The sequence below is a fragment of the Sodalis sp. RH16 genome (assembly GCF_047324245.1).
Taxonomy (GTDB): Bacteria; Pseudomonadota; Gammaproteobacteria; order Enterobacterales; family Enterobacteriaceae; genus Acerihabitans; species Acerihabitans ligni.
Genome location: NZ_CP178737.1, coordinates 4,655,069 through 4,770,411, shown reverse-complemented (window position 1 = coordinate 4,770,411; position 115,343 = coordinate 4,655,069). Strand labels below are relative to the sequence as shown.

The 115,343-nt window shown below is 53.1% G+C and carries 105 protein-coding genes, 2 tRNA genes, 1 other RNA gene and 1 other annotated feature (2 of these 109 running past the window's edge); of the genes, 49 read left to right on the top strand and 59 right to left on the bottom strand.

What is annotated here, in order from left to right:
• The 5 genes from rsxD to gstA all read left to right on the top strand — a co-directional run.
• Positions 1-50: the end of an electron transport complex subunit RsxD gene (gene rsxD, locus ACL2XJ_RS21745; protein ID WP_413724463.1), read on the top strand. 1,000 nt of this gene lie to the left of the window's left edge; only the last 50 of its 1,050 coding nucleotides appear in the window; the start codon falls outside the window, past its left edge; the stop codon is at positions 48-50.
• Positions 51-60: 10 nt separating this feature from the next.
• Positions 61-696, top strand: a complete 636-nt coding sequence (gene rsxG, locus ACL2XJ_RS21740) for an electron transport complex subunit RsxG (RefSeq protein ID WP_413724462.1) — start codon at positions 61-63, stop codon at positions 694-696.
• Positions 689-1,387: an electron transport complex subunit E gene (locus tag ACL2XJ_RS21735; RefSeq protein WP_413724461.1), complete on the top strand. Its 699-nt coding sequence runs from the start codon at positions 689-691 to the stop codon at positions 1,385-1,387. The genes rsxG and ACL2XJ_RS21735 overlap by 8 nt, the downstream gene beginning before the upstream one ends.
• The gene (nth, locus tag ACL2XJ_RS21730) at positions 1,384-2,019 is read left to right on the top strand and encodes an endonuclease III (RefSeq protein WP_203521421.1); all 636 of its coding nucleotides are present in this window, start codon (positions 1,384-1,386) and stop codon (positions 2,017-2,019) included. Before ACL2XJ_RS21735 ends, nth begins: the two co-directional genes overlap by 4 nt.
• Positions 2,020-2,157: 138 nt before the next feature.
• A complete protein-coding gene (gstA, locus tag ACL2XJ_RS21725; protein WP_132921582.1) occupies positions 2,158-2,778 on the top strand; it encodes a glutathione transferase GstA in 621 nt (206 codons plus the stop codon).
• Between the two features lie 49 nt (positions 2,779-2,827).
• Here gstA and tyrS read toward each other — a convergent pair whose 3' ends face one another.
• The 4 genes from tyrS to anmK all read right to left on the bottom strand — a co-directional run bounded on the left by tyrS (position 2,828) and on the right by anmK (position 6,351).
• Entirely contained in the window at positions 2,828-4,102 is a 1,275-nt protein-coding gene (tyrS, locus tag ACL2XJ_RS21720) for a tyrosine--tRNA ligase (protein ID WP_132921583.1), read from the bottom strand.
• A 66-nt stretch (positions 4,103-4,168) separates the two neighbouring features.
• Positions 4,169-4,819: a pyridoxamine 5'-phosphate oxidase gene (gene pdxH, locus ACL2XJ_RS21715; protein ID WP_413724460.1), complete on the bottom strand. Its 651-nt coding sequence runs from the start codon at positions 4,817-4,819 to the stop codon at positions 4,169-4,171.
• Between the two features lie 58 nt (positions 4,820-4,877).
• Positions 4,878-5,204, bottom strand: coding sequence for an MliC family protein (locus ACL2XJ_RS21710; protein WP_413724459.1), 327 nt, complete (start codon positions 5,202-5,204; stop codon positions 4,878-4,880).
• A gap of 43 nt (positions 5,205-5,247) precedes the next feature.
• On the bottom strand, positions 5,248-6,351 hold the full coding sequence (gene anmK / locus ACL2XJ_RS21705) for an anhydro-N-acetylmuramic acid kinase (protein WP_413724458.1): 1,104 nt from the start codon (positions 6,349-6,351) through the stop codon (positions 5,248-5,250).
• Positions 6,352-6,678: 327 nt separating this feature from the next.
• On the opposite strand from anmK, the gene ACL2XJ_RS21700 reads away from it, so the two are divergent.
• On the top strand, positions 6,679-7,146 hold the full coding sequence (locus tag ACL2XJ_RS21700; RefSeq protein ID WP_132921587.1) for a glycine zipper 2TM domain-containing protein: 468 nt from the start codon (positions 6,679-6,681) through the stop codon (positions 7,144-7,146).
• A 145-nt stretch (positions 7,147-7,291) separates the two neighbouring features.
• Here ACL2XJ_RS21700 and slyA read toward each other — a convergent pair whose 3' ends face one another.
• The gene (gene slyA, locus ACL2XJ_RS21695) at positions 7,292-7,726 is read right to left on the bottom strand and encodes a transcriptional regulator SlyA (protein WP_132921588.1); all 435 of its coding nucleotides are present in this window, start codon (positions 7,724-7,726) and stop codon (positions 7,292-7,294) included.
• Positions 7,727-8,251: 525 nt separating this feature from the next.
• Positions 8,252-8,497: a DUF1289 domain-containing protein gene (locus tag ACL2XJ_RS21690; RefSeq protein ID WP_413724457.1), complete on the bottom strand. Its 246-nt coding sequence runs from the start codon at positions 8,495-8,497 to the stop codon at positions 8,252-8,254.
• 167 nt (positions 8,498-8,664) lie between these two features.
• On the opposite strand from ACL2XJ_RS21690, the gene gloA reads away from it, so the two are divergent.
• Complete coding sequence (gene gloA, locus ACL2XJ_RS21685) at positions 8,665-9,072, top strand: lactoylglutathione lyase (protein ID WP_203521428.1); 408 nt, start codon at positions 8,665-8,667, stop codon at positions 9,070-9,072.
• Between the two features lie 251 nt (positions 9,073-9,323).
• Entirely contained in the window at positions 9,324-9,989 is a 666-nt protein-coding gene (gene rnt, locus ACL2XJ_RS21680; RefSeq protein ID WP_132921591.1) for a ribonuclease T, read from the top strand.
• Positions 9,990-10,115: 126 nt separating this feature from the next.
• Here rnt and ACL2XJ_RS21675 read toward each other — a convergent pair whose 3' ends face one another.
• Positions 10,116-10,463 carry a Grx4 family monothiol glutaredoxin gene (locus ACL2XJ_RS21675; protein WP_132921592.1) on the bottom strand — a complete coding sequence of 116 codons (348 nt, stop codon included), beginning with the start codon at positions 10,461-10,463 and terminating at the stop codon, positions 10,116-10,118.
• A gap of 131 nt (positions 10,464-10,594) precedes the next feature.
• Here ACL2XJ_RS21675 and ACL2XJ_RS21670 point away from each other — a divergent pair, with 131 nt between their 5' ends.
• Positions 10,595-10,774 (top strand): hypothetical protein, encoded by a 180-nt coding sequence (locus ACL2XJ_RS21670; protein ID WP_413724456.1) that lies wholly within the window; start codon positions 10,595-10,597, stop codon positions 10,772-10,774.
• Between the two features lie 81 nt (positions 10,775-10,855).
• Positions 10,856-11,752, top strand: coding sequence for a C40 family peptidase (locus ACL2XJ_RS21665; RefSeq protein WP_132921594.1), 897 nt, complete (start codon positions 10,856-10,858; stop codon positions 11,750-11,752).
• 25 nt (positions 11,753-11,777) lie between these two features.
• On the opposite strand, the gene ACL2XJ_RS21660 is transcribed toward ACL2XJ_RS21665, so the two are convergent.
• Positions 11,778-11,867, bottom strand: a complete 90-nt coding sequence (locus ACL2XJ_RS21660) for a YnhF family membrane protein (RefSeq protein WP_132921595.1) — start codon at positions 11,865-11,867, stop codon at positions 11,778-11,780.
• 199 nt (positions 11,868-12,066) lie between these two features.
• Between ACL2XJ_RS21660 and purR the strand changes: the two genes are divergently transcribed.
• Together purR and cfa are read left to right on the top strand one after the other, a co-directional pair.
• Positions 12,067-13,083 (top strand): HTH-type transcriptional repressor PurR, encoded by a 1,017-nt coding sequence (purR, locus tag ACL2XJ_RS21655; RefSeq protein WP_413724455.1) that lies wholly within the window; start codon positions 12,067-12,069, stop codon positions 13,081-13,083.
• Between the two features lie 427 nt (positions 13,084-13,510).
• Positions 13,511-14,662 (top strand): cyclopropane fatty acyl phospholipid synthase, encoded by a 1,152-nt coding sequence (cfa, locus tag ACL2XJ_RS21650; protein WP_132921597.1) that lies wholly within the window; start codon positions 13,511-13,513, stop codon positions 14,660-14,662.
• Positions 14,663-14,763: 101 nt separating this feature from the next.
• On the opposite strand, the gene ACL2XJ_RS21645 is transcribed toward cfa, so the two are convergent.
• A complete protein-coding gene (locus tag ACL2XJ_RS21645; RefSeq protein ID WP_413724454.1) occupies positions 14,764-15,417 on the bottom strand; it encodes a riboflavin synthase subunit alpha in 654 nt (217 codons plus the stop codon).
• A 252-nt stretch (positions 15,418-15,669) separates the two neighbouring features.
• Between ACL2XJ_RS21645 and ACL2XJ_RS21640 the strand changes: the two genes are divergently transcribed.
• The 5 genes from ACL2XJ_RS21640 (at position 15,670) to ACL2XJ_RS21620 (ending at position 19,967) form a co-directional block, all read left to right on the top strand.
• Positions 15,670-17,043 (top strand): MATE family efflux transporter, encoded by a 1,374-nt coding sequence (locus ACL2XJ_RS21640; RefSeq protein ID WP_413724453.1) that lies wholly within the window; start codon positions 15,670-15,672, stop codon positions 17,041-17,043.
• A 166-nt stretch (positions 17,044-17,209) separates the two neighbouring features.
• Positions 17,210-17,286, top strand: a tRNA-Val gene (locus ACL2XJ_RS21635).
• Positions 17,287-17,294: 8 nt separating this feature from the next.
• Positions 17,295-17,371, top strand: a tRNA-Val gene (locus ACL2XJ_RS21630).
• Between the two features lie 508 nt (positions 17,372-17,879).
• Complete coding sequence (gene pykF, locus ACL2XJ_RS21625) at positions 17,880-19,292, top strand: pyruvate kinase PykF (RefSeq protein WP_413724452.1); 1,413 nt, start codon at positions 17,880-17,882, stop codon at positions 19,290-19,292.
• A gap of 438 nt (positions 19,293-19,730) precedes the next feature.
• Positions 19,731-19,967 carry a major outer membrane lipoprotein gene (locus tag ACL2XJ_RS21620; RefSeq protein ID WP_413724451.1) on the top strand — a complete coding sequence of 79 codons (237 nt, stop codon included), beginning with the start codon at positions 19,731-19,733 and terminating at the stop codon, positions 19,965-19,967.
• Positions 19,968-20,172: 205 nt separating this feature from the next.
• Here the strand turns inward: ACL2XJ_RS21620 and ACL2XJ_RS21615 are convergent, their stop codons facing one another.
• The 7 genes from ACL2XJ_RS21615 to sufA all read right to left on the bottom strand — a co-directional run bounded on the left by ACL2XJ_RS21615 (position 20,173) and on the right by sufA (position 27,388).
• Positions 20,173-21,204, bottom strand: coding sequence for a L,D-transpeptidase family protein (locus ACL2XJ_RS21615; RefSeq protein WP_413724450.1), 1,032 nt, complete (start codon positions 21,202-21,204; stop codon positions 20,173-20,175).
• 549 nt (positions 21,205-21,753) lie between these two features.
• Positions 21,754-22,173 (bottom strand): cysteine desulfuration protein SufE, encoded by a 420-nt coding sequence (gene sufE, locus ACL2XJ_RS21610; protein ID WP_413724449.1) that lies wholly within the window; start codon positions 22,171-22,173, stop codon positions 21,754-21,756.
• Between the two features lie 27 nt (positions 22,174-22,200).
• The gene (gene sufS / locus ACL2XJ_RS21605; RefSeq protein ID WP_413724448.1) at positions 22,201-23,424 is read right to left on the bottom strand and encodes a cysteine desulfurase SufS; all 1,224 of its coding nucleotides are present in this window, start codon (positions 23,422-23,424) and stop codon (positions 22,201-22,203) included.
• Complete coding sequence (gene sufD, locus ACL2XJ_RS21600) at positions 23,408-24,706, bottom strand: Fe-S cluster assembly protein SufD (RefSeq protein WP_132921603.1); 1,299 nt, start codon at positions 24,704-24,706, stop codon at positions 23,408-23,410. The genes sufS and sufD overlap by 17 nt, the downstream gene beginning before the upstream one ends.
• Positions 24,681-25,427 carry a Fe-S cluster assembly ATPase SufC gene (gene sufC, locus ACL2XJ_RS21595; protein WP_132921604.1) on the bottom strand — a complete coding sequence of 249 codons (747 nt, stop codon included), beginning with the start codon at positions 25,425-25,427 and terminating at the stop codon, positions 24,681-24,683. The genes sufD and sufC overlap by 26 nt, the downstream gene beginning before the upstream one ends.
• Before the next feature lie 66 nt (positions 25,428-25,493).
• A complete protein-coding gene (gene sufB / locus ACL2XJ_RS21590; RefSeq protein WP_132921605.1) occupies positions 25,494-27,002 on the bottom strand; it encodes a Fe-S cluster assembly protein SufB in 1,509 nt (502 codons plus the stop codon).
• A gap of 14 nt (positions 27,003-27,016) precedes the next feature.
• Positions 27,017-27,388: a Fe-S cluster assembly scaffold SufA gene (gene sufA / locus ACL2XJ_RS21585; RefSeq protein ID WP_132921606.1), complete on the bottom strand. Its 372-nt coding sequence runs from the start codon at positions 27,386-27,388 to the stop codon at positions 27,017-27,019.
• A 770-nt stretch (positions 27,389-28,158) separates the two neighbouring features.
• Between sufA and ACL2XJ_RS21580 the strand changes: the two genes are divergently transcribed.
• On the top strand, positions 28,159-29,370 hold the full coding sequence (locus ACL2XJ_RS21580) for an MFS transporter (protein ID WP_413724447.1): 1,212 nt from the start codon (positions 28,159-28,161) through the stop codon (positions 29,368-29,370).
• A gap of 27 nt (positions 29,371-29,397) precedes the next feature.
• Here ACL2XJ_RS21580 and ACL2XJ_RS21575 read toward each other — a convergent pair whose 3' ends face one another.
• Both ACL2XJ_RS21575 and ACL2XJ_RS21570 read right to left on the bottom strand, forming a co-directional pair.
• The gene (locus ACL2XJ_RS21575) at positions 29,398-29,817 is read right to left on the bottom strand and encodes a hotdog fold thioesterase (protein ID WP_413724446.1); all 420 of its coding nucleotides are present in this window, start codon (positions 29,815-29,817) and stop codon (positions 29,398-29,400) included.
• Positions 29,817-32,870 carry an FAD-binding and (Fe-S)-binding domain-containing protein gene (locus ACL2XJ_RS21570; protein WP_413724445.1) on the bottom strand — a complete coding sequence of 1,018 codons (3,054 nt, stop codon included), beginning with the start codon at positions 32,868-32,870 and terminating at the stop codon, positions 29,817-29,819. The genes ACL2XJ_RS21575 and ACL2XJ_RS21570 overlap by 1 nt, the downstream gene beginning before the upstream one ends.
• Positions 32,871-33,139: 269 nt before the next feature.
• Between ACL2XJ_RS21570 and ydiK the strand changes: the two genes are divergently transcribed.
• Both ydiK and rprA read left to right on the top strand, forming a co-directional pair.
• On the top strand, positions 33,140-34,240 hold the full coding sequence (gene ydiK, locus ACL2XJ_RS21565; RefSeq protein WP_132921610.1) for an AI-2E family transporter YdiK: 1,101 nt from the start codon (positions 33,140-33,142) through the stop codon (positions 34,238-34,240).
• Positions 34,241-34,549: 309 nt separating this feature from the next.
• An RNA gene (gene rprA, locus ACL2XJ_RS21560) (antisense sRNA RprA) lies at positions 34,550-34,654 on the top strand.
• 145 nt (positions 34,655-34,799) lie between these two features.
• Here rprA and ppsA read toward each other — a convergent pair.
• Complete coding sequence (gene ppsA, locus ACL2XJ_RS21555; RefSeq protein WP_413724444.1) at positions 34,800-37,178, bottom strand: phosphoenolpyruvate synthase; 2,379 nt, start codon at positions 37,176-37,178, stop codon at positions 34,800-34,802.
• A gap of 148 nt (positions 37,179-37,326) precedes the next feature.
• Here ppsA and ACL2XJ_RS21550 point away from each other — a divergent pair, with 148 nt between their 5' ends.
• From ACL2XJ_RS21550 to ACL2XJ_RS21535, 4 genes are all read left to right on the top strand, one after another.
• Positions 37,327-38,148 carry a pyruvate, water dikinase regulatory protein gene (locus tag ACL2XJ_RS21550; RefSeq protein WP_132921612.1) on the top strand — a complete coding sequence of 274 codons (822 nt, stop codon included), beginning with the start codon at positions 37,327-37,329 and terminating at the stop codon, positions 38,146-38,148.
• 107 nt (positions 38,149-38,255) lie between these two features.
• Positions 38,256-39,302 carry a 3-deoxy-7-phosphoheptulonate synthase gene (locus ACL2XJ_RS21545; protein WP_203521439.1) on the top strand — a complete coding sequence of 349 codons (1,047 nt, stop codon included), beginning with the start codon at positions 38,256-38,258 and terminating at the stop codon, positions 39,300-39,302.
• A 277-nt stretch (positions 39,303-39,579) separates the two neighbouring features.
• Positions 39,580-45,417: a hypothetical protein gene (locus ACL2XJ_RS21540; protein ID WP_413724443.1), complete on the top strand. Its 5,838-nt coding sequence runs from the start codon at positions 39,580-39,582 to the stop codon at positions 45,415-45,417.
• A 75-nt stretch (positions 45,418-45,492) separates the two neighbouring features.
• Positions 45,493-51,411: a hypothetical protein gene (locus tag ACL2XJ_RS21535; protein WP_413724442.1), complete on the top strand. Its 5,919-nt coding sequence runs from the start codon at positions 45,493-45,495 to the stop codon at positions 51,409-51,411.
• A 19-nt stretch (positions 51,412-51,430) separates the two neighbouring features.
• On the opposite strand, the gene ACL2XJ_RS21530 is transcribed toward ACL2XJ_RS21535, so the two are convergent.
• From ACL2XJ_RS21530 to ACL2XJ_RS21460, 15 genes are all read right to left on the bottom strand, one after another.
• Positions 51,431-52,882, bottom strand: coding sequence for a protein adenylyltransferase SelO (locus tag ACL2XJ_RS21530; protein ID WP_413724441.1), 1,452 nt, complete (start codon positions 52,880-52,882; stop codon positions 51,431-51,433).
• Between the two features lie 65 nt (positions 52,883-52,947).
• Positions 52,948-53,418, bottom strand: coding sequence for an NlpC/P60 family protein (locus tag ACL2XJ_RS21525; RefSeq protein ID WP_132921618.1), 471 nt, complete (start codon positions 53,416-53,418; stop codon positions 52,948-52,950).
• Between the two features lie 49 nt (positions 53,419-53,467).
• The gene (btuD, locus tag ACL2XJ_RS21520; protein WP_413724440.1) at positions 53,468-54,262 is read right to left on the bottom strand and encodes a vitamin B12 ABC transporter ATP-binding protein BtuD; all 795 of its coding nucleotides are present in this window, start codon (positions 54,260-54,262) and stop codon (positions 53,468-53,470) included.
• A gap of 54 nt (positions 54,263-54,316) precedes the next feature.
• The gene (locus ACL2XJ_RS21515) at positions 54,317-54,868 is read right to left on the bottom strand and encodes a glutathione peroxidase (RefSeq protein WP_132921620.1); all 552 of its coding nucleotides are present in this window, start codon (positions 54,866-54,868) and stop codon (positions 54,317-54,319) included.
• 60 nt (positions 54,869-54,928) lie between these two features.
• On the bottom strand, positions 54,929-55,930 hold the full coding sequence (gene btuC, locus ACL2XJ_RS21510; protein WP_413724439.1) for a vitamin B12 ABC transporter permease BtuC: 1,002 nt from the start codon (positions 55,928-55,930) through the stop codon (positions 54,929-54,931).
• Between the two features lie 170 nt (positions 55,931-56,100).
• Positions 56,101-57,351: a DUF2502 domain-containing protein gene (locus ACL2XJ_RS21505; protein WP_413724438.1), complete on the bottom strand. Its 1,251-nt coding sequence runs from the start codon at positions 57,349-57,351 to the stop codon at positions 56,101-56,103.
• 245 nt (positions 57,352-57,596) lie between these two features.
• Positions 57,597-57,893: an integration host factor subunit alpha gene (gene ihfA, locus ACL2XJ_RS21500; protein WP_011411244.1), complete on the bottom strand. Its 297-nt coding sequence runs from the start codon at positions 57,891-57,893 to the stop codon at positions 57,597-57,599.
• A 4-nt stretch (positions 57,894-57,897) separates the two neighbouring features.
• Positions 57,898-60,285: a phenylalanine--tRNA ligase subunit beta gene (gene pheT / locus ACL2XJ_RS21495; RefSeq protein WP_413724437.1), complete on the bottom strand. Its 2,388-nt coding sequence runs from the start codon at positions 60,283-60,285 to the stop codon at positions 57,898-57,900.
• A 15-nt stretch (positions 60,286-60,300) separates the two neighbouring features.
• Positions 60,301-61,284: a phenylalanine--tRNA ligase subunit alpha gene (gene pheS / locus ACL2XJ_RS21490; protein WP_132921623.1), complete on the bottom strand. Its 984-nt coding sequence runs from the start codon at positions 61,282-61,284 to the stop codon at positions 60,301-60,303.
• A 94-nt stretch (positions 61,285-61,378) separates the two neighbouring features.
• Positions 61,379-61,502: a sequence feature (Phe leader region), on the bottom strand.
• On the bottom strand, positions 61,453-61,497 hold the full coding sequence (gene pheM, locus ACL2XJ_RS21485; protein WP_106120997.1) for a pheST operon leader peptide PheM: 45 nt from the start codon (positions 61,495-61,497) through the stop codon (positions 61,453-61,455). Its footprint overlaps the feature before it by 45 nt.
• A gap of 107 nt (positions 61,503-61,609) precedes the next feature.
• Entirely contained in the window at positions 61,610-61,966 is a 357-nt protein-coding gene (gene rplT / locus ACL2XJ_RS21480) for a 50S ribosomal protein L20 (protein WP_132921625.1), read from the bottom strand.
• Positions 61,967-62,008: 42 nt separating this feature from the next.
• Complete coding sequence (rpmI, locus tag ACL2XJ_RS21475) at positions 62,009-62,206, bottom strand: 50S ribosomal protein L35 (protein ID WP_132921626.1); 198 nt, start codon at positions 62,204-62,206, stop codon at positions 62,009-62,011.
• Between the two features lie 97 nt (positions 62,207-62,303).
• Entirely contained in the window at positions 62,304-62,846 is a 543-nt protein-coding gene (gene infC, locus ACL2XJ_RS21470) for a translation initiation factor IF-3 (RefSeq protein ID WP_132921627.1), read from the bottom strand.
• Between the two features lie 3 nt (positions 62,847-62,849).
• A complete protein-coding gene (gene thrS, locus ACL2XJ_RS21465) occupies positions 62,850-64,778 on the bottom strand; it encodes a threonine--tRNA ligase (protein WP_203521458.1) in 1,929 nt (642 codons plus the stop codon).
• Positions 64,779-65,274: 496 nt separating this feature from the next.
• On the bottom strand, positions 65,275-65,448 hold the full coding sequence (locus tag ACL2XJ_RS21460) for a YnfU family zinc-binding protein (protein ID WP_413726935.1): 174 nt from the start codon (positions 65,446-65,448) through the stop codon (positions 65,275-65,277).
• A gap of 341 nt (positions 65,449-65,789) precedes the next feature.
• Here ACL2XJ_RS21460 and ACL2XJ_RS21455 point away from each other — a divergent pair, with 341 nt between their 5' ends.
• The 3 genes from ACL2XJ_RS21455 to ACL2XJ_RS21445 all read left to right on the top strand — a co-directional run bounded on the left by ACL2XJ_RS21455 (position 65,790) and on the right by ACL2XJ_RS21445 (position 69,608).
• On the top strand, positions 65,790-66,722 hold the full coding sequence (locus ACL2XJ_RS21455) for a hypothetical protein (protein WP_413724436.1): 933 nt from the start codon (positions 65,790-65,792) through the stop codon (positions 66,720-66,722).
• Between the two features lie 723 nt (positions 66,723-67,445).
• Positions 67,446-68,387, top strand: coding sequence for a 6-phosphofructokinase II (pfkB, locus tag ACL2XJ_RS21450; RefSeq protein WP_132927743.1), 942 nt, complete (start codon positions 67,446-67,448; stop codon positions 68,385-68,387).
• 348 nt (positions 68,388-68,735) lie between these two features.
• Positions 68,736-69,608 carry a fructosamine kinase family protein gene (locus tag ACL2XJ_RS21445; protein WP_132921631.1) on the top strand — a complete coding sequence of 291 codons (873 nt, stop codon included), beginning with the start codon at positions 68,736-68,738 and terminating at the stop codon, positions 69,606-69,608.
• 46 nt (positions 69,609-69,654) lie between these two features.
• On the opposite strand, the gene ACL2XJ_RS21440 is transcribed toward ACL2XJ_RS21445, so the two are convergent.
• Complete coding sequence (locus ACL2XJ_RS21440) at positions 69,655-70,200, bottom strand: YniB family protein (protein ID WP_132921632.1); 546 nt, start codon at positions 70,198-70,200, stop codon at positions 69,655-69,657.
• Between the two features lie 169 nt (positions 70,201-70,369).
• Between ACL2XJ_RS21440 and hxpB the strand changes: the two genes are divergently transcribed.
• Complete coding sequence (gene hxpB, locus ACL2XJ_RS21435) at positions 70,370-71,035, top strand: hexitol phosphatase HxpB (RefSeq protein WP_413724435.1); 666 nt, start codon at positions 70,370-70,372, stop codon at positions 71,033-71,035.
• Positions 71,036-71,058: 23 nt separating this feature from the next.
• On the opposite strand, the gene ACL2XJ_RS21430 is transcribed toward hxpB, so the two are convergent.
• Complete coding sequence (locus ACL2XJ_RS21430; protein WP_132921634.1) at positions 71,059-71,394, bottom strand: cupin domain-containing protein; 336 nt, start codon at positions 71,392-71,394, stop codon at positions 71,059-71,061.
• A gap of 238 nt (positions 71,395-71,632) precedes the next feature.
• On the opposite strand from ACL2XJ_RS21430, the gene kduI reads away from it, so the two are divergent.
• The 4 genes from kduI (at position 71,633) to katE (ending at position 76,644) form a co-directional block, all read left to right on the top strand.
• Positions 71,633-72,469, top strand: a complete 837-nt coding sequence (kduI, locus tag ACL2XJ_RS21425) for a 5-dehydro-4-deoxy-D-glucuronate isomerase (RefSeq protein WP_413724434.1) — start codon at positions 71,633-71,635, stop codon at positions 72,467-72,469.
• Positions 72,470-72,553: 84 nt separating this feature from the next.
• Positions 72,554-73,315, top strand: coding sequence for a 2-dehydro-3-deoxy-D-gluconate 5-dehydrogenase KduD (gene kduD / locus ACL2XJ_RS21420; protein ID WP_132921636.1), 762 nt, complete (start codon positions 72,554-72,556; stop codon positions 73,313-73,315).
• Between the two features lie 278 nt (positions 73,316-73,593).
• On the top strand, positions 73,594-74,175 hold the full coding sequence (locus tag ACL2XJ_RS21415) for a metal-dependent hydrolase (RefSeq protein ID WP_132921637.1): 582 nt from the start codon (positions 73,594-73,596) through the stop codon (positions 74,173-74,175).
• Positions 74,176-74,367: 192 nt separating this feature from the next.
• Positions 74,368-76,644: a catalase HPII gene (katE, locus tag ACL2XJ_RS21410; RefSeq protein ID WP_413724433.1), complete on the top strand. Its 2,277-nt coding sequence runs from the start codon at positions 74,368-74,370 to the stop codon at positions 76,642-76,644.
• 87 nt (positions 76,645-76,731) lie between these two features.
• On the opposite strand, the gene osmE is transcribed toward katE, so the two are convergent.
• The 4 genes from osmE to astA form a co-directional block, all read right to left on the bottom strand.
• Complete coding sequence (gene osmE / locus ACL2XJ_RS21405) at positions 76,732-77,064, bottom strand: osmotically-inducible lipoprotein OsmE (RefSeq protein WP_413724432.1); 333 nt, start codon at positions 77,062-77,064, stop codon at positions 76,732-76,734.
• A gap of 208 nt (positions 77,065-77,272) precedes the next feature.
• Positions 77,273-77,764, bottom strand: a complete 492-nt coding sequence (gene spy / locus ACL2XJ_RS21400) for an ATP-independent periplasmic protein-refolding chaperone Spy (protein WP_132921640.1) — start codon at positions 77,762-77,764, stop codon at positions 77,273-77,275.
• 366 nt (positions 77,765-78,130) lie between these two features.
• Positions 78,131-79,456: an N-succinylarginine dihydrolase gene (astB, locus tag ACL2XJ_RS21395; RefSeq protein WP_413724431.1), complete on the bottom strand. Its 1,326-nt coding sequence runs from the start codon at positions 79,454-79,456 to the stop codon at positions 78,131-78,133.
• Between the two features lie 20 nt (positions 79,457-79,476).
• Positions 79,477-80,523: an arginine N-succinyltransferase gene (gene astA, locus ACL2XJ_RS21390; RefSeq protein WP_413724430.1), complete on the bottom strand. Its 1,047-nt coding sequence runs from the start codon at positions 80,521-80,523 to the stop codon at positions 79,477-79,479.
• 682 nt (positions 80,524-81,205) lie between these two features.
• Between astA and ACL2XJ_RS21385 the strand changes: the two genes are divergently transcribed.
• Entirely contained in the window at positions 81,206-82,501 is a 1,296-nt protein-coding gene (locus tag ACL2XJ_RS21385) for an acyltransferase family protein (protein ID WP_132921643.1), read from the top strand.
• Positions 82,502-82,607: 106 nt separating this feature from the next.
• Here the strand turns inward: ACL2XJ_RS21385 and ACL2XJ_RS21380 are convergent, their stop codons facing one another.
• Together ACL2XJ_RS21380 and chaB are read right to left on the bottom strand one after the other, a co-directional pair.
• A complete protein-coding gene (locus ACL2XJ_RS21380) occupies positions 82,608-83,309 on the bottom strand; it encodes a gamma-glutamylcyclotransferase (RefSeq protein ID WP_132921644.1) in 702 nt (233 codons plus the stop codon).
• A 347-nt stretch (positions 83,310-83,656) separates the two neighbouring features.
• Positions 83,657-83,887, bottom strand: a complete 231-nt coding sequence (chaB, locus tag ACL2XJ_RS21375) for a putative cation transport regulator ChaB (protein ID WP_413724429.1) — start codon at positions 83,885-83,887, stop codon at positions 83,657-83,659.
• A gap of 396 nt (positions 83,888-84,283) precedes the next feature.
• On the opposite strand from chaB, the gene chaA reads away from it, so the two are divergent.
• Together chaA and dauA are read left to right on the top strand one after the other, a co-directional pair.
• Positions 84,284-85,375 carry a sodium-potassium/proton antiporter ChaA gene (chaA, locus tag ACL2XJ_RS21370; RefSeq protein WP_132921646.1) on the top strand — a complete coding sequence of 364 codons (1,092 nt, stop codon included), beginning with the start codon at positions 84,284-84,286 and terminating at the stop codon, positions 85,373-85,375.
• Positions 85,376-85,574: 199 nt separating this feature from the next.
• Positions 85,575-87,287: a C4-dicarboxylic acid transporter DauA gene (dauA, locus tag ACL2XJ_RS21365; protein ID WP_413724428.1), complete on the top strand. Its 1,713-nt coding sequence runs from the start codon at positions 85,575-85,577 to the stop codon at positions 87,285-87,287.
• Positions 87,288-87,490: 203 nt separating this feature from the next.
• Here dauA and kdsA read toward each other — a convergent pair whose 3' ends face one another.
• From kdsA to hemA, 5 genes are all read right to left on the bottom strand, one after another.
• Entirely contained in the window at positions 87,491-88,345 is an 855-nt protein-coding gene (gene kdsA, locus ACL2XJ_RS21360; protein ID WP_413724427.1) for a 3-deoxy-8-phosphooctulonate synthase, read from the bottom strand.
• 116 nt (positions 88,346-88,461) lie between these two features.
• Complete coding sequence (gene sirB1, locus ACL2XJ_RS21355; RefSeq protein WP_203521469.1) at positions 88,462-89,271, bottom strand: invasion regulator SirB1; 810 nt, start codon at positions 89,269-89,271, stop codon at positions 88,462-88,464.
• Positions 89,272-89,455: 184 nt separating this feature from the next.
• Positions 89,456-90,289: a peptide chain release factor N(5)-glutamine methyltransferase gene (gene prmC, locus ACL2XJ_RS21350; RefSeq protein WP_132921650.1), complete on the bottom strand. Its 834-nt coding sequence runs from the start codon at positions 90,287-90,289 to the stop codon at positions 89,456-89,458.
• Positions 90,289-91,371: a peptide chain release factor 1 gene (gene prfA, locus ACL2XJ_RS21345; protein ID WP_132921651.1), complete on the bottom strand. Its 1,083-nt coding sequence runs from the start codon at positions 91,369-91,371 to the stop codon at positions 90,289-90,291. The genes prmC and prfA overlap by 1 nt, the downstream gene beginning before the upstream one ends.
• A 32-nt stretch (positions 91,372-91,403) precedes the next feature.
• A complete protein-coding gene (gene hemA, locus ACL2XJ_RS21340; protein WP_132921652.1) occupies positions 91,404-92,690 on the bottom strand; it encodes a glutamyl-tRNA reductase in 1,287 nt (428 codons plus the stop codon).
• Positions 92,691-92,932: 242 nt separating this feature from the next.
• Between hemA and lolB the strand changes: the two genes are divergently transcribed.
• The 3 genes from lolB to prs all read left to right on the top strand — a co-directional run bounded on the left by lolB (position 92,933) and on the right by prs (position 95,456).
• Positions 92,933-93,556, top strand: coding sequence for a lipoprotein insertase outer membrane protein LolB (lolB, locus tag ACL2XJ_RS21335; protein WP_203521472.1), 624 nt, complete (start codon positions 92,933-92,935; stop codon positions 93,554-93,556).
• Positions 93,553-94,413 carry a 4-(cytidine 5'-diphospho)-2-C-methyl-D-erythritol kinase gene (gene ispE / locus ACL2XJ_RS21330; RefSeq protein ID WP_413724426.1) on the top strand — a complete coding sequence of 287 codons (861 nt, stop codon included), beginning with the start codon at positions 93,553-93,555 and terminating at the stop codon, positions 94,411-94,413. Before lolB ends, ispE begins: the two co-directional genes overlap by 4 nt.
• Before the next feature lie 95 nt (positions 94,414-94,508).
• Positions 94,509-95,456, top strand: a complete 948-nt coding sequence (gene prs, locus ACL2XJ_RS21325; RefSeq protein ID WP_132921655.1) for a ribose-phosphate diphosphokinase — start codon at positions 94,509-94,511, stop codon at positions 95,454-95,456.
• A 178-nt stretch (positions 95,457-95,634) separates the two neighbouring features.
• On the opposite strand, the gene ychH is transcribed toward prs, so the two are convergent.
• The gene (ychH, locus tag ACL2XJ_RS21320; RefSeq protein ID WP_132921656.1) at positions 95,635-95,913 is read right to left on the bottom strand and encodes a stress-induced protein YchH; all 279 of its coding nucleotides are present in this window, start codon (positions 95,911-95,913) and stop codon (positions 95,635-95,637) included.
• Positions 95,914-96,584: 671 nt separating this feature from the next.
• On the opposite strand from ychH, the gene pth reads away from it, so the two are divergent.
• The 9 genes from pth (at position 96,585) to ACL2XJ_RS21275 (ending at position 103,760) form a co-directional block, all read left to right on the top strand.
• The gene (gene pth / locus ACL2XJ_RS21315; RefSeq protein WP_203521473.1) at positions 96,585-97,169 is read left to right on the top strand and encodes an aminoacyl-tRNA hydrolase; all 585 of its coding nucleotides are present in this window, start codon (positions 96,585-96,587) and stop codon (positions 97,167-97,169) included.
• 135 nt (positions 97,170-97,304) lie between these two features.
• Positions 97,305-98,396, top strand: a complete 1,092-nt coding sequence (ychF, locus tag ACL2XJ_RS21310) for a redox-regulated ATPase YchF (RefSeq protein WP_413724425.1) — start codon at positions 97,305-97,307, stop codon at positions 98,394-98,396.
• 147 nt (positions 98,397-98,543) lie between these two features.
• Entirely contained in the window at positions 98,544-99,395 is an 852-nt protein-coding gene (locus ACL2XJ_RS21305; RefSeq protein WP_132921659.1) for a MurR/RpiR family transcriptional regulator, read from the top strand.
• 251 nt (positions 99,396-99,646) lie between these two features.
• Positions 99,647-100,483: a transporter substrate-binding domain-containing protein gene (locus tag ACL2XJ_RS21300; RefSeq protein WP_203521475.1), complete on the top strand. Its 837-nt coding sequence runs from the start codon at positions 99,647-99,649 to the stop codon at positions 100,481-100,483.
• 3 nt (positions 100,484-100,486) lie between these two features.
• Positions 100,487-101,116 (top strand): DUF1989 domain-containing protein, encoded by a 630-nt coding sequence (locus tag ACL2XJ_RS21295; protein WP_413724424.1) that lies wholly within the window; start codon positions 100,487-100,489, stop codon positions 101,114-101,116.
• Positions 101,100-101,747, top strand: coding sequence for an urea carboxylase-associated family protein (locus ACL2XJ_RS21290; RefSeq protein ID WP_413724423.1), 648 nt, complete (start codon positions 101,100-101,102; stop codon positions 101,745-101,747). Before ACL2XJ_RS21295 ends, ACL2XJ_RS21290 begins: the two co-directional genes overlap by 17 nt.
• Before the next feature lie 3 nt (positions 101,748-101,750).
• The gene (locus ACL2XJ_RS21285; RefSeq protein WP_413724422.1) at positions 101,751-102,404 is read left to right on the top strand and encodes an amino acid ABC transporter permease; all 654 of its coding nucleotides are present in this window, start codon (positions 101,751-101,753) and stop codon (positions 102,402-102,404) included.
• A complete protein-coding gene (locus ACL2XJ_RS21280) occupies positions 102,404-103,069 on the top strand; it encodes an amino acid ABC transporter permease (RefSeq protein ID WP_132921664.1) in 666 nt (221 codons plus the stop codon). Before ACL2XJ_RS21285 ends, ACL2XJ_RS21280 begins: the two co-directional genes overlap by 1 nt.
• Positions 103,070-103,082: 13 nt before the next feature.
• Complete coding sequence (locus ACL2XJ_RS21275; protein WP_413724421.1) at positions 103,083-103,760, top strand: DUF1989 domain-containing protein; 678 nt, start codon at positions 103,083-103,085, stop codon at positions 103,758-103,760.
• A gap of 74 nt (positions 103,761-103,834) precedes the next feature.
• Here ACL2XJ_RS21275 and ACL2XJ_RS21270 read toward each other — a convergent pair whose 3' ends face one another.
• On the bottom strand, positions 103,835-105,733 hold the full coding sequence (locus tag ACL2XJ_RS21270; RefSeq protein ID WP_413724420.1) for a pentapeptide repeat-containing protein: 1,899 nt from the start codon (positions 105,731-105,733) through the stop codon (positions 103,835-103,837).
• Between the two features lie 162 nt (positions 105,734-105,895).
• On the bottom strand, positions 105,896-106,630 hold the full coding sequence (locus ACL2XJ_RS21265; protein WP_413724419.1) for an SDR family oxidoreductase: 735 nt from the start codon (positions 106,628-106,630) through the stop codon (positions 105,896-105,898).
• A 76-nt stretch (positions 106,631-106,706) separates the two neighbouring features.
• On the opposite strand from ACL2XJ_RS21265, the gene ACL2XJ_RS21260 reads away from it, so the two are divergent.
• A complete protein-coding gene (locus ACL2XJ_RS21260; protein WP_413724418.1) occupies positions 106,707-107,336 on the top strand; it encodes a TetR/AcrR family transcriptional regulator in 630 nt (209 codons plus the stop codon).
• 43 nt (positions 107,337-107,379) lie between these two features.
• On the opposite strand, the gene ACL2XJ_RS21255 is transcribed toward ACL2XJ_RS21260, so the two are convergent.
• Positions 107,380-107,775: a winged helix-turn-helix transcriptional regulator gene (locus ACL2XJ_RS21255; RefSeq protein ID WP_413726934.1), complete on the bottom strand. Its 396-nt coding sequence runs from the start codon at positions 107,773-107,775 to the stop codon at positions 107,380-107,382.
• A 107-nt stretch (positions 107,776-107,882) separates the two neighbouring features.
• Between ACL2XJ_RS21255 and ACL2XJ_RS21250 the strand changes: the two genes are divergently transcribed.
• Positions 107,883-108,347, top strand: coding sequence for a nuclear transport factor 2 family protein (locus ACL2XJ_RS21250; RefSeq protein WP_413724417.1), 465 nt, complete (start codon positions 107,883-107,885; stop codon positions 108,345-108,347).
• Between the two features lie 137 nt (positions 108,348-108,484).
• On the opposite strand, the gene ACL2XJ_RS21245 is transcribed toward ACL2XJ_RS21250, so the two are convergent.
• The 8 genes from ACL2XJ_RS21245 to ACL2XJ_RS21210 all read right to left on the bottom strand — a co-directional run.
• On the bottom strand, positions 108,485-108,919 hold the full coding sequence (locus ACL2XJ_RS21245; RefSeq protein ID WP_413724416.1) for a GNAT family N-acetyltransferase: 435 nt from the start codon (positions 108,917-108,919) through the stop codon (positions 108,485-108,487).
• Between the two features lie 151 nt (positions 108,920-109,070).
• Positions 109,071-109,394, bottom strand: coding sequence for an SDR family NAD(P)-dependent oxidoreductase (locus ACL2XJ_RS21240; protein ID WP_413724415.1), 324 nt, complete (start codon positions 109,392-109,394; stop codon positions 109,071-109,073).
• A 105-nt stretch (positions 109,395-109,499) separates the two neighbouring features.
• On the bottom strand, positions 109,500-110,270 hold the full coding sequence (locus ACL2XJ_RS21235; protein WP_413724414.1) for an N-acetylmuramoyl-L-alanine amidase: 771 nt from the start codon (positions 110,268-110,270) through the stop codon (positions 109,500-109,502).
• Between the two features lie 173 nt (positions 110,271-110,443).
• The gene (locus ACL2XJ_RS21230) at positions 110,444-111,487 is read right to left on the bottom strand and encodes an aldo/keto reductase (protein ID WP_203521487.1); all 1,044 of its coding nucleotides are present in this window, start codon (positions 111,485-111,487) and stop codon (positions 110,444-110,446) included.
• A gap of 174 nt (positions 111,488-111,661) precedes the next feature.
• A complete protein-coding gene (gene btsR, locus ACL2XJ_RS21225; RefSeq protein ID WP_413724413.1) occupies positions 111,662-112,387 on the bottom strand; it encodes a two-component system response regulator BtsR in 726 nt (241 codons plus the stop codon).
• A 31-nt stretch (positions 112,388-112,418) separates the two neighbouring features.
• On the bottom strand, positions 112,419-114,110 hold the full coding sequence (locus ACL2XJ_RS21220; RefSeq protein WP_413724412.1) for a LytS/YhcK type 5TM receptor domain-containing protein: 1,692 nt from the start codon (positions 114,108-114,110) through the stop codon (positions 112,419-112,421).
• 138 nt (positions 114,111-114,248) lie between these two features.
• On the bottom strand, positions 114,249-115,103 hold the full coding sequence (locus ACL2XJ_RS21215; RefSeq protein WP_413724411.1) for an SDR family NAD(P)-dependent oxidoreductase: 855 nt from the start codon (positions 115,101-115,103) through the stop codon (positions 114,249-114,251).
• A gap of 75 nt (positions 115,104-115,178) precedes the next feature.
• Positions 115,179-115,343, bottom strand: partial view of a TetR/AcrR family transcriptional regulator gene (locus ACL2XJ_RS21210; RefSeq protein ID WP_132921674.1) — the 3' portion only. Its footprint extends 405 nt past the window's final position; the window shows 165 of its 570 coding nt (coding positions 406-570); the start codon falls outside the window, past its right edge; the stop codon is at positions 115,179-115,181.

Sequence of the window (115,343 nt, the reverse complement as noted above, 5' to 3'; positions counted from 1 at the left end):
TGCCGCTTATCGATCATTATACCCAGCCCCGTGCCTACGGACATCCATGAGGAGCGCCGGATGTTGAGCATTATGCGCAAGCACGGCATTACCCTGGCGGTCTTTGCCGCCCTGTTCACCGCCCTTACCGCCCTGGTGCACGCCCTCACCGAACCCGCCATCCGGCAACAGGCCGTCAATCAGCAGCGGCAATTGCTCGATGAAGTGGTGCCGCCGGGGCTGCATGATAATGATATGCTGGCGGAGTGCTATCTGGTGACGGACAGCGCACTGGGCAATGCGAACCCCCACCGGCTCTACCTGGCCCGCAAACAGGGTAAAGCCGTGGCGGCGGCCATAGAGTCCACGGCGCCGGACGGCTACTCCGGCTCCATCCAGCTACTGGTGGGCGCGGACTTTCACGGCAACGTATTGGGCGCACGGGTTACCGAACATCATGAAACGCCGGGGCTGGGAGACAAGATTGAACTGCGCGTCTCGGATTGGATAACCTATTTCAGCGGTAAAAGGGTTGATTCGGCGGAAGATGGCTTCTGGGCGGTCAAAAAAGACGGCGGCGGCTTCGATCAGTTTACCGGCGCCACCATCACGCCTCGCGCGGTGGTGAACGCGGTGAAACGCACGGCGCTTTATCTGGAAACCCTGCCGGAAGATATGCAGGGCGTTGCCACATGCGGGAGGAGAGAAAATGAGTGAAGCCAGACGACTTTTGCGCCAGGGCCTATGGGAAAATAACTCTTCGCTGGTGCAGTTATTGGGCCTGTGCCCCTTGCTGGCGGTATCCAATACCGTGACCAACGCCCTCGGCCTGGGTTTAGCCACCACGCTGGTAATGACCTGCACCAATGGCGCTGTCTCGGCGCTGCGACGCTTCGTGCCCGCCGAGATTCGTATTCCTATTTATGTGATGATCATCGCCTCGGTGGTCTCCACGGTGCAGATGCTTATCAATGCCTATGCCTACGGCCTTTACCAGTCGCTGGGCATCTTCATTCCCCTTATCGTCACCAACTGTATAGTCATGGGACGGGCTGAAGCCTACGCTTCGCAAAATCCGGTGGCGCTGTCGGCCCTGGATGGACTGGCTATGGGGCTGGGGTCCACCGGCGCCCTGGTGGTGCTCGGCGGCATCCGCGAACTGCTGGGGAACGGTACCCTGTTCGACGGCGCCGATCGGCTGCTGGGGCCGTGGGCCAAAGCGCTGCGAATAGACATTTTGCATCTGCAAACCCCGTTCCTGATAGCAATGCTTCCCCCCGGCGCCTTTATCGGGCTGGGATTTATGCTGGCGGGAAAACATGTCATCGACCACCGGCTTAAAGCCCGGCAGCGTCAGGCGGCGGTAAGACAAACGACGGAACAGGAACAGGAACAGGCAGGATCATGAATCAGGCTAAACGTATAGCCATTTTAAGCCGCTTGCGGGAGGCCAATCCCCATCCCACCACCGAACTGCGCTACGGATCGCCGTTTGAATTATTGATTGCCGTATTGCTGTCGGCCCAGGCCACCGACGTCAGCGTCAACAAGGCCACCGCCACGCTGTTTCCGGTGGCCGGCACCCCGTCCGCCATGCTGGCTCTGGGCTCCGAAGGGATAAAAAGCCATATCAAGTCCATCGGGCTTTTTAACAGCAAGGCGGAAAACATCATCAAAACCTGCCGGATTTTGCTGGAGCAGCACCAGGGCCGGGTACCTGAAGACCGGGCAGCGCTTGAAGCGCTGCCCGGCGTAGGCAGGAAAACCGCCAACGTGGTATTGAATACCGCCTTCGGCTGGCCTACCATTGCCGTTGATACCCATATCTTCCGGGTTTGTAATCGCACTGAGTTCGCGCCGGGCAAGGACGTGGCGGCAGTGGAGCAAAAGCTTATCAAGGTCGTGCCGGCTGAATTCCGGGTTGATTGCCATCACTGGCTGATTCTCCATGGACGTTACACCTGTATCGCCCGCAAGCCGCGCTGCGGCTCTTGCCTGATTGAGGATCTCTGCGAGTTCAGGGAAAAAGTCTATGCCTGACTTGCCCTGTTGCGCTACCGCAAAACAGCCGTTGTTTGCCTTTCAGAATGAAAAACTATGACAGCGATGCAACCATCGCTATCCTGCCACCTAAGTTGGACGTATTCTATGAGAACGCATCATCGTGGGGGGTCGTTTATGAAGCTTTTCTATATGCCTGGTGCAAGCTCGCTGACCGCTCACATAACCCTGCGCGAGGCCGGACTGGATTTCACGATTGAAAAAGTGGATTTTCGCACTAAAAAAACCGAGCACGGCGAAGATTATCTGACGATAAATCCGAAGGGCAAAGTACCGGCGCTGTTGTTGAACGACGGCACCGTGCTGACCGAAGTCGTGGCCATAGTGCAGTACCTGGCGGATTTGGTGCCGGACCGTCAATTGATCCCGCCGGCGGGCACCCTGTCACGCTATCAGGCCATGGAATGGCTCAATTATGTCGCCAGCGAGCTGCATAAAGGCCTGAGCCCGTTATTCGATACCCACCTGCCGCCGGACTACAAAGAGCAGGTACACCAGCAAATGGAGAGTAAATTGCTCTATCTCGACCGGGAAATGGCCGGTCAGGATTATTTGCTCGGCAGCAGGTTCAGCGTAGCGGATGCCTATCTGTTCACCATGCTGACCTGGGCCGACCGGTTGGGATTTGATCTCTACGCCACCCCGACGGTGGGGCATTTTTACCAGCGGATAAAACTTCGCCCGTCCGTGGTTGCGGCGCTGCATGCCGAACGGGCGGAATCCCAGGCGGTTGATTAACACCAGCGACAACATCGCAGGGGCCGGTTTCGGTCCCCTGCCGATACGTTTAATTCCAACTGATCAAACAGTAATTTTTCTTGCCGCGCCGCAACAGGGTATAACGCTCAAACAGGCGGTCGGCGTCCGTAAAGACATACTCCGCCGAGGACTGTTTTTCACCGTTCACGGCAATAGCGTTGGAAGAGATCAGCGAACGGGCCTGACCGCGGGATGGCACCAGTTGCGCATCCACCAGCGCCTGTTGCAGATCCGCGCCGTTTTGCAGCGTAATCACCGGCATACCGTCCTGGGCCAGCTGTTGCAGGTCGTTGGCGGTAAGATCCTGCAATGAGCCGGAAAACAGGCTCTGGGTAATACGCACCGCCGCCGCCAGCCCCGCGTCTCCGTGCACCAGGCGCGTCACTTGCTCCGCCAGCACATATTGCGCCCTGGGTGCGGTCCCGCTGTTGCTATCTTCCGCTTCCAGGGCATTGATCTCTTCAATGGGCATAAAGGTGAAGAATTTTAAAAACCGGTAAACGTCGGCGTCGGCGGTGTTGATCCAAAACTGGTAAAACTTGTAGGGACTGGTTTTCAGCGGGTCCAGCCATACCGCGCCGCCTTCCGTTTTACCGAACTTGGTGCCGTCGGCTTTGGTGATGAGCGGCACGGTCAAACCGTACACCGTTTTTTGATGCATGCGCCGCGTCAAATCGATGCCGGAAGTGATATTCCCCCACTGATCGGACCCGCCGATCTGCAGCTCAACGCCATATTGCTTGTTCAAACAGGCAAAATCATAGCCCTGCAGCAAGTTGTAGGAAAACTCGGTAAAGGAAATTCCCACATCGTCGCGGTTGAGGCGCTGCTTCACCGCTTCTTTATTGATCATTTGGTTGACGGAAAAATGCTTGCCGATGTCCCGCAGGAAGGTCAGGACATTCATGCTACCGAACCAGTCGTAGTTATTTGCCGCTACCGCGCTGTTCTCGCCGCAGTCAAAATCCAGGAACGGCGATACCTGCCGGCGGATTTTATCCACCCACTCCTGCACCGTTTCGGCGGTATTCAATTTGCGCTCAACGGCCTTGAAGCTGGGATCGCCAATCAAGCCGGTAGCCCCGCCCACCAGCGCCACCGGACGGTGTCCGGCCAATTGGAAACGCTTTAAACACAGCAGCGGCACCAAATGTCCCAAATGCAAGCTGTCGGCGGTCGGGTCGAAACCGCAATACAACGAGAGCGGCCCCTGAGCCAGCCGCTCGGAAAGCGCGGCCTCATCCGTTACCTGGGCTATCAAGCCCCGCTCTTGCAATTGTTGTATCAGGTTGCTGCTTGCCATCAAAAAAACTCCGTAATATACAAATTGAGTGATAAAGTGCTGCGAATAGCATAATGAAGAAAGGGATTAAGGGGCCAGGCGGTCGATGCTCCAGCCCGCGTCCTGGCGCTGGTAGATAAACCGATCGTGCAGCCGGTGTTCACCTCCCTGCCAAAACTCCATGGTATCGATAACCACGCGATAACCGCCCCAAAAACTGGGCAGCGGCACTTCGCCCTGCTGGAATTTCTGTTTCAGCTCGAGGAATTTGCTCTCCAGCACCCCGCGGGTGGAGATGCGGCTGGACTGTTGCGAGACCCAGGCGCCGATTTGGCTGTCCTTGGGCCGGCTGTGAAAATATTTCAAGACCTCAAACACCGACAAGCGTTCCGCGCGACCCAGCACCATAACCTGGCGCTCCAGGCTATGCCAGGGAAAATGGAGGCTGATGCGGTTGTTGTGCGCCAGCTGCGTTGCCTTGCGACTGCCCAGGTTGGTATAGAATACCATGCCGGCGGCGTCGAAGTGCTTGAGCAGAACCATGCGCTGATAGGGTTGTCCGGTCTCGTCCACGGTCGCCACGCACATGGCGGTGGGATCGGCGAGCTGCGCCTCGCAGACCTGCCTGAGCCAAAGCTCGAACAAATCCATCGGTTCCGCCGTTAAATCCGCCCGCCGCAAGCCGCCGCGGGTATATTCCCGACGCAGGTCGGCGATATCAATTTTCTGTTCAGTCATAATGGTATATAGCGTGAAACCGTGGCTTTATTGTGCGCCGCGTGGTTAAAAATCTCAATCATTTACCGCTCTCCCCGTTCAGGATGCAGTCATCAATGATGACGCGTCCATCGCGCTCGATAAATGCCCGATTCCCTTTCGACCAGAAGCCATAGTGGCCGTTATCGTAGCGAACGCCCGAAGCGGAAGCCACCTGCGGCAAGGTTAACTGTTTGCCGTCAAGTATCAGGCTGACCTGCGACAGCCGGTTATTTTGCCGTACCGTCAACGGCGTGGTGCCGCATTGATAATGAAGCGCCTGCACGTCGGGGCCGCGGTGCAGACGGGAACAGGCGCCGGTGGCGAGCACGCTTAGCACGGTCAGGCAGAAAATCGCTCTTTTCATTATTTTGCTCCCGGTTGAACATGTGGATAAACGATGTCCCTGTTCAGACCGGATAAATCGCTCCGAGCAAGGTTTCCCGGCTGGCGCCGGTCACCGAAGGCAAGTTCCCCGGCAAACCCGACAGCGTGCGGCAGGCAAGCCAGGCGAATGCCAAGGCCTCCATATCGTCGCCGCTGACGCCGTATTTGTCAGTAGGACTTACCTCAATTCCCGGCAGCAGCGCCGACAGCCTGGCCATCACCAGCGGATTGCGGGCGCCGCCGCCGCAAACCAGCAAATGCTCGCAGCCGCCGGATAACATGACCTGCTGGGAGATACTCCGGGCGGTGAGCTCAGCCAGGGTCGCCTGAACATCCCTCGGCGGTATCGGCATAAACTGGCTCAGTTGCTGGTTCAACCAGCCCAGGTTAAAGTGTTCCCGTCCGGTGCTTTTCGGCGCCGGCAGGGAAAAGTAGCGGTCGGCCAGCATCCGGCGCAACAGCTCCGAATGAATTTTTCCGCCTGCGGCCCAGATCGCGTCCAGGTCATAAGGCTTACCTTTCTGGCGCCAAATCCAGGCGTCCATCAGCATATTGCCCGGGCCGGTATCGTAACCGCGAATCGGCTGACCCGGCAGCAACAGCGATAAATTGGCGATACCGCCGATATTGAGCACCATGCGCCGTTCCGTGGGATGGGCCAGCAGAGCGTGATGGAAACCCGGCACCAACGGCGCCCCCTGTCCGCCGTAGGCCATATCGCGGCGGCGAAAATCTCCCACGGTGGTAATCCCGGTCATGGCGGCAACCAGGTTGTTATCGCCGATTTGCAGGGTGCAGGGAAAATCGCCGCCGGGCTGATGCCATACCGTCTGGCCGTGACAGCCGATGGCGGTGACCTCTCTCCCATTGACCCCCGCGTTGCGCAACATTTTTATCACCGCCTCGCCGAACAACCTGCCCAACCGGGTGTCCAATTCCCCTAATTGGGATAAAGTCACCGCCTGCCCCTGGCACATGGAGAGTATCTGCTGTTTGATGTCCAGCGGAATCGGATGCGTGTAACTGGCCTGCTGCGCGACGGTATGCTCATCTATGGCGGCGAGCACCACATCGATGCCGTCGAGGCTGGTTCCTGACATGACTCCCACATAGCGACCTGTTTTCATTGAGCCGGCCTTGTTCCTTATAAAGAGGGTTTTGGTTATCATACTGTAATAACGTTAACATTTTTACCGAATGAGACCATCAAAAGCAGGCAAATAATTAAACTTGTTACAAAATCATGACGAAATAAGAAAAAGGTTAGCCGTAAAATCATTGCGAAAGTCACAAATTGGCGTCCGTTTATTCGCAGTTTATGATTTTTTCAATATTATCAACTACAGTAACTAAACTAGCCTTGTCTGATGTAGCATCACCCATCAGCGCAGCTATATTAGCATGAGTTCCGTCTGGGTTTGCCTTGGACGAACGTCGTACAATAGGAGTTTTCAATGATGAAACGTTTGCTCGTGGTCACCCTGGCTGGTTTGACATTGGCAGGATGTGCCAATAACAACGGCTTATCCGGTGATGTCTATTCTGCCTCCGAAGCCAAAGAAGTTCAAAGCGTGACTTACGGTACCCTGGTTGGGGTCCGTCCGGTGCAGATCCAGGGTGGGGAAGATTCAAACATTATCGGCACCATCGGCGGTGCGGTATTGGGTGGTTTGGTGGGCAATACCATCGGCGGCGGCGCCGGCAGAGGTGTCGCTACCGCCGCCGGCGCGGTAGTGGGCGGCGTCGCCGGACAGAACGTCGGCAGCGCCATGAACCGTACCCAGGGTGTGGAGCTGACCATTCGCGAAGACGACGGCAGAACCATCATCGTCGTACAAAAACAGGGGCCGACCCGCTTCAGCGTGGGCCAACGCGTCGCCATGGCCGGCAACGGACGCGGCGTGACCGTTTCGCCCCGCTGACACAGCGGCATGTCGTGATTTCTCCCCTACTGTTAAGGCGGTGGGTGAAAATCAATGGTACGACATCATTCACATCTGTCTATATAAAGAACCGGCAAAATATGCCGGTTTTTTATATGGAACATATGCAACACACCCAAACTGATCAGGATTTATTATAAAGTTCCAGGATATTCTTCTCTAGCCTGGCGATCATATTACTCAGAAATTGAATTTCTTGTTCTGAGATACCCGCCAGGATTTCATCTCTGGTACTATTTATAACATGATTAACTTCTTTGATGATTGGCTCGGCGGACTCCGTCAATTTTATACGTTTCGCCCGCCTGTCATTGGCGCAGGTATGCCTGGTGATGAGTTTCTTCTCTTCGAGCTGATCAAGCGTCCGGACCAAGGAGGGCTGCTCGATGCCGATGGCTTTTGCCAATTGAATTTGCGACTGCTCAGGGGGCAATTGGCAAATATTATGCAGCGTGATCCAATGCGTTTGTGTAAGCTCTAAAGGTTTTAAGCGATGGTCAATCAGTGCGCGCCAAACACGAACAAGTCGCGCCAAATCAGATCCTAATGGCGATTCCAATTCTCTCTCCTTATAATTAAGCTGATTAAGCTTGTTCCCTGGATTCCCATCCATTCTAATGGGTGGAATGGCAAAATACAAATATATATATAAATATGGTGAAACTTAAGTTGAGATGGATGTAATATGCATGTTATTCCTTTGATAAAATGGATGTTACCGAAGAGCGCATATGTTTTCGAAACATCCGGTGAATCGGATGAATTCACTCTCCTTCCTTCGCATTTTCCCACCTGGTCTAGGGTAATCTCTGGAAACGTTCAATAATCCGTTCCTCTTTGCGACTACCTTAACCCTTTCATATTGAGGCAGATCATATGCCAAGCGGATTATTCATAACTGTAACACTATTATTGTCATTCAGCGTGATTTATTGTTAATTTAAGTTAAATGAAGACATAACAAATATCAATATTTCATGTATTCAGGGTAATAATGTAATTTTAATATATAAGTAGCTACTAATTAGTTCGTAAAATAATATTAATCAGTACCACTAATACCTCATCTATACTCACCTCAGCGTCAAAACAGGCTGGGTTGATCCGGGGCGTCCCCAAGAGACTCCGCCGTTTTAGCGGCCCGCGCCAGGCGCAAATAACGCAGGCGGCATAAACGCAGTACCTCCTTTTTCTGGTTGTCATTCATCCCCATCCAGTCAAAGCGCTCTTGCCGGGAACGGAAACAGCCAATGCAGTAGCCGCGGGCGTCCGACTGGCAGATACCGCGACAGGGACTGGGTATGGTGAAAAACTCAAGCTGTTCCGGCACAGGCCCTCCTTATTTACTTTCATTGAAGACGTTATTTACCCAACTGGCAAGATTTATTGCCCTCGCCCGCCCGTCCGACATACTGTAAAACCGCCGTCCCACGGTCTATACTGGCGACTACCTTTTCTGCGGCGGACATTACCCCGTCATGATCCCAAGAGGATATTATGCGCCTGCTACATACCATGCTACGAGTTGGAAACTTACAAAGATCTATTGATTTCTATACTAAAATACTCGAAATGCGCCTATTGCGCACCAGTGAGAACACTGAATATAAATACACGCTGGCGTTTGTCGGCTATACCGAAGAAACCGAAGGCGCAGTTATTGAATTAACCTATAACTGGGGAGTCGACAGCTACGATCTCGGCAGCGCCTATGGCCATATCGCCCTGGGCGTAGATAATGTCGCCGCTACCTGCGAACGCATCCGCCAGGCCGGGGGCACGGTTACCCGTGAAGCCGGACCGGTGAAAGGCGGCACGACCATCATCGCCTTTATCGAAGATCCCGACGGTTATAAAATAGAATTGATCGAGCAGCGTCACGCCGGCCTGGGCCTCGGGCACTGACATATTGGCCACGGCCGGGCACGGCGGTGGCGGTCGGTAATGCGCCGCACATCATAAATCCGCGAATGCTTAAAGTTACATCGTAACGGACGGGACCCAAGACAGGGGTCCCTTTTCAGGATTATCTTCCCATTTTCCGTTTAATCACCGCACTATTCCATTGCGGGCAGCCAATGAAAATGGATTCGCCATGCATACCGGAACAAAATTTGCCATAATGCGGGCTGTATTTCTAAATAGTAAGAACAGGCATGGCTGAAATAGACGATGTAAATTCCCTTCGCGGCCGTTTCCGCGGCTTTTATCCGGTTGTCATTGATGTAGAATCCGCAGGCTTTAACGCCGCTACCGACGCCTTGCTCGAAATTGCCGCCGTGACATTGAACATGGATGTAGAAGGCTGGCTCGTGCCGGACCAAACGTTGCACTTTCATGTCGAACCTTTCCCCGGATCGCTGTTACAGCCGGAGGCGCTGGCGTTTAACGGCATCGATCCGTCCAATCCTTTACGCGGTGCGGTAAGCGAATACGATGCGCTGCATGAAATCTTCAAGATGGTGCGCAAAGGCATAAAGGATCAAGGCTGCAACCGTGCGGTAATCGTGGCCCATAACGCAGGTTTTGATCATGGTTTCCTGATGGCGGCGGCGGAACGCGCCAATCTCAAACGCAATCCGTTTCATCCTTTTGCCACCTTCGACACCGCGGCGCTGAGCGGACTGGTGCTTGGGCAGACCGTATTGGCGAAAGCCTGCGCCGCCGGAGGAATTGAATTCGACAGCCGCCAGGCCCATTCGGCGCTGTACGATACCGAGCGGACCGCCGAGCTGTTTTGCGAACTGGTGAATCGCTGGAAGCGTCTCGGGGGTTGGCCGGTACCGCCGCTCGGCGACGATAGCAGCGGCGAAACTGATTAAATCAAATCACGGAGATGGCCGAACAGCGGGAGAGCATGTTTGTTTTGACCATAAAATCAAAGCCAATCCCAGCGATAGGATTGGCTTTTTCTGTTCTGAACGCTCAGGCTAGAAGCCCTCACTGACTCAATTGGACGGCTGATCTTCCTGAGAACCGTATTTCACCGCGGTTTCTTTGATAAGCGGCTGTAGCTCGCCGTGCTGGTACATTTCAAGAATGATATCGCAACCGCCAATCAGTTCACCATCCACCCATAATTGCGGGAAGGTCGGCCAATTGGCGAATTTCGGCAGTTCGGCCCGAATATCCGGATTCTGCAGGACATCCACATAAGCGAAACGCTCGCCGCAGGCGGAAAGCGCCTGTACCGCTTGCGCGGAAAAACCGCAACCAGGCAATTTCGGAGAGCCCTTCATATAAAGAAGAATCGGGTTTTCAGCAATTTGCTGCTGAATTTTTTCAATCGTCGTCATTGTCTCGCTTCCTCAAGCCATAAGCTGGCCTTATCTGCTCTGGGCGGGATTATGCTCAGAATCACTATTCTAACGATTACCGTATAAATAGATAAACGTTTTTTTGCCCGCCATAGCCCGCACGGACAAAGATGCGCAGCACCTTAATAAAGGATAACACCAAAGGCGGCCTTTTACCCGGCGCCGGGGCATGGCTGCCAAACTCTTTTTTAACAATTGAAAAACTGTTGAATTTTGCGCCAAATTATGCCGATGAATGCAACAAATATGCAGTCGTTCACGTTTATTCACAATATGATGATAATTCATGATGCAAAGTAGGGGTAAATAGCTTAAATTCCTTTGAGGCATTTATAACCCCCTCTTTGGGGCCACAGAGGATAGCGTTAATCATGCGTTTATGCTTTACGCTTTTTGTGTTGCTTTTTACTCAGTTATTTTTCAATTTGGCGCATGCCGCGCCCAATGCCGGTATCAATGCCGACCAGCGAAAATCACAGTCCAGTACGGCTAAAACAGGTGACCGACGCAAACGAAAACCTCTTAAAGAGGTGTTGAAGATAACCAAAAAAAGCAAACCGGTGACCGAGCAGAAAATCACCCGTCATAGCACAGACAAACCAAAAGAGCTCGTTGCTGAAAAAAGCAGCAATAAAAAATTACATTCCATACCCGTCGCCAAAGCGAAAGAGCCGGCCGTCGAAAAAAACCACGTTAAAAAATTGCATCCAATGCCCCCCGCAAAAAAAATAGCCAAGTTTACCCCGCCGAAAAAAGGCTACAAAAAGGGTTACGGCAGGCATCGGATGAAAGAAAGCGCCACGCTCGATCTCATTGCCAACGATCAACCCATCATCATGAGCGATAGCCACAAAAAACGCTATCAGCATGCCAAATTGACGGCGATGAACAAGCTGATGTCCCAGATGGGCAAGCCTTATCGCTGGGGCGGCATGTCGCCCAATACCGGGTTCGATTGCAGCGGCCTGATCTATTATGCTTATAAGGACGTGGTACGGATTCATATGCCCCGTACCGCCAATGAAATGTTTCATTTACGCGATGCGGCGCCGGTGAAGAAAGACGATCTGGAAAGCGGCGATTTGGTTTTCTTCCATATCACCAACCGCGGCGCGGCGGATCATGTGGGCGTTTATTTGGGCAACGGACGGTTTATCGAATCCCCCCGCACCGGCCGCGATATCCGCATCAGCTATCTGAATGAAGATTATTGGGCGGATCACTATGTCGGCGCCCGCCGGGTCGTGACGCCGAAAACCATTCGCTGAAAGGAAAAAAAGGCGCCTGGGCGCCTTAATTCATTACCGCGGTAAAGCTGAACGCAATGATCACCAGCAAGGAAAATACCGTGGTCATTAATGACAATTTGAAATCGCTGCTCATCACTTCTCCTTATCACTACACCTATCGCTGAACGGGATATCTTTACACCCGTAGGTTGTAAGCAGTGTCGCATAACCCGATTAAAAAAGCTTGCCGGGCAGCAACTCCCGAGCATATTTATCTTTATCGCTTTCACTTTAGTGCCGAATCAAGGAAAATTGGCGATTTATTTATTTCGGCGTACAGGAGTTCTACACGCATGGCAACCATTAAAGACGTGGCGAAACGCGCCGGGGTATCCACCACTACGGTGTCACATGTCATCAATAAGACGCGATTTGTGGCGCAAGAGACCAAGATCGCCGTTTTGGAGGCCATCGGGCAGCTGCACTATTCCCCCAGCGACGTGGCGCGCAGCCTTAAGATCAACCGCACAAAATCCATCGGCCTGCTGGCCAGCTCAAGCGAAGCGCCCTACTTCGCGGAAATTATCGAGTCGATTGAGCACCACTGTTTTGTGCGGGGATATACCCTTGTGCTGTGCAACTCCCATAACGATCTGAACAAACAGGGCGCCTATCTGGCGATGCTGGCGCAAAAACGGGTGGACGGGTTGCTGGTGATGTGCGCCGAATATCCCGAACCGTTGCTGAATATGCTGGAAGAGTATCGCCATATCCCCATGGTGGTCATGGATTGGGGCGAAGCTCGCCGGGATTTCACCGATACCATTATCGACAATGCCTTCGCCGGGGGTTACATGGCGACCCGCTATCTGATTTCCAGGGGGCATCGCGATATCGGCGCCATACCCGGCCAACTGGCGCGCAATACCGGGGGCGGCCGTCATCGCGGCTACCTGCGGGCCCTGGAAGAAGCCGGCATCGCCATTCCCCATCAATGGATTGTGCAGGGGGATTTCGAACCGGAATCCGGCTATCAGGCCATGAAACTCATTCTGTCCAGGCCGCAAAGGCCCACGGCGGTATTTTGCGGCGGTGATATCATGGCCATGGGTGCAATGTGCGCCATTGATGAAATGGGCATGAAGGTTCCCGATGACATCTCAATTATCGGTTATGATAATGTGCGCAATTCGTGCTTTTTTACCCCGTCATTGACTACCATTCATCAACCCAAAGAAGAGCTGGGCGAGGCCGCGCTGACCATGCTGCTGGACCGTATCACCAGCAAACGGGAAAACGCCAGGATTATCGAAGTGCATCCCGCCCTGATTGTACGCCGTTCGGTGGCCGACGGCCCGTTTCGCTCCTGAAGGGCGGCGCACGGCCTCCTGAGCCCCTTATCAAAGGTGATTCGCTCCCGAATGTAATAATATATTTCATACCGCCGAATGTGCCTGATGAGTTATTGTTTCGATAGGAAATCATTAACTTATCTGTGAAATACATTATTCTGTCAGCTATTGTCTAAACCGGAATGCAGGCTTATACTCAATATCGTTAACAAATATAACGAGTTGTCTAATAATTTTGCTTTAAAAGAATGTCGTGTTTTTACATGGCGTCATCCTATTTATGAAGCGCCCGTCTGACAAACAGTCTATTGGTGTTTTTTATATTCCTCTGTTTATTGTGGTACATCCGACACCACGGATACCCGTGGATGATTATAAAAGCCCGCAGGTATCGGCTACGCTTTTCCTGACGGGGTTATAACAGAAGAAAGGTGATGGAGAAGCTATGAGTTCCTCGTGTGTTGAAGACCTGAGCTTTCATGATAATGCTTGGTATCGAATCATCCATGAAATGCTTGCTGAGGCAGGTGTAAAGATCAACGGCGCAAGGCCGTTTGATATTCATGTCAAGAACCCGGAATTTTTTAAACGCGTGCTAGAGGACGGGTCATTGGGGTTGGGTGAAAGTTACATGGACGGCTGGTGGGAATGCGAGCGACTGGATATCTTTTTTCAGCGCGTTTTAAGAGCCGGTTTGGAAAATAAGCTTCCCCGGCATTTCAAGGATGTTATGCGCGTTGCCGCCGCGCGGCTCATGAATCTTCAGTCTAAAAAACGGGCTTGGATTGTCGGCAAAGAGCATTATGACTTGGGTAATGACCTGTTCAGCCTGATGCTGGATCCCTATATGCAGTATTCGTGCGGCTATTGGAACAAGGCCACCACTCTGGAGGAAGCGCAGCAGGACAAGCTCAGGATGATCTGCGAAAAGCTGCAGTTAAGACCGGGCATGACGCTGCTGGATGTGGGCTGCGGCTGGGGCGGGCTTGCCGCTTATGCGGCCAAGAACTACGGTGTTTCGGTTCAGGGGGTGACTATCTCCGCTGAACAGCAGAAACTGGCGCAGGATCGCTGCGAAGGTTTGGACGTCACTATCTCGCTGCAGGATTACCGCGACCTCAACGTGCAATTCGACCGTATCGTTTCGGTGGGCATGTTTGAGCACGTAGGTCCGAAAAACTACGCCACCTATTTCGACGTCATTGATCGCAACCTGAAACGCGACGGCCTTTTCCTGCTCCATACCATCGGATCCAACCAGACCGATATGAACGTGGACCCCTGGATCGACAAATACATCTTCCCCAATGGCTGCCTCCCTTCCGTGCAGCATATCGCGCGGGCCAGCGAGAAGCATTTTGTTATGGAGGACTGGCATAATTTCGGTGCCGATTATGACAAAACGCTGATGGCCTGGTATGAACGTTTTCTCGCCGCCTGGCCGACGTTATCGGGAAATTACTCGGATCGATTCTTCCGGATGTTCTGCTACTACCTGAATGCCTGCGCCGGCGCTTTTCGCGCCCGTAACATCCATTTGTGGCAGGTATTGTTCAGCCCGCAAGGGGTTGAAGGCGGGATTCGTGTGCCCCGCTAAGCGTCCATTGCGGTACGTTCTTTTGGACTTTCCGCTCCAACGCTTTATTGCCCTGGACGGGCAATAAAGCGTCCCTATCCCGACAGTCGGGATACAGCGTTTTACCTCATGTTAACTTCGTGTCCGGCAGCGACGGCCAGTGCGGCCTCCCGCTGCGCCAAAACCCGTTCAACGGTGTCCACAACCGCCTGGGTTTGCGGATCGATTTCAATATTCACCCGGTTTCCCAGGCGTTTCTTGCCGAGTGTTGTCCTGGTGAGGGTTTCCGGAATCAAGTGGACGCAAAATTTATCCGCGGCAACCTCTCCGATGGTCAGGCTGATGCCGTCGATACCGATATAGCCTTTGTACAGCACATATTTCATCAACTCCTTGTCCGGCATTTTAAACCAAATCTGCCGGTTGTTTTCCGAGGTGACGATTTTAACGATTTCCGCGCTGCACATGATATGGCCGGACATGACATGGCCGCCAATCTCGGCGTTGAACGTAGCGGCACGCTCCACGTTCACCTCATCTCCCACCTGTAATTCCCCGAGGTTGGTAATGCGCAGCGTTTCTTTCATCAAGTCGAAGCTCGCCACATCTCCCTTGATGGCGCTCACCGTCAGGCAGCAGCCGTTGTGGGCCACCGATGCCCCGGTCTCAAGCCCGTCCAGCAGCGCCGGCGGCAGTTTAATGTAATGCGTGCGGAAGTTGGTTTTTTCATCAATTTCCACCACCGACGCGGTGCCCTGAACAATACCCGTAAACATGGCCTTGACCTCTTTTAATGACACCTTAAAAAGATGGGTATTATATTGCCCCAATTTCAGGTGAAAACCAAATACCCTCCCGCGGCGAAACGCTATGCACGGAAAATGTGCATTATTGCACTGGTATAAAGCAGGGAATCCATTACACTATGCCTCAGAAACGCCGCATAAATTACCGCTTAAATTCACTCATAATCATTAATTTATCTGCAGCTTGTATTATTTTTAATCCATAACATCATAGGTGCCTGCGTGCAGAAGTATTTCCTCGAAGCGCGTACATTATTGTCGCTGGCCTTACCGGTGATCCTTGCGCAAATCGCTCAAACCGCCATGGGCGTGGTGGATACCGTGATGTCCGGCTCCGTAAGCGCCACCGACATGGCCGCCGTCGCCGTCGGTACTTCCATCTGGCTGCCCGCTATTTTATTCGGCCACGGTCTTATCATGGCGCTGACGCCGGTCATTGCCCAACTAAACGGTTCCGGCCGGCGCGATCGCATCGCCTTTCAAGTGCGCCAAGGGTTTTGGCTGGCCTTGTCCGTCTCGCTGCTGATTATGTTCCTTTTGTATCATTCCAGGTTTGTCATCGGCAGGATGCATCATGTCGATCCCGCCCTGGCGCAAAAAGCCGTCGCCTATCTGCATTTTCTGCTGCTGGGGGCGCCGGGGTATCTGTTTTTCCAGGTGCTGCGCGGCCAATGCGAAGGTCTTTCCAAAACCAAGCCAGGCATGGTCATCGGTTTCCTCGGCCTGGCGGCTAATATTCCGATCAATTATGTGTTTATCTACGGCAAGCTGGGTATGCCGGCCCTGGGCGGTGTGGGCTGTGGCATCGCCACGGCGTCGGTGTATTGGATTATGTTTGGGGTCATGTGGCTGTATGTGCGCCGGGCCGGCACCTTTGCGGATTTCCGTACCGCCGTCGCTATCGTGCTGCCGCACTGGCCGACCCTGCGGCGTTTGTGCTCGCTGGGATTGCCGGTGGCATCCTCGCTCTTTTTCGAGGTGACGCTGTTTGCCGTGGTGGCGCTGCTGGTGACGCCGCTGGGCATTGTGTCCGTAGCCGGTCATCAAATCGCCCTGAACTTCAGCGCGCTGATGTTCGTACTGCCCTTGTCAATCGGGGTGGCGGCCACGATCCGCGTGGGTTTCCGCCTGGGTGAAAACAAGGTGGACGAAGCGCGGGTCGCCGCCTGGACCAGCCTGGCCGCCGGTGTGATGCTGGCCTGCGTGACGGCGATACTCACCTACCGGTTCCGGGTGCATATCGCCAGCTGGTATAATGCCACCCCGGCGGTAGTGAGCATGGCATCGCATTTGATGTCCCTGGCGGCGCTTTATCAGATTTCCGACTCAATCCAGGTCATTGGCAACGGCATCCTGCGCGGTTACAAAGACACCCGGTCGATATTTTTTATCACTTTTACCGCTTACTGGCTGCTGGGCCTGCCCTGCGGCTATGTTCTGGCGCTGACGGACTATGCGGTCCCCGCTATGGGCCCCAGCGGTTTCTGGATAGGTTTTATTATCGGCCTGACCTCGGCGGCAATCATGATGTCAATGCGCATACGCTGGCTGCAACGTCAGCCGCCGCTGCAGATTCTCCACCGCGCGGCGCGCTGAAACCATCGCCGGCAACGCGTCCCGGCGTGGACAAAAAAACGGCTTCCTGCACATTACGTCGGCAGTTGGATGACCTGGCGGGGAAAAAACGGTTTTTCCCCTTGCAAGGGTTGATAATGCCCGTTAATATTCGTCCCGCTGTCAGACTGGCAGTGTTGTCCGGTATGCGTTCTTAGCTCAGTTGGTTAGAGCACCACCTTGACATGGTGGGGGTCGATGGTTCGAGTCCATTAGAACGCACCATCCTTAGTGCGTCCGTAGCTCAGCTGGTTAGAGCACCACCTTGACATGGTGGGGGTCGGTGGTTCGAGTCCACTCGGACGCACCATATCCATTGTTTCCTTTCTTTTCTGATTTAACCCTTTTTTCCGTTTAAACTTCCATCTCACCCCCATCATCAGGCCGTTTGCGCCGATGCTTTAATATATTTGTAACATGGGACGGTTGGACATGAGTTAATTCCGTAGTACATATGTACAATAGTTGATAACAAAATTTTGCGTATATGCCAAAAAAGTCGCTTTTTGACGCCTAAAGCATTATTTGCGCTGTTTTTATCTTGTGTCCGCCGCCTCAATAACTATAATACGAAACGTTATTTCAATTGAATGGTTTCAGCCGATTGATTAGCCCCATACTAATTAAAATAGTCTTGCCTGTTAAACGTCCCCCGCTTTACCGGGCGACTTGTTTACATTTTTTTCATCTCTTTCTCACTTTTGTCACCTATCCTTGAACGTAGGGAACAGGCTCGCCGAGCTGCATATTTTCATCGTCGATACTCACCGGCGATACACCAGATTCATCATCCATCACAACTTGCAGATACCATTGTTATGAAAAAGACAAAAATTGTTTGTACCATAGGCCCGAAATCCGAATCCGTAGAGATGCTGACCAAACTGCTGGACGCCGGCATGAACGTTATGCGTCTGAATTTTTCCCACGGCGACTATGAAGAACATGGTCAACGTATCAAGAATCTGCGATCCATCCTGGCAAACACGGGCAAAAAAGCGGCTATCCTCCTGGATACCAAAGGCCCGGAAATTCGCACCATGAAATTGGAAAACGGCAGCGACGTTTCGCTGTTGGCCGGCCAGAGCTTTACCTTTACCACCGATCAAAGCGTTATCGGCAACAAGGAACGCGTTGCGGTGACCTACACCGGCTTCCCGCAGGATCTTTCCATCGGCAACACCGTTTTGGTGGATGACGGTTTACTGGGCATGGTCGTTACTGAAAAGACCGATACCACCGTGGTGTGTAAGGTCCTGAATAACGGCGACCTGGGTGAAAACAAAGGGGTTAACCTGCCGGGCGTTTCCATTGCACTGCCGGCCCTGGCGGAAAAAGACAAACGCGACTTGATTTTCGGCTGCGAACAAGGCGTCGATTTCATCGCGGCGTCATTTATCCGCAAACGCTCTGATGTTCTGGAAATCCGTGAACATCTCAAACAGCATGGCGGCGAACATATCCAGATCATATCGAAAATTGAAAATCAGGAAGGCCTGAACAATTTCGACGAAATTCTGGAAGCATCCGACGGCATCATGGTGGCTCGCGGCGACCTGGGCGTGGAAATTCCGGTGGAAGAAGTTATCTTCGCCCAGAAGATGATGATCGAAAAATGTAATCGCTCTCGTAAAGTCGTGATTACCGCGACCCAGATGCTCGACTCCATGATCAAAAACCCCCGCCCTACCCGCGCTGAAGCCGGTGATGTGGCGAACGCCATTATCGACGGCACCGATGCGGTTATGCTGTCCGGTGAGAGCGCCAAGGGCAAATACCCCCATGAAGCCGTCAGCATCATGGCCACCATTTGCGATCGTACCGACCGCGTGATGCCCAGCCGTATCGAAAGCATCAACGACAGCCGCAAACTTCGCATTACCGAGGCGGTTTGCCGCGGTGCGGTGGAAACTGCTGAAAAATTGGAAGCCCCGCTGATTGTCGTGGCGACCGAAGGCGGCAAATCCGCCAAAGCAGTGCGTAAATATTTCCCTAAAGCCGAAATCCTGGCGCTGACCACCAACGAAATAACCGCCCGCCAGCTGTTGCTGACCAAAGGCGTAACCTGTCAATTGGTGGACAAGATCGCTTCAACCGATGATTTCTACCGTATCGGCAAGGCGATGGCCCTAGAATGCGGCCTGGCGCAAAAAGGCGACATCATAGTGATGGTTTCCGGAGCCCTGGTGCCGAGCGGCACCACCAATACCGCTTCCGTCCATCAGCTGTAAGTCACCCTGTTTAAACCGAGCCCCCGCCTTGTCGGGGGCTTTTTTTTGCCGATTGTTCGTACCCTCGAGGTTTAAGCACGGGCTTTCATCCCAGCTTCGCCTTAGTTATAGCAACAGGTATAAGCCATAGATTTGCACAACTGTTTGCTCACCGTCTTAAATATGTTAATTCTCGCGATTCGCACCAGTCCCGCCAATAAAATCAACCCGCACAGCACAAAATAAACGATACTTTTTATCTCCCCTTTAATCAGAGTTATCTTATGGCACCTGGAAGTTACGCCTCTTTTTTTTAACGTCTCTGTAAAACAAGACGTTTCTTTGAGCATTCGGTCGAAATTAATCGTTTTACTAGTAAAATTATTTCTCTTTCGAAAATACTTTGTGTAATACTTGTAATGCTACATGGAGATTAACTCAATCTAGAGGGTATTAATAATGAATCGTACTAAACTGGTACTGGGCGCGGTAATTTTATGTTCTGCTATGCTTGCTGGCTGTTCAAGCAACGCTAAAATCGATCAGCTGTCCTCTGACGTTCAAACTCTGAACGCGAAAGTTGACCAGCTCAGCAACGATGTGAACGCTATTCGTTCCGACGTACAGGCTGCTAAAGACGACGCTGCCCGTGCTAACCAACGTTTGGATAACCAAGCTCACTCTTATCGTAAATAAGAGCTTCCTTGTTTAGAAAATGGCGCACATTGTGCGCCATTTTTTTTGTGCCGGGTTTGCCTTCTCGTTTATCCTTAGGAACCCTTTCTGCCGCTGCGCTGCAAGCCCCAAATCCCCTCATAGCGCTGTTTTATCCTCTGACTGACCCCACCACACGACCAATGACCCACAATGGCCAGGATTGCCGTTTGGCAGCCTTTACACGCTAGAGCGCGCCATCGCTTTCAGCAACCCGACTAACGGTCGCCGCAGGAGATGATTGGGGTACCGGCGCGGACATATCGGCCGGCGGCAAACTGTCTTCGGCAATACCGGAGGAAATCAGGATCGGCATACCGGCGCGGCGGACTATCGCTTCATCGGCGACCGTTTTATCCGAGGCTTTGTCGCCGATGAATTTTTTCACCTTTGGCGTAAGGGCGATGTGCATAGTCTGCGGATCGTCCTTATCGTTGCGGGACAAAGGCTGATGTACTTCCATATATCGCTTGCCGTCGGGTTCAACGGCCACCTTAATGGGTTCATTCACCACCTGCACCCGGGTGCCGACAGGCACCTGCTCGAACAATGCCTGGATATCATCGGGACGTAACCGGATACACCCGGAGCTGACCCGCATGCCGATGCCGAAATTGGCATTGGTTCCGTGGATAAGATAGGTCCCGCCGCCCGCCGACAGACGCAGGGCGAACAATCCCATGGGGTTGTCCGGGCCGGCCGGAACCACCGCCGGCAGCGTAATACCCTGCTCAGCCAGATAATGCTTGCGGATATTTGGGGTCGGCGTCCAGGTAGGGTTGGTGATCTTCTTGACGATGGAGGTAACCATGACCGGCGTATTACGACCCAGCTGGCCGATGCCGATGGGGTAAACGATGACGCTGTTGCCCCCGGGGGGATAATAAAATAGCCTCAGTTCGGCAAGATTGATGACAATGCCTTTTCGCGGAGCATCGGGCAACAGCATCTGCGCGGGAATGGTGAGCTCGGTACCCGGCGTCGGCAAATAGGGATCGGTGCCGGGATTGGCCTCCAGCATCGCCAATAAACCTATTTTATATTGCGCGGCCACCGCCTCCAGCGAACCGCCGTTATTGGCCACCGTGGCTATGGTATTCTCACCGATAAGGCGACTGTCAGGCGGCGGCAACGGATACTCGGTAGCCGCCGCGCTGCCGATGGCTCCCGCCAAGCAGGCGGCCATGGCAAAACCTATTAGGGTCAAGGTTCGATTCATAGTGTCTTCCTAGCAGTTTTTATTTTCAAATCCGGTTTTCCGGCAGACTTCTCACCGGCGGACAATAAACATCACCACCAATAGCAGCCGCCTGCCGACCCCTGCAATAAGAATTCGCCGATAAAAAGAGACAGGCGTAGCGCCCCATGCCACGGTAGGCCCGCCGGCGCCGAACGTGCAGCGAGCCTGTTAAAGGGAGACCGCGGCAATGGGGTCGAAGCCGCCGTCCTGCGGCGGCCGGAGCGCCCCATGCCACGGTAGGCCCGCCGGCGCCGAACGTGCAGCGAGCCTGTTAAAGGGAGACCGCGGCAATGGGGTCGAAGCCGCCGTCCTGCGGCGGCCGGAGCGCCCCATGCCACGGTAGGCCCGCCGGCGCCGATCGTGCAACGAGCCTGTTAAAGGGAGACCGCGGCAATGGGGTCGAAGCCGCCGTCTTGCGGCGGCCGGAGCGCCCCATGCCACGGTAGGCCCGCTATCACCGATCGTGCAACGAACCTGTTGAAGGAGGATCCTGCCGGTGGGGCATTTTGAGGACTGAGGCGTAGCCTTTTAATGCAATGCGGCGGCTTTTTTCCGAATGCCGCGCACCATGGCCTCCAACCCCTGGGAGCGGGACGGAGTGAGATGCTGGCTCAAGGCCAGTTCGCTGAAAAACGGCCGCACATCCTCTGCGACAATCTCCGAAGGCGCCAGGCCGTGATAAAAAACGAATACCGTGGCTATCAGTCCCTTCACAATGGCCGCGTCGCTGTCGCCGAAAAACCTCACTTCCCCCGTCTGGGGATCACGGTTCATAACGATCCACACCTGGCTCTGGCAGCCGGAAATCAAATTGCCGGCAATACGGGTTCCCGAGGGCAGCGGATCCAATTGAGCGCCCAATTCAATGATATACATATACTTCTCTTCCCAATTACTGCAGCGGGAAAAGTTACGCAGTAGTTTATTCTTATCCGGCAGATTCGCCATGACTCATGTTCTCCACAGGCGACGGATTCAGCCCAGCAAACGCCGGACTCGTACCAGACCGGTCACCAGCCGATCAATGTCCTCACGGGTGGTATACAGGGCCAGGGAGGCGCGACACATACTAGGCACCTGATAATAAGCCATCAGCGGCATCGCGCAATGGTGGCCGGTACGAATGGCAATACCGTACTGATCGAGGAAGCTACCCACATCATAGGCATGGTGTTTGCCCAGGTTGAACGCGATAACCCCAGCCCGATCCGCGGGACCATACAGGATCAAATCCGGCACCTGCTGCAATGACTCCAAGGCATAGTGCATCAGCTCGCCCTCGTACTGCCGGATATTATCCAGGCCCAGGCTTTCCACATAGCTCAGCGCCGCCCCCAAGCCCATCATGCCCGCGGTATTCGGAGAACCCGCTTCGAAACGCCAGGGCGGTTCGAGAAAGGTGGTGCCTTCCGTCAGGCTGACGGATTGGATCATCGACCCGCCCCCCTCCCATGGCGGCATCCGGTCCAGCAGCGCTTTTTTACCATACAGGATACCGATACCGGACGGACCATAAATCTTATGGCCGGAGAAGGCATAGAAATCGCAATCCAGCGCCTGCACATCCACTTTGCCATGCATGATGCCCTGGGCTCCGTCCACCAACACCACCAGATCGGCGGCAGCGCGAGCCCGTGCGATCAGCCTCTTCAACGGGTTTACGGTGCCCAGCACATTGGAAACCTGGGTGATGGCCAGCAACCGCGTACGATCGTCAATAAGCGAGGATAGCTTTTCCTCATCCAGCGTACCGTCCGCCAACAACGGCAATACCCTGACTTCCACCTGCCGTTCCGCGGCGATAAGCTGCCAGGGAACGATATTGGAGTGATGTTCCATTTCCGTCAGGATCAGATTATCCCCAGGCTGGAAAAATTGACGCCCGTAGCTGTTGGCCACCAGGTTGATACCCTCGGTGGTGCCTTTGACAAAGATGATTTCCTCATCCGATGCCGCATTGATAAAGCGCGCCGCCTGGGCTCGGACATCTTCCATCCGGGTAGTGGCTTGCGCGCTTAGGGTATGGATGCCGCGATGCACGGCGGCATAGCCCTGGCGGTAATAATCCCGTTCGGTATCAATAACGATATTGGGTTTCTGCGCACTGGCCGCGCTATCAAGATAGGTGAGCGGCTGTCCGTTAACGTCTCGTGCCAGAATGGGAAAATCCCCACGCACTCGTTCAATGGGATAGGACATGACTCCCTCCTTGCAAAGCATCGGCGATACGGGCCAATACGGTTTTCCGCACGACCTGGTTGTCCATCGCCTCGGTGATTTCGGCGGCAAACGCATGGATAATCATCTCCTGCGCTTCCTGGCGGGGAATGCCCCGTGAGCGTAAATAGAACATCTGCTCATCATCTATCCGGCCCACGGTAGCCCCATGGCTGCATTTGACGTCGTCAGCGTAAATTTCCAGCTGTGGTTTGGTGTCCACCTCGGACAGCCGGTCCAACAGCAGATTATTGTTGGTCATCCGTCCGTCGGTTTTCACCGCGTATTTGGCCACCTTGATAAGACCGTTGAATACGCCTTTGCCCCGATCGCGGGCAATGATTTTGTGCAGCTGGCGGCTCAGGCAATATCCTTTGTTATGCTCCAGATACGTCCGGGTGTCGGTCACGTCATTTTCCGACGGCAACAGCAGGCTGTTAATGGCCAGGTCGGATCCCTCGCCGTCAAGCCGGGCGCTTACCTGATGACGGGTCAGACCGGCGCCGAGCAAAAAGCTGTTGCTGCGTACGAAGGCGTCGCGGCCGATAACGATATCATCATGGGCAAAGTGGTAACTGGCGCGATTTTCAAACGCCAGCTTGATATGGCTTAACCGCGCGTTATCCCCCACCGTCATGGTAAGGCGGGCGCCGGTAAAATGCCCCTGCCCGTCCAGGCTGGCAAAATGTTCGATAACCTCGGCCTGCGCCCCGCGTTCCACATCAACATGGTGGCGGTAATGCAGGGTATTCAGCTCTTCGGCATCGTCAACGCCGCTGCTGATATGCAGAAGGTAGAGCGGTTTTTCCGCCGTTTTGCCGGCGGGCAGCCGGATACGGGTGGTTTCGCGGCTGAGGCTCTCGGTCAGATGCAAAAATATTTCCGGCTGGATAGGCTCGGGCAGGGTCGTGCGCGCCGCGCCGCGCTCAATGTCGATAAGCCAGGAACCGGTAGCGCTGTCGCTCAGGCCCGGCTCGAACCGTCCGTCAATAAACACCAGCCGCACGGCATCCAGCGGCAGACTCAGCCGGTCGCGCTGCTCCGGGGTAACGGACTGTGCCTGCGCCTGGGAGAAACGATGGGACAGCAATCCTTCCAGAGGGGTGTATTTCCACTGCTCGTGCTTGCGCGTAGGCAAACCCAGCCGTTCCACGTTTTGCCAATGGGCGTAGGATTGCGCTGAGCGGGAAACGCTCTGGCCTTCGAATAAATGATGCCACTGCTGCAGTGTCCGGGCATTATTCTTGTTCGGTAAGCCAGCCATAGCCTTGCTCCTCCAGCTGTTTCACCAGGGCGAAATCGCCGGATTTCACGATGCGGCCCTGATAAAGCACATGGACCTGATCCGGTTTGATATAATCCAGGATACGCTGGTAATGGGTGACGATAATAAATGAGCGATTTTGGTTACGCAGGGTATTGACCCCGTGCGCCACGATTTTCAGCGCATCGATATCCAGACCGGAGTCGGTTTCATCCAGGATGCAGAGGGAAGGCTCAAGGGCCGCCATTTGCAGAATGTCATTGCGTTTTTTTTCACCGCCGGAAAAGCCGACGTTTACCGACCGGGTCAGGAGATCCGCCGGCATTTTCAGCAAGGCGATTTTTTCTTCGATGAAATCGGCAAAATCAAAACGATCCAGCGGTTCCTGACCACGATATTTGCGTACCGCGTTCACCGCCGTCTGTAAAAAGAACTGGTTGCTGACGCCCGGGATTTCAACCGGATATTGGAAGGCCATGAAAATCCCTTCCCCGGCGCGCTCCTCAGGATCCAGCGTCAGCAAATCCCTGCCCTTGAACAGCACTTCCCCCTCGGTGACCCGGTAATCTTCCCGTCCCGCCAGCGTGGCGGACAAGGTGCTTTTCCCGGAACCGTTCGGCCCCATGATGGCGTGCACCTCGCCGGGTTTAACTTCAAGGTTCAGGCCCTTGAGGATGCTGTTATCTTCCACACTCACGTTCAAATTACGAACTGTTAACATTTTTTTTCCTTTACCCGACTATCCAGACCAGCAATCAGGCAGAATACTTACTGTGTGGTCAATGGCTTAACCCACACTATGTTCAAGACTGATGGCTAAAAGTTTCTGCGCCTCCACGGCGAATTCCAACGGCAATTCAGAGAACACGTCCTTGCAGAAGCCGTTGACAATCATCGAAATGGCGTCGTCTTCGCTGATGCCGCGCTGGCGGCAATAAAACAGTTGATCCTCGCCGATGCGCGAGGTGGTGGCCTCGTGCTCCAACTGGGCGGTGCTGTTGCGCACTTCCACATAAGGAAAGGTGTGCGCGCCGCTTTCGCTGCCGATAAGCATCGAATCACACTGGGTGTAATTACGGGCATTGGTGGCGGTGGGCATAATCTTCACCAGGCCGCGGTAGGTATTCTCGCTTTTACCCGCGGAAATACCCTTGGAGATAATGGTGGAGCGGGTATTTTTACCGATGTGAATCATCTTGGTGCCGGTATCGGCCTGCTGGTTGCCGTTGGTCAGGGCTACAGAGAAAAATTCCCCTACCGAATTGTCGCCGCGCAAGATACAGCTAGGATACTTCCAGGTGATGGCCGAGCCGGTTTCCGACTGGGTCCAGGACATCTTGGAATTTTCCCCTTCGCACAGTGCCCGCTTGGTGACAAAGTTCAAGATGCCCCCCTCGGTTTCGCTGCCCGCGAACCAATTCTGCACCGTAGAATATTTTACCTCGGCATTCTTGTGGACGATGACCTCCACCACCGCGGCATGCAGCTGATAGCTGTCGCGCACCGGCGCCGAACATCCTTCGATATAGCTGACGTAGCTGTCTTCATCGGCAATCAGGATTGTCCGTTCGAACTGGCCGGTTTTCGCCGCATTGATGCGAAAATAGGTGGAAAGCTCCATGGGACAACGCACCCCTTTCGGGATGTAGACAAAGGTGCCGTCCGAGGCCACAGCGGAATTCAGCGCGGCGAAAAAGTTATCGTTGGGAGGCACTACGCTGCCCAGATACTGGCGAACCAGATCCGGATGTTCGTGAATGGCCTCGCCGAAGGAGCAGAAAATAATGCCCTCTTTCGCCAGCTTATCGCGATAGGTGGTGGATACCGACACCGAGTCGAAAATAGCGTCCACGGCGACTTCCGAGCCTTCCCGTACCGGTACGCCCAGCTGGTTGAACGCCGCTTCCACCTCGGTGGTGAGATAGCTGTTCGCCGCGTCGACGCCGGGCTGTTGCATCGCCCCCGGCTGGGAGCCGCAGTTATCATCGCAACTGCCGCAGGAAGGCGCGGAATAATAGCTGTATTCGTTATAGTCCAGCGGCTTATAGTACGCTTTCAACCAGTGCGGTTCTTCCATATTCAGCCAGGCGCGATAGGCATTAAGGCGAAACTCCAGCATCCATTCCGGTTCGTTGCGTTTCGCCGAAATAGCCCGCACCACCTCTTCGCTGATGCCATGGGCCAGCTCGTCAGTGACCAGTTGGGTAAAAAAGCCTTCTTTATAGTTAGCGCTTTTTACCCAGGGCTCCGGCGCGGCATTGATGGGCTCGGGAGTTTCAATATTGCTTCGTGCCATAATGGTTCATCCGCTCAAAGACCAAAGCTTTCGCCACACCCGCAGGCATGCTGAGCTTTGGGATTATTGAATTTAAATACGTGATTCAGGCCTTCCTGCACATAATCCACTTCCGTGCCGTCAATAAAAGGCATGGCTTTAAGCGGCACATAGAGGTGGGCCCCATCACGTTCATAAACCAGTTCGCTATCCTCTTGACGGGTAGCCATCTCCACCACATAGCCGAAGCCGGCGCAACCCGATTGTTTTACACCCAGGCGCAACCCCCGCATTTCGGCATTCTGCTCCGCCAGGCGACGTATCTGTTTGGCTGCTGCTTCGCTCAGGGTCAGGCCTTGCCAGGTATTATCCTCGAGTGAAAAAGTTTCAACGGTGTCCGTTTGCATAAAACTGACCTCTCAATATGACAAGATTGATAAACCGCAATCTCTCTATGTTAGTGATATCAATTAACACTGCAACCTTGCCCTTAGCAGGGGAATAGACAAAAGCGGCGGTAAATGCCGGTCTATTCGGATTGGCGGCGATGTTTTAACGATTTAAGTTGTTATAATATATGAACTAAATATTTATACTATATTGATTTTAAAGTAGTTTGATCAAAATAAAAACCACAAAATAATTATCAGATCTTTTTTTTTCTTGCAGTGACAAATAATTCATCGAAAAAAACTATTTTTATGACAGGCGAACCGAACGTCGCCGTTATGTACATTTTTGTACAAGGAACCATCATCAGGCGCTGAATATAGGGGTATTGCCGAATAAAGCACCAGGGCGTTAATTGATAATGATTACCATCATTATTTACCCGTTCGGTTTAAACAACTAAAACAAATAGACAATAATAAGATCCGGTCCCGCCATGCTACTTTACATTACCCCCGCGCGCAGGGTTTTTAACAAGCAATCCGTGCCATAAGCGCCGGAACCTTTACTCCCGGCCCGCTCATGGCCGGGGAGGCGCCGACCTGCTAAACCGTCTTTTTCTTTCGTTACAATTATAATACAATTATATCACATTTCCGCCATTTAGCCCATGTGGCAGACCGGCGGCCGGCAATAATAATACAATTATTAGCATTTTTTAAGGAGATAGTCCGGCCCGCTCGCGTTATGCTATTGAAAACAGTCAATTGCCGGATCTCTCACGCTTATGCCTTCGTCAGCGGTTCCCAAGCCCGTCTTAACCACGCCTCAGCTCAACAAACTTATCATACCCATCGTCTTTTTTACCTTTATCTGCTACCTGTCCATCGGCCTGCCGCTGGCCATTATTCCCGGTTTTACCCATAACCGGCTGGGCTTTAACACCGTCATCGCCGGCTTCGCCATCAGTATACAATATATCGCCACGCTGCTCAGCCGCCCCCATGCGGGACGCTATGCCGACATGCTGGGACCCAAGAAAGTGGTCTTGATCGGATTGAGCTGCTGTGGTCTTAGCGGACTGATGTATCTTTTGGCCGCCTGGATGACGGCAACGCCCTGGAGCAGCCTCGGGCTGCTGTTCATCGGCAGGCTGGTGCTGGGCATCGGCGAGAGCTTTGCCAGCACCGGCTCCACGCTTTGGGGCATCGCCCGGGTCGGCCAGTTCCATACCGCCCGGGTCATATCCTGGAACGGCGTAGCCACCTATGGCGCCATCGCCATCGGCGCCCCCCTCGGCGTTTGGCTCAACTCCCTCGGCGGGATCGGGGCGGTGGGCGTGTTTGTGCTTTTCATTGGCCTTGGCGCCTGGGCGGTGGCGCTGCGCAAACCGGCAGTCTCCATCGTTACCGGAAAGCGCATCGCATTCACCACCGTGGTGGGCAAAATCTGGCCCTATGGCCTCGGATTGGGCCTGGGCACCATGGGCTTTGGGGTGATTGTCAGTTTTATCACGCTCTATTTCGCCGATCTCGGCTGGAGCGGAGCGGCGTTTTCCCTGACGCTAATGAGCTGTGCCTTTGTCGGCGTAAGGTTGATTTCCGGCAATGTTATTAACATTTACGGCGGACTGACCGTCTCGCTCCTGTCGTTTATTTGCGAGATGCTGGGATTGTTACTGATTTGGGCGGCGCCCGACGCCATGGTGGCGGATTTGGGCGCACTGCTCACCGGTGCGGGATTTTCCCTGGTATTTCCGGCGCTGGGGGTGGAAGCGGTTAAACAGGTCCCGCCGCAAAACCAGGGCACCGCCCTGGGCACCTATTCCGCTTTCCTCGATCTCGGACTGAGCCTGGCGGGCCCGGCCGCGGGCTTTGTCATGTCCCATTTGGGCATGTCCTATCTTTACCTGTGCGCGGCAATGATGGCCGCCCTCGCCGCGTTGCTGATGGTGCGCCTGAAGTTCCGCGCCGACGCGCACGCCCGTCAGCAGGGTTAAGCGGCCAACCGCTCCGCCAGGGTCAGCTTAGCGTGGTTCCAGCACCGCAGTGGTGAGGCGGGCGATACAGGTCAATCTTTGTTGGTCGTCATGAATGCGGATATCCCAGACCTGGTGGGTACGCCCGACGTGCAGGGGGCGGCAGACGCCGCGTACGCTGCCCTCCGTAACGCCGCGCAGGTGATTGGCGTTGATTTCAAGCCCCACCACCCGCTGCCCGCCTTCGGTACAAAGATAACCCGCCACCGAGCCCAGGGATTCCGCCAGCACCGCCGAAGCGCCGCCGTGCAGCAAACCGAACGGTTGACGGGTCCGGTGGTCCACCGGCATCACCCCTTCCAGTTCGTCGTCGCCGATACGGGTATAGACAATGCCCAGATGGGCGACCAGGGTATTCCGGCTATGTTGATTAAGACCCTCAAGGGAGGCCGGTCGTTTCCAAATCATCACATGATCTCCAGTAAAGCCTGTAAAGGATGGCGAATGCCCTCGCCTTCGATGCGTTTCACCTGGCTGCGGCAGGAGTAGCCGGTGGCCAGACAACGCGTCCGCGGCAAACGCTGCAGGGGCTGCTGCCAGGAGAGGGCATAAATACCCAAAGAATTTTCCACATTGGCGCTTTCATGGCCATAGGTGCCGGCCATGCCGCAGCAGCCGACGCTGACGTTCTCCAGCCGGGCGCCGAAGCGGGAAAAGATGGACGCCCATTGCTGGCCGCTGGCGGGAAGTTCGGTGGATTCGGTGCAGTGGCCGAAAAGATACCAGGTATTTTCCGCTGACGGCGCCGGGGACAGGGTCTGCGGCAGGCCCATCAACCATTCATGTACCAGCATAACCTTGAAATTTCCCAACCCGTCACCCAACGCCTCCCGGTATTCATCGCGATAACAAAGGACCAGAGCCGGGTCCACACCCACCATGGGCAAGCCCAGCAGCGCGGTACGGTTAAGAAAATCGGCGGTTTTGGCGGCGGTTTTGGCAAAGCGCTGCAAAAAACCTTTGATGTGCTGGGCTTTACCGTTCGGCGAAAAAGGCAGCAGCACCGGTTTAAAACCCAGCTTTTCCACCAGCCGGATAAAATCCGTCACCACGCCGGCATCGTAATAGCTGGTAAAGGGATCCTGCACCACCAGCACATGTCCTTGCCGCTGTTCGGCGCTCATGGCTTCCAGCTGTTCCAGCGTGGTATCGGCGGCGCGATGCCCCGCCAGCTGCGCGCGCAGCGAAGGGGCCGACAGCAGCGGCAAATCCACCATGCCGATGCGTTTGCGGCTCAATTCATTCAACCAGGGCTGTTTTAGAAAAAAATTGAAAAATGACGGCGCTCGCGCCATCAAAGGCGCATAGCTTTCCACGCCGGCCACCAGGTGATCGCGCAAGGGGCGCAGATAGCGGCTGTGATAAAGCTGGAGAAAGCGCGACCGAAATCCCGGCACATCAATCTTGATGGGGCATTGGGTAGAACAGGCCTTGCAGGCCAGACAGCCGGACATGGCCGCTTTGACCTCATGGGAAAAATCATATTCGCCGCGGTCGGCCCGCCGGCTGTTGCGCGCCCGCGCCACCAAATCGCGCAGGCTCGCCATCCCGGCGGGCAGATTCTTTTCCAGCTCCAGCGGGTCCACCCCCTGCTCCGCCAGCAGCCGCAGCCACTCCCGTACCAGCGTCGCCCGCCCTTTGGGCGAATGGATGCGGTCGCCGGTGATTTTCATCGACGGACACATGGGACTGCGGGCATCGAAATTGAAACAAAGCCCGTTGCCGTTGCACTCCATCGCGCCGCGAAAAGAGTTCCGGACCGCAATGGGGATTTGCCGGTCATAAGCGCCCCGTTTCACCCCGTCGACGGTTTTCATCGGCGCGCTGCTCTCCAGTGGAGAGCAGATTTTGCCGGGGTTGAGGCGGTTATAGGGATCAAACGCCGATTTTATTCTTCTCAATTCTTCATAAAGCGTTTCGCCGAAAAATGCCGGACTGTACTCGGCGCGAAAACCCTTGCCATGCTCGCCCCACAGCAACCCGCCGTACTTGGCGGTGAGGGCGACCACCCGATCCGACAGCGTTTTCATCAATACTTCCTGCGCCGGATCGCACATATCCAGCGCCGGCCTGACGTGCAGCACCCCGGCATCCACGTGGCCGAACATGCCGTATTGCAGATGATGGCTGTCGAGCAATTGCCGGAACTCGACAATATAGTCGGCCAGATGCTGCGGCGGTACGCAGGTGTCCTCGGCGAACGGGATAGGCTTGGCGGGCCCTTTGCTGTTGCCCAGCAACCCCACCGCTTTTTTACGCATGGCGTAGATACGCTCGATATCCGCCGGCCGATCGCAGATCTGGTAACCGATAACCCCTTCCTGCCGCGCGGCCATCAGCCCGTCCAATCTTTGGCACAGGGCGGCCAACTGCTGGTTGATAAGGGAAAGATCGTCACCGGCGAACTCGACGATATTCAGTCCCAATACCTCCCGCCCCGGTACGTCCTGTATCAGCTCTTTCACCGAATGCCAGATGATGTCTTCCCGCGCCAGGTCTAGCACCTTGGAGTCGACGGTTTCCACCGACAATGCATGGGCTTCCAGCATGAAAGGCGCGCTGCGCAGCGCGGAATTGAAAGAGTCGTATTTGATATTCACCAGCCGCCGGACTTTCGGCAGCGGCGTGATATCCAGCCGGGCTTCGGTGATAAAGGCCAGCGTCCCTTCCGATCCGGTGAGAATCCGGCCCAGATCGAAGGTCTGCATATCGTCGCTGAAGACGTGGCGCAAATCATAACCGGTGAGAAACCGGTTAAGCTTGGGGAATTTTTCCAGAATCAGCGACCGCCGCGCCCGGCAGCTGTCCAGCACCGTGCGGTAAATACGCCCCGCAGCTCCCTCCCCGGCGGCAAGCGCCTCGGCGTCGGCAATGCTCATGGCGCGGGTCTCAATCTGCTCGCCGCCCAACAGCACGGCACGCAGGCCCAGAACATGATCCGAAGTCTTGCCATACACCAGCGACCCCTGCCCGGAGGCATCGGTATTCACCATGCCGCCAAGGGTGGCGCGATTACTGGTGGATAATTCGGGAGCGAAAAAATACCCCAGCGGCTTTAAAAACAGATTCAGCTGATCCTTGATGACCCCCGCTTCCACTTTGACCCAGCCTTGCTCGGTATTCACGTCCAGGATACGGTTCATATAACGGGACATATCCACTACGATACCGGTATTGAGAGACTGGCCGTTGGTGCCGGTTCCACCGCCGCGGGGGGTGAAGGTGATCGAGGCGAACCGCGGGTCTGCCGCCAGCTTGCCGATAAGCGCCACATCATCTGTGCTGCGGGGAAAAACCACCGCGTCGGGCAATAATTGATAAACGCTGTTATCGGTGGCCATGGTGAGCCGGTCGGCATAACTGGTGGCGCTGTCGCCGGCAAAGCCGTTGAATTTCAGTTCATGGAGAAAATCAATTACCGGTTTGGCAAGCCCAGGGGCCTGGGAAATCTGAGGAATCATTAACGGTGAGCCTGTTTTTTCGAAAGTGTGTGGTATCGGCATGGTAGGGTTGTTTTATCATATTTCTTTTTACCTTGCGCGCTGTGAGGAAAAAATCTTCTCCTGCGGAGCCCGTTCACATCGGCATACAGGGAGTCACTGTAATATCGGCGTTAAAGTTTTTAGCGCAAGCTGTCAAAAAAGCGTGAAATAACGCATCATTAAGGCTGTAGCCGAAGGACCTAGTATATCTCTTGACCTGCCTGTTAACTGAGGTGAAAAACGCTTACATGGATTACCCGCGTCAACTGATCGATCTGCCCAGAATGCTGTTCGGCGTTGCGTTTATCGCGCTGATGAGCCTGGCCTGCTTTTGGGTGGTACAGCCTTTTATCCTGGGATTCGCCTGGGCCAGCATGGTGGTGATTGCCACCTGGCCGCTGCTGATAAGATTACAAAACCTGTTTTGGGGACGACGCTCACTGGCGGTCCTGGCGATGACCATTTTGCTGCTGCTGCTTTTTGTACTGCCGGTATCCTTTTTGGTGAGCAGCCTGATTGACAATAGCGCTCCACTGCTTGCCTGGGCCACCCAGCCGAATCGATTAACCTTGCCGACACTGCATTGGCTGCACGATATCCCCCTGGTGGGCCACAAGCTTTATTCCGGCTGGCAGGCCATGATCTCCGGCGGCGGCAGCCTGCTCATGAGCAAAGTGCAACCCTATATCGGCCAATCGGCCACCTGGCTGCTGGCGCAGGTGGCGCAGGTGGGCAGCTTTCTCATCCATTGCGGCCTGATGATCCTGTTCAGCGTCCTGCTGTATATCCGCGGTGAGCGGGTGGGACTGGCGGTGCGCCATTTCGCCATCCGTTTGGGAGCCGAACGGGGAGACGCCTCTGTGCTGCTGGCGGCGCAGGCCATCCGCGCGGTGGCTCTGGGGGTGGTGTTAACCGCCATTGTCCAGGCGGTGCTGGGAGGAATAGGCCTGGCGGTGGCCGGCATCCCCTTTGCCACCATCCTGACCATCGTGATGTTTATTCTGTGCATCGCCCAGCTTGGCCCTTTGCTGGTCTTGATTCCCGCCATGATCTGGCTCTATTGGAGCGGTGAGACCACCTGGGGCACCCTGCTGCTGATATGGAGCTGCGTAGTAGCCACGCTGGATAATTTCCTGCGGCCGGTCTTTATCCGCATGGGGGCGGATTTACCTATTCTCCTGGTGCTGTGCGGCGTTATCGGCGGATTGCTCGCCTTCGGCATGATCGGGCTGTTTATTGGTCCCGTGGTGCTGGCGGTATCCTATCGCCTGTGCTTTGCCTGGGTTCACGAAGCGCCGGAGCCCGGTGAAATACACGATCCGGGTAAACACCTGCGGGATATTCCTTAAGGCACGGTTGCGGTTATGACCGCAACCGCCGGCGGCTCGTAGCGGGCAAGGCCGGCTAAGTCCCCATCCACGCCCGGCCGCGATATCGACGCCGGGTTCCATATCAGAAAGCCCCTTTGGATTTTCCGGATTAATTTCTCAGTCAGCCTTATTATTCCTGCACTGTCTCTATTTCCGGTTAGAAGATATAACGGCCGCGATTGTTCTGGGCATCAGACATATTTCTTATTATATTGATAATAATTAATTAGTATTCAATGATTAGGATGATTCTTAATGACTCAATGCCCCGCAATTCATATCATTGGGGCATCAATTAACTCAACTCTCTGATTTTACATCACGGTTTCCCCTGAGTTAAATGAATTGCTGTGTGTAGTCTTTGCCCGTCTCATAGGATGGGCTTTTTTTTATTCCGCCAAATAACGTTCTTACTTAAATTAATTTATTTTGTTCAATTTTTTTAAGCTAATACACAACCTAATACACCGCCTAATACAAAACAGCCGGGGCATGCCCGGCTGTTTTTCCCGATTAGTAATCCAGATTAATAATAAGGTTATTTAATCTCCGCCAGGCTAAGCCAGGTTTTGACTACCGTATCCGGATTCAGCGACAGGCTGTCGATGCCCTGTTCCATGAGCCAGGCGGCAAAATCCTCATGATCCGACGGCCCCTGACCGCAAATCCCGACATATTTACCCTGTTTTTTAGCCGCGACAATCGCCATGGACAATAGCGCTTTCACTGCCTCATCCCGTTCGTCGAACAGGGCCGATACCAGACCTGAATCCCGGTCCAGTCCCAGCGCCAGCTGGGTCATATCATTGGAACCAATGGAGAAACCGTCAAAGTGCTCAAGGAATCGCTCCGCCAGCAGGGCATTGGAGGGGATCTCGCACATCATGATGATTTTAAGTCCCTGCTCGCCGCGCTTTAATCCCTGCCGCGCCAGTTCCTCCACCACCGCCTCGGCCTGGGCGACGGTGCGGACAAACGGAATCATGATCTCCACATTGGTCAGCCCCATCTCGTTGCGTACCCGCTTGATGGCATCGCATTCCAAGGCAAAACAGGCCTTGAAGCTGTCGGCGATATACCGGCCCGCGCCGCGAAAGCCCAGCATCGGGTTCTCTTCCGAGGGTTCATATTTATCGCCGCCCACCAGGTTGGCATATTCGTTGGTTTTGAAATCGGAAAGACGCACGATGACCCGTTTCGGCCAGAACGCCGCGGCCAGGGTAGACACGCCCTCAGTCAAGCGGGCGATATAATACTCTTTCGGACCGGCGTAACCTTGAATCATCCGCCCGATCTCTTCGCGCAACTGCGGCGTTTGCTGGTCGAATTCCAGTAATGCCCGGGGATGAACGCCAATCATGCGGTTAATGATAAACTCCAGCCGCGCCAGGCCCACGCCGTCATTGGGTAGGCAGGCAAAGTCGAATGCCCGGTCGGGATTGCCGACATTCATCATGATTTTCAGCGGCAGCGCCGGCATTTGTTCAATTTTGGCGCTATTGACGTCAAAATCCAGCAGTTCATGATAAACATAACCGGTGTCTCCCTCCGCGCAGGATACCGTGACATTCTGGCCTTCCGTGACGCGCTCGGTGGCGTCGCCGCAGCCCACCACCGCCGGGATGCCCAATTCGCGGGCGATAATGGCCGCGTGACAGGTGCGTCCGCCGCGGTTAGTGACGATGGCGGCGGCCTTTTTCATAATGGGTTCCCAGTCCGGATCGGTCATGTCGGTGACCAGCACGTCGCCGGCTTCAACCCGGTTCATTTCGCTGATGTCATGGATGACCTTGACCGGACCGGCGCCGATGCGATGGCCGATGGCCCTCCCCTCGATCAGCACCTCGCCGCGGGATTTGAGCTGGTAGCGCTCCATGACCTGCCCCCGTGACCGCACCGTTTCCGGCCGGGCCTGGACAATGAATAATTGACCGGTATGGCCGTCCTTGGCCCACTCAATATCCATCGGGCGCTGATAATGCTGTTCTATTTGCAATGCCTGGCGGGCCAACGCCTGGACTTCATCATCGGTAAGGGCAAAACGATGCCGTTCTGCTTCAGGCACATCTTCAATGCGGACCTGCTTTCCATGTTCCTGGCTGCCGGCATAGACCATACGGATTTTTTTGGAACCGATATTCCGTCGCACTATGGCCGGTTTCCCGGCCTGCAGCGTAGGTTTATGCACGTAGAATTCATCCGGATTCACCGCGCCTTGCACCACCATTTCGCCCAGTCCGTAGGCGGCGGTAATGAATACCACCTGATCGAAACCGGATTCCGTATCAATGGTAAACATTACCCCGGATGCCGCCAGGTCGGAACGCACCATGCGCTGCACGCCGGCGGAGAGCGCCACGCCGCGGTGATCGTAACCCTGATGTACCCGGTAGGAGATGGCGCGATCGTTGAACAGGGAAGCGTAGACATGCTTGATGGCGGTCATTACCGCATCGATACCCTGAACATTCAGAAAGGTTTCCTGCTGGCCGGCGAATGACGCGTCAGGCATATCTTCCGCGGTGGCTGACGAGCGCACGGCAAAAGACGCCTCGCTGTCGTCAGCGGACAATGTCCGGTAGGCCGACGTAATGGCCGCCTGCAAGGCAGGCTGAAACGGGGTGTCGATTATCCACTGCCTGATCTGATTGCCGGCCGCCGAAAGCTCGCCGATATCATCGGCATCAAGGCGGTCCAGCAGGTCATATATACGTTGGTTGATGCCGCTCTGGTTAAGAAAGTCATTAAATGCGTCGGCGGTCGTGGCGAAACCGTTGGGCACCGAGACTCCCAGCGCGGATAAATGGGTTATCATTTCTCCCAGGGAGGCGTTTTTACCCCCTACCCGGTCAACATCATGCATCCCGAGTTGGTTATACCAGAGTATATTATCAGTATCATTGTCAGTTATAGACATCTGCGTCATCCTTTTACTTATAATGAAAAAGTCTGGTGGGAAAAGCGTTATTCAGTGAGCGTAGCATAAAGCCTAATACGCGGGCCCGGGATGAATCGAGCCAGCGCTAAAATTCAGAGTTTAGCCCAACAAACCGCGGGAGCGACATATGGAAAGAAGCGTATTTTTTATCTCGGACGGCACCGCCATTACCGCCGAAGTGGTCGGCCATGCGGTGCTGTCGCAATTCCCGGTGACCACCAACAGTTATACGTTGCCTTTTGTTGAAACGGAATCCCGCGCTATTGCCGTAAGCGAACAGATAAATGCGATTTATAAGCAAAGCGGCATTCGGCCCCTGGTTTTTTATTCCATCGTTTCGCCGGTTGTCCGCACCATCGTGGAAGCCAGCGACGGCTTTTGCCAGGATGTGGTGCAAGCCCTGGTGGCGCCCCTGCAACAGGAGCTGGGGTTATCGCCGGATCCGGTGGCGCACCGCACCCATGGGCTGACCGCCACCAATCTGAACAGATACGATGCACGCATCGCGGCCATTGATTATACCCTCGCCCACGACGACGGGATTTCGCTGCGCAATCTCGACCAGGCGCAAATCATTCTACTGGGCGTTTCCCGCTGCGGAAAAACCCCTACCAGCCTTTATCTGGCCATGCAATACGGCATCCGCGCCGCCAATTATCCGTTTATCGCCGATGATATGGATAATTTGCGTTTGCCCGCGGCTTTGAAACCATTTCATGATAAATTATTCGGATTGACCATCGATGCGGAGCGTCTGGCCGCCATTCGGGATGAACGACTGAACAACAGTCAGTACGCTTCATTGCGCCAGTGCCGTTTCGAGGTCAGCGAGGTTGAGCTCTTGTTCCGGAATAACCAAATCCGCTACCTAAACTCCACCAATCACTCCGTAGAGGAGATAGCCACCAAAATAATGGATTTACTTGGCCTGAGCCGTCGTATGTACTAATCCGCCTGGTCATTATTATTGTTGAATTCATCTGGTTTTGGTTTATTGTGATCGCCATCACTTCCCGGTATTTCACCGTTGAGAAGAAGCCATTTTAGAGATTGTTCATGTTTAACACAGATGAATTGCGCACCAGGCGCATTGGTCGTCTTATTGAGCCGGCAACGTTAGCCGACAAACTGCCTCTTAGCGCCATAGTAGCGGAAAGCGTTACCGCCGCGCGCCACCGTATCGAAGGGATTCTGCACGGCCGTGATCCCCGCCTGCTGGTGGTGATTGGCCCCTGTTCCATCCACGATACCGACGCCGCCATCGACTATGCCCGGCAGTTGAATACCCTGCGCGTTCGCTACCGGGATCGGCTGGAAATCGTCATGCGCACCTATTTTGAGAAACCCCGCACGGTAGTGGGCTGGAAGGGCATGATTTCCGATCCGGGTCTTGACGGCAGTTATCGGGTCAATGACGGGCTCGAGTTGGCGCGGCGCTTGCTGCTCACGGTCAATGAGATAGGATTGCCCACCGCCACCGAGTTCCTGGATATGGTGATGGGCCAGTATATTGCCGACTTAATCAGCTGGGGCGCCATCGGCGCCCGCACCACCGAGAGCCAGATCCACCGTGAGATGGCGTCTGCCCTCTCCTGCCCGGTTGGATTCAAGAACGGCACCGACGGCAATACGCAGATTGCCATCGACGCCATACGCGCCGCCCGCGCGTCTCATATGTTCTTGTCCCCGGATAAACAGGGCCAGATGACCATTTACCAAACGGCGGGAAATCCCTATGGCCATATCATTATGCGCGGCGGCCGCACGCCCAACTATCATAGCGCCGATGTCCAGCAGGCCTGCGGGCATCTGCAGGAGCATGGGTTGCCGCCGCATCTGCTGGTGGATTTCAGCCATGGCAATAGCCAGAAACAGTATCGCCGCCAGCTGGACGTGGCGGAATCCGTATGCAGGCAGATAAGCGACGGTAGCCGGCGGGTAGCAGGCATCATGGCCGAGAGTTTTCTGGTTGAAGGCAGCCAGGCGCTGATACCCGGCCAAGCGTTGACCTATGGTCAATCCATCACAGATGGCTGCCTTGGCTGGGAAGACAGCGAAAGGCTGCTGGCCATGCTGGCGGGCGCCGTTGATAGTCGTTTCTAAACCCTTTTCGCTACCCTCCCATTTACCCATTGGGCCGCCGACAGGCGGCCTAATTATTTTCTTCGTCTGAGAAGCGATAAAACTCTTAATTTTTACTCTTTAATTCCACATGCGAATGTTTGATGATATGTTCTATGGGTCAGTGAAAAATCGATTATCTTCTAGAGAAAATTATTTCATCAAATTTAAAAAAGTAGACCGCTAATTTATTTCACTCATCACGAAAACAATTCCATTTTATATTCAGATAACCCTATCCATATATAAGGATCTTGCCATGACAAAAGAAACTTGTTTATTAGAAAATAATAAAATATATCATATTGATTATCAAATTAGACATTCTCAAAAGACTAATGCATTACATTATTACACTTATTCCATAAAAAAAATAAACAATATTCAAATTAAAGATTCCCTTTCATCTATTGATAATAAAGCAGATGAATCTCACGACATAAATAATTGTGAAAAAAATATTGAGGAAGAAAGAGTTGATTATTTATTCAGCTGCGTAAATGAACTTACAAATAATATGGATTGTTTGTTAACTTCGGGTCATACAAAATATATACAGATTGAATTGCACGACAAAAAATTCAGCGTTGCGACAAAAAAAATAATGCTACCGAGCGGTAACCTGATTTTTGCCGGCTATTTTAACAAATCACTGGTGGTTTCAGATGGCAATAATTACCATATTCAGCAAGATTACCACAAACCGCTACCCTTCTATGGGTCGCTTTCCCTTTTATTAAGCCAGCTTGTTCAAGGCGGGGGATGGCTCGGCGTATATAATTGGCCTGATTGGGTGGGAAGCACCGCCAAGTGGTTCAGCGGCTTACGTGACCCGCTGATATTCCCTCAGTCGGAGGGGCAGCCCACAACATCTTCGGTTTTTTATCCCGGCACAATCATACATACGGCAGAGGCGGAATTTTCAGCGCGGCTAAGAACGGTAAAAGACCACGAATCTGATGAAGACCTTAACCAGGCCGTAAATTCCCCCACCGCATCCGCGCTAAGCGAGACGCTGCCGCCGCAAGCAGAGTATAGCAGCGGAGAAATTGACGCCAACAGCCGATTATTATTCAGTATTGATGGCCTCGAATTCCAGATTTCTCTCGCCAATAGGGAGGCTCAAACTCTGCTTCTTAATATGTTTCAAGACTTTGTCAGGGCCAGTAACCCACCATTATCCGATCCATTGAGTAACCTGCTGGAGTTCGATAAATTTATTGGCAAAAAAATGGCAAAAATCTTTCATGGCGGCCTTTACCTTAAAGATAAATTTACCTCTCTAAATATCATTATTTCCAAAGTCCAGTTTGAGGACATCATTTCGTCCCTTAAAGAGTTAACACAAGAAAATACAGCTCAACTGAAAAGACTAAAACGTCATGTCGCTGAAAATTTCATGGTCGAAAATTTTATTAGCAATATTGTTAAGCAATTGAAAGAAGCTTCAAGCCGCATCAATACAGAAATAATCAAGGACGTCATTTTAATTATTAAAAATAAAACCTTTGATATGGCAAAGTCGGAAGTCGCGCACAACGTCAGAGAAAAAACCCTTGGACGGAAATCCTATTATCAAAAAATGATGCACGTCCTTAATTTATGTCAACAAGCATATAATGAATATCGCTTACATTTATACCCAGGTGATCATTCTCCCCTGTCGCGTGTAACCTATATAAACGCACAACAAATTTATCACGCACTAATTAATCACGATAAAAGACATCTGATAGACTGCCTGATAAAATCAAAATTCTATTCAATATTTGATTACACCAGAACGAATGCTATCAGCATATACAGTTTAAATTTTATTATGCCGGGTGAGATCACTGATATAGGAGATATTTTTACCGCTGACGAACAGATGCTCACCAATGAAAATATGGATACTCTTTTTTATCGGGAATTGATAAATTACATCTACCAGCGCCCTTCAGCAAACTTTTATTTTGAACGTCTTCTGGATATAGCGGAGCTATTTAGAGCAGACGGATCAAGCAATAGTTCTCTTTCATCTTGGCAGCAAAGGAATATTGCTCCGTTAGAACAGACACATAATATATTGTCTGACATGATCGATAATAATCATGAAGAAAAGAGTAAATTTACTAATTACTATGCATGGCATAATGAACTAACAGGTATCATCAAGAACGATAAAATTCTTTTTGTTTTATTAAGCTATTTTATCAATATGCAAAAGATATTTATAAATTGTGTTACAGATTTTATAGAACATAATACTAAACTTAACGCAAGTAACCAAGAGCAACGTATTGTGGCGGCTAAAATCGAAGCAGTTCGAGACCAAGCAAGCCCTGATTTTAATCAAAACAATCTAGAGATGTTAAAAAAATATATCGATTTGGAAAAGAAAGGAGATTTACATGTTTTTATCAAGGCTGCATCAATATGGTTCATTTCTCAGAAAAAAACGCTTAGTGAAGGTTTTTTATCTTCATTAAACGTACTTTATGTTCTAAAACAATTTATAATGTCACAGCAGCAGATCTTCATGGACTATAACTCCCGTAGACAGCAACCCTACAAAAGTGTTTATAAGTTGGAATCTTCTTCCGAAAAGAATTCGTTAGAAGAATATTATAATCAATTCGTCGACTATAAAAAGCATCATTCATTTATTGAGGCGAGAAATCTTACGATGCAAGCATTAGAAAAATCTAGTTTGCATTATGTAGATATCGTATATCCTGCTAAGAAAATTTTATGCTTTAAAGTTTTTTCACGAAATTACGTTAAGAATGATTTAACCCCATTCACCTTCGTCTCCCTGCCGAAGGATAATACAGGATATCTCATTATTGCTACGCTGCATAATGATAAGACCGTATTATTAAGTACTTTTAACGGCTTCGTGATCATCACTGATTTCAATGTACTCAAAAATGGCGATACTTTAGCGCTGATCAAAGAATATTGGGAAAACTGTTCCACTGGCCTCGATATGAGACATCGTCCTCATTTCCATATTAATGAAACTGCCTTAGCATCACTTTTTCCTGAAATCGATGCGAATAGCGAGTCATTAACCTCTATGATAGATATTTTACTTCATGTTCCTGAAGAAGAAATTTTTGATGTTCCTGCATCGGCATACTCTCTTGCTGCGGTTAAAGATTCAGACTTATATTCCATCATAAAATCCTATGTCTTCAATAAGGATGAAACATCTGAGCCTATAAGTTTTAAGATCCCATTTATCAACGCTATCGATAATATCAATCAGGCTACGTTGGTTGCAATAGCTCAAAATTCCAAAGAAACATTGCGTCATTATACCTGGCTGGAATACACGGCTTCATTTATTCCTTTTTTTACCACACTCTGCCAGCTATGGTATGATGAAGAACATGAAATCAAGTTTGCAGATATCATTTTTGATCTCTATGATCTTGTTACTACAGTTGTATCTCTTTCAGGACAGTTTAAAAAAATATCCGAAAACACATTTAAGCATGCTCTTTATAAAGCTACAAAAGAAAAGGTACAACATCATATGATAAGGAATTTTGTTTTTCATGAACTTATAGGCTCAACACCGAACATTGGATACAAAATGACCAAGTCTTTTTCTGATGAAATATCATCATTTTATAACATCATACATCCGTCAGGCAAAGTGTTAACAATCTTAGATGATACGCTACAATTTAAAATACAGGATGTGCTAGCAAAAGCCAACGTCGCCATTAGATTGTTTAGTTCGAGGAAGAAAAACCTGCGGCAATACTGGAAAGCAGAAGTGGATGAAAATCAACTCGAAACCTTGCCCAGTGGCATTTTAGTAAAAAATTCGGGTTCTGCAGAGTCATACTATATTGTTAACGACAATGACTATTTCCCCGTTTTTTGGGATAAATATCATGGTGAATGGAGAATCATCAACTTGAAAGGCGGCAACGACAAAGATTTTGCCATTCCCATTGTACAAAGCCACTCCGGAGGTTGGGTCGCCAGCGCACGGCAAGTCGTTGACATAAGGATTTCGCCCCTCCCAGTCAATCATTTCCATCCTAACAATGCTCAGGACACAAAATTGATTGAGATTGAACCCCTACGCGTATCGGGCATTGATCAATTTTCTGATTGCGATTTGGTGAATTTTCACAAAACCATACTGCGCTTCTCACTTGAACGTCACCAGAGGGAAACTATATTTACAAATTCGGGAGACCGCGTCATTTCAATATTTAATGATTTTCATCGAAACTTTTCTTTGAAAAAAGACATCTTAGCTATGCAATTTAATAATAAATTTGTATATGATAAAACGTCCGCGGTTCTCGCAATACAAGCGTTAGAAAGCAAGGATGGCGTTAGGATCCGCTTTCGTGCCGTAAGCGCTTGGAGCGACGTTCTTCATTGGGCCGCGGAAACCTATTTTGCCATCACTGTTAACATAGCCAATCAAAGTTATATTATTGACTTTGCCAATAATCGCTTGTCTTTTGGTATTAATGATAATAGGGATATTTTTACGGAAAACGAGTGGCTGATGATGTTTAGCCAGCAACCGACTGACTTCGAATTAATTAAATACAAAGATTTTGATGATATGCAAGATGCCAGATTTTTTAGCTATCGTGAAGCCACGGCGCCCTATGTTTTCATTAAAGATGGCTTCCTGATTAAAGAGCCGGCCTGGTATAGGCCGCTACTGCTTAAACATAATAGTTATCTAATGAAATCTAAGGCTTTTATAAGCGAGATAGATCAGCATTTGCCTCATCTTGTGGCAAGGTCGATTCGCCACGAAGCGTTATCATTTGAATTGAAAGAAGAGCTTCCTCTTTATATATTGTTACACTGTGGATTACTGTCCCCTAAAAGTGCAAATCATTTATTGGAAATGATAAAACAAGCAAAAAACGATTTTATAAATAGCCATGCCATACTTGTTGATGAATATAAGATATCGACAACATCTGATTTATTAAGAATAAATCAAGGTAAGCTTTTGGCGCTCTATGATTACTCGAATCGACTGGAGCATCTGATGTTATGCATCGGTCAGGGAAGATTCATTGGCCTAAATAATAACTTATATGGTTTTACCCCACAGCAGCGAGTTTCGTTGGTCATTGCCGAACAATTGGGAACGTTTAACCAAAATTTGTTAACCTTGCACCGTGGCGATAAAAACTTCATTGTGATGGCCGGCAGCGCATTCGGCGCAATGGATAATACGCCAATTCTGGCGTATGAACTCCCGAGCGAGATGAGGCCCGAGTTTCATATCGATGGTCGCATTACGGGTTATCGACGCCATTTTATCCCCCGCGAGGAGGTCCTTTTCGGCAAAGATTGTTATATTTCTGTAGTGCCTTGGAGCAGTGAAGAAAAACCGCGTATTCGCATCAAACACTATGGCGAGCCGTTTCTTATCAACAATATGGATCCCGTCGAACTGGCGGATATCATCCGGGGCCTGGCTTACGTTAAAGACCCGACATTCACATTAGAAGACATCGAGAGTATTGAGTTGCACTCCTGTTACAGCGGCTATGGTTCCGATTATTCCACCGCTCAGATCCTGGCTGATGAGCTGGGGCTTGCGGTCCATACTTTTCCTCATAAAATTGAGGGCGGGATCCGTCAAAGAAGACCTGAGTGGTTTCGCCAGTATCGGCCTGCGGCAGGCGGATTCCCTCTCATTGATAATGGTTGTCAAGAGCCGGTAAAACGGAGTCCCCCGCAGCTTGTCAGTACCCTGAACATGCAGCAGGAGCTACGGGATATCATGACATCTGTCCGTAACGTTATACAATTTTTTATCCAGCATGCGCAGAAAAATAATCACAAAAATATCCATTTGAGCCCGGTTGAACGTCATATTCCTTTCATTTACATTGACATTTTGCAGCTAATCTATCCACAAAATCCGCATCACCCTCGCGTAGTGGCCGATATCCTTTTAAAGAAGGAGTCCTTGTCGATACTCGATCAAATACTGGAGGATTATGACATTGACGGGTCTGAGGATATCGAATTTATTGAACAGGCTCTGCTGGATATTATTTTATCCATTGATGAATTTAAATATTTATCCGAGCGATTTTATCATATGTAAGCTAAGCAATAATCGCTCTCTTTTGTTGACAACATCGCCATCCTCGGCAGTTAACGGATTAATAGGGACATAACAATGTTAAATGAAGCTATATCCTTCACCAATAATTTAAATTTACATACAGCAACACATTCAGGTAATATTGAGATTAAATCTTCATTAAGAAGTTACCTATTGGGGCTTAGACGTGCAGATAATGTGTGTAAACACTTCCCTGCAGGGAGGGAGAAGCTTTTTTTTCAGGCAACAACTGATTGGAACGCAGAAAATGAAACAGCGGAGGAAAAAGAACAAGCTGATTATCTATTCCAATGCGTCAGTGAACTCAAGAACAATCCTGACTGTTTACTCCAGGCTAAAGATACGAAATTCACCCGCATACACATAGCTGAAGAAACCTATATTATCTCCACCGTACGAGTGCAGCTACCCAGTGGCAACGCCATTTATGCTGGATTGTTAGATGACAGGCTCATTGTGAGCCATGGCGAAATTTATCATATTGAGGCCATGATACGACCTAATATAACCTTCCTGGGTTCAATGGGAAATTTACTGGCCCATTTTATTGGAGGTCATCAATGGAAATATTCAACCCCCAATCAACCGGCTTGGATGGATAGTCTGTTCGCATGGTTTGCCGGCCTGCGCGATCCGCTGATGTTTCCAGGCGCGGAAGGACAGATGACGGAGACGGCGGGCATGCGGCCTCTTCAGAATATACTTTATAGGTCAGCAACGGAATTCCAGGCCCAATTGGCGGTAATAAATATCACAGAGCCTGAAACAGGCATCATCTACCCTCACCTTCATGTTTCAGCCATAACCAACCCCCTGGCGCTGGCAAAGGATATCGCCGAGATCTTGCCGGGTCGTGGTAGAATTATGTTCGACATCGGCGGACATCAACTTGAATTGAACCCTGCGAATAAAATTGCCGCTGCGCTGCTGGCACAGCTTGACTCGACATTGTCCCTGGAAAACACTCCGCAGGATGAGCTATCGTATTTGCTGAAGCTGGACATGCTTATCGCCGGAAAAACGGCGGAGATTATCTATAATGGCTTATTATTTAAAGACAAGTCTTACTCTTTAAATATGATCATCCTTAAATCTTATACAGAAAATATTATCACAAAGTTTAATGATCTATTATATGACAAACTTGAACCTCAAATCAAAATTTCTTCCCATTTAAATTCATATAGTGAAATAACCGATCATATACCAGACATCAATAAAAAAATCGCTGACGCCTACGAACATGTTAATATAGATGTCATTGTGGAAACGATATCTTCTCTCAAAAATAAAAATTTCGCCTTAGCCGAAACTGCTATTATAGAGAAATTGCACAACGCCAGTTTTAATGAACACGCGCATTTGCATAATATCTTGCGCAATTTGTATTTATTAAAGGAATCTCATGAAGAATATAGTAAACAGTTGGTATTAGATGAAATATCACCCTTCGATAAAATGAACCATATTAACACTCTAGATATTTATTTCGCCTTGATGACAGGGGATCGGGAATTTTTGATTGACGCGCTAATAAAATTGAAATTTTATCATATTTTAGAATATACACGCGTTAATGGAATCAGTATTCATAGCCATAATTTTCTTTTACCTGGAGAGATGACGGACCATTGGTATTTATTTTCAGAAGATGAGCATGAAATTGACTTTTCAACCATGAAGCAAGTATTTTCCACTGAGTTGCACAACTATATTTATCGCAAGGATGATAATCATCCCTATCTGGATCTCATTATGAATTTGGTTGAAGTATTCCGATTGAATGAGAAACAGCACGACGCCAATCAAGCGTGGTATAAAAAAAACCTTTTCCCTTGGCAAAAAACGTTGCAGATCGTTAAAGAATTAATTGAGAATAATACGTATGAGAAAGAGAAATTCACTCATCATACTTTATGGCGCGAGGATTTCAGAACACTAATACGCCATGATAAAACCGTATTTGTCTTAATGACATTTTGTATCAATGCTCAACAAGAATTTGTTCAGATGATTCGTTATTATTTTGATCAAGATATTATCTTACAGGCTGATTCCGAAGAACAGTTCATTGCCGCAGCAAAGGTCGAGGCCATGAAGCTAGATGCGGATTTTGCTGATAAAAAAATTAACGCGTATGGATTACTTGAGGAGTATGAGAGGCGTCTGGAATCCGGAGACTATGATTTAATGATTAGGGCCGCGGTTTTTTGGTTTTTTTCCCGTTTTTCACGCCATGATGATGAACATCTCAGCTCCTTTAATGTTTTTTTTGTTTTACAAAAATTCATCAGCGCGCAGCAAAGTTTATTTGTTAAATATAAATCCCGCCTTCATCATGAGTTCACAAGCGTCTTTGAACTTCAGGCATCCAATAAAAAAGAGTCGTTGGAAGATTATTATAATCAATTCTATGATTATAAACTTCAGTATTCTCTCCATGAAGCCCGAAATATGGCTATGAATGCGATCGCCAGCTCAACGGTAGATTATATCGATGCTATTTATCCGCCGAAGGAAATTTTTGCATTCATGGTATTCTCAAGAAACTATATATCCAATAGCCTCTCCCCCTTCAATCATTACTCGATGCCTGAAAAAAATCCAGGTTTTCTCACCATTGCAAGATTGTATAGTGGAAAGCTTATTTTATTATCGACCTTAGCCGGGTTTGTTTTCATTAGCGATATCAAAAGGTTAGAAAATGATCCCCATTTACTGGAATTAAAGGATTTCTGGTTGCAGAGTAATGAGAATATTGATGTTTTAAGCAGACCGGCTTACAGCGTCAACGAAACCGTAATGGCGCATCTATTCCCCCCCATCGATGCTAACAGCGCACAACTGACGACCCTGCTGGACATAGTGCTGAAATCGCCGGAGGAAGACTCCGCCACCCTGCCCCGACCTCCTTACACCCTGGTGGCAGTTAAAGGGCAGGATATTATGAAGGTCGTCAAACCTTATCTTTTTAGTCTGGATGACAGACAGCAGGCGCTTCATCCTGATGCGCCTTTTATCAAAAATATCGACTTCCTGACCCAAGCCACGCTGATAACGCTTTCCGATCGTCTCAAGGAAGTATTGCGTTATTATTCATGGGTCGATTTCATCTCTTCCACTATTCCCTTTTTTGAAGCCCTTTGCCGAAATTGGTATGATAAAGATCATACAATTCGTTTCAAAGACATTATGTTTGACCTCTTTGACCTGATGTTGCTTATAGTCCAGCTAGGCGGCAATTTCAAAAAAATTTCTGAAAATACGCTCAAGCATGCTTTGCACAATGCCTTGAAAAACGACATCAAACAGGCCGCGCTAAAACAATTTTTTATCCGGGAGTTAATAGCCCAATCTTCTCAAGCCGGAATGGATATGTCCAAGATCGCCACCAAAGAATTCTTTTCTTTCTTATGCCCGCTTCAACCGTCAAGCTCCTCGTTTATCTCAATTACCGAAAAACTCCATCACAAAGTACAGGAATCTATTTTGGTTGCCAACATTGCCATTCGAGCCGAAAGATTGCGAAAAAAACTTCTCAGGCAAAGCTGGAAGGTGAATGTCGATACCCATACGCTTGAAACCCAGGCAATAGGAATTTATGCCGATAAAACATCCGAGAGGACAAATTACTATGTCGTTAACGATCACGACTATTTTCCCGTCTTTAGAGAAAGCGACAGCGATGTGTGGCGTATCGCCAACCACCACATGCCCAATGAAAGAGCTTTTGCCGTCCCGGTAGCAAGAAGCCCCTCCGGGGAGTGGATTACCAGCATAAGCAAGTTGCCGGCCCCCCTTGCCCCCTCTTTTGATAGATATCACCCTTCAGGTCGCAAGATAACGGAACTCGGCCTGATAAAACCAGAGCCGATGTGCGTTTTGGCGGAGCCGGACGCCATTGATAAAGGCACAATCAACTTCCACAAACGCATCCTGCGATTTTATCTATATAATAATAAATTTGTGCATGATCTTCTTTTAAATAAGGCCCATCGTGAACATTTTTTGATGCGATTCAACCGCACCTTCTTCTTTCGCAACGAGATCATTGCTGCCATTAAAACCAACGGCTATAGCCGCGATGAGAGTTTTATCGTTTCCGCCTCTAGGGCGCTTGACGAAAGACAAGAAGGAATCATGCGCTTTCGTGCCGTTAGCGCCTGGCGTAACCAATTTGACGCTTCGCCGGAAGGTTATTTCGCACTGAGAATAGACATAGGCAAAAATAAATTCATTATTGACATTAAAGAGATACGTAAGGCCATCATGACCCGGGACAATAGGGATGTGTTCACGGAAAACGAGTGGCTTATGATGTATAAACGTTCCCAGCAGGCATTTGAGTTAATAAAATATAAAGACTTTGATTTTATGGAGGATGCTGAATATTTCAGCTATCGTGAAGCCACCTCTCCGAGCGTTATCATTAAAAATGGCTTTCTCTTGAAGGAACCCGCCTGGTATAAGCCCTCTTTATTGTCAAACAACCGCTCTCATAAGCAAAAAACATATACACTTGTGCATGACGGGGTGAATGAAATCCGATACGCGGCAAGGGCTTTGCGTAGGGATTCTCGACATTTTTCATTCCCTGAACAATTTCCTTTAGATGTTTTATTGAAATGTAACAAAATCGATGAAGAGAGTGCCAGACAATTGCTCAGGATGGTGATGGATGCTAAAAAATCAAATCTGCATAGCCAAGCCTTCTTCATCAATAAAGAGCGACTGTCTTCAACAGAGAGCCTGTTAAAAGTCAATGACGGGATACTACTGGGAATATATAACACTTCCGGCTGTCTCGAGCATCTGTTGCTAAGCATAAAACACGGGCGATTTATCGGCATGCGCAACTCTTTCTTCGATCCCGCGTTGCCGGAAAGAGCATCTATCGTTATTGCCGAACAATTGGGTACATTTCACGGCGGTTTTTTAAGATTACGCCACAAAGAGCAGAATTTTTTTGTCATCGTGGGTGAGGCGCATGGGTCAAGTGTGTCTACCGCTGTATATAGTGATATTCCCCATGAAAAAATCACAACCTATTTAAGCGATGGCAGAATAAAGGGTTATCGGGAACAAGCCATACCGCGTAAAAATCTCTTGTTAGGAAAGGATTGCCATATTGAGTTGCTTAATGACGTTAAAACGCGCTTGCGAATAAAGCTGCACGGAGCGCCTTTTAACGTTAATCATATGGATGCAATTGAATTTTCAGATATCATAAAGGGATTGCAATTTCTTGAAGATTCACCGTTTATATTGCACCAATTGGAAAGTATTGATCTTCACTCCTGTTATGGCGGTTTTGGCTACCGCTATTCCACGGCGCAAACCCTAGCCGATGAGCTAGGGATAAAAATCAAGGCTTATCCCTATAAAGTCACCGACGGCGGGCGAATGGAAGAAAGAAGGCCCCAGTGGTTTCGCTGGTTCACTCCTGATGAGCGTCTTTGGGGGCCAACTAGCGGCCCGGGCCCTAGCCGCCAAAATATGCCGAACTTCAATGCCAAAGAGTATAAGCGAACGCAGAAAATACATCGTCGGCTGCATGATTTGATCGATTTCGTGCTGAGGATGAACCAAAAATTCTCCCTTAGCCGCGACAAACGCGACGAACTATCCGAAAAAGCAGAAAGTGATTCTTCTAATACTTCGCTTCCTCTTGCCGCGGCATCCGAAGCCTGGCAAGCGCCCCTCATCTATTTTGATATATTTCAGCTGCTGTATAACAAACATCCCGACCTTCCCCATGCCGTGGGTGATATCCAGCTAAGCCCTACCTCATTGCAGGTTTTGGAGCAAATAGTCGCTGACTACAACCTTGAAGATGATCAAGAAAGCATTTTTGCCCAACAGGCTTTTTTGGATATATTGCTTTCCATAGAGGAATTCAAATATTTATCTGACTGGTTCAATCTAGACACCGAATATCATGAAGAATCATTAACACCTATCCCTACCCCATAAAAATTCAGGCTCGCGCTTATCAGCTGGAGCAGGAAATCTCCAGGTGCCTGCCCCACTCCGGCGGCAGCGCCGCCAGGTCGTCCAGAGCCGGATCGTCATCATAGGGATGGCGCAATGCCTGGAGGAGCCGGTGTAAAAAAGCGGTGTCGTTCTGTTCGGCGCCGTCAATAGCCTGCTGGGCCAGATAGTTGCGCAGGATAAAGTTGGGATTTTTGGCCCGCATGGTCTGCCGTCGCCTTTCGTCGTCCCGGTCTTCTTCCCGAACTCGCTGCCGATATACCTCAAACCACCGATCAAACCCCGCCAGATCCTTCATCTCATCGCGCAGCGGGGAGCGGGAATTCGCCGCCTCGCTGTCGCTTAACAGGCGAAACACCCGGGTATAATCGCTGCCTTCACGGTCCATCAGGCTCAGCAGGCCGGTGAGTATATCGTTATCCCGTTTATCGCGCGTAGCGAAGCCTAGCTTGGCCCGCATCTCGTCGCCATAGGCATGCATCAACGCCGGTTCATAACAGTTCAGCGCCTGTTCCAGGTCGCTAATCGGCATCAGTCCCGACAGCGCCTGCCCCAGGCGATGCAGATTCCACAATGCCACCGCCGGCTGATTATCAAAAGCATAACGCCCTTGATAATCGGTATGGTTGCAAACATAGCCCGGACGAAAGGCATCGAGAAAACCATAGGGGCCATAATCAATGGTGATGCCCAGTATGGACATATTGTCGGTATTCATTACGCCATGGGCAAACCCCACCGCCTGCCATTGGGCTATGGTACGCGCCGTGCGTTTCACCACGTCGGTCAGCCATAAACGATAGGCGTCCGCCTGACCCACCAGCTGCGGCCAATGACGGCCGATGACATAGTCCGCCAATTGCCTGACCTTCTCCGTCTCGCGACGATAATAGAAGTGTTCAAAATGCCCGAACCGCACATGGCTATCCGCCACCCGCAACAGCATGGCCCCCGGTTCCGGCTTTTCACGCCACACCGGCTCGTCGCTGGTGACGATGGTTAGCGCCCTGGTGGTGCCGATGCCCAAATGATGTAGCGCCTCGGATGCCAGGAATTCACGCACCACTGAGCGCAACACCGCCCGTCCGTCCCCCATGCGCGAATAAGGCGTTTTACCGGCGCCTTTCAGATGCCAGTCTACCAAACGGCCATCCGCCAATTGCTGCTCCCCAAGCAGGATCCCGCGCCCGTCCCCCAGTTGCCCGGCCCAGACGCCGAATTGATGGCCGCTGTAAACCTGCGCCAAGGGCTGCATTCCCGGCAACAACCGCTCCCCGCTCCAGATGGCGGAATGAGGCTCGGCAAAAAGGTCGTCATCCAGCGCCAGCTCTCGCGCCAGTTCGCTATTATGGTAGAGCAGACGCGCGCCGCGCAGGGGAGCCGGCATCAGTTCGGTATAGAACCCGGGAAGTTGCCGGTGATAACTGTTATTGAAGATAGGGGTATTGGCCATGGCGCCTCCTGTTTTTATTGTAGCTCGTCAGGCGGCATCCGGGCTGACTGTATAAGGCGTCAGTATCAGATTCGCCTGGCCTGCCAATAAGCTTTGCTCCAATAGACATTATCCAGCGATGAACGGATCACCCCGCGACTGGTGGAGGCATGGATAAATTTATCACCGGTATCGAAGATACCGACATGCAAGCCGTTACCGCCGCTGCCGGTTTTGAAAAACACTAAATCCCCCGGCAACAGATCGTCGCGGGATATGCGGGTACCGACCTTGGTCTGGTCTTGGGTGGAACGCGGCAGCACAATACCGAACCGATCGCGGAAAGTGCGATACACGAACCCCGAGCAATCCACGCCGTTTTGATCCAACCCGCCATATCGATAAGGAACGCCGTACCAATGCCGTAACTGATCGTTAAGCTGCGCTCTCACCACCCTGGAATTTGCCAGCCGGGGATCCGGCGGCGGCGCGTGATGACTGCAGCCGGTAAGAATTAAGCTAAACAGGAACAGCCAACAAAAAGATATCCGTCTCATTTTTTGCCCATCAGCATAACGCTGTCCAACCGCTGGACAGGTCAAGGTATCATACCGCTGTCGCGGCTTGCGGCGCCAGGCCGGATGCCACCAGCCAGGGCGTACCGCCGGCGGGCAACAGTTCGAATTTCACGCCGAATACCGGTGACAGTATCGCCGGCTGCATCACATCCCGGGGATGGCCCCGCGCTGCCAGCTCCCCGGCGGACAGCAGCCAGATTTCCCCGGCATGGCGCAGGCTATGGTTAAGATCGTGGGCGCAGACCAAGATGCCCAGGCCGGCGGCGGTGAGCTCCGATAGCAGGGAGTCCAGAGCCACTCGCTGGGCAATATCCAGACTCGCCGCTGGTTCATCCAGCAGCAGCAGCGAGGCGCGCGGATTAATCGCCGGCCACACCTGCAGCAGTACCGCCGCCAGGCGCACCCGCTGCCATTCGCCGCCGGAGAGCCGGTTTAGGGGGCGATTGAGCTTATCCGCCAGAGAGAGCGCTTCGGCAAGATACCCGACCGCGCCATCGATGTCCCGCTCGGCGGCGTTGCGAGGCTGATGTAATGTCAGGTATTGGAATACCGGCATCAGGGCGTAGGGCAAGGCTTGCTGGCAAAGATAGCCCCGATGCAGTGCCAGCGCTGCGCTGCTCCACTGCCGCAGCGGCCGGTCCAGCAGACGGATTTCCCCTTCGCAGCTTGTCAGACCGCCGATGGCGGACAGCAGCGTGCTTTTGCCTGCGCCGTTAGGACCGATAAGATGAATCAGGCTGCCGGCAGGGACCTGCAGCGATAGCGGCCGCAGTCTTTGCCGCACCGCAACCTGCCGCAGGTCGAGGACCAGGGATGTCGTCACCGGCGGCTGCCGCCCGGTCGCGGCGCGTGCGAGCGCCCAGGAAAAACCGGCATTTTATTTTGCCAGCGCCCCGTTTATCGCCTCAAGGATAATCGGATCGTCAGGTTTCATGTCCGGGGCAAAGCGTTGCAGAACCTGGCCGTCGCGGCTGACGAGAAATTTTTCAAAGTTCCACAGGATATCCTGCGGATGCTTAGGGGTGCGCCCCTTGCCGGCAAGCCGTTCAAAGAATCCGCTGCCTTGTGGCGTAACGGCTTTAGGCTGCGCGGCGATCAAGGCTTGGTACAAGGGATGACGATGCTCGCCGTTGACCTCGATTTTACTGAACATCGGAAATTCAACGCCGAATGTCCCGCGGCAAAACGCCAGTATTTCATCATCGCTGCCCGGTTCCTGACCGGCGAATTCATTTGAGGGAAAGCCCAGCACCTCAAAACCATGCTGGTGCTTTTCCTTATAAAGGCTTTCCAACGCCTCGTATTGATCCGTCAGTCCGCATTTCGAGGCAACATTCACTATCAGCAGTACCGAACCTTTAAAATTCTCCAGGGTGGTGGTTTCCCCGGTAATGGTCTTAAGCGGCAGAGAATACAGTTTATCACTCATCGGTGTGCCCTCCAGGTGTTGCTGGAAATCAGCAGGTTAACTTGAATTGATAGATCTAGCTTAGCCTCTTATCCTGATTAATAGCCAGATAAATATTGGCGAACCCAGGGTGGCGGTAACCACGCCGATAGGCAATTCAGCAGAGTAAAGGGCTACCCGGGCGACGACATCCGCCAAGAGCAGCACCCCGGCGCCGGCCAGGGCGCAGCCCGGAAGCAGCCACCGGTGATCGGTCAAGCCCGCCATGCGCAATATATGGGGAATAATCAATCCGATAAAGCCGATCGCGCCCGCCAGCGCCACGCTTATTCCCACCATGCAGCCGAAGGCGAGGACAAACAGATTGCGCCAGAGGAAGACCGACAACCCCAACTGCATAGCCTGCTGTTCCCCCAGCGCCAACAGGTTCATGACCCTTCCCTGGCATAAAACCCAAAGAATGAACGGTAGCAAGGTCAGCACCAGCCATTTGTCACGCCAGTCCACGCCGCCGAATCCTCCCATCATCCAATAGAGCAGTTGGCGCAGATCGAGACTGGAGCTGAAATAGACCGCCCAGGTCATTACCGCGCTGCATAAAATGCCCAAGGCCACGCCAATCAGCAGCAGCCGGGCATTCGAAGCGTTATGGCGCGCAAACCATAACAACAGCGCGGTAATGGCCAGCGCGCCGCCTACGGCGCACGCTCCCAGCCCCCATACCGGCACCAGCCCCCGGCCTAAAAATACCGCCAGCGTCAAGGCGACGCCGGCCCCGTTCGCCACGCCGAGCAGCCCGGGTTCGGCCAGAGGATTTTCGAAAATATTCTGCATTGCCGCCCCGGCCAGCGCCAGTGAGGCGCCGACGGCGATAACCGCCAGCGTGCGCGGCAATCTGAGTTGCCAGATAAATACCTCCGCGGCATCGCTAAACCACTGTGTCGGCCAAAACCAGACATCGCCCGCACAAAGGCTTATCACAACGGCTATCGCCAGGACCAGGAACAGCCAGCGGACACGGATAGCATCCCGACGCTGTTGCCGCTGTTTCAATGCGCTGAAAATCGGACTGTTTACAGACATATTCCTTGTTCCGCCCGGACCGGTAAACTGCTCTTATCCTACCGGTATTGAGAGTAAAGGGGTAGCGCGGTAACACCGCTTGGCGGTTTGCCGGCATTACAGCCGGACAAGAAATGCGGTGCCCGGAAGACGTGCCGGCGGCACCGCATGGATGGCAGGTTTATGAGATGTCAGTTATGCGGGGGCTTGATGATTTCACGTTGGCCGCCTTGACGCTGCTGGCCGCCGTTATGCTCCTGTTGGCCGCCTTGGCGCTGCTGGCCGCCGTTATGTTCGCGCTGCCCGCCGCCCTGGAGCGGCTGCCCACCGCTGTGCTGCTGTTGGCCGCCATTGTGCTCCCGCTGGCCGCCATTAGGCTCTTGCCGCTGGCCGCCGGTTTGGAATACCTGGCCGCCGTTATGCTCCCGCTGGCCGCCATTAGGCTCCTGCCGCTGGCCGCCGGTTTGGAATACCTGACCACCGTTATGCTCCCGCTGACCGCCATTAGGCTCCTGCCGCTGGCCGCCGGTTTGGAATACCTGGCCGCCGTTATGCTCCCGCTGACCGCCATTAGGCTCCTGCCGCTGGCCGCCGGTTTGGAATACCTGGCCGCCGCCGCTATGCTGCTGCCCGCCGCCCTGGGAAGACTGCCCGCCGTTGTGCTGCTGGCCCCCGCCCTGGGAAGGCTGCCCGCCGTTGTGCTGTTGGCCCCCGCCCTGGAACGGCTGCCCGCCGTTGTGCTGCTGGCCCCCGCCCTGGAACGGCTGCCCGCCGTTGTGCTGCTGGCCCCCTCCTTGGAACGGCTGCCCACCGTTATGCTGTTGGCCCCCGCCCTGGAACGGCTGCCCGCCGTTGTGCTGTTGGCCCCCGCCCTGGAACGGCCGGCCGCCGTTATGCTGTGGCCGTCCGGGATGCTGGTAACCGGGATGGCCTTCGCCGCGGCCGGGTTGTTGAAAATGGCGATCATAATCACTGGGACGTCTCGGCGACCAATTGCCGTGATCCCAGTATCGGCCCCGATTATCCCTGAATCCCTGCGGCAGATAGGGTAACCATTGCCAGCCGTCCCAGTACCAGCCGAATTCGTTACGCTCGCCATAATAATTTTCCTGATGGCTTTCCCACCATTGCGGTGAACGCCACTCATAACCGTCCCAATACCAGCCGCTAAGGTTCCGTTCACCAAAATCATTGTCCTGGTGGTCATCCCACCACTGCTCGGTGCGCCACTGGAAACCATCCCAATACCAGCCGCGATCGTTGCGCTCGCCAATATGACTATCCTGATGGTCGTACCACCACTGCGGAGAGCGCCAGGTATCACCGTCCCAGAAATACCCTTGCTGATCCTGGGCCCCGATTTGGACTACCACACCCGGCGCACCGGCGGAGAAATCGTCCGCCATCACGCCCCAGGGCAAAACCAGAGCTATAGCAAGCAACACACTGTTCTTTTTCATCATATGACCTGTTTGGCAGCCATCTCGTGCTGTCGTTATATCAGCCGGCAAAATGCGCCACTATCAGATAAAGATGGTTTACGGTTTCCGAGGGGAAACTTAATGGAATCTTTACATTTATGACGACAGAAAGCCCTAGGGGCCAAAAAGTTAATCCGCGGGAAAAAAACCCGGCGTGGTCTTATTAAAAAAAAAGGCCGCATTACGCGGCCTTTAGCGGAAATACGTCACTCTTTAGGTGAAGCATTCTCAACGCGGCTTTTTAACTTCTGTCCCGGACGAAAAGTCACTACCCGGCGGGCGGTGATGGGAATGTCTTCGCCAGTCTTGGGGTTACGGCCCGGACGTTGATTTTTGTCGCGCAAGTCAAAATTACCAAATCCCGATAATTTCACCTGCTCGCCATTTTCCAGCGCACGCCGGACTTCCTCAAAAAATAGTTCCACTATCTCTTTGGCATCCCGTTTGCTCAGCCCAAGCTTTTCAAACAGGTATTCTGACATTTCAGCTTTAGTAAGCGCCATAGGTTCAATCCCTCAAGGATGCTTGGAATCGCTGTTTTAGTGCCGCCACACATCTGGCAACGGTGGCGGCAATAGCCTCTTCTTCCAGTGTACGAGCGGTATCCTGTAATATCAGGCTGATAGCCAGACTCTTAAATCCTTCCGCTACGCCCTTCCCCCGGTACACATCAAACAAGTTTACGCCAACTACCTGATTTGCGCCAACTTTCTTACACTCTGCCATAATTTCTGCTGCTGGGACGTTTTCCGCGACGACTATTGCGATATCGCGACGGTTCGCCGGGAAGCGGGAAATGTCACTGGCTTCAGGCACTTTACGCGTGGCAACCTTATCCCAGAGTAGTTCAAAGACAACGGTTCGGCCATTTAAATCCAGCTTAGATTCCAATTCTGGGTGGATAACGCCAATAAATCCAATGTGTTCCCCTGCCAGATACAATGCCGCACTCTGTCCTGGGTGTAAAGCCGGATTCTGTTCGCTGCGAAATTCAATATCGGCAAGTTTACCGGTAAGTTCAAGTATTGATTCAAGATCGCCCTTTAAATCATAGAAGTCCACCGGCTGACGCGCCAGATCCCAATGTTCATCATAACGTGAGCCGGTAATGACTCCCGCCAGCATAAGATCCTGCCTAATGCCAAGGTCCGCTTCATTATCAGGAACAAAGCGCAAACCGCTTTCGAATAAACGTATACGATTTTGCTGACGGTTCTGATTGTAAATTACCGCACCCAATAATCCGCTCCACAGCGATAAACGCATGGCGGACATTTCCGTTGAAATGGGGCTGGGCAGCGTCAGCGCCGTCTGGCCGGGATGGAGCAGACTTTGAATCGCCGGATCGACAAAACTGTAGGTTATGGCTTCCTGGTAACCCAGATCCACCAGCATGGTTTTCACCCGGTTTAAAGGCAGCGCCGCTTCACGATGACGGGTCATTTGCAGATTCGCGCGAATCGGGACATTGGGAATAGTGTTATAGCCGAACAGCCTGGCCACTTCTTCCACCAGGTCCTCTTCGATGCTCATATCGAAACGCCAACTGGGGGCAACCGCCTGCCACTGCCCCTTGCCGACCCTAACCTCGCAGCCAAGGCGGGTAAGTATATCCGTCACATCCTCATCCGGCACGCCATGGCCTATCAGGCGATCCAGTTTTTCACGCCGCAGGGTAATGGCGGCGCATTGAGGTAAAGCGCCGGAATCGGTAACATCAATCACCGGCCCGGGCTGGCCGCCGCAGATAGCCAGCAGCAAACCGGTGGCGCGCTCCATGGCGCGGTATTGCAAGGCCGGATCGACGCCGCGTTCATAACGGTGCGAGGCATCGGTATGCAAACCGTAGCGACGGGCACGCCCGGTGATGGACAACGGATTAAAAAATGCGCATTCCAGCACCACATCCCGGGTGGCGCTATTGATGCCGGAATATTTACCGCCGAAAATGCCGCCCATCGCCAGAACTTTTTGGCGATCGGCTATCACCAGCGTATCCGGATTCAAGGCCGCTTCGGTACCGTCAAGCAGCGTCAGGGATTCACCTTCACGGGCCAGGCGTACCACAATCCCGCCTTCAATGCTCTGCCGGTCAAAGGCGTGCATCGGCTGGCCCAGTTCCAGCAGGACATAGTTGGTGACGTCCACCACCGCATCCACCGAACGCAGACCGCAGCGGCGTAATTTTTCCTTCATCCACAGCGGAGTCGGCGCCGTGACGTCGATATCCTTTACAACCCGTCCCAGATAGCGGGGACAGGCCTGCGGCGCTTCCACACGGATGTCGATGACGTCCGCCGCCACCGGCGCCACGGGGTCGATTGCCGGCTGATTCAGCGTCAGGCGATTCACCGCAGCCACATCACGGGCAATACCCAGCAGGCCCAGACAGTCGGCCCGGTTCGGCGTGACGCTGATATCGATGATAGTATCGTCAAGCTTGAGATAATCGCGAATGTCGGTCCCTACCGCGGCGTCAGCGGGCAGTTCGATGATTCCGCTGTGATCCTCCGACATGCCCAGTTCACGGAACGAACATAGCATGCCTTCGGAAGGTTCGCCGCGCAGCTTGGCGGCCTTTATTTTGAAATCCCCCGGCAGCACGGCGCCGATGGTGGCCACCGCCACCGTAAGGCCTTCGCGGCAATTGGGCGCGCCGCACACAATATCCAGCGGCGCATCACCACCCACGTCCACCTTAGTGACCCGCAGCTTGTCGGCGTTGGGGTGCTGCTGACAGGCAATGACCCGTCCCACCACCACGCCGGAAAATTCGCCGGACACCTTCTCCACGCCGTCCACTTCCAGTCCGGCCATAGTGATTTGTTCCGCCAGCGCGTCACTGCTGATAGCGGGATTCACCCATTCACGCAGCCAAAGTTCACTGAATTTCATGTGTTCATCCCGCCTTTATTTGAATTGTTTAAGAAAACGCAGATCATTTTCGAAGAATGCCCGTAAATCCGTGACACCGTAACGAAGCATCGTCAGCCGCTCCATGCCCATGCCAAACGCAAAGCCGGAGTAAACCTCCGGGTCGATGCCGACATTGCGCAACACATTCGGATGGACCATGCCACAGCCCAGTACTTCCAGCCATTTACCGTTTTTACCCATCACGTCAACTTCCGCCGACGGCTCGGTAAAGGGAAAATAGGAGGGACGGAATCGCACCTGCAAATCCTCTTCAAAGAAGTTGCGCAGGAAGTCATGCAGAGTGCCCTTCAGGTTGGTGAAGCTGATATTGGTGTCGATAATCAGCCCCTCCATCTGATGAAACATCGGCGTATGGGTCTGATCGTAGTCATTACGATAGACCCGGCCCGGTGCGATAATGCGGATTGGCGGCTGTTGGTTTTTCATGGTGCGGATTTGCACCCCCGACGTCTGGGTGCGTAGCAGCCGGGTGGCATCAAACCAGAAGGTATCATGATCCGCGCGAGCCGGATGATGGGCGGGAATATTCAATGCATCGAAGTTATGATAATCGTCTTCGATTTCCGGACCGGTGGCCACGGAAAAGCCCAATTCGCCAAAAAAGGTTTCAATGCGCGAAATCGTCCGCGTTACCGGATGAAGGCCGCCGTTTTCCTTGCGCCGGCCGGGAAGAGACACGTCCAGCGTCTCTTCCGCCAGCCGCGCGTTGAGCGCCGAGGAGTCCAGATACTCTTTGCGCTCGTTCAGCGCCTGCTGCACCGCAAGCTTCGCCTGGTTAATCACCGCTCCCGCGGCGGGACGCTCCTCTGCCGGCAAATCGCGAAGGGTTGTCATCTGCTGGGTAAAATGACCTTTTTTGCCGAGATATTCGACGCGCACGCTATCCAGCGCGCCTATATCCTGAGCTTTTTCTATGGCTGCTTTGGCTTGCACAACCAAATCTGCGAGATGTGGCATTGCGTTCCTCTTTTTCCGGCCTCTATGGCTTAATCGTAAATGGACTGATTGATCTGTACTGCGACCCAGGCTGGTCATCCAGGCTGGCGACGAGCAAAAAAAAGCCTCCACACCGGGAGGCTTTAGCGCTATTTTTCGTTTCTTTCCTTACGCGCAAGCCCCCGTTATTCAGGCGCTAAAGTAAAAAAAGAAACGGAAAATAGCAGCATTCATGCTTGCATTACCTTGTGATTGATATTGTCTGAATGAATCAAATAACGATATAACAAACCCTATCGGCCAATCGTTTAAAAAAGAGGGGGACAAGCCCCCTCTTTCATAAAGTTTATGCCAGCGAACCTTTCGCTTTTTCCGCCAAGGCAGCGAAAGCCGCTTTGTCGAATACGGCGATGTCAGCCAGGATCTTACGGTCGATTTCAATAGAGGCTTTTTTCAGGCCATTAATGAAACGGCTGTAAGATATGCCGTTCTGACGGGCCGCGGCGTTGATACGCGCGATCCACAGTTGACGGAACTGGCGTTTCTTCTGACGACGGTCACGATAAGCATATTGACCTGCTTTGATGACCGCCTGGAAGGCGACACGATAAACACGCGAACGGGCACCGTAGTAGCCTTTCGCTTTTTTCAAAATCTTTTTGTGACGTGCACGAGCTGTCACACCACGTTTTACGCGAGCCATATGCTCTCCTAAGTCTTATTCGAAAACCGTTGAAAGTGACGCTTATGCGTACGGCAAACACCTGATGACCAAACCCAGATCGCCTTTGGAGACCATGGATTTAGGACGCAGGTGGCGTTTACGCTTAGTGGCTTTTTTGGTCAGAATATGACGCAGGTTAGCATGCTTACGCTTAAAGCCGCCGGAGGCGGTTTTCTTGAAGCGCTTGGCAGCACCGCGCACTGTCTTGATTTTTGGCATGAATATATTCTCTACTGCGCATTGTTGATAATATGAACCAATGAGGCGAAGACAACGTGCCGATAAACCGCACGACACGCCGTCTTACTTGCAGGCCTTATTGTTTCTTCTTGGGTGCGAGCACCATAATCATCTGGCGTCCTTCGATTTTACTCGGGAAGGATTCAACTACCGCCAGTTCTGTCAAATCGTCGCGAACGCGGTTAAGCACTTCGATACCGATTTGCTGGTGCGCCATTTCACGTCCGCGAAAACGCAGGGTGATTTTGGCTTTATCGCCGTCTTCCAGAAAACGAATCAGGTTGCGTAGTTTTACCTGATAGTCGCCTTCATCCGTACCAGGCCGGAACTTGATTTCCTTAACCTGAATAACTTTTTGTTTCTTTTTCTGCTCTTTGGTGGACTTGCTCTTCTCATAGAGGAACTTGCCGTAATCCATAATTCGGCAAACCGGCGGCTCGGCGTTGGGACTGATTTCAACTAAATCTACGCCCGCTTCCTCGGCTTTTTCAAGCGCTTCATTGAGGCTGACTATACCAATTTGCTCGCCATCGATACCCGTCAGACGAACCTCTGCGGCGCGGATTTCTCGGTTAATGCGATTAGGACGCGCCGGTTGAACTCGTTTTCCGCCTTTAATACTTTATTCCTCCAGTTGATGAAGATTACGGCTGCGTATCTCTTGCTGCAGCTTTTCGATAATCTCGGTAACGTCGATACTGCCCAGGTCTGTACCACGGCGTGTACGCACGGCAACCTTGCCCGCTTCCACTTCTTTATCTCCGCAGACCAGCATATAGGGCACCCGACGCAAAGTATGTTCGCGGATTTTAAAGCCTATTTTCTCATTTCTCAAGTCTGCTTTTACACGAATGCCGGCTGCGGACAATCTTTCTGTCACTTTTGCGACGTATTCCGATTGATTATCAGTGATATTCATCACCACAACTTGTGTCGGCGCCAGCCAGGTCGGGTAAAAACCAGCGTACTCTTCCGTCAGTATGCCGATAAAACGTTCCATCGACCCCAGGATGGCACGGTGTATCATTACCGGCACCAGGCGCTCGTTGTTTTCGCCAATATATGAAGCGTTTAAACGACCGGGTAATGAAAAGTCCAACTGTACCGTGCCGCATTGCCACATGCGATCCAGGCAATCCAGAAGAGTGAATTCGATTTTAGGACCATAAAATGCGCCTTCGCCCGGCTGAAATTCGAATGCGATGCCGTTTTCGGTTAAAGCGGCCGCCAGGTCTTTCTCCGACCTGTCCCACACCTCATCGCTACCGATGCGTTTCTCGGGACGGGTAGAAAGTTTAACCAGAATATTTTCGAAGCCAAACGTGCTGTAAATATCATACACCATTTTGATGCAATTGTTTACTTCATCCCGCACCTGCTCTTCGGTACAGAAAATATGGGCATCATCCTGGGTAAATCCGCGCACGCGCATTAAACCGTGCAACGATCCGGAAGGCTCATTACGATGGCAACTGCCGAATTCAGCCATGCGCAGCGGCAGATCGCGGTAGGATTTCAATCCCTGGTTGAATATCTGCACGTGGCCGGGACAATTCATCGGTTTGATGCAATATTCACGGTTTTCCGATGACGTGGTGAACATATGCTCGGCATAGTTTTCCCAGTGACCGGTTTTTTCCCACAGGACGCGGTCCATCATAAATGGCCCTTTCACTTCCTGATATTTGTATTCCCGCAGCTTGGTGCGCACGAAGGCTTCCAGCTCGCGGAAGATAATCCAGCCGTCATTGTGCCAGAACACCATGCCGGGGGCTTCTTCCTGCATATGGTAAAGATCAAGCTGCTTGCCGATTTTACGGTGATCGCGCTTGGCGGCCTCTTCCAGGTGCTGCAAGTAAGTGCTGAGCTGCTTTTTATCGCCCCAGGCGGTGCCGTAGATGCGCTGCAGCATCTTGTTGTTGCTATCACCGCGCCAGTAAGCGCCGGAGGTCTTTTGCAGCTTGAAATAATGGCAGAAACGCATATTCGGCACATGCGGCCCGCGGCACATGTCGACATACTCTTCATGGTGATACAAGCCGGGACGATCGTCATGGCTGATATTCTCGTCCAGTATCGCCACCTTGTACTGTTCGCCGCGGGCGACAAACACATCCCGGGCCTGTTGCCAGCTCACTTTTTCCTTGATGACGTCGTAATCCTTATCGGCCAGCTCGTGCATGCGCTTTTCCAGCAGGTCGATATCTTCCTGGGTCAGCGTCCGATCCAGATCGACGTCGTAATAAAAGCCTTTATCGATTACCGGGCCGATAGCCATTTTGGTATCGGGCCACAGCTGTTTAATGGCATGCCCCAGTAAATGCGCGCAGGAGTGGCGGATGATTTCCAATCCGGCCTCGTCTTTGGCGGTAATGATGGCAAGCTGGGCATCTTCGGTAATCATATCGACGGCATCCGTCAATTCACCGTTCACCCGTCCGGCGATGCAGGCTTTCGCCAGGCCGGGACCGATGTCGCGGGCTACATCAAGGGGGGATACGGGGTGGTCGTACTGACGCTGGCTTCCGTCGGGAAGGGTAATTACTGGCATGGTCGTTTCCTTAATTTGCAGTGGTGATCCACACGCAAGATCACATACAATTAAATTTACTTTGGTTTTTTAATAGATTGAATAACCATTTAACCGACAATCGTTAAATTGGTACACAAGTCGATACACAAATGGCAAAGTCATCATTTTGGCTGTGCGATTTGAACGAGCATATTAACATTTCTTGTGGCATATCAAAGCTGATTTATCATAACCTCCCCACATAGGCGGACGATGCTCAAACTCGCCGGTTCTCTTGTCGTTAAGCACCTAAGTCATAACGCCCAGCAGAACGGGCCCTGGGTATCTTCGCTGTCCTGTAACGGGGGCAATTTTCCATGGCGGGCGCATTTGTACCTCCGCAGTCGGCGGAATCTTGTTGAAGTTTTGTCTAGCGGCCGTAGGCCGCATCTTGTTTACAAGGAAGTCGGTTTATAGTCTGGGTGGTAATAGAAGTGTTCCAAGGCCGCGAGTGATACCTTGGAAAAGAGATAAGTTATTTTTTGAAATGTGTTATAGGTAATGATGATGCTTTGCAATGAGGGCAAATTATAACCCGCCCTTGTCTAATATCTCGTAAATTCTGTTTTGAGGTCATCTTACAATCAGGACATTGATAATCCATTTGTATTGCATTGATTCTATTCAACAAATCAGAAAGATAAGACATAAAAAGACGGCCGAATAAAAACAGATGGTTTATTTTATCATAAGCCTGGCTAACGTTTAAATATGCTACATAAGAAGCAGTTACGCATTTTTTATCAAAACTGTAAAAAATAGTGTCAAAATTATAATCGCTCATGATTTTTAAACATCAAAGTCCGCCCCGTATCGGGTTCATACAGCCACCAGCATAAAGGATGAGCTCCCAGCCACGGTCGGCCCGCCAAGCAATGGCTTGATGAGTGCCCCATGGCAGCGGTGACGTGCCCGGCGATAGAATCTTTTTAAAGACGTTGCCGGCCGATATTGTATTTATAATTTTTTCCCCAAAGAAAGATACCAATAATGAACGCAATAATATCAGCATTACCAGTAACCAATAATCACGAAAATAATATTCAGCAATCATCAATTTCATCAGGCACGCGGCAGAACCGCATCGGGGGTGTTATCGCGGTTAAAAACAGTCCTGAAGCTATTTTCCATCGCATACCGGCTATCACCGAGGCCATAGCCTCATACCTGAAAGAGCCTGATTATTCCAATTTTGTCGCCGCGGTAAAGGGAACTTCCCTACGTCCGCTAAAGGAAATTTATCGGGTACACCAGCAAAAAAATCTTCCTCTCGACGCTTTGCGTCCCCATGAAAGGCAATTGCGCATAGCATTGCAGCTGCAACAAAAAGAACTGTCCGACAGCTTAAAAAAAACTGTTATCGTTGAATTAACACAAAGTGAACAAAAACCTTATGTCCCTTTTCCTCTGGGCACTATTGCGCTGGGTTGTCTCATTCGCCGACAGAATTCCCACGCCGGAATTGTTCATTATGTAGACTACTATGACGGCACCCCTCTTCCCCTTAACCTGGTGGGAAATGACCCGATAGCCACAGCGCTGCTTAAGTGGAAAAAGGAGGTAATGGCAAAAAACGATGCACTAAAGCGACTATTTGCCGGCGGAAGCAGTGTTATGTTAACTCCCTTTCAAGAGGATGCATCCCTTCTCTCCATACCTCTATATAAAACCGAGCTGAATCATGAAAATTTTGCTATTTTACTTAAAGTGGCCGATAAGCAGGCCGCTAATGCGCCATTGCTGGAAAAATATGGATTAATATTTTTGATGATGCGATTTGCCGTCTGTCTCAAGAAAAACAACCTCCCCGGACTCAGCGGATTTGAGATAAACGAAGCGTTATTTCGCTATTCACGGCTACTTGAAACAGGCAGGGATATTCTTGGGGTACTGCCGGGAAAGATCCTCTACCAAAGGCCGTGAGGATATCAAAGTAAGAGATGTTAATGAGACGACCAGGGCTGTAGCGATTTCACAAAAAGGATTAACATCCTTTTAATTCATGCTCAACAGCTCTTTATCATGTCAGCAGTGGTGTCAAGTGAAATATAATCGATTGCACCATAATGCAGCAAACCCGCCGTAGCGGGTTTGCGAGAATCAGCTGGGTCATTATGGGGTTTTTTACACCAACGCAGTAACGACAGCGATCCAAAACGCCATACATATCAATACTATGCTTGGCAGCGTTAAACGATAGAAATAATCCATAACAACCTCACATTTACCTGACATCTTTTAAGAAAAATCCTACACCTTTCTCGGTGCAAAAAATAGGAGCGGGATCATTTTTTAGACCCTTTTTTTCATAAAATGCATGTGCTGGATCACATCCCATCTAGGATTTACCGCAGCAAACAGCCTTGTATGGCGCTTATCTTTCCATTTCACATGGGCGGGGTGGTTTTGAATAACACGCCAGTCAATCCCACCAGCACTGCCAGCAAAAGTAGACTAATCCACTTCCAACGTTGTTCACTTTTTGCACTCATGGTATCCCCCGTTTTGTTGTATACGGGTATATCGGACGCCGCTTGAAAATCTTTAGCCTTTATTTTTAAAAAAGAGCAAAACCCTTTTTACCCTAACGAGACGGTCTGCAAAGAGTGCTATGCTGGCGGTTACATTGGTTGCAAGGAGAGAATGATGATACCGATAACGACCCTGACCCTGGCGCCGTCCCTGGACAGCGCCACGACCACCGATCGGCTTTACGCCGAAGGCAAGCTGCGCTGCACCGCCCCGCTGTTTGAACCGGGCGGCGGCGGCATCAATGTGGCGCGGGCGATTGTGCATTTAGGGGGAGACGCCACCGCGCTGTTTCCTATTGGCGGCCCTACAGGCCGCCATCTGACCGAACTGCTCAGGGCGGAAGGAATAACCACCGATGCCATCGAAACCAAGGACTGGACCCGGCAGAATCTCCATGTACACGTAGAAAGCACCGGCGAGCAGTATCGTTTCGTTATGCCCGGAGCGCATCTGACCGGCGAAGAATTTGCTCTGTTTGAACAGCGGCTGCCCGGCCTCCCTAAAAATTCCCTGTTTGTTATCAGCGGTAGCCTGCCGCCGGGCATTAGCGTGGAGAATCTGCAGCATTTGCTGCAAGAGGCCCAGCGCTGTGGTTTACGCTGCGTTGTGGACAGTTCGGGTCCGGCGCTGAAAGCATGTCTGGATATCGGCAATCTGGCGCTGGTCAAACCTAACCAAAAAGAGTTGGCGGAACTGGTGAAACGTAATCTGGACGATCCCGATGCGGTAAGGCAAGCGGCCCTGGAAATTATTGCCCAGGGCAAAACCGAGCGCGTGGTGGTATCCCTCGGTCCTCAGGGGGCATTGGCGGCGGATAAGGATCGGGTATTCCAGGTCGTGCCGCCACCGGTTAAAAAGATGAGCACCGTGGGCGCCGGGGACAGTATGGTGGGCGCAATGACGCTGAAGCTGGCCGAGGGCGCGGATTTGCTGGATATGGCGCGATACGGTGTGGCGGCGGGCAGCGCGGCCACCCTGCACAAAGGCACCCGGTTATGCGCCTTGGAAGACACGCGGCGTATTTACGATTATCTGTGCCAAGATCTTACCGCCTGAGCAGAGACAAACGGAGGAGAGGCCGGGGATTGGCCACATTCACTTTAGCCGGCCTTCTCGGTCAAAAAACGAACAAAGCCCTTTAATAAAGTATTGACATTGTGGGGCTTAGCCTCAACACTCATTTCTAGCGCCACCAGTGAGAATCCCTTACGCGGAGTACATTGGGTTTCCCTGGCGCGCCCTTCTCTTTTGAACCCGGTTCGAGCTGGTATTAACGGCCGAGGCGTTACCGGTTTTGTTCAATCGGCTATCGCCGCCCCTTTATTGGCGGGTGGGCCGATCCGACCATGGTCAGTAAAGCGATTCGGACATTAATCGGTAAGGCAACCTTAGGGGGAAACGACGATGTGGCACGCCATTGACAATATGCTGGCCGAGACTTTTACCCGTGATGAAATACGTGAGCGCCGCGAATTACCGGGGGGAGAATTACATCGCGCCTGGTATCTCCGCTACGGCTCCGCGGAAATTTTCGTAAAAAGCGATAGCCGCGAGCTTTTGCAAAAATTCACTAACGAGGCCGATCAACTGGATATGCTCGGGCGCAGTAAAACCGTGCGCGTACCGAAAGTCTATGGCGTCGGCAGCGAACGGGACAGCAGTTTTCTGGTCATGGAATATATTCCGGAACGTCCTTTTGACGCCCATGGGGCTTATTGCCTGGGGCAACAATTGGCGCGCTTGCATCAATGGAGCGAGCAGCCGCAGTTCGGCCTGGATTTTGATAACGATCTTTCCACCCTCACCCAGCCCAATGCCTGGCAGCGGCGCTGGTCGACATTTTTCGCGGAACAGCGTATCGGCTGGCAGTTACAGCTGGCGGCGGAAAAGGGACTGGTTTATGGCGATATCGACGGAATAATTACTCGAATAGAGGAGATGCTTCATGAGCATCAACCGCAACCCTCTCTTCTGCACGGTGATTTGTGGCCCGACAACTGCGCCAATAGCGCCGGCGGCAGTTTTTTATACGATCCGGCCTGTTATTGGGGCGATCGGGAATGTGATTTGTCGATGTTGCCTTTATATCCGGAGCTGCTGCCGCAAATTTATGACGGCTACCAAAGCGTCTGGCCGCTGGATAAAGGTTTTATCCGCCGGCAGCCTGTTTACCAGCTTTATTACTTGCTTAACCGCGCCAATCTGTTCGGCGACCAGCATATCAACCTGGCCGGTCAGGCGTTGGATCGGGTATTAAGCCAGAAACCGCAAGAGTAGCGAGAATGGCCCGGGGAATAATGTCCCCGGACAGGGTGGCGCCGTTTTACAGCATGCCGAGCAGTTTCAGAATGAAATAACCGGCTACCGCAATAATAATGGGCAGGATATAGAGGGGAAAAACCTGCAGCAGAATGGTATGGCGCGGCATGACAATTTTTTCCTCCAGTTGCGAACGGCTGTAGCCTTCGGTTCCCTTCGCGTGTTCCAGCACCATCTGATTTTCGATCCCTTCACGGATAAACCTGACCTGACGCGACATCCTGGCGCCTGAAGCCTGTAATGCCAGACCGACAAAGATCAGTAAATAAATAATCCAGAAACCAATATTGCCGACGAAATAACCATTCTCAAACGCCGGCTGCGGGGAGTTGAACCAAAACACATTCAGAAAAGAAGTGTTAAATCGCATCATATCGATGATAACGTGAAAAAAATCGGCCATTACCGCATTGATGCCTTTATTTTGCTCACTGTGCTGGTAAAGGAATTTCAGTAAAGAAATCAGTGTGGAAAGTAAAGCCGGTATAAATATTATCCATCCCGCTAACCGTTTTATTACGGCCAGGCGACCAGCTTGTTGATACGTCATGTGCTCCCCTTGTTAATCGACGCCAACCAGAACGCTTAAGTTTATCTATAATTTACCTTTTTTGCTGCGTTGTTTTTCATGAATCTGTTACAGCGGCTTGCCATCCCCTTATGCAAAGAAGAATGGTACTCTATTCCCCTCTTTTTTTCACCGAACAGGAGCATGTCGAATGCCCGCATCAATCCCGCAGGAAGCCCTTATTTTTGATATGGATGGCTTGATTATTGACTCAGAACCCCTATGGCACCAAGCGGAGCTGGATGTGTTCGCGGCGATGGGAGTGGATACCGCCAAAGGGGAAAATTTGCCGGATACCTTGGGATTGCGTATCGACCAGGTGGTGAAACTATGGTATCAGGTCAGCCCCTGGCAAGGCGTCACACTGGACGACGTCACCCTGCGGATAATCCGGCGCGCCGTTACGCTGATAGAACAGCAGCGGCCGCTGCTGCCCGGCGTGCAATATGCGTTGGAAACCGCCCGTGACTGCGGGCTGAAGATCGCCCTGGCCTCGGCATCGCCGCTGTTTATGCTGGAAAACGTGCTTGAGATTTTCTCCTTGCGCCACTATTTTGCCGAAATTGCCTCAGCGGAACATCTTCCCTATAGCAAGCCGCACCCTGAAGTCTATCTCCAGGCGGCGGCCAAACTTGATGCGCTGCCGGAACGCTGTTCCACCCTGGAGGATTCGTTTAACGGCATGATTGCCACCAAGGCGGCGCGCATGCGTTCCATCGTGGTGCCCGACCCCGCTTACCGCGCCGACCCGCGCTGGGTAGTCGCCGATATCAAGCTAGACTCGCTGCTGAATCTGACCACTGAACATATTCTCTGAACCGCTACCGCCCGGGCGGGATATTATGATAGAAAATCGGCCCGTTTCGGTGTGAAGGTATCAATCAGGACGCTATTGTCTTCCAGGGCGACCACGCCGTGCATTTGGTGTTTCACCGCCCGATAGGCATCCCCGGCTTTCAGCAGCCGTTTTTCTCCTTCGATTTCCACCTCGAAACTGCCGGCGGCCACATAGGCAATCTGGTCGTGGATCTCATGGCGATGGGCAGTGCCCACTGCGCCCTTGGCAAAATGGACGCATACCATCATCAACTCATCGCTCCAGGTCATTACCTTGCGTTTAACGCCGTCGCCGACAACTTCCCAAGGGGTTTCATCATCAATAAAAAAGGTTTTCATACTGCTCCCGTTAGCCCATAGGCAACAAATCAAGAAAAATTACGGCCTTATAATACGATTGTAACGGATAGCGGCGGTAAGAAAACCTGAAAGCACCAAAATCATGACTTCTCTCAAAAAATAAATAAAACATTATTTCATTTTTATTGAATTCATATCCCTCTCGCTCTATGATTCCAGCATCAATAGAGAGAACACCCTCTTCCCGAACATGTTCTGATAGAGAGGCATTATCATTATGCAAGTCCGCCAAAGCATTCACAGTGACCACGCGAAGCAACTGGACACGGAAGGGCTGCGCAGCCAATTTCTGATTGAAAGGATTTTTGAAGCCGATGCGTACACCATGACCTATAGCCACATCGACCGCATCATTGTCGGCGGGATTAAACCGGTGGCGAAAACGGTGAGTATCGGCAGCGAAGTGGGTAAGCAATTGGGCGTGAGCTATTTCCTGGAACGCCGTGAATTGGGCGTTATCAATATCGGCGGCCCGGGGGTTATCGTGGTGGACGGCAAGACCTATGAAATCGGCCACCAGGAAGCGCTGTATGTCGGCATGGGCGCCAAGGACGTTCAGTTCTCAAGCGTGGACGCCGCAAAACCGGCTAAGTTCTACTATAACAGCGCCCCGGCGCATACCACATATCCGAGCCGGAAAATCACCCTGGCGGAGGCTTCGCCGCAAACCATCGGCGACAACGCCACCAGCAATCTGCGCACCATCAATAAATTTATTGTGCCCGATGTCTTGCCGACCTGCCAGTTGACCATGGGTCTGACCAAACTGGCGGAAGGCAATCTTTGGAATACCATGCCTTGCCATACTCATGAACGGCGTATGGAAGTCTACTTCTACTTCGATATGGATGAAGAAACCGCGGTATTCCATATGATGGGCCAGCCGCAGCAAACCCGCCATCTGTTGGTGCATAACGAGCAGGCGGTTATCTCGCCAAGCTGGTCTATTCATGCCGGCGTCGGCACCAAGAATTACACCTTTATCTGGGGTATGGTGGGAGAAAATCAGGTATTTGACGATATGGATCACGTCAAAGTCAGCGAAATTCGCTGAAGCCGCTCTTCGTGCCGGCCCGTTCCGGCGTTATTTACGATATGCATTGGCGTCTGGATTTGGCCGCCATCAATGAGGCAAGGTATGATTTTAGACACGTTTGATCTTAAAGGAAAAGTAGCGTTGATCACCGGCTGCGACACCGGTTTAGGCCAAGGTATGGCTATCGGTCTGGCTGAAGCGGGCTGCGATATCGTCGGCGTCAATATCGTCGATCCGGAAGAAACCATCGCCAAAGTGACCGCCTTAGGCCGTCGTTTTCTGAGCCTGACCGCCGATTTGATGAAAACCGACGGCATACCCGCTATTGTGGAAAAAGCGGTGGCGGAGTACGGTCATTTAGATATCCTGGTGAATAACGCCGGTATCATCCGCCGCGAAGACGCCATTGAATTCAGTGAAAAGAACTGGGACGATGTGATGAATATCAACATCAAAACCGTGTTCTTTATGTCCCAGGCCGTGGCCCGCCAGTTTATCAAGCAGGGTAAAGGCGGCAAAATCATCAATATCGCTTCCATGCTCTCCTTCCAGGGCGGTATTCGTGTTCCTTCCTATACCGCCTCGAAAAGCGCGGTAATGGGCGTTACCCGGCTGCTGGCCAATGAATGGGCTAAGCATAATATCAATGTCAACGCACTGGCGCCGGGCTATATGGCCACCAACAATACCCAGCAACTGCGCGCCGATGAAGACCGCAGCAAAGAAATCCTGGAACGCATCCCCGCCGGCCGCTGGGGTTTGCCCGCCGACCTGAAAGGCCCGGCGGTATTCCTCGCCTCCTCCGCATCGGATTACATCAACGGCTACACCATCGCCGTGGACGGCGGCTGGCTGGCGCGTTAAGGATGCATCCCCGAAGCTAAATCGAGCGTGTTAAAGGAAGAGCGTGTTAAAGGGAGACCGTGCCAATGGGGTCGTAGCGGGCGTGGTTTTCCCGCCCGCCGAACGCCCTATGGCGCGGTAGCCCGCTATCACCAGACGTGCAACTAACCTGTAAATGGTGAGCGCCGGTCTCCCATAGACATAAATTGAGATGTAAAAGTTACAAGGTAACCCATTTCCGAACCGGACGGATTGCTTTATACTGGACAAATGACCAGCCATAAAGATTCCACATAGCCATGACCGCCGAGGGGCATCTCATATTTGCATTGGCCAGCACCATTTTAGCGAAAAAAATGGAGCTATCCCCTGCGCTTGCCCATGGCGACTGGTGGCATATCATCGCGGGCGGATTACTGACCTGTTTGCTGCCGGATATCGATCATCCCCAATCCTTCTTAGGTCAGCGGCTGAAATGGCTATCCCTGCCCATCGCCAGGGTGTTCGGCCATCGCGGCTTTACCCACAGTCTGCTGGCCATAATCGCCGGGATTCTACTGTTCACCCTCAAGCTCGCGCCGGATATGCTCATCCCCCTGGATGCTTTTCACGGCATGATTATCGGCTATCTCAGCCACATTGTCGCCGATATGCTGACCCCCGCCGGCGTGCCTTTATTATGGCCCTGCCGATGGCGTTTCCGTTTGCCTATTATCACCTCGCAAAAGGGCAATCAATGGGAACGGATATTATGCGCGGCGATATTAGTCTTTGCCGTACAGCACCCGCAAGGGATGCCCCTGAGCGGTAATATCCCGGTGCCCGATTCAGTCTACGTCCTCTGGCACAAAGTCCGCGGCACGTTATTTCCTCTTATTTAAATATTGTTATTGCAAGGACCGCTTGTCATGCAGGTGGGCCTATTTTGCGCCGACGATCATACCCTTGAGGAAAATAAGGCTTTAACGGCTGTCGGCATCGGAATCTGTTCTATAGTTGATCTACCGCCCCATATATATAAGCCACGGACGGCCATTATCTGTCATTTCAACTCGATAAGAGGAGCAATGTTAATGTCTAAACCCACAGATCCCTCCCATGACAAAATACCTCTTTCCCACCCCGCTCCCGCCCCCGGCGCCAGTTCGGCCCAACCGGGATTGGGACATCTGGCCCCCGACGATAACAGCCACTTGCCCAAGCCCGGCGTCTCGGAGCCGGGTAAACAGCCCACCGCCCCGGGATCGGTCAAGAGTCCGCAAAACGGCAATGCCAAACTCGACGCGCTGGAACCCTACCGCAAGTCAGGCAAAGACCAGCCGCTGACCACCAATCAGGGGCTTAAAATCGCCGACGATCAAAATTCACTGCGCGGGGCGACGCGCGGGCCGACATTATTGGAAGATTTTATCCTGCGGGAAAAGATTACCCATTTTGATCATGAACGTATTCCCGAACGCATCGTCCATGCCCGCGGTTCAGCCGCACACGGTGTTTTTGAGGTATACCGTTCCCTGAGCGATATCACCAAAGCGGCATTCTTACAGGATCCTTCGGTAAAAACGCCGGTGTATGTCCGGTTTTCCACTGTGCAGGGCTCGAGGGGATCGGCGGATACCGTACGGGATATCCGCGGCTTTGCCACTAAGTTTTATACCCAGGAAGGCAATTTCGATATCGTAGGCAACAATACCCCGATTTTCTTTATTCAGGATGCGCTGAAATTCCCCGATTTTGTCCATGCGGTAAAACCCGAGCCGCATAATGAAATACCACAGGGCGGCTCCGCTCATGATACCTTCTGGGATTATGTGTCGCTGCAGCCGGAAACCCTGCATAACGTGTTCTGGGCCATGTCTGATCGTGGTATCCCACGCAGCTATCGCACCATGGAAGGATTCGGCATTCATACCTTCCGTCTGGTTAACGGCGAAGGCAAAGCGACCTTTGTGCGTTTCCATTGGAAACCGCTGGCCGGCAAAGCCTCGCTGGTATGGGATGAAGCGCAGAAACTGGCGGGTAAGGATGCTGATTTCCATCGACGCGATCTTTGGGAGGCCATTGAGGCCGGCGACTATCCGGAATATGAGCTGGGACTGCAGCTCATACCGGAAGAGGATGAGCATAAATTCGATTTTGATTTGCTCGATCCGACTAAACTTATCCCCGAGGCGCTGGTGCCGGTGGAAATCGTCGGCAAGATGACGCTCAATCGCAACCCGGATAACTTTTTCGCTGAAACCGAGCAGGTAGCTTTCCATCCGGGCCATATCGTTCCGGGGATCGACTTTACCAACGACCCGTTGCTGCAGGGCAGGTTATTCTCTTATACCGACACCCAGATCAGCCGTCTCGGCGGGCCGAATTTCCATGAAATTCCCATCAACCGGCCGGTATGTCCTTACCACAATTTCCAGCGCGACGGCATGCACCGGCAGGATATCGATACCAATCCCGCGGCCCACGAGCCCAATTCCATTAACGACAACTGGCCGCGCGAAACCGCACCGGCGGCGCAGAATGGCGGGTTTGAAACCTACCAGGAACGCATTGACGGCCATAAAATCCGAGAGCGCAGCGACTCTTTCCTTGAGTATTATTCCCACCCGCGTTTGTTTTGGCTCAGCCAGACCCCGGCGGAACAGCAGCATATCGTCGATGCCTTCAGTTTCGAACTGGGCAAAGTCGCACGGCCCTATATTCGTGAACGGGTCGTCGATCTGCTGACCCGGGTAGATGTGCAGCTCGCAAAGCGGGTAGCCGCCAAGCTCGGCTTAGCGCTCTCGGCGGACGCGTTAAAAACCGCCCCGCCCAAGCCGGTGAACGGTATTAGCCAGGATCCTACCCTTAGCCTGTATGCCAGCGGCAGCGGCAGCGTTAAGGGACGTCAGGTAGCGTTGCTGCTCAGCGACGGGGTAAATGCCGCCGATGTTCTGGATGCGCTGCAAGGGCTGAAAGCCGCGGGAGTCCATGCCAAACTGCTGGCCGCCCATGGGGGTAACGTCGTCGCCAATGATGGATCAACGCTGCCCGTGGATGCCACGTTCGAGGCATCTCCTTCCATAAGCGTCGACGGCGTCATCGTACCGGACGGCAATATGGACGCGTTGCTGCTGGATGGGGAAGCGAGTCATTATATCCTCGAATCCTACAAGCATCTGAAGGTTATCGCCTTAAGCGGCGATGCCAAGCGTTTTAAACAACAGCTTGGGCTGGCGGACGACAAAGCGGAAGAAGGCTTATGCGAAGGAACCGCCGCCCAGGGAGGCTTGATGCAGGATTTTATTGACCAGTTGAAATTGCATCGCGTCTGGTCCCGTATCGGCAAGATTGCCGGCGTACCCGCCTGATTGACTAGAAAAGAAATGGGCGATAAGTGAATATTTCACTTATCGCCCATCACTCACCCCAACAGCGCCGGGTTTGCTTCGTGGCCGTTATTGCTGCGGGTTGGTATCGTATTCCTGACAGCTCTGGAACCCTTTGTTCAGGACGTGGTTGGTATCATCATAGCTGACAAAGTAATTGATGGGTTTACCGTCGCGAGTACCTAAAACATAGCTGTCACAGGTGCCGCGAGCATTAATCATGGTGGCTGACGTTGACGGCACACCGCCGATGGCGCGGGCTTGTTGTTTGGTCATACCCTTTTTAACGTCGCTAACCACGGGTTTTTTCATATAACTGTCGGCTCTGTCAAACAAGGTACAGCCGGAAAGCAGGGTTAATGCGGTAGCGGTGGTAAAAGCTAAAACGATCTTCTTATTCATAATGTCACCTCTTTTGTTGTATGTACCGATAAGTCTAGATGGCAAAAGGCTTTTTTACAAATTCAAGCGCAACGGTAATGTGTATTTTCCGATTTTTCTTTAAGTTGACTTATGATTTTCAGCGGTCGACAGCGTTTTTGTTTGCACAAAAAAAATCGCGGCCGGAAGCCGCGATTGCCATTACAGGTTCTACTCAAAAACCGGGGGGTTATTTAGCAGCATCCTTTTGGGCCATTTTTTCCGCATGCTGCTGGTATTTGGCATTAAATTCCTTTTTTTGCTCCGGGGTCAGGACATTATACATTTTGTTCTGCATTTCAAGCCGAGCCAGCATACGCTGGTTTTGTTCCTGCGACTGGGCAGTGACAAATGCCTGGGCTTTGGCGGAGTCAAAGCTGTCCGAGGCGATGATCTCGTGCATTTGCTGACGTTCAGCCGCAGAAGGCATATTCACTTCTTTGCGGGTTTCCTTGAAAATATCGCGCATCTGCTGATGCTGCTGTTCGGTCAATTTCAAGCCCTTGAACATCATGTCCATCATTGGTCCATGATGATTACCCTTATGGTGCATCATCATTTCGCCTTTAGCCGGCGCATCGGTAGTCGTCGTGGATGTGGTGGTGGTATCGGCGGCGGAGGCTAATTGAGCTGAACCTAATACCAGGGTAGTGGCCATGAATAAAGCGGTTAATTTACGCATAATTTCCTCAATGTCTGCTTATATTCTGTCGGGAACTTTTCTTAGCGACAGTGTGCGCTACAGAAACAAGTCTACTCTAGATAACTTAAAGTAATGACATTATGCGTAAATAACTTAAAGCCTGTGATTCACTTTTAACGCGATCGTGGAGAAATCATGAAGATTGTGTCGGATATTCGTAATGAGATCCGTCAAAATAATATCTATTGCATTGATTTATATCATAACGATTAAATCATATTCCTACCAGGGAAAATACCATTGGGGAGCCCTGACGACATCTGTTATTACAATTTTCTTGCCGTCGGAAATGGATGTTACCTTTTACTCGTACAAGTCAAGGCTGTCGCTGAAATATATACCGGCCTATTGCTGGAAAGGATAGACGGACCCCAAATCAAGCAATTGGGTCAATTCATCCAGCGCGGTACGAACTTCATTCAATAAAGCGGGATCGGCCAAGTCCTGCTGATTCAGGCGGTCGCGATAATGCCTGTCCACCCATTGACTCAATTGCAAAAACAGATATTCAGTCATGAGTACCCGCGGATTCACCGCCCGGTACTCATCCTGCGTCAAAATGATCCTTAATCTCAGGCATGCCGGCCCGCCGCCGTTACGCATACTCTCCCGCAGGTCCACTACGCGGATATCATCAATAACGCCGTTTTCCGCCGCCAGCTCTGCCAGATAACGCCAAACGCCAGGGTTGCGGCGGGCCTCTTCAGGCACCACCAGCGTCATATGCCCGTCTTGCCGGCTTAATAGCTGGCTGTTAAACAAATAGGTTTGCACCGCATCGGCCACGGAAACACGATCCGCGGGCACTTCCACAGGCAGGAAGTCCTGTTGCAGCAAGGCCAGGCGGCGCCGGAGCCGATCGCGTACCGAGACGCCGTCCATAAACGCATGCTGATGGTAAAACAAGACCTGTTCGTTACTCACCGCAATCACATCGTTATGAAAAACCCCTTCATCGATTACCGCCGGATTTTGCTGCACCAGCAAAGTTCGCTCCGGCGCCAGTTGATGCAAGCGGATGATGGCTTCGCTGGCCTCGCGGGTCTGTCTGGCGGGATAACGGCCGGGCTCCGCGCCGCCACCGTAGCCGTCTTTCCCATAGACAAACAGCTGGATGCCCGGCTCATCATAACGTCCCAGACGGCTGTGGTTGGCCGCGCCTTCGTCGCCAAGCAGCGCCACGGACGGCAAGGGGGGATGATGCCGGAAATAGCGGCTATCGGCGAATATCGCCGCAAGAACGGCACCGGTGGTCTTGGCTTCCAGCGCCCGATGAAACTTATTGTTCAGGTTGGCGACGGTAAAATGCACCCGGCCGTCCGCGCTGTCCACCGACGGACTGACGGTGGCGGCGTTGGCGACCCACATGGCGGAGGCGGAACTGACCGCCGACAGCAACTGCGGATATCGGGCCGCGGCGGCCAATATCTGCCCGTCGGTGCCGCTAAAACCCAACTGCCGCAAGGCGGGCAAGTGCGGCCGCTCGTGGGGCGGCAGCACGGCCTGCGGGAAGCCGGCGTCAGACAGGGATTTCATTTTCAACAGACCCTGTTGAGCCGCCAGGCGCGGATTGGCGTCATGATTGCGGTGACGGGTGGATGCCTCATTCCCGAACGACAGCCCGGCGTAATGATGGGTCGGTCCCACCAGCCCGTCAAAATTGACTTCCATGCTTCGCTTCATAATCACCCTTATGTCTGTGCCGTCCCGGACGGCAGCCTGACGGGCACCGCCCTCACCTGCCGTCCGGGAGAAAGGCGCAGGGAGGCATGGATTTCAGCGCTGATCATCAGCCGGTCCCGTTCCGGTCTCGGCTGTGCCGCTACCACCCGGTAAGCGGGATAATCGTCATTCGCCAGCAGATACCATGGCGCGTCCCGGTCCGGTCCGGCGTCTTCCGATAACGCAGTGACCCAAAGCCGGCTTTCCCGCACCGTGCGGATATTATCGATGTCAGCTTCAAGAACCGGACCACCGTCGAAAATATCAATATACCCCTGATAACGCAGTCCCTCAGACTCCAGCACCGCCCGCGCCGGCTCGGTGTGCGGGTGTACCTTGCCAATCACCGCACGGGCCTCCGGCGCCAGGAAATCCACATATAAAGGATGCTTAGGCATGAGTTCGGCGATAAAAGCCTTGCTGCCGGTACCGCTCAGGTAATCCGCCCGGGCAAAATCGATGGAGAAGAAATGCTGGCCCAGATTGGCCCAGAAAGGAGAATGTCCCTGCTCATCGCAATAGCCGCGCAGCTCCGCTATCACCCGCTGGGCAAAATGCTGCCGGAACGCCGCCATAAACAGCAGGCGCGCTTTCATCAGTAACTGACCGTTGGTGCCGTGACGGTAATCCGGATCGAGAAACAATGTGCAGAGCTCGCTCTGGCCGGTATGATCGTTGCTCAGATACAGCGTCGGTACCGCTTTATAGACATTCAGGCTTTTAGAAGCGTGGACCAGGGTGCCGACGCGAAAATTGTACCAGGGTTCATTCAGGCCCACGGCGGCTTCAATGGCGCTTACGCCCACCACTTTGCGGCGCTCGCTGTCCTCCAGCACAAACAGGTAGCCCTGCTCGGCGCGTTCCGCCGCGCCTTGCCAAGTGCGCAAGGAACGATCAATACGGGCGGCCAGCACGTCCCGGTGGGTGGGGAGGGAAGTAAGCCCGGCGCCGGTTTTATCCGCCAGACTCATTATATCCATTAAATCGCCGGCTTCCACCGGACGGATCGTCATCATGATAAGAGTCCTCAAGACGCGGAAATTCGCCCATCGCTTAGGATGAGTATAATCCGTACAAAACATGCCAGCAACGTAATACCAATGAATAAAAAAACTCTGGTTCTTTTAAAACAATAGCTTACTTCACAATATTATTCACTTTTACTGCATAAAAAATGAATATAATGCATAAAGCCCCCTTCTTCGTTTTGAATCCGAAAAATTATGCACGGCCTGATATTCTCGTTCAGACAAGATCAACTTCAGACGGCCCATGATGGGATGTTTGTGCCGGGTTCAGGAAATGTCCCATAGCCTTGCGGACCGTCGCTGTGGATAATCCTTTTGGAGCGAAGCCATGAGCAGAACGCACCGCATTTGTGTTTGCGCCTGACAAGTTTGGTAATAAAAGCGGCCGTTACCGTAACCAAACTGTCATCTTGCGCTGGGATAGTGGATTGTGGTCCGACGATATGGCGAGAGGAAACGGGAATCGCTGCCCTCTTCCGCTGCCGATCAAGTGTCGGACTCAACATCGCCGCGATGGCCGGGACGTTGAATAAATGGATAACAAGCGTTCAGCCGGGCCACCCATAAGACAGTTAATATTTTTAAACTAGAATTGTTTTTCTGCTAGGTAGTTACTGACACCTGCCCGCCACTGATTGGCCAGACAAGGCCTCAGCCCGGAGAGATTTTTATGAAACCATTAGAAAAAGAACGTTTTATCGGCCTTGAATGGCTGCGCTTTCTACTCGGCTGTTATGTCATGCTTTACCATACTTCCCATAACTATCCGCAGTTCCAAGGAATTTTCGGTCTGAGTGAATTGACCAGTATGGGTTTTTTCGCCACCAGCAGTTTTTTTGTATTATCCGGTTTCCTGCTTGCCCACGTCTATGTGCGGGGTAATACCCTGCGCGACCCGGCCCCGCGTTTTTGGGCCAAGCGCTTATTCAATCTTTATCCCATTCATATCGTGGCCCTGGTGTCGTCGGTTCTGGTGATAGCTCTGATGCAGTGGCTGGCCATTCCGCCGGATGGGCCCGGCAGCAGCGTGCGGTTTGTGGTTTACGACACTAATGAAATCCTGGGACGAACCCACCCGGAGCTGTTCCAGCATTACATGGATAATATCCAGTTGGCCTTTAACAGTTTACTGCAGCTTTTCCTGCTGCAGGCCTGGAATCCCTACTTCCTGACGTTCAATGCGCCCCTGTGGTCGCTATCGACGCTGTTTTTCTTTTATATTCTCTTTCCCTATTTTGCCCCGCGCCTGATGAACGCCCGGCGGACCTGGACGTGGCTGGCCATTATCTGGATCCTTTACCTGCTGCCGCCGGTCTGGGTCATTTGGAAACATCTCTACGGCGTACCTTACACCGGCATGCTGCAACGGGTGCCTCTTTTCCGTATACCGGAATTCTTCGGCGGTATTTTGGGCTATGCCCTATTCCGCCGGGCCCGGCTCCGGCAACAGTTCATGTCGATATGGCAACGCCGGGCCCTGGTGATTTTTATCGTCTGCTGTTTCCTGGCCGCCACGGTACTGTTCACCCACGGGGCGAAATTCTGGTATTTCCTGCTGCATAACGGCCTGCTGCTGCCGTCCCAAATAGCCCTGATCTATCTTTGCGCCCTGGCCCGCACGCCGCAAAGCGCCTGGCTGCAACGCTGGTCGCCCCGGCTCGGCGCCGCCTCACTGTCGATGTTCGCCCTGCATGTTCCTTTGTTTAATCTCTTTCGTACCCTGGAACAATTTTTCCGCGGCAACCCCGCGGCCTGTTTCAGTGATTGGGAAGGAAGCATCGCCGCGGCGGGCAACGTGCAGCTGTCCCTGAGCGGCTATGCTCTTTATCTGGTGCTGACCATCATGGTATGCGTGGTTTTCCAGGAGCAGTTCGTGACCCGCATGCGCAAAAGCCTGGTGACGCGCTTTCTGGAAAAAAGCCCGCCGATGCCCCGGCTGAGCAGGGCCGGAACCTCAAATTCCTAAGGGTCTAGGCGCAATCGGTTTAGAGGCCCGGCTACAGCGGCCGGGCCTCTGAGCGTGCCAAGGCGTCAACGGAGAACCTGCGAACAGGTTTTGATTGAAGTGAACGTTAAAACGGCGGACCGTCAAACAAGTTCTGATTGATGGCGGATTTGCCACGCAGCAGTTGCCGGACCTGATGCACCAGTTCAACCATGCATTCATCATGCATGCCGTAGTTATTCAGCTCCTGCTCCAACGCGAACAGATATTGTGCGTTGGTGCCCAGCGGACCGCTGGCGCAGGCGATTAACGGCGCGATAATCTGGGAACGGGTATCCGCCTCGAAGAAAGGGTGCTGGGAATCCATGACAAATGCCAGCGCGGTGACCTTTTCATCGTTTTCCAGCGTCAGTTCGCTCCAGGTCGGCAGGTAGCAACCGGTAAGCATCTCCCGTTTCCACAGCAGTTCCAGTTCTTCATGCAAACGATCTTCAGGCAGCCGAAAGGCCAGGCCGGTGGTTTGCCCGCCTTCTTTCAGCGCCAGCATCCGCCCGGGCTGGGCAACGGTGCCGCGCCCGGCGATCAAACGCAGGCAAAAAGCGCGGTGCCAGCCCGACAACGTTGCGGGACGGACCTCCTCCGCCTCGAATATGGGATTCCACATCAGGGAACCGTAACCGAAAATCCACACCGGGCTATTATCCGGCCGACGCTCCAGCGTGCTTTGCAAGGAAGCGCGACGCTGCTCTGGTGTTAACAACAATGCCTCTTCAATGATGCCGAAGGCAGTTTTACAATCAGCTTTTTGCAGGAAATCACGCGTTAACACTGATGATATTCTCCTAACCACATACGCCGCCCGTCAGGGTAAAGCCGCCAGTTGAATATTTGAATTCCTTATCATGTAATAGCTCATTAATAAAACACTATTAAAATGACCATATAAGTTTCTTACCCTATTATCAAGCTTGATCTGTGTCACACTATGTTTATGCCGTGCTAATCAGCACGTAAATGAATTAAAAGGCGGGTAAGGCCAACGGCATGGCGATTTGAACCGCGGCGATAATCCCTATCGCCGGGGCATGTTTCAGGGAATAGACGCTATTGCGGGCAGATGCCGGACAACGGCCAGGGCTTGAAAAGGGTTAGTATGGATATCACTGCGGGCGCGGGTTATGATTTAGGGTGCCAACGATCGTCTTCACCTTTCTGGTATTTGTGTTTTACCGCAGCCCAGGCCACTTTATGAGCGGTCTCTTCGCGGGATTCGTCTCCACGGCGTTCGGCCTTTTCCTCATATTGATCCCAGGCATGATTAAACGCCTCGCGATAAATATCCTGGGCGTGTTTTGGCAGAACGTGACTGACGCTGTCAGGTAATGAATGATTAGATTTGTAAGGCATAGGGTCCTCCTGGCTCAATCTCTTTAAAGTGTAGCGGCAAATGCCGGCGTAAGCCAAACGGCAGGCGGCAACGTATTATAAGAAGCGGTTTTTTAAGCCGGCAGATTGGGAATTGTATTTGACAAGTGGATTCAGCGACTTTTTGGTCTAACATGCCGTTTAATAGCAAATAATTAAATATTTTTAATATATCAAATATGTGTTCATTCTATTAAATTGCGATGAAAAAGAGGTTTTTTTACCGGTTTCGCCCATTATATTTTTTTAACGTTCATTTTATACATATCTTGACATATTTCGCATTGTTTTCTGGTAATATTCTCCAGACGATAAATGCTGAAACCCGATTAATTCACCGTCCGGTAACCAGCCTTACCTGCAAGGAGATTACCTATTATGAAGTCGTCCGAACAAGGGATCAAAACACGCCATAAAGAATATACCCTGTTATTTCCCCTCGCCGCGCTGGCAATATTGATATTTTGGGGTTCCGCCTCCACTTTTTACGCTACTCTGGTTATCAATCTGCTGGCTTTGGCGGCTATCCTGGTGAGCGCCTTTAACGTGGTGCGCCATGCGGATGTGCTGGCCCACCGGCTGGGCGAGCCCTTCGGCTCGCTGATATTAAGCCTGTCGGTGGTGATACTCGAGGTCAGCCTGATTTCAGCGCTGATGGCCACCGGCAACGCTTCGCCTGCCATCATGCGTGATACCTTGTTTTCCGTCATCATGATTGTCACCACCGGCCTGGTGGGTTTCTCTCTATTGCTGGGAGGACGCAAGTTCGCCACCCAGTTCGTTAATCTGGCGGGTATCAAGCAATACCTGATGGCCATTGTGCCGCTGGCGATTATCGTGTTGGTGCTGCCCGCCGCCTTGCCGAAAGGTAATTTCAGCACGGCCCAGGCCCTGTTCGCCGCCGCGATTTCCGCGGCCATGTATGGCGTGTTCCTGGTCATCCAAACCAAAACGCACCAGAAATGGTTCGTGTATGAGCATGAAGACGGCGACGACGATGCCCACGGTAAGCCTTCCGCCCACAGCTCCACATGGCATGCCGGCTGGTTAATCGTTCATTTGCTGGCGGTGGTATCGGTTACCAAGTTCAACGCCGGGCCGCTGGAACAATTGCTTGGCGATCTGAATGCCCCGCCGCAGTTCACCGGCTTTCTGGTGGCCTTGCTTATCCTCTCGCCGGAAGGATTAGGTGCCATCAAGGCTGTGCTGAAAAACCAGGTGCAGCGGGCAATGAATCTGTTTTTCGGCTCGGTACTGGCCACCATCTCCCTTACCGTGCCGACGGTGACGGTGATCTCCATCCTCACCGACCATCCCTTGGCCTTCGGACTGGATCTGTCGCAAATCGTGGTACTGTCCACCGCCCTGATTCTGTGTCAAATCTCATTTTCCACCGGGCGCACCAACGTGCTGAACGGCACCGCTCATTTAGCGTTATTCGGCGCCTACCTGATGACGCTGATGCTGTGACCCCCTCTTCCGGCGTGGCCCTGGCGGGCCCCAACTCTTGATATTCCGTTAACATCCCCGGCCGTCGGGCCGGGAGAAGGCTCTTTTTTCAGGCGCGATAAAGTTTTCACTGGTTTTACCCTTGTAAAAACTGTTATTTTAGTACTTCTTCAAGACGGACCCACGGCCCGCCTCAGTTACGTTTTGGTTCGTCGTTCCAATGAAAAGTCATATATTTACCGGTATCCGCCCGTTCAGTGCCCTTATTGAAGCCTGCTGGAAAGAGCCCTATAGTTTACAGCGCCTTATCAAAGATACTATCGCCGGGGTCACGGTCGGCATTATCGCCATCCCCCTTTCCATGGCTTTGGCCATCGGCAGCGGCGTCGCGCCGCAATACGGTCTGTATACTTCCGCCGTTGCCGGTATCATTATCGCCCTGTTCGGCGGATCGCGCTTCAGCGTCTCCGGCCCCACCGCCGCTTTTGTGGTGATCCTTTATCCGGTGTCGCAACAGTTCGGCCTGGCGGGATTGCTCATTGCCACCCTGCTCTCCGGACTGATCCTGATGTTTATGGGGTTCGCCCGGCTGGGTAAGCTTATCGAATTTATTCCCCTGCCGGTGACGCTGGGTTTTACCTCCGGCATAGGCATCACCATCGGCACCATGCAGATAAAGGATTTTTTCGGTCTTCAGCTCAACACGATACCGGCGGAGTATCTCGGCAAGCTGGCGGCGCTGGTAGGAGCATTACCCACCTTCAACCTCGGCGACACCTTGGTGGGGGTGGCCACCATGGCGGTACTGGTCTACTGGCCGCGCCTGGGTATCCGTCTCCCGGCGCACCTGCCGGCGCTATTGATTGGCTCCGGCGTCATGGTGGTGCTATGGGCATTTCATTTGCCGGTGGCCACTATCGGTACCCGGTTCGGTTATGTGCTGGCAAACGGCGCCCACGGTCAGGGCATCCCGCCCATTTTGCCGCAGTGGATATTGCCCTGGAACCTGCCGGATGCCCACGGCCAGCCAATGGCGTTTGACTGGCACACCATTTCGGCTCTTTTACCGGCGGCGTTTTCCATGGCGATGCTGGGGGCTATTGAATCGTTATTATGCGCCGTGGTGCTCGACGGGATGACCGGCATTAAACATCAGTCCAATAACGAGCTGATTGGCCAGGGCCTGGGAAATATCGTCGCACCCTTTTTCGGCGGCATTACCGCCACCGCCGCCATCGCGCGTTCGGCGGCCAATGTCAGGGCCGGCGCGACGTCGCCGATCTCTTCGCTGGTCCATTCGGGTTTGGTGCTGCTGGCGCTGCTGATACTGGCTCCCGCCTTGTCCTATCTGCCGATGTCGGCCATGGCGGCCCTGCTGCTGCTGGTGGCCTGGAACATGAGCGAGGCTCGCAAGGTTATTTACCTGCTGCGGCGGGCGCCGAAGGACGATATCGCGGTCATGCTGTTGTGTATGTCCCTGACGGTGCTTTTCGATATGGTCATCGCCATCACCGTGGGTATTGTCCTGGCTTCGCTGCTGTTTATGCGCCGTATCGCCAGTATGACCCGCATCAGCGAGCTGCCGCAAAGCGCCGCCGGGCAATATCGGGTGTTCCGGATTAACGGGCCGCTGTTTTTTGCCGCCGCCGAGCGCATTTTTGATGAACTGGCGGTGTTGACCCGCGACGATCGGCTTATTGTCCTGCAGTGGGATGCGGTTCCGGTATTGGATGCCGGCGGTCTGCAGGCGTTTGTGCGTTTCAGTGAACACCTGGCGGCGGATAAACAGCTTATCGTCACTGATATTCCCTTTGGGCCGCTGAAAACCCTGGCCCGAGCCAATATCCATCCCATCGAGGGCCGGCTGGCGTTTTATCCGACGCTGACCCAGGCCTTGCAGGAACTGGCGGAAACAAAGCCCGCCGTCGCCTGATAGGCGGTATTCCGATCCGCAGCGCGCCACGGGAGAGCTCTCTTTAACGGGGTTGGTGCACGTACGGTGATGGTGGGCTTACCGCGCTGTGGGGCGCTCCGGCGGGCGGTAAAACCACGCCCGCCTCGATCCCATCAGCACGGTTTCCCGTTAACACGTTCATTGCGCGATCGACGATCGCCGGCCTAGGTATCCCGCTTATCTTACCGGCTGGTATCCAGCGCCGGGAAGCTTTTCACCAGATCATCAATGGCTTTCATCTGCACCAGGAAAGGCTCAAGCTTATCCAGCGGCAGAGCCGAGGGGCCATCGCATTTTGCATGCTCCGGATCCGGATGCGCTTCGATAAACAGGCCGGCGATGCCCACCGCCATGCCGGCGCGGGCCAGTTCCGCCACCTGTGCTCGGCGACCGCCTGAAGCGGCGCCGAACGGGTCGCGGGTTTGCAGGGCATGGGTAACGTCAAAAATCACCGGACAGCCGCCGGAAACGCGGTTCATCACGTTAAAACCCAGGATATCCACCACCAGGTTGTCGTAGCCGAAATTACTGCCGCGGTCGCACAGGATAACCTGGTCATTACCGGCTTCGTGAAATTTATCGACGATATTTCCCACCTGGGAAGGGCTGATAAACTGCGGCTTCTTCACGTTGATCACCGCGCCGGTGCGGGCCATGGCCTCCACCAAATCGGTCTGGCGGGCTAAAAACGCCGGCAGCTGAATCACATCCACCACCTCGGACACTATTTGCGCCTGCGCCGCTTCGTGCACGTCGGTAATGATTTTGACGCCGAACTGCGCTTTGAGCTCCTGGAAGATTTTCATGCCCTCCTCCAGCCCCGGACCGCGATAGGAGTGGATAGAGGAGCGGTTGGCTTTGTCAAATGATGCCTTGAACACGTAAGGTATGGCGAGTTTTTGCGTGACGGTAACGTAGTGTTCGCAGATACGCATAGCCAGTTCGCGGGACTCGAGCACATTCATGCCGCCGAACAGGACAAAGGGGCGATCGTTTGCTACGGGAATTTCGCCAATATTAACTGTTTTTTGCTTCATATCAGGGCCTTATTATCATAAATCGAACCGCGGCGCTATATAGCCGTCAGACTCCAAGTTGCGGGCACGCGGGCTTTGCCGCAACTCGAATTATCCAGGGTATAGCGTAATAGATATTAATGCAGCGTCACCGATTTCTGCTCAATTGAATGGATCTGTACTTTGATCATTTCGCTTATGGGGTCTTCAGGACACTGCTCAACGAAATAATTGAGATCGGATAATGCAACATGATCGCATTCCAGCTGCGCATAAATCAAACCGCGATCGCGTATTTCATAAGGATCGTCGGGATCGAATTCCAGCATGGCCTCGCTGGCGCCCAGTGCCAGCTCCATCTGTTTTTCATCCATCAGCGCGGATTTCAGGGTATCCAGCAGTTTTCGCACCACCGTGCCGTTGTCCGCTTCCTCCAGGTCTTCGTCCACCAGCTCTATACCGGTGCCGATATTGCCGCGCAGCCAGATGTCCAGGGTATGTTCATCCAGGGTATCTCCGTTGATGGGATTAATAAGCCACATTTCGCCGTCCAGCCAACCGGCGCGCAGGATCATCTGGGTGGGGAATATTACCGGCAACAGGGGAATTCCCAGACCCTGGGCGATATGCAGCAGAATGATACCCAAGGAGGTGGGCAGCCCCTGGCGGCGCTCCAGCACCCGATCCAGCCATAGCGCGTCAGAGAGACGGTAAACGCCCCCCACTCCGCCAAAGCCCCAGATTCGGTAAAATAGATTCAGCAATAAATCGAGCTGTTGGTCCGGCCGCATATCCTCGGGGATATATTCCCGCGCCTCTCCTGTCAGCTTTGCCAGCTGCTGGCGGACGCTCTCGGCGGGGAAGTCCTGGCGGATGGCAAGAGAGATACGCATGACACCCTCGCTAAGCGGTGAGAGGTTGTATTCAAAATCCGCAATATTACTCATAGTAATCCTGTCAGCAAAGGCTGTTTGCTGGTTGCCAGACGGTAATAAATATAAAAACGGGCCAGCGCCGGTAAAAGCGCGGGGAAAAAAATGAAAGGAAGGTCCATACCGTCGTTAAATGAAAGTACTTGATTGCCATGTAAGCACTCATCATTGCTCCATCATCGTCGTCATGATCGGCGTCTCACACCGGCCATTGTCCCATTGAAACACGTTCATTGCCGCCATAGTCGTTCCGGCTGCCTACCCGATCAAAACCGGCCCGGGACAACAGGCCGCGCACAGCCTCGCCCTGTTGCCAGCCATGCTCCAGCGCCAGCCAGCCCCCAGGGTGCAAATGACCGCCGGCGCCGTTGATAATGCTCGCCAGGTCCGCCAGCCCCGATGACGCCGCCACCAGTGCGCCGCGCGGCTCGAAACGAACATCGCCACGGCCTAAATGCGGGTCTTCGGCATCAATATAGGGGGGGTTACTCACAATAAGGGTATAGCGCTGTCCCTGCAATGATTTAAACCAACTTCCCGTTGCGAATGCGGCATTGGTCAAACCGAGGCTGCGCGCGTTCTCCCGCGCCAGAGCCACTGCTCCGGCCTGCACGTCGATGCCGGTGAGCCGCCAGCCCGGACGTTCGCTCGCCAGCGCCAGCGCAATGGCGCCGGTGCCGGTGCCCAAATCGAGCACATCCGCCTGCGGTTCTTGCACCAGCGCCAGGGCCTGCTCAACCAGGCATTCGGTATCGGGTCGCGGTATCAGCGTCACCGGCGAGACTTTGAGCCTGAGTGACCAGAATTCCCGCTCGCCGGTAAGATAAGCGATGGGCTCGCCGGCCTCGCGCCGCGCCAGCAGGTCCGTCAGCAGGGAAACCTGCGGCGGCGTCAGCGGCGTTTCGTCAAAGGCCAGCAGCCAGGTACGCGGGCGGCCCATCACGAAACCGAGCAAAATCTCGGCGTCCCGTTTGGGGCTTTCCCCCGCCGCCAGTCGCCGGGTGGCGACGTTGAGCCACTCGCGTATCTCCATCAGGACTGATCCGCCAGCGCCGCCAGCTGATCGGCCTGATACTCCTGCATAATCGGCTGGATAAGCATATCAAGCTTGCCTTCGATAACTTCATCCAGCCGATACAGCGTCAGGCCGATACGATGATCCGTCACCCGCCCCTGCGGGAAATTATAGGTGCGGATGCGATCGGACCGGTCGCCGCTGCCCAGCAAATTACGGCGGGTCGACGCCTCTTCCAACTGGCGCCGGTGTATTTCAGCGGCACGCAGGCGGGCGCCCAGCACCGCCAGCGCTTTGGCTTTGTTCTTGTGCTGTGAGCGCTCATCCTGGCATTCCACCACCAGCCCGGTGGGCAAGTGGGTAATGCGGATGGCGGAATCAGTGGTATTGACATGCTGTCCGCCGGCGCCGGAGGAACGGAAGGTGTCGATGCGCAAATCGCCGGGGTTGATTACCGGCAACTCTTCTTCAGGAATGGCCGGCATCACCGCTACCGTGCAGGCGGAGGTATGAATGCGGCCCTGGGATTCGGTTTCCGGCACCCGCTGTACCCGGTGGCCGCCGGATTCGAATTTAAGCTGGCCGTAGGCGCCGTCGTTCTCGATTTTGGCGATGACCTCTTTGTAACCGCCCTGCTCGCCGTCGCTGGCGCTGATGATTTCGATACGCCAGCGGCGCGCTTCGGCGTAACGGCTGTACATGCGAAAGAGATCGCCGGCAAAGATGGCGGCTTCGTCACCGCCGGTGCCCGCACGGACTTCCAGAAAGCAGCCTCGTTCGTCATCAGGATCCTTGGGCAGCAAAAGCAGCTGCAGCTCACGCTCCAGCTCTTCCTGCAACGCTTTGGCCTGTTTCAGCTCATCTTGCGCCATATCGCGCATTTCCGGATCGTCCAGCAGCGTTTCAGCCGTGTCGATATCGTCTTGCACTTGCCGCCAGCGCTGAAAGGACGCCGTAACATCGGTCAGTTGCGCATACTCCCGGGACAGCGCGCGAAAACGCTCCTGATCGGTAATGACGCCGGGATCGCCGAGGAGAACCTCGACTTCTTCCTGGCGCTCTTGTAACGCTTCCAGTTTGGCAACAATAGAAGGCTTCATGGATGGTGGTTTTACCTTGTAAGTATAATGAGCTAGTCCAGTCCCAGACTGTCCCGCAGGATTTGCAGCCGCTGGACGTCACCGTCGCGGGCGGCCTGTTGCAGCGATTTGGTTGGAGCGTGGATAAGGCGGTTGGTCAAGCGATGACTCATTTCCCGGATCACGTCTTGCGGGTCGGCGCCGAGACTAAGGGCGGCCAGGGCGCGCGCCTCGATATCGGCTCGCAGGGTATCGGCCTGGCTGCGGTAATCGCGAATGGTTTCCACCGCGTTCTGCCCGCGCAGCCAGCCCATGAAATCAAGACATTCCTGCTCAACGATGGCTTCCGCCTTGACGGCGGCGGATTGCCGCTGAGCCATGTTTTTTTCGATGATGGCCTGCAGGTCGTCCACCGTATAAAGATAGGCGTTGGGAATCTTGCCCACGTCCGGCTCAATATCCCGCGGAACCGCGATATCCACCAGCAGCATCGGCTGATTTCGGCGCAGCTTCATGGCCCTCTCGGCCATGGCCTTGCCGATGATAGGGAGGGTGCCGGCGGTGGAGCTGATGATGATATCGGCTTTGGCAAGCATATCGTCGATATCCTCCAGGCCGATAACCTCGGCCCCCACCCGATCCGCCAGGCGCCGGGCCCGCTCCAGGGTGCGATTGGCGATAATCAGGGATTTGACCTTATGTTCGCGCAGATGCCGCGCCACCAGTTCGATGGTCTCACCCGCGCCCACCAGCAGCACCGTCACCTCGGCAAGGGATTCGAATATCTGCCGGGCCAGGGTACAGGCGGCAAAGGCCACCGACACGGCGTTGGAGCCTATCTCGGTTTCGGTGCGTACCCGCTTGGCCACGGAAAAGGCTTTCTGGAACATCCGTTCCAGTTCGCCGGCCTGGACATGGCCGCGCTGGGAATCGGCAAAGGCTTTTTTTACCTGCCCGAGGATCTGCGGTTCACCCAGCACCAGCGAATCCAGCCCGCTGGCCACCCGCATCAGATGGCTGACCGCCTCATCGCCTAAGCGCCAGTACAGGCTTTGGCGCAGGTCTTCGGGGGAAAGTTGGTGATAATCACACAGCCATCGTATCAATTTTTCCTGGAGAACGGTTTCCTGGGGATTCGCTTGCGGATGATTCTCTTGCTGGTCCACACTGAGGTATAATTCGGTGCGGTTACACGTGGACAGCACGACACCACCCTGCACCAGCGGCTGCTGAAGCAAGCTTGCCAGGGCCTGATCAAGGGTATCGGGTGCAAATGCCACCCGCTCGCGAAGTGCGATCGGCGCTGTTTTATGGTTGATGCCTAAGGCCAGCAAAGTCATAGAATACGGCTGATAAATAATACGAGTAATTGTATGGTTATGGTTTAGGTGCATTCTACTTGATGCCGGCTTTCAATAAAAGTCGCACCGCATTTTCGCACCATTAGACTGTTTAGCTTGTTAAACTATATATATTGTGTGGGATTAAAATACCACCTATCAAAGAAATTGACGCTATCCTAGCGGTCCGTTAGCGTGATGAAAACCATAAAACCAACAAATAATTAAGGAAGCTGTTCCCCATGCCGAAGCGTATTTCAGCCTGTTTCCGGGTCCTCCCGCTGGCCGCCCTGCTCCTGGCGGCGTGTAGCGTTCATACGCCCACCGGTCCGGCAAAGAGCCAAACCTCGCCGGAATGGCGGCAACATGAACAAGCGGTATCACAATTAACGCATTATCAAACCCGCGGTTCCTTTGCCTATATTTCCACCCGGCAAAAGGTCTATGCCCGGTTCAACTGGCAGCAAACCGGTCCCGACCGCTATCGGCTGCTGCTCACCAGTCCCCTGGGCAGCACCGAAATGGATCTCAGCGTTCAGCCAGGCGTGGCCCAGGTGATTAACAGCGAGGGCAAAAAATATGTTAGCGACGATGCCCAGCTGATGATCCATAAGCTGACCGGGATGGACATCCCTTTGGATAATCTTCGCAAGTGGATGCTCGGGCTGCCGGGGGACGCGCAGGACTTCACCCTGGATGACAGGGGATTGCTCAAGCAGGTTAACTACAGCCGGAACGGGCAGTCCTGGACGGTGACCTACCAGGACTATCGCGACGGCACGCAGCCGGCGATGCCGGCCAATATGGAGCTTCGCCAGGGCGATCAGCGGATCAAGCTCAGAATGGATAGCTGGGACCTGAAATGATTCATCGCTGGCCGTCACCGGGCAAACTCAATTTATTTCTCTATATCACCGGTCGCCGGGCCGACGGCTACCATCTGCTGCAAACGCTGTTTCAGTTTCTCGACTACGGCGACCAGCTTACCATCGAGCCGGTGAACACCGGCGTCGTTCGGCTGCTTACTCCGCTTCCCGGCGTGGCGGCAAAGGATAATCTCATCGTGCGGGCCGCGGAATTATTGCGGCGCCATCCTCTTGCGGCAAAAAATAAATTTTCCCGGCCCGGCGCCGATATATGGTTGGAGAAACGGCTGCCGATGGGGGGCGGATTGGGGGGCGGCTCATCCAACGCGGCAACGGTGCTGGTAGCCCTCAATAATTTGTGGCAATGTGGGCTGGATAACATGGAATTGGCCCGTCTCGGGTTATGCCTGGGCGCCGACGTGCCGGTGTTCGTGCGGGGCCGCGCGGCGTTTGCCGAGGGTATCGGGGAAATATTGACCCCCGCCTCGCCGCCGGAGAAATGGTATCTGGTGGCGATGCCGCCGGTGTCCGTTTCCACCCCGGTTATCTTTGCCGATCCGGCGTTGAAAAGAGACTCGCCGGCACGCTCTCTGGAGACCTTATTACGTGAGCCGTTTCAGAATGTTTGTGAACCAATCGCAAGAAAACATTTTTACGAGGTTGAACAGCATCTTTCATGGCTGTTAGAATACGCGCCGTCGCGACTGACTGGCACCGGCGCTTGTGTATTCGCTGAATTCGATACCGAGACCGATGCCCGCCAGGTGCTTGAGCAAGCCCCGGCATGGATGCATGGTTTTGTAACTCGTGGCGTCAACGTTTCTCCATTATATGACGCGTTGGCCGGGGCGAATTGAGATTTTACCCGTGTGGCATTGCCCCGTATGGCGCTCCAGTCCCGAGTGTTATCCTGTGCAATACCTTCTCTGGACGCAAGCCTGAGGTTCTTCTCGTGCCTGATATGAAGCTTTTTGCTGGTAACGCCACCCCGGAACTAGCACAACGTATTGCCAACCGTTTATACACCAGCCTAGGGGACGCCGCTGTGGGTCGCTTCAGCGACGGCGAAGTCAGCGTGCAAATCAATGAGAACGTGCGCGGTGGGGATATTTTCATTATCCAATCCACCTGTGCGCCAACCAACGATAACCTGATGGAACTGGTGGTCATGGTCGATGCGTTGCGCCGGGCTTCCGCCGGACGCATCACCGCCGTTATCCCTTACTTTGGCTATGCCCGCCAGGATCGTCGCGTACGTTCCGCCCGGGTACCCATCACCGCAAAAGTCGTGGCCGACTTTTTGTCAAGCGTGGGGGTCGATCGTGTTCTGACGGTTGACCTGCACGCCGAACAGATTCAGGGCTTTTTCGATGTGCCGGTGGATAACGTGTTCGGTAGCCCGATCCTGCTGGAAGACATGTTGCAGCAGGAATTGGAAAACCCCATCGTCGTTTCACCGGATATCGGCGGCGTGGTTCGTGCCCGCGCTATTGCCAAATTGCTCAATGATACCGATATGGCCATCATCGATAAACGCCGTCCCCGCGCCAATGTTTCGCAGGTGATGCATATCATCGGCGACGTGGCGAACCGTGACTGTGTTTTGGTTGACGACATGATCGATACCGGCGGCACCTTGTGCAAGGCGGCTGAAGCGCTGAAGGATCGTGGCGCCAAGCGTGTTTTCGCCTATGCCACCCATCCTATCTTTTCCGGCAATGCCATTGACAATATCAGAAGCTCGGTTATTGATGAAGTGATTGTTTGCGATACGATTCCCTTGTCGCCCGCTATCAAAGCCCTGCCCAATGTCCGTACCTTGACATTGTCAGGCATGCTGGCTGAAGCCATACGCCGTATCAGCAATGAAGAATCAATTTCCGCCATGTTTGAGCATTGATGCAGCAGGGTTTTAAACGGTAAAAATTTGCGCTAGGCGGGCGCTCTGGACCCGCCCGTAAAAAAAATCAGCCCGAACCTGCGAGACAAGTTCGGGACAAGGGGACAAGCTCTTACGCTTTTCGGGCGCAAGTCATGATGATTGCGCAACCCTATGGCATCAACGATGCAGGGGTTGGTTATTTGGGTAAATGATGGCCGGCGCGGCGGCAGCGTTCGTCAAACCTGCGCAGCCACCAGTAACGGTCGGTGACGCGTTCATGGCCGCCCACACGGGCACCGGTCAACCACAGCAGCGCTCCGATAAATATGCCCATGATAGCGCCGTTGGCCAGCAGCGGATTCATATGTAATTGTGGTAATTGATTCATGACTGAACAGGCGAGCCCGGCTATCATCATGACCATCCCGACGCCCATTAAACCATTACCCATCATTAATGCTGATTTACGTTTCATCGTCCACCTCCGGGTTCATCAATGAAATCGGCAATCTTGTATCTCATTGAGTCCTACTGGTTAAAGTATAGTCAGCAAGGGGCGATGAACATCGTGCCTGCGATCACAATGTCAAGATTTGGTCATACAATTAAACACTTTTCAGTTTTCAATTCAGTCCATGCCATACGGCGAATTGGCAGTCATTAAAAGGCCCGGGCACAGAAAGGCCCTGTCCTCGCCAAGGCAACAGAAATAAAATTATGTCAGCCAAGACATATCAAATTATAGAGTGTATCAAAAGGTAACGGATGCATCGATTAACCAGATTCATTGGCCGCCTGAGAGTGAGGCGCAATCGCCTGATAAACAAAGCCCCGGCACAAGGCCGAGGCTTAAAAGGGGCCCCCTCTCCGGCGCTTATCTCCGGCACTCACTGAAGGTGGTGTTAGCTCTGCCGAGGGGTAGTTTTGATTATACACAATAGGACCTGTCTTATTGCACTTTTATTGCGATCCGGGGACGTCTGCCAGGGTTCGTGAAGGTCCCGCCACAGCCGTGAAATACCGGCGTTGAAATCTGCTATTATAAGCGCCGGATTTTCTTGTAAATCGCCGGGTAGCAGCGATATCAGGCATAGCGCCACGCCTTTAATCCGTCAAAAAGCTGTACATAGTGAGAATGTAAATGTCATGTCGATCAAATTAATTGTGGGTCTGGCCAATCCCGGTGCGGAATACGCCGCGACCCGGCACAATGCCGGCGCCTGGTATGTGGATGCGCTAGCCCGGAACTCACGCCTCGACCTTAAGGAAGAGAGCAAATTTTACGGCTACACCGCCCGCCTGCTTATCGCCGGCCAGGATATCCGCTTACTGGTGCCCACCACGTTCATGAACCTGAGCGGCAAAGCGGTGGCGGCAATGGCGACTTTTTACCGCATTTTACCCGAAGAGATCCTGGTGGCCCATGACGAGCTGGATTTGCCGCCGGGCAACGCCCGCCTTAAGCTTGGGGGGGGGGCCGGCGGCCATAACGGCTTGAAAAGCATCATCAGCTGCCTGGGCAACACCCAGCAATTCCACCGCCTGCGCATCGGTATCGGCCATCCCGGCGATAAAAATAAAGTGGTGGGTTTTGTCCTGGGCAGACCGCCGTTAAGCGAACAGGGTCTGATAGATAAGGCTATTGACGAGGCGGTGAAATGCACGCCGATATTAATCGCCGACGGCGCGGTCAAAGCCATGAACCGCCTGCACACCTTCAAAGCCGAATGACCCGCCCAGCAGCCCGGCGCCTTGCGGGCAATCGAGTTATAGACGGTTTGTGTGTATAATAATGCCTTGGGCTGTGGTTTATGATGCGGCCAATATTAACCAATTGATAATAAAGCTATTTAAGGTGAGTTAACCATGGGTTTCAAATGCGGAATTGTGGGTCTGCCGAACGTGGGCAAGTCCACGCTGTTTAATGCGCTGACCAAAGCGGGAATCGAGGCGGCAAATTTCCCATTCTGCACCATTGAGCCGAATACCGGCGTGGTGCCGATGCCCGATGTCCGCCTGGACCAGCTGTCCGCTATCGTTAAACCGCAGCGTATCGTTCCCACCACCATGGAATTCGTGGATATCGCCGGACTGGTAAAAGGGGCGTCGAAAGGCGAAGGACTGGGCAACCAATTCCTGACCAATATTCGCGAGACCGAGGCCATCGGTCACGTTGTACGCTGCTTTGAAAACGATAATATCATCCACGTGGCGGGCAAGGTCGATCCGGCGGAGGATATCGACGTCATTAACACCGAGCTGGCGCTATCGGATCTGGAAGCCTGCGAACGGGCGCTGTTCCGGGTGCAAAAGCGCGCCAAAGGCGGCGATAAAGACGCCAAAATCGAGCTGGCCGCGCTGGAAAAATGCCTGCCCCACCTGAGCGATGCCGGCATGCTGCGCACGCTGAACCTCACCGATGAAGAAAAAGCGGCCATCCGCTACCTGAGTTTCCTTACGCTGAAACCCACCATGTATATCGCCAACGTCAATGAAGACGGCTATGACAACAATCCATACCTGGATACGGTGCGCAAGATTGCCGAAGCCGAGGGCTCGGTGGTGGTGCCGGTCTGCGCGGCGGTGGAATCCGATATCGCCGAATTGGAAGAAGACGAACGAGCCGAATTCATGGCTGAGCTGGGCCTGGAAGAGCCGGGGCTGAATCGCGTGATCCGCGCCGGCTATGAGCTGCTCAATCTGCAAACCTATTTTACCGCCGGGGTCAAAGAAGTGCGCGCCTGGACCATTCCGGTGGGCGCCACCGCCCCGCAGGCGGCGGGTAAAATTCATACCGATTTTGAAAAGGGCTTTATCCGCGCCCAGACCATCGCCTTTGACGACTTTATCAATTACAAAGGCGAGCAAGGGGCCAAAGAAGCCGGCAAGATGCGCTCCGAAGGCAAGGAATATATCGTCAAAGACGGCGATGTGATGAACTTCTTGTTCAACGTCTAACGATTTTCTCGGTCCTTATGATCGTTTAGCGGCCCTAGCGCAACCGGCGCGAAACCGAGCTGTTCGGCCGGGTGTGAGAAGCAGATTCCAGATGACAACACGGCACGTTCTGTGCAGGATGAGACTTTTCCATATCAGGGATCATTCATGAGCGTAAAAACGGCATCGCTGGAAGGCCGTATCCGGCAACACTGGGATCAGCTCTCGTTGCACGAACAGCGTTTAGCCGATGTCTTATTGGCGGCGCCCGGCCAGTTGGCGATGAACACCGCAACCGAACTGGCGCAAAGCGCGGGCGTATCCAAAGCCACCGCAACGCGTTTTTTCCGGCACCTCGGCTATGAAAGCTACGATGCCGCACGCCGTCAGGCGCGGGATATGCAGAGCAGCGGCTCTCCCCTTTATCTGCAAGCCGCGCCCAACTCTTCGCCCCTCGACAGTTTGATGCAAAGCCATCTGGAGAAAGAGGTTACCAACCTGGTTAACACCTTCCGTTCGCTGGAAAGCCACCAGTTGGAGGCCTGTGTTGATGCAATCGCAAAAGCGCGTCGCGTGGTGGTGATGGGCTGGCGCCATAGTCAAACCATTGCGATGCTGATCTACCGCGATCTGGTCCACGTTCATCCAGACGTACGCTTGCTGCCCCGTGCCGGCGATTCACTGGCTGAGCATATGGCCGCGCTCGGTCCGCAGGATATGGTCATTTGCGTCGGTCTGCGGCGGCGTATGCCCGCGCTGGAAGCCGCAATGAATACCCTTCAGGAACTTGGCGTGCCCATGCTCTATATCTCCGACGTGCTGGCCGGCAAGCCGGCGAAGCATGCGCGCTGGGTATTGCGCTGCCATACCGACGGCAGCTTGATTTTCGACAGCACCGTGTCGCTGTCCGCCGTTTGCAATCTGCTCTGTTCACTGGTGGCACGCAGCATGGGCAAAGTCAGCAACGACCATCTCGCTACCATTGAAGCTCTGCATCAGAGCCTCGACGAACTGGAATGATGTCTCCATTGGTGCACGATATAATCATTTTCTCACCAAACAAGTGCAGCGGCAGGATCCGACGCCGCTTTGTCGTCCATCTTCGTGAAACCATAGAAATATAAATTACAATAATTGAAACTTATGTTTCTTATTGATTCCTTGAGAAAAAGCAGTTTCTAAGCTCAACCCCGCTCTATGCCCAGAGTAAAGCTGGCATGAAAACTGCTCGGTCATTCATGACCATTCACCCATCTCAGGGAATCACCATAATGAAAAAAACAGCGCTGCTGATCGCCACGTTGCTCACCCTTGGCGCAGCAACAACCGCTCAGGCCGACACGCTGTCGGATATCAAAAGCAGCGGCAAAATCACGGTCGGCATAGATCCCACCTTTCCGCCTTATGAGTTCACCAATGATAAAGGCGAGATCACCGGCTACAGCGTGGCTATCATGGAGTCTTTCGCCAAAGACCTCGGCGTGAAACTGGAGTTTCAGAAAACCGCTTTCAGCGGCATTCTGCCGGGACTGATTTCCGGCTCGTTCAATGCCGAAGGTTCGTCTCTTAACGTTACCGCCGAGCGCGCCAAGAAAGTGCTGTTCACCACGCCGTACAGCAAAACCGTTAATGGCGTACTGGTTCGTGAAAGCGAAGCGAAAACATTCAACGGTAAAACGGTGGCTGCTGAAGATCTTTCAGGCCTGCGGGGCGCGGTGAAAAGCGCCAGTGTGCCGGAGCAGTTGCTCAAAGGCTTTAACGAGACGCTGAGCAAGGAAGGCAAGAAGCCCATCACCATCATCAGCGTCGATACGCTGGATCAAACCGTCAGCACCCTGATGACCAAACGCGCCGACTTTGTGTTTGACGATATCTCGGTACTGGCGCCCATCGTGAAAAAATACCCTAACAAAGTGGTACAGGTGGGGGAAGCCGGTCCATCCCAGTGGATGGCTTGGGCAACGCGTAAAGATGACATCAGCCTGAACAAAGCCATCAGCGAACACATCCTGACCATGCAGAAAGATGGCGAACTCGCCGCTCTGCAAAAACAGTATCTCGGCACCACCTTTACCGTGCCCGAAAGCAATTTTATTCCTCAGGAGTAAGTTATGTGTCAATCAACGCTGACGGTGCCCGCGGGTCACGGTAAAACCTTCCGTGTGAACAAGGGGCAATTCATTACCGTCATTGACGCCGAAGGACAGCAGGCCGCCGATTTTGTGGCGGTCAACGCTGATGACCTTAATGAAAAACTCTCACCGGTACATACGCGCCAGCATCTTCGCTCGCTGTTTTTCAAGCCGGGGGATGCGCTTTGGTCCAGTGAAAACCGCCCTATGTTGCGCATCGCCGCCGATACCATCGGCATCCACGATGCCAATGTGCCCGCCTGCGATCGCACCCGCTACAGTATCGATTTCGGCGTGGAGGGCCATCGTAACTGCGTCGATAACCTGCTCGAAGGTATGAACGCACATGGCGTGACCTACTTTAGTCTGCCGGAACCGTTCAACCTGTTCCAGAATGGGCCGGTTACCGCCGATGGCCGCATGGAAGTCACCGATCCCAACAGCAAAGCGGGTGATCATATTGTATTTGAAGCGCTCTGCGATCTGATTTGTGCGGTCTCGTCCTGCCCGCAGGACATCATTCCCGGCAACGGTTTGCAGGTAACACCCATTGAGATAAAAATCGGCAACGGTTATGACGAGGAGGTACGGCATGTTGTTAATGCGTGAAGCCTGGGCCGAAAATGAAGTACGTTCACTTGCCGCGCCGGTCAACGTTAACGCGGGCGAAGCGGGTTCGATCCCCGTGCTGCGCGGTCAACTGCTGCGAATTACCGCCATGGGAGAAGGGGCGGTGGCATCATTATTCGGCTTTAGCCTGGCCGATCCCGCCGTGTGGCTCTCTGTGCATCACACCCGCGTGTTCAGCAACAGCTATCTGCTGGGTTCGGGGATGCGGCTGGTGAACAACCGGCGTCGTCCGATGATGGTGCTTGGCAAAGACAGCGTAAAACGTCATGACTTGCTGTTGCCGGGCTCCACTCGCCCGTGGCTGGCGGAGCGCGGTTATCAGGGCCAAGGCTGCATGGAAGCGGTGAAGGGAGAATTGGCGCGCCTTGGCAGGTCGGTGCCTAAACTGCCGGATCCCATCAACCTGTTTATGCACGTCCATCTGACCCGTGAAGGGGAAATCCTGCCGGAAATCAACCACACGCAGCCGGGGGACAGCATTACCTGCCGCGTGGTGATGGATACGTTGTTCATCGTCTCGGCCTGCTGTACCGGCATTGAGGGCAACGATAAACCGGCGCCGCTGCGTCTGTCGGCGGCGGAAAACCTGTCGGCTTTTGGCGAGGGGTAGCCCATGCCGGGACTGGATGAACAGGTGCTGGCCGCATTGCCGGAATTAGGACGCGGCCTGCTGATGACGCTTATCCTAACCGTGCTGGCGGCGCTGCTCAGCCTGGTGCTGGGACAGCTCATCTGTTTTCTTCAGCTTCGCCGCGCCTGGCCGTGGCGCGCCGTTGGGCGGCTTTATGTCAGTCTGATGCGCGGTACACCAGCAATCGTACAGCTGTTTGTGGTGTTTTTCACCTTGCCGCGCCTGGGCCTCGGCGGCCAGCCAATGCTGGCCGCCGTGCTGGCAATCGGCATGAACAGCGGCGCCTATGTTGCGGAGATTCTCCGGGTGAATCAAAGCCTGGTGACGCGGGGTCAGCGTGAAGCCGCACGCACGTTGGGTTTGAGTCGCGTGATGACGTGGTGGTATGTCATCAATCCGCAGGTGATGCATGCCGCCCTGCCCATGCTGGTGAACGAATTCACCATTCTGCTGAAAACCACGCCTCTGGCGTCGGTAGTGGCGCTCACCGAACTGACTTACGCGGGGCAAATCGTGATTGCCCGCACTTACGATGCGACTCAGGTGCTGCTGCTGGTATCAGCGGGTTATTTGCTGATTGCGCTGCCGCTGATTGGCACGGTACGCCATCTGGAAGCAAAACGGAGGACGGCGTAATGGACTGGCAGGCGATCATCAGGTCATTACCGTCCCTGGGCGACGGCATGATTGCCACGCTCCAACTCTGTGCCATAGCGGCGTTCTGTTCGTTGTCGTGGGGCGCGCTGATGGCGGTGGCATTATTACGCGCGCCGCCTTTTTGGCGGCGGTTGCTGCAGATCTACACCAGCCTGACGCTGGCATTGCCGCTGCTGGTGGTTGTCTATCTGCTCTACTTCGTGCTACCGGAATATGACATCACCTTTACCTCGCCGCAGGTGGGCGTGCTTGCGCTGACGCTCTATTACGCGCCGTACATCGCACAGGTGATCCGCTCCGCCATCGGGGCCCTGCCCCACGGCCAGTGGGAAGCCTGCCGCGTATTGGGTCTGAGCCGCAGTGAACAGCTGCGGGATGTCGTGCTGCCGCAAACGCTGCCGCAGATGTTATCGCCGCTGGTGGGGCTGATGATCGGGCTCATCAAGGACTCAGCGCTGCTGTCGATTGTGTCGGTGCAGGAGTTTATGTACGCCGCGAAGCAGGCGATTTCCGATACTTACGCGCCATTGGAAATTTATCTTACCGTGGCGCTGTGTTACTGGGTGCTGAACAGCCTGATTGACTGGCTGGCGCGCCATATTGAATATCGCATGACACGCTATCGTCGCGGCATGCAACATTAACCAGGAGAAGAACATGTCGGCTGTATCTCATCATCGTGATATCCAGTTAATTCCCGCGCGCCACGGCAAAGCAGTGCGTCTGGCGAAGGGTGAAGCGGTGCAGGTGGTGAACCTGCACGGTACGCAGGTGGTGGACTGCTGGGCGTACAACGCCGGCGATGTCAGTGAATATATGTGTATGGAAGCGACGCGCGTATGGAATCAGAGGCTTAATCCGCAGGTAGGCGACAGTTTTATCACCAGCCGGCGCCATCCCATCCTGACGCTGGTGGCGGATACCTCGCCGGGGGTGCATGACACTTTTATGGCGGCGTGCGATGCCCGGCGCTATGAGCTACTGGGTTGTACCGAACCGCATCGCAACTGCCATGACAACCTGTTTGAAGCCATGGCGGAACTGGGCGTGGCCCTGCCCCATGGCAATCTGGCTTCGTTCAACATCTTTATGAATATCCGGGTGCAACCTGACGGACGCACGCTGAAAACGCTGCCGACGGTCACGCGTCCGGGGGATTACATTATCCTGCGTGCTGAGATGGACTGCTATGTGGCGTTCTCGGCCTGTCCGCAGGATATTGTCAGCATTCAGGGACAGGGTGATAACACGCCGCGCGACGCCGAGCTGCGCGTGCTTACCGCGGGATTTCCGCAGGTAGAACTGCAAGGGCCCTGGGTGCCGGACCAAGGCTAATCCGTTCGCGTGAAGAGGTGAGTTTCATTATAAACTTCCAGCAAGGTAAAAAATGAGGTCGTCGTCGGTCACCTTCAATACCAGGCCGGCGGCATTACGCTCGCCAGTATCACCGGGAACCGTTTTCTTGCGTGGGTAATCATCTGTTCGGATAAAGAAGCGGTACAACTGGAACTTTCTCCCGCCAGGCCCAGCAGATGACTTTCCCAGTCTGTGTACTGTTCTTGCGAGTCAAAGATAGCCGGGTCACGCTGATACGCTTTCTCCATCATGGCCCAGGCATAGCTTCTCAACATTAGTGGTGATTCACATTCCGTGCCGAAAATAGCGCTCGATGTATAGTTTGCCATTACGGCGGCCAGGCAAAGCAGCGTCTGGGCCTGGCGGGTCAGGTCAGCATCAGAAATGCCAAATGCGGCGATGACATCCTGATAATGCTTTTCATGCAAAATGAAACGCTCCCTCTGCGGATTTTCTTCCAATAAGGGGGCGAATATTTCCGCAAGCTTCAGCTGTTTGTCCAGGCTGACCAGCTTTTCCCGACAGAGTTTGTGCTTTGTTGCAGATTCAAACGTCGTGCGTAAATCACCAAGCGGTATGGCATTGAAAAATTTGTTGAAACCTGCTGCTCTTTCCGCTGCCATAAACGGTTTCAAAAACAGATGGAAATCCTCCTCAAACAGCGCGGATAATTGATATTCACCCTCGCTCAGGTTTTCCAGACCCTGATAGACATACATATGGTTCCAAACAGGCTTGGCCCGGTCAGGCGCCAACATACCGGCAAGGGTATTTTGCGAAAGTAGCATGACACGGCCATTGCTCCTGCTTGAAAGGAGTATCAAATTCGCGGCATGTCTATCCGACCAATCCGGCTTGCCTTTAAAATCGCCAAAGGTGTGCTGTAAACTGTAAAGAATAACCTTTTCGTGGCTTAGGTAGCTTTGATAAATTTTAATTGTTTTCTCACGCAGGCGCCCTTCCCCTGCAATACCTTGGCTGATTACCTGGATAAATACGCCGTTAAATTTCAACGCCAATGCTTGATCGCGGCGGAAATGCTCAAGCAGAGCATTAATAACCGGCTCATCCAGCGGCGGCATGATGTTATCGGCACCTTGTAGCAGGAAATCGGCGCAAATCCGGTTTAGCCACGCGCAAAGACGCTCTTCGCCGGAATAAGCTGATTTGCCAAGAACAGACAATAGGGATAACGCAACGATAGACATATCTGTCGCGATCAATGAATCCATCAGCTGTAAAAGCAATTTTACCTTTTGCCCATGATGACCCAGGCTGTCAATTAATGTCAGCACGCTGCCGCCACGGGTATTATTAAGGTGATTTAAATGCCGTTCCAGCAAATTTGCATCCCACCTGCCGGGCAGCGCCAACCGCAGGTTAGCCTTGCCTAACTGTCTCGGCGACGGCTTGATTGAAAGGAGTCCCCACCAATTATCAAGACCAATGGTTAACGTCGCATCGGTGAGATTTGTACCGGTCAGGTTCGCCTTACGTAGTTTTACCCCATGCAGGTTTGCTTTGCGCAGGTTCGCATAGCTCAGATCTGCTTTGCGTAGATCTACCTTGTACAGATTTGCTTTACGCAGGTCTGCATGCCTCAGGTCCGCCTTGTGCAGTATCGCATTGCAGAGGTTTGCTTTGTGAAGGTTTGCTCGTTTTAGATTCGCGTTCCTCAGGTTTTCACCTCTTATGTCTGCTTTGCAAAGGTATACACCCCGCAGATTTGGCCCTTTTGGATGGTACTCTTTCGGGCGTGCCCGCTGGAAAAGAGTAAAAAAACGACCGATGCCGATATATGAAACCGGGGATGATGTATTGTCAGCGACATTATTATCGGATTGGCGAATTTTTCTAAATCGAGTGACAAACTGAAAGCAGCCGTTGCTTCGATGTACTGATACTTCTTCAAGAGGAACATTATTGATGTGAGTGACGATATCACTGTCCATAGTTTTACTCTCTCAGGTCTGGAAGGGGATGACCCCAGAGAGTTTAAACCGTCTTGCAGTAACGGAAAGTAAAGTGCGCTCTTTGAAAACGGGTTTTTCTTTGCAGAGGTATCTGATTATAGGTTATATGAAAACTTTAGCATCATCCATGATGCAGGTAAATCACCAGGGAACGGTGCCCTCTTCGCTTTGATAAGCCCCCAGAGCATCGTGTTCTGTAAGCCGGGCCAGTCCCGCCACAAACGCCGCCGCCTCGGCGGGGGTTCGGTCGCCGCGATGTCCGCTGAGATCGGTGTTCACCAATCCCGGGCAGACGGATACCGCGGTGATCCTGGTATCTCCCAGCTCGGCGTTGAGCTGGACGGTAAGCATGTTCAGCGCGGCCTTTGATGCGTTGTAGCCGATTAGCTTGACGTCATAGAACGGCCAGCTCGGGTCGCCATTGAGGGTCAAAGAACCAAGGCTGCTGGACATATTGACGATACGCCCGGCGTCGGATCTGCGCAGCAGCGGCAGCATGGCTTGCGTCACCGCCAGCGCGCCGATGAAATTGGTTTCCAGCTCGCGACGCACGGCATCCAGAGCGGCAACGCCTGGCGCGCCGTCGGTATAGTCGGCGATGCCGGCGTTGTTCACCAGAATATCGAGGCGGCCATGCTCGGCATCTATCTTGGCAGCGGCCGCGGCAATGCTCTCCCCGTCGCAAATATCAATCTTAATAAACGACACCCCAAGGCCCAGGGAAGCCAGTTCATTGGCCGCGGATTCACCCCGGCCTGTGTCCCGCGCGCCCAACAGGACAAAGACACCGGCTTGGGCAAGCTGTCTGGCGATTTCGTAGCCGATGCCTTTGTTGGCGCCCGTTACGAGGGCTACACGCTGAGTTATATTTGTCATGTAAAGTTCCTTGAAAAGTGAGGATATTACGATCACATTAAGAATAAGAAGAATCCTTCAGGTTTTGAATTCGCATATGATTTCCAGACAGCCGCTCTCTCAAAGCGCCCGGAAAACGCCGCGGCAGGCGCGATCCACCTCAACCGTGGAAGCCATTTTCGAGGCAACGATTCAGGTTTTACTGGCGGAGGGCCCCTCCCGTTTGACAACAACGCTCGTGGCCGAAAGAGCGGGTGTGTCCGTCGGCTCGCTTTACCAGTATTTTCCCAATAAGCAGGCGTTGTTCTATGCGCTGAACGAGAGATATCTGACCATGCTGGCCGAGCGGGTGGAAGCAGCCTGCCTGGCACATCATGGCAAACCTTACGGGCTGATGAGCGAAGCGCTGGTGAGCACCTATATCAAGGTCAAGATTGAGCGCCGTGATGTGACCAGCGCCCTCTATCGCGCGGCGGCGGAGGTGAATGTCGCCGAGATAGTGGAGGCGATGCTACGGCGTGTCGAAGCGGCGAGCGAGGCCATGTTTGCCAGCGCCTCGGACGCGGAGTTCAGAGATCTCCCCCGGGTGAACCTGATGCTGTCGAATGTCCTTTGCGGCACCGTTCGCACCGTTTTTGAAAGGAATCAGTCAGAGCTGTTAGCGGACGGCATCCTGCAATCGCAGCTGACGTATATGATCTGCGCCTATCTGGACAAGGCGAAATAGAAAAGCCCTCATTGTAGATAGCCAAGCCGGGCTGTCGCAGTCGTTATAACGGCTTGATTGTGCGCTTGTCAAACTCCGATTGCGCTCGTAAAACCTCCGCTGAGTAATGGATGGTCCAGTTGAATAAAGCCGTAAACGGCTCCTCCAACGTCCGGCCCAGCTCAGTGACGCTGTACTCCACCGCGACCTGGGAAGAAGGAATAACTCGGCGGGCGAGAATGCCGCTGCGCTCGAGGCGGCGAAGGCTATGAGTCAACGTTTTCTGCGTAATGCCGTTCAGAGAGCGTCTGATTTCATTGAACCGCAGCGGCTTCTTGCATAGCGCCGCCAATATCAGGATTGACCATTTGTCGGTTATCTGATCCAGCAACAGACGGCTTGAATCGCCGGGATCACGAACCTGGGAAGGCGCTTCGACGTGAGCCATCCTCTTTTCCATTTTCAACATAGGGTTTCCTTCACGATACCTGATTGCATATTAGTGCCTTATTGACACCAAGTATACATAATATACCATCAAGGTTCATTTCAAATAAGGAGTTACCTATGTACATCACATCCCATGAAAAAGTCGCCGATAAATTCGCGGTCATTGAGGCCCTCTACCGATTCGCCGCCGGCATTGACCTGAGAGATCAGGTACTTCTTGCTTCCGCGCTTGCGGATGATGCGATTTCCGATTTCAGGCCCGCCGCGGCAAAGGCGGGGTTCGAGTATCCGGTGCTGGAAGGCAGGGAAAATATCGTGTCCGCCCTATCCACCTCACTCATTCCCTTTGATACGACCCATTCCGTGAGCAATCCGCGGGTGAGCATCGACGGCGACAAGGCGCATCTGGAAGCGATAGTGGAAGCGCAACACGTGCCTAGAAACGATCCCTCGCGGCACTACCTCATGAAAAATCGATACAATGTCGAATTGGTGAGGCGGGGGGAGGTTTGGCTTATTCAGCGCAATACCGTCGACAATGTTTGGCGTACGGGCGATCCAGCCGTCCTCGCTGGTGTTTAGACAAATTTGCGAGTTAGATCCCCTTTCACTTTTGAGACGCGTTGAAAGACCGAGTGATGTATTGCCAAAAAGCAATAGACCTGGGTTAGGTTGTCAAGTTTGTTAATTACGCTGCCTGAAAGCGTTATCCAGGTATTTCAGCTATCGCTTTTGAGCGGTTTAAAGAAATATTTGGGCGACTCAACGTACCCCTGCCGTTCATAAAAACGGTGGGCATTGGTCCGTCTGGCATGGCAATGCACCTCGATTCTGTCACAGTGACGGGCGCGGGCCAATTCTTGCGCACGGGATTCAAGCAGATTCCCAATCCCTTTGCCGCGGGCAGCCGCGTCCACGCAAAAATAGCTGATTCTGCAAAAATCACCGGCCAGCGCCAACTGGGGAATAAAATGCAGTGAGATGACGCCGAGGATCTTCTCTTCTTCCGCCACCAGCAGCTCTTCGTCGGGATGAGCCAGAAGCTGCTGAATCCTCTCTTTGATAAAACCGCCGGTGCCGGGATAACCAAGATCGGAAAGCAACGTTTCAATAGCGGGAGCATCTGAGAGTAAGGCGGACCGGATTACTGCCATGATTTATGACCTCGTAGAAAAGCCTTCACAGAGGGGAAACTTATGCGGCAGAGTGTGTTTGTTGTCAATACCGAGCAAACCTCACTGTCCTTTCTTTTAGTCGCTCACCTTGCCCCGACCCAGCGGTAAGGCCACCCATCGTTTTGCCAGGCTAACTTATACGCCATCCGCCGTTCACCGGAATGGTCGCTCCGGTGACAAATGCCGTCTCGGTGCCGGCAAGCCATACAGCCGCCGCGGCAACATCGTCAGGACGACCGGCTCGTCCAACGGGAATTTCACTGACGATTTCCGCCATGCGTTCGCTGGGAATGCCCGCTGAGCCAAAGAACCCTGTCCCCGCAATCAACCCCGGCGTAATCGTATTGACCGTGATGCCTCGGGGCGCCAATTCCCTGGCAAGAGGAGCGCCGATTCCGTATGAACTGGCGATGGCATACAGAAAAGCGGATGTTCCAGATGATTTTTTGGCCACCGCCAGGGCGGTGGCGCAGGAAGTCGGAAGAGAATTGTCTAGAAGACCTCATTCAGGTGGCTAGTATCGATTGACCCTTCCAATGATAATTGCGCCGTAGTGCCGTTATTTTGAGGGGAAATACTTTTCTACCAATGCATAAAGGATTGCGGCTGTTTCAGCATCCGGAACTCCATCAAAGTTTTGTGGACGAAAATGAAGCTGAAATGCCCGAATCACATTCTTGTATCCGCTTTCGGTGCCTGTGGCCGAGGTGTCGTATCCGTATGTGCCCAGTTTAGCAACAATGTCCGCTTTGGCGGGAGGAGTCTCACTGAACTGTGCCTGGTAGCGCTGCCGGGCCGCATCTTCATACCATGCGCCGACACCTGCGTCATAAAGCTCTTTCCACGGGAAAGCAGCTCCCGGATCGCTTTTTCTTCCGGGCGCGATATCACTGTGCCCAACCACATTCGATGGCGTGATATCGGGGTAGCGTTGGAGGATATTCCAGGTCAATTGTTTTATTGCTTCTATCTGCGTAGGATTATAAGGTGGAAAATTAAAAACTCCATTATTATCAGTCGCTAAATTCACCGTTTCAATCCCAATTGCTGTGTCATTCAGGTTAACGCGTCCGGCCCATACGCTGACACCTGCATGCCATGCACGTTCGTTTTCATCCACCAGATTAAAAATACGCATATCCTTGAAGCCCGCTTCAATATAAGTCTTATCCAAAGGATCGGGAACGAGATAATGAGCGCTGACCGAAGAACCTGTCAAAGCGTTGATGGATGCTTTAAAATCAATTGCAGTATAATGTAATACCAGAAAACGAACCCGGCGATTAAAACCCTTTACAGAGCGATAGCTATTATAATCGATTTGATACATAGGAAAACCCCCATCATTTAATATCATTCTTTAATACCACCGTGAATGACAATCAAGGGTATACAAAGTCAATCCAAGGGATATTTATGAAGGCTTTATATATCGAAAATAGCGCGGACAAAAATACATTTCCGGCGGCGCGGCCCAGCAATTGGGCCGCGCCGGGTGCGGTATTATTCTGCGTCGCTTAATTGTTGTCTTCTGGCTCCGCCCTGGCGTTCCAGCATCCAGCCGGGATATTCCGCCGGCAGGGCGCTGACCTGGTCAAGGGCGCCCAGTTCCTCGTCGCCGAGCGTAATGCCGGTGGCCGCCAGGTTATCTTCCAACTGTTCCAGCCGTTTGGCGCCGATAATCACGCTGGACACCACCGGCTGATGCAGCAGCCAGGCCAGGGCGATTTGCGCCACCGAGACGCCGTGGCGGTCGGCGATAACCCGCATCGCGTCGATACAGTCATAGGCCCGCTCCTGGTTAACCGGCGGGAAATCAAAGGAGACGCGCCGGCTGCCCTCTTCCGCCTGCACATCGCGTCCGTATTTACCGCTCAGCAGACCGCCGGCCAGCGGACTCCAGACCATTAACCCGACGTTTTCGCTTTGCAGCATCGGCACCAGTTCCCGTTCCAGATCCCGTCCCGCCACGGTGTAATAGGCCTGCAGGGACTCAAAGCGGGCCAGGCCGAGCCGTTCGGAGATGCCCAGGGCTTTCACTATCTGCCAGGCCGCCCAGTTGGATACGCCGACGTAGCGGATATGCCCTTCCCGCACCAGGTCATCCATGGCCCGCAGCGTCTCCTCAATGGGGGTGGCGGGATCAAAACCGTGCAGTTGGTACAGATCGATATGATCAAGCTGCAGCCGTCCGAGACTGGCTTTTACCGATTCCATGATATGAAAGCGGGAAGAGCCGCGGGAATTGATGCCGCCGGTGCCGGTTTCGCCGAAAACCTTGGTGGCCAGGACCACGTTTTCACGGGGCACTTTAAGATTTTTCAGGGCCTGGCCGGTCATGATTTCCGAACGTCCTTCGGAATAGACGTTGGCGGTATCCAGAAAATTGATGCCGTTATCCAGGGCGTGGCCCACCAGCTTATCCACCTCCCCTTGCTGCAGATTACCGATTTTGCCCCACATGCCGCCTTCGCCGCCAAAGGTCATGGTACCCAGGCACAGTTCCGAAACAAACAGACCGGTGTTACCGAATTTTTTGTAGCGCATTGGAAGAATCCTCATGTGATAGACGAAACGTTTAAAACGCTTCGGGCCATAGAATGGCGCTGCCGTATAAAAAGCGACTGTTTGAATTATGTAGCACGCGGCGGGATTTTCCCTGTGCAATCCTGTTTGATGTTTGCCTGTTTCTCCGAAAGTACGAAAGGCCGGCGGGAGCCGTCAGCCCTTCAGGCCAAGCATCTGTTTGAGGGATTTCAGATAGCGGCGGCTGACCGGCACGGAGTGGCCGTTGCTGAGGGCAATTTCCCCCTGGCCGCTATCTTCCAGGCGGATTTCCCGCAGATGCGCCATATTCACCAGGAACTGGCGATGGCAGCGCACCATGGGCGTGCGGTTTTCCAGGGTTTTCAGCGTCAGTTCGGTAAAACATTCGCCCCCTTCCGTGCCGGTGACATAGACGCCGCTCAGCCGTGAATTGGCGAAAATCACCTCGTCGGTTTTCAAAAGATAGATGCGGCTGTGGCCGGTGCAAGGGATATATTGCAGGCCATTTTCCTCGCCGCCGAGGGCCTGCAGGTTCTGCTCCGGGCGCGCCTCATGCAGGCGGTTCAGGGTTTTCGCCAGCCTTGGCGCCTCGATGGGTTTAAGCAGGTAATCGAAGGCATGCTCTTCAAAAGCCCTGACGGCGTACTCGTCGTAAGCGGTGAGAAATACGATATAGGGCATGCTGGCGGGATCAATCATGCCCACCATTTCCAGGCCGCTGATGCGCGGCATCTGAATATCGAGAAAGACCACGTCGGGATGCAGCCGGTGTACCGCGCCAATGGCTTCCACCGCATTGGCGCATTCGCCGATGACGGATATCCGGGAGTCTTGCTGCAGCAGGCAGCGCAGGTTCTCCCGGGCCAGGGGTTCGTCATCCACAATCAGCACGGTCAGCATAAGGCGTTATCCTTCAGCGGCAGGCCCCGGATCAGCATAAGGCTTTATCCTCCAGCGGCAGGTTCAAGATAATACGGGTAAAGTGTTCCGGCTCGTATTCCACGCTGACGCCGTAATCGTCGCCGTAGCGTATGCGAATGCGTTTATCCACCAGATTCATGCCCAGTCCGGTATTGCCCGGCGTCAGCCGGTACAGGCCGGCGTTGTCCTCAATGCTCAGTACCAGGTGATTTCCCCGCTGCTGCGCCCGCAGGGTAATGATCCCCGGGCCCAGCAGATGGGAAGTGCCGTGCTTGATGGCGTTCTCAACGATGGGCTGCAGGGAGAAAGCGGGCAACCGCAGGGTTAGCAAAGGCTGCGGCAGTTCGAAGCGAATTTGCAGCCGGTCCTGGAAACGGGCTTTTTCGATTTCCAGGTATGCCGTGACATGCTCGATTTCATCCGCCAGCGTAACGACTTCTTCCGACCGCTTAAGGTTTTTGCGAAAGAAAGTGGACAGATTTTGCACCAGATGCCCGGCCTGATCGCTGTCGCGGCGGATCACCGCCACCAGGGTATTGAGGGCGTTAAACAGAAAATGAGGATTGACCTGGGCGTGGAGCAGTTTGATTTCAGATTGCGTCAGCAACAGTTTGTGCCGTTCATACTGGCCGGCGAGGATCTGAGCCGACAGCAGGCTGGCGATGCCTTCCCCCAGCGTGCGGTTGATGGAACTGAACAGGCGGTTCTTGGCTTCATACAATTTGATGGTGCCGATGACTTCATCATTTTCGCCCCGCAGCGGGATAACCAGGGTCGATCCCAGCTTGCAGTTGCGCTGCAGCGAGCATTGATAGGGGGTTTCATTGCCGTCGGCATAGACCACTTCGTTATTATCGATGGCGCGGCGGGAGTGGGCCGAGGCGATGGGCGTACCCGGCAGATGGTGGTCGTCGCCGATGCCGATGAACGCCAGCAGCTTTTCCCGGTCGGTAATGGCCACCGCCCCGATATCCAGCTCCTGATAAATGACCTGGGCCACCTTCATACTGTTTTCCTGGTTAAAGCCCTGGCGCAGGAAGCCTTCGGTACTGATGGCGATTTTCAGCGCGCGGGCGGAAAACGCCGAGGTGTATTTTTCGAACATCGCCCGGCGATCCAGGAGAATGCGCATAAACATCGCCGCGCCGACGCTGTTGGTGACTATCATCGGCAAGGCGATGCTTTTTACCAGGCGCAGGGCTTCATCGTAAGGACGGGCAACCGCCAGGATAATCAGCATTTGCAGGATTTCCGCCGTGATGGTCACCCCGGCGGCGGTAACGGGATTAAACAGGCGGTCAATGCGACCGCGCCGGATGAGCAACCGATGGGCCAGCCCGCCCAGCAACCCTTCCACCACGGTGGATATCATGCAGCTGACGGCGGTCATCCCGCCGAGGGAGTAGCGGTGCAGACCGCCGGTCAGCCCCACCAGGACACCCACCAGCGGTCCCCCCAGCAGGCCGCCCAGCACCGCGCCGATGGCGCGGGTGTTGGCGATGGAATCCTGGATATGCAGGCCGAAGTAAGTGCCCATAATGCAGAACATGGAGAACATGACATAGCATAAAAGCTTATGGGGCAGACGGACGGTGACTTGCATCAGGGGGATGAACAGCGGCGTTTTACTGAGCAGATAGGCAATGACCAAATATACGCACATCTGCTGTAGCAGCAGTAAGACTAAATTGAACTCGTGCATCGCAGGCTCGTTTTATACCACGCAAACGACACTTGACTCAGGTCAAGTATAACTTGGCTAAGATACCGGAGTCCGAGCGCGCTTTCTTTGACAGGTCTCACTAATTGGCAAACCGGCCGATGCGGCCGGTTGCTGAGTTTACGGCAGTTCCAGGGGAATATCCTGGCCTTTGTCGATATAATTGCTCACCTTGATCCAGCGTTCGGCCTCCTGTTGCCGCGTCAGCTCGGCCGCCGCGCAGTACTGCGCAGCGTCGCTGCCCAGCAGCAGATGCTCCGGCAGGACCGAATGCCCGGCCAGGGCCAGGATGACCTGGGCCACTTTGGCCGGATCGCCGTTTTCATGGTCAATATACTGTTTGAGAAAGCCCAGCAAGGCGCCGACTGAGCTTTCATATTCAGGCATTATCGGCGGAACATCCTGCAGGGCGCGTTCGCCCCAGTTGGTGCTCATGCCGCCCGGCTCCAGGCAGCAGACCCGGATACCCAGCGGACTCACCTCTTTGGCCAGCACTTCGCTAAAGCCCCCCACCGCCCATTTGGCGGATTGGTAGGCGCTCATGCCCGGCATGCCCATGCGTCCTCCCACCGATGATACCTGGAAGATATAGCCGGCGCGGCGTTCCCGCATAAACGGCAGCACCGCGCGGGTGACATTCACCACGCCGAAAAAATTGGTTTCCACTTCCGTACGGAACGCCTGTTCTTGGGTTTGTTCAAAAGGCGCCATATGACCGTAACCGGCGTTATTCACCAATACGTCAATGCCGCCGAACGCGGCGATGCCGGCCGCAACCGCTCTTTGCGCCGCGGCGGAATCCGTGACATCCAGCTCCACCGGCAGGATCCTATCGCCATAGGTCGCCACCAAACCGGCAAGCCTTTCCGGCTTTCTGGCGCTGGCGATAACCTTGTTTCCCGCCGCCAGCGCGGCTTCGGTGATGGAAAGGCCCAAACCGGCGGCGCTTCCGGTGATAAACCACACTTGACTCATGATATTCTCCTTCAGGACGATTTTTAATGAGTATGTAATCACTCATTAATGAATGAAAAAAAATGAATTTCAACTTCACCCGGCTATGGCCCGCCAAAAGGCGTCAAAGCCCATTGATGTGTAGAATTCGGCGTTATCCCGTTCCCGCTGGATAAAATCCATGGTGGTTTCCGCCAGGGCTGCCATTATGGCCCCGGCGAAATCCGGGGAGCGGCCGCAAAAGGATCCCCCGGCCACGCT

What these genes read in the sequence shown, in the direction of transcription:
- astB (WP_413724431.1), bottom strand. Translation starts at nt 79,456, where the DNA reads ATGGAAGTCAATTTTGACGGGCTGGTGGGACCGACCCATCATTACGCC.
- hxpB (WP_413724435.1), top strand. Translation starts at nt 70,370, where the DNA reads ATGCCCGCATCAATCCCGCAGGAAGCCCTTATTTTTGATATGGATGGC.
- katE (WP_413724433.1), top strand. Translation starts at nt 74,368, where the DNA reads ATGTCTAAACCCACAGATCCCTCCCATGACAAAATACCTCTTTCCCAC.
- pdxH (WP_413724460.1), bottom strand. Translation starts at nt 4,819, where the DNA reads ATGACTGAACAGAAAATTGATATCGCCGACCTGCGTCGGGAATATACC.
- ydiK (WP_132921610.1), top strand. Translation starts at nt 33,140, where the DNA reads ATGGATTACCCGCGTCAACTGATCGATCTGCCCAGAATGCTGTTCGGC.
- ACL2XJ_RS21295 (WP_413724424.1), top strand. Translation starts at nt 100,487, where the DNA reads ATGTGTCAATCAACGCTGACGGTGCCCGCGGGTCACGGTAAAACCTTC.
- prmC (WP_132921650.1), bottom strand. Translation starts at nt 90,289, where the DNA reads ATGGAGATACGCGAGTGGCTCAACGTCGCCACCCGGCGACTGGCGGCG.
- tyrS (WP_132921583.1), bottom strand. Translation starts at nt 4,102, where the DNA reads ATGGCAAGCAGCAACCTGATACAACAATTGCAAGAGCGGGGCTTGATA.
- ACL2XJ_RS21260 (WP_413724418.1), top strand. Translation starts at nt 106,707, where the DNA reads ATGATTTCCAGACAGCCGCTCTCTCAAAGCGCCCGGAAAACGCCGCGG.
- ACL2XJ_RS21220 (WP_413724412.1), bottom strand. Translation starts at nt 114,110, where the DNA reads ATGCACGAGTTCAATTTAGTCTTACTGCTGCTACAGCAGATGTGCGTA.
- ACL2XJ_RS21270 (WP_413724420.1), bottom strand. Translation starts at nt 105,733, where the DNA reads ATGGACAGTGATATCGTCACTCACATCAATAATGTTCCTCTTGAAGAA.
- ACL2XJ_RS21710 (WP_413724459.1), bottom strand. Translation starts at nt 5,204, where the DNA reads ATGAAAAGAGCGATTTTCTGCCTGACCGTGCTAAGCGTGCTCGCCACC.
- ACL2XJ_RS21535 (WP_413724442.1), top strand. Translation starts at nt 45,493, where the DNA reads ATGTTAAATGAAGCTATATCCTTCACCAATAATTTAAATTTACATACA.
- ACL2XJ_RS21645 (WP_413724454.1), bottom strand. Translation starts at nt 15,417, where the DNA reads ATGTTTACGGGTATTGTTCAGGGCACCGCGTCGGTGGTGGAAATTGAT.
- thrS (WP_203521458.1), bottom strand. Translation starts at nt 64,778, where the DNA reads ATGCCAGTAATTACCCTTCCCGACGGAAGCCAGCGTCAGTACGACCAC.
- ACL2XJ_RS21305 (WP_132921659.1), top strand. Translation starts at nt 98,544, where the DNA reads ATGAGCGTAAAAACGGCATCGCTGGAAGGCCGTATCCGGCAACACTGG.
- purR (WP_413724455.1), top strand. Translation starts at nt 12,067, where the DNA reads ATGGCAACCATTAAAGACGTGGCGAAACGCGCCGGGGTATCCACCACT.
- btuC (WP_413724439.1), bottom strand. Translation starts at nt 55,930, where the DNA reads ATGTCTGTAAACAGTCCGATTTTCAGCGCATTGAAACAGCGGCAACAG.
- pth (WP_203521473.1), top strand. Translation starts at nt 96,585, where the DNA reads ATGTCGATCAAATTAATTGTGGGTCTGGCCAATCCCGGTGCGGAATAC.
- ACL2XJ_RS21525 (WP_132921618.1), bottom strand. Translation starts at nt 53,418, where the DNA reads ATGAGACGGATATCTTTTTGTTGGCTGTTCCTGTTTAGCTTAATTCTT.
- sufS (WP_413724448.1), bottom strand. Translation starts at nt 23,424, where the DNA reads ATGTCCTATCCCATTGAACGAGTGCGTGGGGATTTTCCCATTCTGGCA.
- chaA (WP_132921646.1), top strand. Translation starts at nt 84,284, where the DNA reads ATGAAGTCGTCCGAACAAGGGATCAAAACACGCCATAAAGAATATACC.
- rpmI (WP_132921626.1), bottom strand. Translation starts at nt 62,206, where the DNA reads ATGCCAAAAATCAAGACAGTGCGCGGTGCTGCCAAGCGCTTCAAGAAA.
- sufC (WP_132921604.1), bottom strand. Translation starts at nt 25,427, where the DNA reads ATGTTAACAGTTCGTAATTTGAACGTGAGTGTGGAAGATAACAGCATC.
- ACL2XJ_RS21670 (WP_413724456.1), top strand. Translation starts at nt 10,595, where the DNA reads ATGCGCAGCACCTTAATAAAGGATAACACCAAAGGCGGCCTTTTACCC.
- ACL2XJ_RS21245 (WP_413724416.1), bottom strand. Translation starts at nt 108,919, where the DNA reads ATGGCAGTAATCCGGTCCGCCTTACTCTCAGATGCTCCCGCTATTGAA.
- cfa (WP_132921597.1), top strand. Translation starts at nt 13,511, where the DNA reads ATGAGTTCCTCGTGTGTTGAAGACCTGAGCTTTCATGATAATGCTTGG.
- rnt (WP_132921591.1), top strand. Translation starts at nt 9,324, where the DNA reads ATGGCTGAAATAGACGATGTAAATTCCCTTCGCGGCCGTTTCCGCGGC.
- ACL2XJ_RS21545 (WP_203521439.1), top strand. Translation starts at nt 38,256, where the DNA reads ATGTTTAACACAGATGAATTGCGCACCAGGCGCATTGGTCGTCTTATT.
- ACL2XJ_RS21255 (WP_413726934.1), bottom strand. Translation starts at nt 107,775, where the DNA reads ATGGAAAAGAGGATGGCTCACGTCGAAGCGCCTTCCCAGGTTCGTGAT.
- ACL2XJ_RS21580 (WP_413724447.1), top strand. Translation starts at nt 28,159, where the DNA reads ATGCCTTCGTCAGCGGTTCCCAAGCCCGTCTTAACCACGCCTCAGCTC.
- ACL2XJ_RS21700 (WP_132921587.1), top strand. Translation starts at nt 6,679, where the DNA reads ATGATGAAACGTTTGCTCGTGGTCACCCTGGCTGGTTTGACATTGGCA.
- pheS (WP_132921623.1), bottom strand. Translation starts at nt 61,284, where the DNA reads ATGCCACATCTCGCAGATTTGGTTGTGCAAGCCAAAGCAGCCATAGAA.
- ACL2XJ_RS21280 (WP_132921664.1), top strand. Translation starts at nt 102,404, where the DNA reads ATGGACTGGCAGGCGATCATCAGGTCATTACCGTCCCTGGGCGACGGC.
- ychH (WP_132921656.1), bottom strand. Translation starts at nt 95,913, where the DNA reads ATGAAACGTAAATCAGCATTAATGATGGGTAATGGTTTAATGGGCGTC.
- sufB (WP_132921605.1), bottom strand. Translation starts at nt 27,002, where the DNA reads ATGGCACGAAGCAATATTGAAACTCCCGAGCCCATCAATGCCGCGCCG.
- ACL2XJ_RS21385 (WP_132921643.1), top strand. Translation starts at nt 81,206, where the DNA reads ATGAAACCATTAGAAAAAGAACGTTTTATCGGCCTTGAATGGCTGCGC.
- ACL2XJ_RS21215 (WP_413724411.1), bottom strand. Translation starts at nt 115,103, where the DNA reads ATGAGTCAAGTGTGGTTTATCACCGGAAGCGCCGCCGGTTTGGGCCTT.
- btsR (WP_413724413.1), bottom strand. Translation starts at nt 112,387, where the DNA reads ATGCTGACCGTGCTGATTGTGGATGACGAACCCCTGGCCCGGGAGAAC.
- ACL2XJ_RS21660 (WP_132921595.1), bottom strand. Translation starts at nt 11,867, where the DNA reads ATGAGCAGCGATTTCAAATTGTCATTAATGACCACGGTATTTTCCTTG.
- sufE (WP_413724449.1), bottom strand. Translation starts at nt 22,173, where the DNA reads ATGGCGAATCTGCCGGATAAGAATAAACTACTGCGTAACTTTTCCCGC.
- ACL2XJ_RS21235 (WP_413724414.1), bottom strand. Translation starts at nt 110,270, where the DNA reads ATGTATCAAATCGATTATAATAGCTATCGCTCTGTAAAGGGTTTTAAT.
- anmK (WP_413724458.1), bottom strand. Translation starts at nt 6,351, where the DNA reads ATGAAAACAGGTCGCTATGTGGGAGTCATGTCAGGAACCAGCCTCGAC.
- astA (WP_413724430.1), bottom strand. Translation starts at nt 80,523, where the DNA reads ATGATGACGATCCGTCCGGTGGAAGCCGGCGATTTAATGGATATAATG.
- sufA (WP_132921606.1), bottom strand. Translation starts at nt 27,388, where the DNA reads ATGCAAACGGACACCGTTGAAACTTTTTCACTCGAGGATAATACCTGG.
- sufD (WP_132921603.1), bottom strand. Translation starts at nt 24,706, where the DNA reads ATGGCTGGCTTACCGAACAAGAATAATGCCCGGACACTGCAGCAGTGG.
- prfA (WP_132921651.1), bottom strand. Translation starts at nt 91,371, where the DNA reads ATGAAGCCTTCTATTGTTGCCAAACTGGAAGCGTTACAAGAGCGCCAG.
- kdsA (WP_413724427.1), bottom strand. Translation starts at nt 88,345, where the DNA reads ATGAAGCAAAAAACAGTTAATATTGGCGAAATTCCCGTAGCAAACGAT.
- gloA (WP_203521428.1), top strand. Translation starts at nt 8,665, where the DNA reads ATGCGCCTGCTACATACCATGCTACGAGTTGGAAACTTACAAAGATCT.
- ppsA (WP_413724444.1), bottom strand. Translation starts at nt 37,178, where the DNA reads ATGTCTATAACTGACAATGATACTGATAATATACTCTGGTATAACCAA.
- lolB (WP_203521472.1), top strand. Translation starts at nt 92,933, where the DNA reads ATGCCGAAGCGTATTTCAGCCTGTTTCCGGGTCCTCCCGCTGGCCGCC.
- ACL2XJ_RS21265 (WP_413724419.1), bottom strand. Translation starts at nt 106,630, where the DNA reads ATGACAAATATAACTCAGCGTGTAGCCCTCGTAACGGGCGCCAACAAA.
- ACL2XJ_RS21540 (WP_413724443.1), top strand. Translation starts at nt 39,580, where the DNA reads ATGACAAAAGAAACTTGTTTATTAGAAAATAATAAAATATATCATATT.
- ACL2XJ_RS21275 (WP_413724421.1), top strand. Translation starts at nt 103,083, where the DNA reads ATGTCGGCTGTATCTCATCATCGTGATATCCAGTTAATTCCCGCGCGC.
- ACL2XJ_RS21230 (WP_203521487.1), bottom strand. Translation starts at nt 111,487, where the DNA reads ATGCGCTACAAAAAATTCGGTAACACCGGTCTGTTTGTTTCGGAACTG.
- rsxG (WP_413724462.1), top strand. Translation starts at nt 61, where the DNA reads ATGTTGAGCATTATGCGCAAGCACGGCATTACCCTGGCGGTCTTTGCC.
- ACL2XJ_RS21550 (WP_132921612.1), top strand. Translation starts at nt 37,327, where the DNA reads ATGGAAAGAAGCGTATTTTTTATCTCGGACGGCACCGCCATTACCGCC.
- ACL2XJ_RS21415 (WP_132921637.1), top strand. Translation starts at nt 73,594, where the DNA reads ATGACCGCCGAGGGGCATCTCATATTTGCATTGGCCAGCACCATTTTA.
- pykF (WP_413724452.1), top strand. Translation starts at nt 17,880, where the DNA reads ATGAAAAAGACAAAAATTGTTTGTACCATAGGCCCGAAATCCGAATCC.
- ACL2XJ_RS21460 (WP_413726935.1), bottom strand. Translation starts at nt 65,448, where the DNA reads ATGTCTTATCTTTCTGATTTGTTGAATAGAATCAATGCAATACAAATG.
- ACL2XJ_RS21285 (WP_413724422.1), top strand. Translation starts at nt 101,751, where the DNA reads ATGCCGGGACTGGATGAACAGGTGCTGGCCGCATTGCCGGAATTAGGA.
- ispE (WP_413724426.1), top strand. Translation starts at nt 93,553, where the DNA reads ATGATTCATCGCTGGCCGTCACCGGGCAAACTCAATTTATTTCTCTAT.
- pfkB (WP_132927743.1), top strand. Translation starts at nt 67,446, where the DNA reads ATGATACCGATAACGACCCTGACCCTGGCGCCGTCCCTGGACAGCGCC.
- ACL2XJ_RS21665 (WP_132921594.1), top strand. Translation starts at nt 10,856, where the DNA reads ATGCGTTTATGCTTTACGCTTTTTGTGTTGCTTTTTACTCAGTTATTT.
- ACL2XJ_RS21575 (WP_413724446.1), bottom strand. Translation starts at nt 29,817, where the DNA reads ATGATTTGGAAACGACCGGCCTCCCTTGAGGGTCTTAATCAACATAGC.
- ACL2XJ_RS21620 (WP_413724451.1), top strand. Translation starts at nt 19,731, where the DNA reads ATGAATCGTACTAAACTGGTACTGGGCGCGGTAATTTTATGTTCTGCT.
- pheT (WP_413724437.1), bottom strand. Translation starts at nt 60,285, where the DNA reads ATGAAATTCAGTGAACTTTGGCTGCGTGAATGGGTGAATCCCGCTATC.
- nth (WP_203521421.1), top strand. Translation starts at nt 1,384, where the DNA reads ATGAATCAGGCTAAACGTATAGCCATTTTAAGCCGCTTGCGGGAGGCC.
- ACL2XJ_RS21515 (WP_132921620.1), bottom strand. Translation starts at nt 54,868, where the DNA reads ATGAGTGATAAACTGTATTCTCTGCCGCTTAAGACCATTACCGGGGAA.
- ACL2XJ_RS21440 (WP_132921632.1), bottom strand. Translation starts at nt 70,200, where the DNA reads ATGACGTATCAACAAGCTGGTCGCCTGGCCGTAATAAAACGGTTAGCG.
- ACL2XJ_RS21430 (WP_132921634.1), bottom strand. Translation starts at nt 71,394, where the DNA reads ATGAAAACCTTTTTTATTGATGATGAAACCCCTTGGGAAGTTGTCGGC.
- ihfA (WP_011411244.1), bottom strand. Translation starts at nt 57,893, where the DNA reads ATGGCGCTTACTAAAGCTGAAATGTCAGAATACCTGTTTGAAAAGCTT.
- kduI (WP_413724434.1), top strand. Translation starts at nt 71,633, where the DNA reads ATGCAAGTCCGCCAAAGCATTCACAGTGACCACGCGAAGCAACTGGAC.
- osmE (WP_413724432.1), bottom strand. Translation starts at nt 77,064, where the DNA reads ATGAATAAGAAGATCGTTTTAGCTTTTACCACCGCTACCGCATTAACC.
- dauA (WP_413724428.1), top strand. Translation starts at nt 85,575, where the DNA reads ATGAAAAGTCATATATTTACCGGTATCCGCCCGTTCAGTGCCCTTATT.
- gstA (WP_132921582.1), top strand. Translation starts at nt 2,158, where the DNA reads ATGAAGCTTTTCTATATGCCTGGTGCAAGCTCGCTGACCGCTCACATA.
- ACL2XJ_RS21300 (WP_203521475.1), top strand. Translation starts at nt 99,647, where the DNA reads ATGAAAAAAACAGCGCTGCTGATCGCCACGTTGCTCACCCTTGGCGCA.
- ACL2XJ_RS21735 (WP_413724461.1), top strand. Translation starts at nt 689, where the DNA reads ATGAGTGAAGCCAGACGACTTTTGCGCCAGGGCCTATGGGAAAATAAC.
- hemA (WP_132921652.1), bottom strand. Translation starts at nt 92,690, where the DNA reads ATGACTTTGCTGGCCTTAGGCATCAACCATAAAACAGCGCCGATCGCA.
- spy (WP_132921640.1), bottom strand. Translation starts at nt 77,764, where the DNA reads ATGCGTAAATTAACCGCTTTATTCATGGCCACTACCCTGGTATTAGGT.
- ACL2XJ_RS21570 (WP_413724445.1), bottom strand. Translation starts at nt 32,870, where the DNA reads ATGATTCCTCAGATTTCCCAGGCCCCTGGGCTTGCCAAACCGGTAATT.
- ACL2XJ_RS21290 (WP_413724423.1), top strand. Translation starts at nt 101,100, where the DNA reads ATGTTGTTAATGCGTGAAGCCTGGGCCGAAAATGAAGTACGTTCACTT.
- ACL2XJ_RS21615 (WP_413724450.1), bottom strand. Translation starts at nt 21,204, where the DNA reads ATGAATCGAACCTTGACCCTAATAGGTTTTGCCATGGCCGCCTGCTTG.
- kduD (WP_132921636.1), top strand. Translation starts at nt 72,554, where the DNA reads ATGATTTTAGACACGTTTGATCTTAAAGGAAAAGTAGCGTTGATCACC.
- chaB (WP_413724429.1), bottom strand. Translation starts at nt 83,887, where the DNA reads ATGCCTTACAAATCTAATCATTCATTACCTGACAGCGTCAGTCACGTT.
- ACL2XJ_RS21675 (WP_132921592.1), bottom strand. Translation starts at nt 10,463, where the DNA reads ATGACGACGATTGAAAAAATTCAGCAGCAAATTGCTGAAAACCCGATT.
- ACL2XJ_RS21455 (WP_413724436.1), top strand. Translation starts at nt 65,790, where the DNA reads ATGAACGCAATAATATCAGCATTACCAGTAACCAATAATCACGAAAAT.
- ACL2XJ_RS21250 (WP_413724417.1), top strand. Translation starts at nt 107,883, where the DNA reads ATGTACATCACATCCCATGAAAAAGTCGCCGATAAATTCGCGGTCATT.
- rplT (WP_132921625.1), bottom strand. Translation starts at nt 61,966, where the DNA reads ATGGCTCGCGTAAAACGTGGTGTGACAGCTCGTGCACGTCACAAAAAG.
- sirB1 (WP_203521469.1), bottom strand. Translation starts at nt 89,271, where the DNA reads ATGAGTAATATTGCGGATTTTGAATACAACCTCTCACCGCTTAGCGAG.
- ACL2XJ_RS21445 (WP_132921631.1), top strand. Translation starts at nt 68,736, where the DNA reads ATGTGGCACGCCATTGACAATATGCTGGCCGAGACTTTTACCCGTGAT.
- ychF (WP_413724425.1), top strand. Translation starts at nt 97,305, where the DNA reads ATGGGTTTCAAATGCGGAATTGTGGGTCTGCCGAACGTGGGCAAGTCC.
- ACL2XJ_RS21530 (WP_413724441.1), bottom strand. Translation starts at nt 52,882, where the DNA reads ATGGCCAATACCCCTATCTTCAATAACAGTTATCACCGGCAACTTCCC.